The organism is Ruegeria sp. YTSA064 (assembly GCF_059610325.1).
The window spans coordinates 173,015-288,357 of the sequence record NZ_JBXWNK010000006.1 but is presented as its reverse complement, the minus strand read 5'-3'; the positions used below and the strand labels follow the sequence as shown (position 1 = coordinate 288,357).

The 115,343-nt window shown below is 54.2% G+C and carries 104 protein-coding genes and 2 riboswitches (2 of these 106 running past the window's edge); of the genes, 52 read left to right on the top strand and 52 right to left on the bottom strand.

What is annotated here, in order from left to right; translation table 11 throughout:
* On the bottom strand, window positions 1-1,199 hold the 5' portion of the coding sequence (gene lpdA / locus AC2FI7_RS11465; protein WP_496816165.1) for a dihydrolipoyl dehydrogenase. It extends 181 nt beyond the left edge of the window; the window shows 1,199 of its 1,380 coding nt (coding positions 1-1,199); its start codon is at window positions 1,197-1,199; its stop codon lies off the left edge, out of view.
* An 11-nt stretch (window positions 1,200-1,210) separates the two neighbouring features.
* On the bottom strand, window positions 1,211-2,464 hold the full coding sequence (glyA, locus tag AC2FI7_RS11460) for a serine hydroxymethyltransferase (protein WP_010441641.1): 1,254 nt from the start codon (window positions 2,462-2,464) through the stop codon (window positions 1,211-1,213).
* Window positions 2,465-2,610: 146 nt separating this feature from the next.
* On the opposite strand from glyA, the gene AC2FI7_RS11455 reads away from it, so the two are divergent.
* The 4 genes from AC2FI7_RS11455 (at window position 2,611) to AC2FI7_RS11440 (ending at window position 5,686) form a co-directional block, all read left to right on the top strand.
* Window positions 2,611-3,213, top strand: a complete 603-nt coding sequence (locus tag AC2FI7_RS11455) for a helix-turn-helix domain-containing protein (RefSeq protein ID WP_010441640.1) — start codon at window positions 2,611-2,613, stop codon at window positions 3,211-3,213.
* Window positions 3,214-3,303: 90 nt separating this feature from the next.
* Window positions 3,304-4,263 (top strand): dihydrodipicolinate synthase family protein, encoded by a 960-nt coding sequence (locus AC2FI7_RS11450; protein WP_496816164.1) that lies wholly within the window; start codon window positions 3,304-3,306, stop codon window positions 4,261-4,263.
* Entirely contained in the window at window positions 4,254-5,189 is a 936-nt protein-coding gene (locus tag AC2FI7_RS11445; protein WP_010441638.1) for a 4-hydroxyproline epimerase, read from the top strand. Before AC2FI7_RS11450 ends, AC2FI7_RS11445 begins: the two co-directional genes overlap by 10 nt.
* A gap of 17 nt (window positions 5,190-5,206) precedes the next feature.
* Complete coding sequence (locus tag AC2FI7_RS11440) at window positions 5,207-5,686, top strand: putative molybdenum carrier protein (RefSeq protein WP_010441637.1); 480 nt, start codon at window positions 5,207-5,209, stop codon at window positions 5,684-5,686.
* Here AC2FI7_RS11440 and AC2FI7_RS11435 read toward each other — a convergent pair.
* From AC2FI7_RS11435 to thiB, 3 genes are read right to left on the bottom strand one after another with little or no spacing between them, the layout of a single operon-like run.
* Window positions 5,674-6,366, bottom strand: a complete 693-nt coding sequence (locus tag AC2FI7_RS11435) for a thiamine ABC transporter ATP-binding protein (RefSeq protein ID WP_010441636.1) — start codon at window positions 6,364-6,366, stop codon at window positions 5,674-5,676. The two genes, AC2FI7_RS11440 and AC2FI7_RS11435, sit on opposite strands and share 13 nt — an antisense overlap.
* Window positions 6,353-7,900, bottom strand: a complete 1,548-nt coding sequence (locus AC2FI7_RS11430; protein ID WP_010441635.1) for a thiamine/thiamine pyrophosphate ABC transporter permease ThiP — start codon at window positions 7,898-7,900, stop codon at window positions 6,353-6,355. Before AC2FI7_RS11430 ends, AC2FI7_RS11435 begins: the two co-directional genes overlap by 14 nt.
* Window positions 7,876-8,856: a thiamine ABC transporter substrate binding subunit gene (gene thiB, locus AC2FI7_RS11425; RefSeq protein WP_010441634.1), complete on the bottom strand. Its 981-nt coding sequence runs from the start codon at window positions 8,854-8,856 to the stop codon at window positions 7,876-7,878. Before thiB ends, AC2FI7_RS11430 begins: the two co-directional genes overlap by 25 nt.
* A 32-nt stretch (window positions 8,857-8,888) precedes the next feature.
* A riboswitch (TPP riboswitch) is annotated at window positions 8,889-8,994 on the bottom strand.
* Window positions 8,995-9,170: 176 nt separating this feature from the next.
* On the opposite strand from thiB, the gene AC2FI7_RS11420 reads away from it, so the two are divergent.
* Complete coding sequence (locus AC2FI7_RS11420; protein ID WP_010441633.1) at window positions 9,171-9,401, top strand: type II toxin-antitoxin system CcdA family antitoxin; 231 nt, start codon at window positions 9,171-9,173, stop codon at window positions 9,399-9,401.
* The gene (locus AC2FI7_RS11415; RefSeq protein WP_010441632.1) at window positions 9,401-9,700 is read left to right on the top strand and encodes a CcdB family protein; all 300 of its coding nucleotides are present in this window, start codon (window positions 9,401-9,403) and stop codon (window positions 9,698-9,700) included. Before AC2FI7_RS11420 ends, AC2FI7_RS11415 begins: the two co-directional genes overlap by 1 nt.
* A 70-nt stretch (window positions 9,701-9,770) precedes the next feature.
* Here AC2FI7_RS11415 and AC2FI7_RS11410 read toward each other — a convergent pair whose 3' ends face one another.
* From AC2FI7_RS11410 to AC2FI7_RS11395, 4 genes are all read right to left on the bottom strand, one after another.
* Window positions 9,771-10,181, bottom strand: a complete 411-nt coding sequence (locus AC2FI7_RS11410) for a universal stress protein (RefSeq protein WP_010441631.1) — start codon at window positions 10,179-10,181, stop codon at window positions 9,771-9,773.
* A 13-nt stretch (window positions 10,182-10,194) separates the two neighbouring features.
* On the bottom strand, window positions 10,195-11,502 hold the full coding sequence (locus AC2FI7_RS11405; RefSeq protein ID WP_010441630.1) for a TRAP transporter large permease: 1,308 nt from the start codon (window positions 11,500-11,502) through the stop codon (window positions 10,195-10,197).
* A 161-nt stretch (window positions 11,503-11,663) separates the two neighbouring features.
* Window positions 11,664-12,713, bottom strand: a complete 1,050-nt coding sequence (locus AC2FI7_RS11400) for a TRAP transporter substrate-binding protein (RefSeq protein ID WP_010441629.1) — start codon at window positions 12,711-12,713, stop codon at window positions 11,664-11,666.
* A gap of 66 nt (window positions 12,714-12,779) precedes the next feature.
* Window positions 12,780-13,280 carry a TRAP transporter small permease subunit gene (locus AC2FI7_RS11395; RefSeq protein ID WP_170543928.1) on the bottom strand — a complete coding sequence of 167 codons (501 nt, stop codon included), beginning with the start codon at window positions 13,278-13,280 and terminating at the stop codon, window positions 12,780-12,782.
* Window positions 13,281-13,923: 643 nt separating this feature from the next.
* Between AC2FI7_RS11395 and AC2FI7_RS11390 the strand changes: the two genes are divergently transcribed.
* Window positions 13,924-15,387, top strand: a complete 1,464-nt coding sequence (locus AC2FI7_RS11390) for an aminotransferase-like domain-containing protein (RefSeq protein WP_238528789.1) — start codon at window positions 13,924-13,926, stop codon at window positions 15,385-15,387.
* A 314-nt stretch (window positions 15,388-15,701) separates the two neighbouring features.
* Here AC2FI7_RS11390 and AC2FI7_RS11385 read toward each other — a convergent pair whose 3' ends face one another.
* The 3 genes from AC2FI7_RS11385 to AC2FI7_RS11375 all read right to left on the bottom strand — a co-directional run bounded on the left by AC2FI7_RS11385 (window position 15,702) and on the right by AC2FI7_RS11375 (window position 18,635).
* The gene (locus AC2FI7_RS11385) at window positions 15,702-16,979 is read right to left on the bottom strand and encodes a hypothetical protein (protein WP_496816163.1); all 1,278 of its coding nucleotides are present in this window, start codon (window positions 16,977-16,979) and stop codon (window positions 15,702-15,704) included.
* A gap of 40 nt (window positions 16,980-17,019) precedes the next feature.
* Entirely contained in the window at window positions 17,020-17,262 is a 243-nt protein-coding gene (locus tag AC2FI7_RS11380) for a hypothetical protein (protein ID WP_010441625.1), read from the bottom strand.
* Window positions 17,263-17,405: 143 nt separating this feature from the next.
* A complete protein-coding gene (locus AC2FI7_RS11375; protein ID WP_010441624.1) occupies window positions 17,406-18,635 on the bottom strand; it encodes an AGE family epimerase/isomerase in 1,230 nt (409 codons plus the stop codon).
* Between the two features lie 430 nt (window positions 18,636-19,065).
* Here AC2FI7_RS11375 and AC2FI7_RS11370 point away from each other — a divergent pair, with 430 nt between their 5' ends.
* A complete protein-coding gene (locus AC2FI7_RS11370) occupies window positions 19,066-22,068 on the top strand; it encodes an ATP-binding protein (protein ID WP_029621953.1) in 3,003 nt (1,000 codons plus the stop codon).
* Here the strand turns inward: AC2FI7_RS11370 and AC2FI7_RS11365 are convergent.
* Together AC2FI7_RS11365 and AC2FI7_RS11360 are read right to left on the bottom strand one after the other, a co-directional pair.
* Window positions 22,065-23,717: a peroxidase family protein gene (locus AC2FI7_RS11365; RefSeq protein WP_010441622.1), complete on the bottom strand. Its 1,653-nt coding sequence runs from the start codon at window positions 23,715-23,717 to the stop codon at window positions 22,065-22,067. The two genes, AC2FI7_RS11370 and AC2FI7_RS11365, sit on opposite strands and share 4 nt — an antisense overlap.
* Window positions 23,718-23,735: 18 nt before the next feature.
* Window positions 23,736-24,803 (bottom strand): catalase family protein, encoded by a 1,068-nt coding sequence (locus tag AC2FI7_RS11360; protein ID WP_010441621.1) that lies wholly within the window; start codon window positions 24,801-24,803, stop codon window positions 23,736-23,738.
* Window positions 24,804-25,134: 331 nt separating this feature from the next.
* Window positions 25,135-25,342: riboswitch (cobalamin riboswitch) on the top strand.
* 237 nt (window positions 25,343-25,579) lie between these two features.
* Between AC2FI7_RS11360 and AC2FI7_RS11355 the strand changes: the two genes are divergently transcribed.
* The 4 genes from AC2FI7_RS11355 to AC2FI7_RS11340 are packed head-to-tail and all read left to right on the top strand — an operon-like array spanning window position 25,580 to window position 28,697.
* Window positions 25,580-25,936 (top strand): DUF1636 family protein, encoded by a 357-nt coding sequence (locus AC2FI7_RS11355; RefSeq protein ID WP_010441620.1) that lies wholly within the window; start codon window positions 25,580-25,582, stop codon window positions 25,934-25,936.
* Window positions 25,933-26,718, top strand: coding sequence for an ABC transporter ATP-binding protein (locus tag AC2FI7_RS11350; protein ID WP_010441619.1), 786 nt, complete (start codon window positions 25,933-25,935; stop codon window positions 26,716-26,718). The genes AC2FI7_RS11355 and AC2FI7_RS11350 overlap by 4 nt, the downstream gene beginning before the upstream one ends.
* Before the next feature lie 16 nt (window positions 26,719-26,734).
* Window positions 26,735-27,682 carry an ABC transporter substrate-binding protein gene (locus tag AC2FI7_RS11345; protein WP_010441618.1) on the top strand — a complete coding sequence of 316 codons (948 nt, stop codon included), beginning with the start codon at window positions 26,735-26,737 and terminating at the stop codon, window positions 27,680-27,682.
* A gap of 1 nt (window position 27,683) precedes the next feature.
* Complete coding sequence (locus AC2FI7_RS11340; protein ID WP_010441617.1) at window positions 27,684-28,697, top strand: FecCD family ABC transporter permease; 1,014 nt, start codon at window positions 27,684-27,686, stop codon at window positions 28,695-28,697.
* A 151-nt stretch (window positions 28,698-28,848) separates the two neighbouring features.
* On the opposite strand, the gene AC2FI7_RS11335 is transcribed toward AC2FI7_RS11340, so the two are convergent.
* A complete protein-coding gene (locus AC2FI7_RS11335) occupies window positions 28,849-29,772 on the bottom strand; it encodes a hypothetical protein (protein ID WP_496816162.1) in 924 nt (307 codons plus the stop codon).
* Window positions 29,769-30,218, bottom strand: coding sequence for an O-methyltransferase (locus AC2FI7_RS11330; protein ID WP_496833394.1), 450 nt, complete (start codon window positions 30,216-30,218; stop codon window positions 29,769-29,771). Before AC2FI7_RS11330 ends, AC2FI7_RS11335 begins: the two co-directional genes overlap by 4 nt.
* Between AC2FI7_RS11330 and AC2FI7_RS11325 the strand changes: the two genes are divergently transcribed.
* The 9 genes from AC2FI7_RS11325 to AC2FI7_RS11285 all read left to right on the top strand — a co-directional run bounded on the left by AC2FI7_RS11325 (window position 30,159) and on the right by AC2FI7_RS11285 (window position 39,773).
* On the top strand, window positions 30,159-30,314 hold the full coding sequence (locus AC2FI7_RS11325) for a hypothetical protein (protein ID WP_010441614.1): 156 nt from the start codon (window positions 30,159-30,161) through the stop codon (window positions 30,312-30,314). The genes AC2FI7_RS11330 and AC2FI7_RS11325 overlap by 60 nt on opposite strands.
* A gap of 124 nt (window positions 30,315-30,438) precedes the next feature.
* Entirely contained in the window at window positions 30,439-30,891 is a 453-nt protein-coding gene (locus AC2FI7_RS11320; protein WP_010441613.1) for an Lrp/AsnC family transcriptional regulator, read from the top strand.
* 227 nt (window positions 30,892-31,118) lie between these two features.
* A complete protein-coding gene (gene dctP, locus AC2FI7_RS11315) occupies window positions 31,119-32,129 on the top strand; it encodes a TRAP transporter substrate-binding protein DctP (RefSeq protein WP_010441612.1) in 1,011 nt (336 codons plus the stop codon).
* Window positions 32,130-32,136: 7 nt separating this feature from the next.
* A complete protein-coding gene (locus AC2FI7_RS11310; RefSeq protein WP_010441611.1) occupies window positions 32,137-32,679 on the top strand; it encodes a TRAP transporter small permease in 543 nt (180 codons plus the stop codon).
* A complete protein-coding gene (locus tag AC2FI7_RS11305; protein ID WP_496816161.1) occupies window positions 32,679-33,971 on the top strand; it encodes a TRAP transporter large permease in 1,293 nt (430 codons plus the stop codon). Before AC2FI7_RS11310 ends, AC2FI7_RS11305 begins: the two co-directional genes overlap by 1 nt.
* A gap of 29 nt (window positions 33,972-34,000) precedes the next feature.
* On the top strand, window positions 34,001-34,393 hold the full coding sequence (locus AC2FI7_RS11300; RefSeq protein ID WP_496833391.1) for an OsmC family protein: 393 nt from the start codon (window positions 34,001-34,003) through the stop codon (window positions 34,391-34,393).
* A gap of 49 nt (window positions 34,394-34,442) precedes the next feature.
* Entirely contained in the window at window positions 34,443-35,639 is a 1,197-nt protein-coding gene (locus tag AC2FI7_RS11295; RefSeq protein ID WP_010441608.1) for a cytochrome P450, read from the top strand.
* 191 nt (window positions 35,640-35,830) lie between these two features.
* Window positions 35,831-37,267: an aminotransferase class V-fold PLP-dependent enzyme gene (locus tag AC2FI7_RS11290; protein WP_010441607.1), complete on the top strand. Its 1,437-nt coding sequence runs from the start codon at window positions 35,831-35,833 to the stop codon at window positions 37,265-37,267.
* Window positions 37,268-37,715: 448 nt separating this feature from the next.
* A complete protein-coding gene (locus tag AC2FI7_RS11285; protein WP_010441606.1) occupies window positions 37,716-39,773 on the top strand; it encodes an adenylate/guanylate cyclase domain-containing protein in 2,058 nt (685 codons plus the stop codon).
* A gap of 266 nt (window positions 39,774-40,039) precedes the next feature.
* On the opposite strand, the gene pta is transcribed toward AC2FI7_RS11285, so the two are convergent.
* The 9 genes from pta to AC2FI7_RS11240 all read right to left on the bottom strand — a co-directional run bounded on the left by pta (window position 40,040) and on the right by AC2FI7_RS11240 (window position 48,437).
* Complete coding sequence (gene pta, locus AC2FI7_RS11280; RefSeq protein WP_010441605.1) at window positions 40,040-41,047, bottom strand: phosphate acetyltransferase; 1,008 nt, start codon at window positions 41,045-41,047, stop codon at window positions 40,040-40,042.
* A gap of 207 nt (window positions 41,048-41,254) precedes the next feature.
* Window positions 41,255-42,319, bottom strand: coding sequence for an aldolase/citrate lyase family protein (locus AC2FI7_RS11275; RefSeq protein ID WP_010441604.1), 1,065 nt, complete (start codon window positions 42,317-42,319; stop codon window positions 41,255-41,257).
* Between the two features lie 13 nt (window positions 42,320-42,332).
* Complete coding sequence (gene hpaH / locus AC2FI7_RS11270; protein ID WP_010441603.1) at window positions 42,333-43,133, bottom strand: 2-oxo-hept-4-ene-1,7-dioate hydratase; 801 nt, start codon at window positions 43,131-43,133, stop codon at window positions 42,333-42,335.
* Window positions 43,130-43,984 carry a fumarylacetoacetate hydrolase family protein gene (locus AC2FI7_RS11265; RefSeq protein WP_496816160.1) on the bottom strand — a complete coding sequence of 285 codons (855 nt, stop codon included), beginning with the start codon at window positions 43,982-43,984 and terminating at the stop codon, window positions 43,130-43,132. The genes hpaH and AC2FI7_RS11265 overlap by 4 nt, the downstream gene beginning before the upstream one ends.
* A gap of 91 nt (window positions 43,985-44,075) precedes the next feature.
* The gene (gene hpaD / locus AC2FI7_RS11260) at window positions 44,076-44,927 is read right to left on the bottom strand and encodes a 3,4-dihydroxyphenylacetate 2,3-dioxygenase (protein ID WP_496816159.1); all 852 of its coding nucleotides are present in this window, start codon (window positions 44,925-44,927) and stop codon (window positions 44,076-44,078) included.
* Window positions 44,928-44,969: 42 nt separating this feature from the next.
* Complete coding sequence (hpaE, locus tag AC2FI7_RS11255; protein WP_496816158.1) at window positions 44,970-46,481, bottom strand: 5-carboxymethyl-2-hydroxymuconate semialdehyde dehydrogenase; 1,512 nt, start codon at window positions 46,479-46,481, stop codon at window positions 44,970-44,972.
* Window positions 46,482-46,484: 3 nt separating this feature from the next.
* Window positions 46,485-46,883, bottom strand: a complete 399-nt coding sequence (locus AC2FI7_RS11250) for a 5-carboxymethyl-2-hydroxymuconate Delta-isomerase (protein WP_496816157.1) — start codon at window positions 46,881-46,883, stop codon at window positions 46,485-46,487.
* 124 nt (window positions 46,884-47,007) lie between these two features.
* Window positions 47,008-47,736, bottom strand: coding sequence for an aspartate/glutamate racemase family protein (locus AC2FI7_RS11245; RefSeq protein WP_496816156.1), 729 nt, complete (start codon window positions 47,734-47,736; stop codon window positions 47,008-47,010).
* A complete protein-coding gene (locus tag AC2FI7_RS11240) occupies window positions 47,733-48,437 on the bottom strand; it encodes a GntR family transcriptional regulator (protein ID WP_170780507.1) in 705 nt (234 codons plus the stop codon). Before AC2FI7_RS11240 ends, AC2FI7_RS11245 begins: the two co-directional genes overlap by 4 nt.
* 103 nt (window positions 48,438-48,540) lie before the next feature.
* Here AC2FI7_RS11240 and AC2FI7_RS11235 point away from each other — a divergent pair, with 103 nt between their 5' ends.
* Window positions 48,541-50,235 carry a thiamine pyrophosphate-binding protein gene (locus AC2FI7_RS11235; RefSeq protein WP_496816155.1) on the top strand — a complete coding sequence of 565 codons (1,695 nt, stop codon included), beginning with the start codon at window positions 48,541-48,543 and terminating at the stop codon, window positions 50,233-50,235.
* Here the strand turns inward: AC2FI7_RS11235 and AC2FI7_RS11230 are convergent.
* A complete protein-coding gene (locus tag AC2FI7_RS11230; RefSeq protein ID WP_010441594.1) occupies window positions 50,196-51,116 on the bottom strand; it encodes a LysR family transcriptional regulator in 921 nt (306 codons plus the stop codon). The genes AC2FI7_RS11235 and AC2FI7_RS11230 overlap by 40 nt on opposite strands.
* A gap of 97 nt (window positions 51,117-51,213) precedes the next feature.
* Between AC2FI7_RS11230 and AC2FI7_RS11225 the strand changes: the two genes are divergently transcribed.
* From AC2FI7_RS11225 to AC2FI7_RS11200, 6 genes are all read left to right on the top strand, one after another.
* Complete coding sequence (locus AC2FI7_RS11225) at window positions 51,214-52,347, top strand: enolase C-terminal domain-like protein (RefSeq protein WP_010441593.1); 1,134 nt, start codon at window positions 51,214-51,216, stop codon at window positions 52,345-52,347.
* Entirely contained in the window at window positions 52,344-53,594 is a 1,251-nt protein-coding gene (locus AC2FI7_RS11220; RefSeq protein WP_010441592.1) for an NAD(P)/FAD-dependent oxidoreductase, read from the top strand. Before AC2FI7_RS11225 ends, AC2FI7_RS11220 begins: the two co-directional genes overlap by 4 nt.
* A gap of 52 nt (window positions 53,595-53,646) precedes the next feature.
* Window positions 53,647-54,621, top strand: a complete 975-nt coding sequence (locus AC2FI7_RS11215) for a TRAP transporter substrate-binding protein (protein ID WP_010441591.1) — start codon at window positions 53,647-53,649, stop codon at window positions 54,619-54,621.
* A 70-nt stretch (window positions 54,622-54,691) separates the two neighbouring features.
* The gene (locus tag AC2FI7_RS11210; protein ID WP_010441590.1) at window positions 54,692-55,225 is read left to right on the top strand and encodes a TRAP transporter small permease; all 534 of its coding nucleotides are present in this window, start codon (window positions 54,692-54,694) and stop codon (window positions 55,223-55,225) included.
* 4 nt (window positions 55,226-55,229) lie between these two features.
* Entirely contained in the window at window positions 55,230-56,543 is a 1,314-nt protein-coding gene (locus AC2FI7_RS11205) for a TRAP transporter large permease (protein WP_010441588.1), read from the top strand.
* A gap of 6 nt (window positions 56,544-56,549) precedes the next feature.
* A complete protein-coding gene (locus AC2FI7_RS11200) occupies window positions 56,550-57,482 on the top strand; it encodes a hypothetical protein (RefSeq protein WP_010441587.1) in 933 nt (310 codons plus the stop codon).
* A gap of 612 nt (window positions 57,483-58,094) precedes the next feature.
* Here AC2FI7_RS11200 and AC2FI7_RS11195 read toward each other — a convergent pair.
* Together AC2FI7_RS11195 and AC2FI7_RS11190 are read right to left on the bottom strand one after the other, a co-directional pair.
* Complete coding sequence (locus AC2FI7_RS11195; RefSeq protein WP_010441586.1) at window positions 58,095-59,417, bottom strand: UDP-glucose dehydrogenase family protein; 1,323 nt, start codon at window positions 59,415-59,417, stop codon at window positions 58,095-58,097.
* A gap of 356 nt (window positions 59,418-59,773) precedes the next feature.
* On the bottom strand, window positions 59,774-60,655 hold the full coding sequence (locus AC2FI7_RS11190) for a LysR substrate-binding domain-containing protein (RefSeq protein ID WP_010441585.1): 882 nt from the start codon (window positions 60,653-60,655) through the stop codon (window positions 59,774-59,776).
* A gap of 189 nt (window positions 60,656-60,844) precedes the next feature.
* Here AC2FI7_RS11190 and AC2FI7_RS11185 point away from each other — a divergent pair, with 189 nt between their 5' ends.
* From AC2FI7_RS11185 to AC2FI7_RS11170, 4 genes are read left to right on the top strand one after another with little or no spacing between them, the layout of a single operon-like run.
* Entirely contained in the window at window positions 60,845-63,298 is a 2,454-nt protein-coding gene (locus AC2FI7_RS11185; protein WP_010441584.1) for a GcvT family protein, read from the top strand.
* Window positions 63,299-63,313: 15 nt separating this feature from the next.
* Complete coding sequence (locus AC2FI7_RS11180) at window positions 63,314-64,834, top strand: trimethylamine methyltransferase family protein (RefSeq protein ID WP_010441583.1); 1,521 nt, start codon at window positions 63,314-63,316, stop codon at window positions 64,832-64,834.
* Window positions 64,835-64,894: 60 nt separating this feature from the next.
* Window positions 64,895-65,908: an Ldh family oxidoreductase gene (locus AC2FI7_RS11175; RefSeq protein ID WP_496816154.1), complete on the top strand. Its 1,014-nt coding sequence runs from the start codon at window positions 64,895-64,897 to the stop codon at window positions 65,906-65,908.
* 11 nt (window positions 65,909-65,919) lie between these two features.
* On the top strand, window positions 65,920-67,158 hold the full coding sequence (locus AC2FI7_RS11170; RefSeq protein WP_010441581.1) for an NAD(P)/FAD-dependent oxidoreductase: 1,239 nt from the start codon (window positions 65,920-65,922) through the stop codon (window positions 67,156-67,158).
* On the opposite strand, the gene AC2FI7_RS11165 is transcribed toward AC2FI7_RS11170, so the two are convergent.
* The 3 genes from AC2FI7_RS11165 to AC2FI7_RS11155 are packed head-to-tail and all read right to left on the bottom strand — an operon-like array spanning window position 67,139 to window position 69,717.
* Complete coding sequence (locus AC2FI7_RS11165) at window positions 67,139-68,527, bottom strand: MATE family efflux transporter (RefSeq protein ID WP_010441579.1); 1,389 nt, start codon at window positions 68,525-68,527, stop codon at window positions 67,139-67,141. The two genes, AC2FI7_RS11170 and AC2FI7_RS11165, sit on opposite strands and share 20 nt — an antisense overlap.
* A 12-nt stretch (window positions 68,528-68,539) precedes the next feature.
* A complete protein-coding gene (locus AC2FI7_RS11160; RefSeq protein ID WP_010441577.1) occupies window positions 68,540-69,127 on the bottom strand; it encodes a helix-turn-helix domain-containing protein in 588 nt (195 codons plus the stop codon).
* 11 nt (window positions 69,128-69,138) lie between these two features.
* Window positions 69,139-69,717: a carboxymuconolactone decarboxylase family protein gene (locus tag AC2FI7_RS11155; protein WP_170774393.1), complete on the bottom strand. Its 579-nt coding sequence runs from the start codon at window positions 69,715-69,717 to the stop codon at window positions 69,139-69,141.
* A gap of 316 nt (window positions 69,718-70,033) precedes the next feature.
* Between AC2FI7_RS11155 and AC2FI7_RS11150 the strand changes: the two genes are divergently transcribed.
* Genes AC2FI7_RS11150 through AC2FI7_RS11135 form a run of 4 tightly spaced genes read left to right on the top strand, consistent with a single transcriptional unit; the run spans window position 70,034 to window position 73,430 of the window.
* Window positions 70,034-70,780, top strand: a complete 747-nt coding sequence (locus tag AC2FI7_RS11150; RefSeq protein ID WP_319544528.1) for an amino acid ABC transporter ATP-binding protein — start codon at window positions 70,034-70,036, stop codon at window positions 70,778-70,780.
* A 1-nt stretch (window position 70,781) separates the two neighbouring features.
* Window positions 70,782-71,624, top strand: a complete 843-nt coding sequence (locus AC2FI7_RS11145) for an amino acid ABC transporter permease (RefSeq protein WP_496816153.1) — start codon at window positions 70,782-70,784, stop codon at window positions 71,622-71,624.
* A gap of 36 nt (window positions 71,625-71,660) precedes the next feature.
* Window positions 71,661-72,494: a transporter substrate-binding domain-containing protein gene (locus AC2FI7_RS11140; protein WP_010441573.1), complete on the top strand. Its 834-nt coding sequence runs from the start codon at window positions 71,661-71,663 to the stop codon at window positions 72,492-72,494.
* Window positions 72,495-72,548: 54 nt separating this feature from the next.
* Window positions 72,549-73,430: an amino acid ABC transporter permease gene (locus AC2FI7_RS11135; RefSeq protein ID WP_496816152.1), complete on the top strand. Its 882-nt coding sequence runs from the start codon at window positions 72,549-72,551 to the stop codon at window positions 73,428-73,430.
* 7 nt (window positions 73,431-73,437) lie between these two features.
* Here AC2FI7_RS11135 and AC2FI7_RS11130 read toward each other — a convergent pair whose 3' ends face one another.
* From AC2FI7_RS11130 to AC2FI7_RS11120, 3 genes are all read right to left on the bottom strand, one after another.
* Window positions 73,438-73,755, bottom strand: coding sequence for a non-heme iron oxygenase ferredoxin subunit (locus AC2FI7_RS11130; protein ID WP_010441571.1), 318 nt, complete (start codon window positions 73,753-73,755; stop codon window positions 73,438-73,440).
* Between the two features lie 3 nt (window positions 73,756-73,758).
* The gene (locus AC2FI7_RS11125) at window positions 73,759-74,703 is read right to left on the bottom strand and encodes a fatty acid desaturase family protein (RefSeq protein ID WP_010441570.1); all 945 of its coding nucleotides are present in this window, start codon (window positions 74,701-74,703) and stop codon (window positions 73,759-73,761) included.
* A 153-nt stretch (window positions 74,704-74,856) separates the two neighbouring features.
* A complete protein-coding gene (locus AC2FI7_RS11120) occupies window positions 74,857-75,942 on the bottom strand; it encodes a hypothetical protein (protein WP_010441568.1) in 1,086 nt (361 codons plus the stop codon).
* 95 nt (window positions 75,943-76,037) lie between these two features.
* Here AC2FI7_RS11120 and AC2FI7_RS11115 point away from each other — a divergent pair, with 95 nt between their 5' ends.
* Both AC2FI7_RS11115 and AC2FI7_RS11110 read left to right on the top strand, forming a co-directional pair.
* Entirely contained in the window at window positions 76,038-76,967 is a 930-nt protein-coding gene (locus AC2FI7_RS11115; RefSeq protein WP_010441567.1) for a LysR substrate-binding domain-containing protein, read from the top strand.
* A 95-nt stretch (window positions 76,968-77,062) separates the two neighbouring features.
* Window positions 77,063-78,112 carry an aromatic ring-hydroxylating dioxygenase subunit alpha gene (locus tag AC2FI7_RS11110; RefSeq protein ID WP_010441566.1) on the top strand — a complete coding sequence of 350 codons (1,050 nt, stop codon included), beginning with the start codon at window positions 77,063-77,065 and terminating at the stop codon, window positions 78,110-78,112.
* A gap of 35 nt (window positions 78,113-78,147) precedes the next feature.
* Here the strand turns inward: AC2FI7_RS11110 and AC2FI7_RS11105 are convergent, their stop codons facing one another.
* The gene (locus tag AC2FI7_RS11105) at window positions 78,148-78,936 is read right to left on the bottom strand and encodes a phytanoyl-CoA dioxygenase family protein (RefSeq protein WP_120981236.1); all 789 of its coding nucleotides are present in this window, start codon (window positions 78,934-78,936) and stop codon (window positions 78,148-78,150) included.
* A gap of 286 nt (window positions 78,937-79,222) precedes the next feature.
* On the opposite strand from AC2FI7_RS11105, the gene AC2FI7_RS11100 reads away from it, so the two are divergent.
* The 6 genes from AC2FI7_RS11100 (at window position 79,223) to AC2FI7_RS11075 (ending at window position 85,538) form a co-directional block, all read left to right on the top strand.
* Window positions 79,223-80,473, top strand: a complete 1,251-nt coding sequence (locus tag AC2FI7_RS11100; RefSeq protein ID WP_496833388.1) for an FAD-dependent oxidoreductase — start codon at window positions 79,223-79,225, stop codon at window positions 80,471-80,473.
* Window positions 80,474-80,486: 13 nt separating this feature from the next.
* Window positions 80,487-80,744 carry a sarcosine oxidase subunit delta gene (locus tag AC2FI7_RS11095; protein ID WP_010441563.1) on the top strand — a complete coding sequence of 86 codons (258 nt, stop codon included), beginning with the start codon at window positions 80,487-80,489 and terminating at the stop codon, window positions 80,742-80,744.
* Complete coding sequence (locus tag AC2FI7_RS11090; RefSeq protein WP_496833386.1) at window positions 80,731-83,598, top strand: 2Fe-2S iron-sulfur cluster-binding protein; 2,868 nt, start codon at window positions 80,731-80,733, stop codon at window positions 83,596-83,598. Before AC2FI7_RS11095 ends, AC2FI7_RS11090 begins: the two co-directional genes overlap by 14 nt.
* A gap of 1 nt (window position 83,599) precedes the next feature.
* Window positions 83,600-84,097 carry an aminomethyltransferase family protein gene (locus AC2FI7_RS11085; protein WP_010441561.1) on the top strand — a complete coding sequence of 166 codons (498 nt, stop codon included), beginning with the start codon at window positions 83,600-83,602 and terminating at the stop codon, window positions 84,095-84,097.
* A 14-nt stretch (window positions 84,098-84,111) separates the two neighbouring features.
* Complete coding sequence (locus AC2FI7_RS11080) at window positions 84,112-84,525, top strand: RidA family protein (protein ID WP_010441560.1); 414 nt, start codon at window positions 84,112-84,114, stop codon at window positions 84,523-84,525.
* 80 nt (window positions 84,526-84,605) lie between these two features.
* On the top strand, window positions 84,606-85,538 hold the full coding sequence (locus tag AC2FI7_RS11075; protein WP_010441559.1) for an AEC family transporter: 933 nt from the start codon (window positions 84,606-84,608) through the stop codon (window positions 85,536-85,538).
* Between the two features lie 14 nt (window positions 85,539-85,552).
* Here the strand turns inward: AC2FI7_RS11075 and AC2FI7_RS11070 are convergent, their stop codons facing one another.
* The 7 genes from AC2FI7_RS11070 to AC2FI7_RS11040 all read right to left on the bottom strand — a co-directional run bounded on the left by AC2FI7_RS11070 (window position 85,553) and on the right by AC2FI7_RS11040 (window position 93,393).
* Complete coding sequence (locus AC2FI7_RS11070; protein ID WP_238528788.1) at window positions 85,553-86,764, bottom strand: amidase; 1,212 nt, start codon at window positions 86,762-86,764, stop codon at window positions 85,553-85,555.
* A 74-nt stretch (window positions 86,765-86,838) separates the two neighbouring features.
* The gene (locus AC2FI7_RS11065) at window positions 86,839-88,032 is read right to left on the bottom strand and encodes a YlbE family protein (protein WP_496816150.1); all 1,194 of its coding nucleotides are present in this window, start codon (window positions 88,030-88,032) and stop codon (window positions 86,839-86,841) included.
* Window positions 88,029-88,655 (bottom strand): hypothetical protein, encoded by a 627-nt coding sequence (locus AC2FI7_RS11060; RefSeq protein WP_010441555.1) that lies wholly within the window; start codon window positions 88,653-88,655, stop codon window positions 88,029-88,031. The genes AC2FI7_RS11065 and AC2FI7_RS11060 overlap by 4 nt, the downstream gene beginning before the upstream one ends.
* Window positions 88,655-89,287, bottom strand: coding sequence for a hypothetical protein (locus AC2FI7_RS11055; RefSeq protein WP_010441554.1), 633 nt, complete (start codon window positions 89,285-89,287; stop codon window positions 88,655-88,657). Before AC2FI7_RS11055 ends, AC2FI7_RS11060 begins: the two co-directional genes overlap by 1 nt.
* Window positions 89,284-90,666, bottom strand: a complete 1,383-nt coding sequence (locus AC2FI7_RS11050) for a Rieske 2Fe-2S domain-containing protein (protein WP_496833383.1) — start codon at window positions 90,664-90,666, stop codon at window positions 89,284-89,286. Before AC2FI7_RS11050 ends, AC2FI7_RS11055 begins: the two co-directional genes overlap by 4 nt.
* A 243-nt stretch (window positions 90,667-90,909) precedes the next feature.
* Complete coding sequence (locus tag AC2FI7_RS11045) at window positions 90,910-92,370, bottom strand: aldehyde dehydrogenase family protein (RefSeq protein ID WP_010441552.1); 1,461 nt, start codon at window positions 92,368-92,370, stop codon at window positions 90,910-90,912.
* Window positions 92,371-93,393, bottom strand: a complete 1,023-nt coding sequence (locus AC2FI7_RS11040; protein ID WP_010441551.1) for a succinylglutamate desuccinylase/aspartoacylase family protein — start codon at window positions 93,391-93,393, stop codon at window positions 92,371-92,373. It abuts the gene before it with no gap.
* Between the two features lie 125 nt (window positions 93,394-93,518).
* Between AC2FI7_RS11040 and AC2FI7_RS11035 the strand changes: the two genes are divergently transcribed.
* From AC2FI7_RS11035 to AC2FI7_RS11025, 3 genes are read left to right on the top strand one after another with little or no spacing between them, the layout of a single operon-like run.
* Window positions 93,519-94,613, top strand: a complete 1,095-nt coding sequence (locus AC2FI7_RS11035; protein ID WP_010441550.1) for a pyridoxal phosphate-dependent aminotransferase — start codon at window positions 93,519-93,521, stop codon at window positions 94,611-94,613.
* A complete protein-coding gene (locus tag AC2FI7_RS11030; protein ID WP_010441549.1) occupies window positions 94,613-95,161 on the top strand; it encodes a decarboxylase in 549 nt (182 codons plus the stop codon). The genes AC2FI7_RS11035 and AC2FI7_RS11030 overlap by 1 nt, the downstream gene beginning before the upstream one ends.
* Window positions 95,158-95,730 (top strand): thiamine pyrophosphate-dependent enzyme, encoded by a 573-nt coding sequence (locus AC2FI7_RS11025; RefSeq protein WP_010441547.1) that lies wholly within the window; start codon window positions 95,158-95,160, stop codon window positions 95,728-95,730. The genes AC2FI7_RS11030 and AC2FI7_RS11025 overlap by 4 nt, the downstream gene beginning before the upstream one ends.
* Here the strand turns inward: AC2FI7_RS11025 and AC2FI7_RS11020 are convergent.
* From AC2FI7_RS11020 to AC2FI7_RS11000, 5 genes are all read right to left on the bottom strand, one after another.
* Complete coding sequence (locus AC2FI7_RS11020; protein ID WP_496816148.1) at window positions 95,717-96,607, bottom strand: LysR substrate-binding domain-containing protein; 891 nt, start codon at window positions 96,605-96,607, stop codon at window positions 95,717-95,719. The two genes, AC2FI7_RS11025 and AC2FI7_RS11020, sit on opposite strands and share 14 nt — an antisense overlap.
* A 69-nt stretch (window positions 96,608-96,676) precedes the next feature.
* On the bottom strand, window positions 96,677-97,258 hold the full coding sequence (locus AC2FI7_RS11015; RefSeq protein ID WP_029621947.1) for a helix-turn-helix domain-containing protein: 582 nt from the start codon (window positions 97,256-97,258) through the stop codon (window positions 96,677-96,679).
* Window positions 97,259-97,431: 173 nt separating this feature from the next.
* Window positions 97,432-98,211 carry a carnitinyl-CoA dehydratase gene (locus tag AC2FI7_RS11010; RefSeq protein ID WP_010441544.1) on the bottom strand — a complete coding sequence of 260 codons (780 nt, stop codon included), beginning with the start codon at window positions 98,209-98,211 and terminating at the stop codon, window positions 97,432-97,434.
* Window positions 98,212-98,214: 3 nt separating this feature from the next.
* A complete protein-coding gene (locus AC2FI7_RS11005; protein WP_496816147.1) occupies window positions 98,215-100,230 on the bottom strand; it encodes an acetate--CoA ligase family protein in 2,016 nt (671 codons plus the stop codon).
* Window positions 100,231-100,237: 7 nt separating this feature from the next.
* Complete coding sequence (locus AC2FI7_RS11000) at window positions 100,238-101,398, bottom strand: acyl-CoA dehydrogenase family protein (RefSeq protein ID WP_010441542.1); 1,161 nt, start codon at window positions 101,396-101,398, stop codon at window positions 100,238-100,240.
* Window positions 101,399-101,494: 96 nt separating this feature from the next.
* On the opposite strand from AC2FI7_RS11000, the gene AC2FI7_RS10995 reads away from it, so the two are divergent.
* The gene (locus tag AC2FI7_RS10995) at window positions 101,495-102,412 is read left to right on the top strand and encodes a GlxA family transcriptional regulator (RefSeq protein WP_010441541.1); all 918 of its coding nucleotides are present in this window, start codon (window positions 101,495-101,497) and stop codon (window positions 102,410-102,412) included.
* A gap of 8 nt (window positions 102,413-102,420) precedes the next feature.
* On the opposite strand, the gene AC2FI7_RS10990 is transcribed toward AC2FI7_RS10995, so the two are convergent.
* Together AC2FI7_RS10990 and AC2FI7_RS10985 are read right to left on the bottom strand one after the other, a co-directional pair.
* The gene (locus tag AC2FI7_RS10990; RefSeq protein ID WP_496816167.1) at window positions 102,421-104,856 is read right to left on the bottom strand and encodes a GcvT family protein; all 2,436 of its coding nucleotides are present in this window, start codon (window positions 104,854-104,856) and stop codon (window positions 102,421-102,423) included.
* Between the two features lie 440 nt (window positions 104,857-105,296).
* A complete protein-coding gene (locus tag AC2FI7_RS10985; protein WP_029621944.1) occupies window positions 105,297-106,271 on the bottom strand; it encodes a LysR family transcriptional regulator in 975 nt (324 codons plus the stop codon).
* Between the two features lie 277 nt (window positions 106,272-106,548).
* Here AC2FI7_RS10985 and AC2FI7_RS10980 point away from each other — a divergent pair, with 277 nt between their 5' ends.
* Window positions 106,549-108,237 carry a Na/Pi cotransporter family protein gene (locus AC2FI7_RS10980; RefSeq protein ID WP_496816146.1) on the top strand — a complete coding sequence of 563 codons (1,689 nt, stop codon included), beginning with the start codon at window positions 106,549-106,551 and terminating at the stop codon, window positions 108,235-108,237.
* Between the two features lie 72 nt (window positions 108,238-108,309).
* Here the strand turns inward: AC2FI7_RS10980 and AC2FI7_RS10975 are convergent, their stop codons facing one another.
* Window positions 108,310-109,284 carry a LysR family transcriptional regulator gene (locus AC2FI7_RS10975; protein WP_037321357.1) on the bottom strand — a complete coding sequence of 325 codons (975 nt, stop codon included), beginning with the start codon at window positions 109,282-109,284 and terminating at the stop codon, window positions 108,310-108,312.
* A gap of 175 nt (window positions 109,285-109,459) precedes the next feature.
* On the opposite strand from AC2FI7_RS10975, the gene AC2FI7_RS10970 reads away from it, so the two are divergent.
* From AC2FI7_RS10970 to AC2FI7_RS10960, 3 genes are all read left to right on the top strand, one after another.
* Window positions 109,460-110,455 (top strand): taurine ABC transporter substrate-binding protein, encoded by a 996-nt coding sequence (locus AC2FI7_RS10970; protein WP_010441535.1) that lies wholly within the window; start codon window positions 109,460-109,462, stop codon window positions 110,453-110,455.
* Between the two features lie 98 nt (window positions 110,456-110,553).
* The gene (locus AC2FI7_RS10965; RefSeq protein WP_010441534.1) at window positions 110,554-111,360 is read left to right on the top strand and encodes a taurine ABC transporter ATP-binding protein; all 807 of its coding nucleotides are present in this window, start codon (window positions 110,554-110,556) and stop codon (window positions 111,358-111,360) included.
* On the top strand, window positions 111,357-112,622 hold the full coding sequence (locus AC2FI7_RS10960; RefSeq protein ID WP_010441533.1) for an ABC transporter permease: 1,266 nt from the start codon (window positions 111,357-111,359) through the stop codon (window positions 112,620-112,622). The genes AC2FI7_RS10965 and AC2FI7_RS10960 overlap by 4 nt, the downstream gene beginning before the upstream one ends.
* 616 nt (window positions 112,623-113,238) lie before the next feature.
* Here AC2FI7_RS10960 and AC2FI7_RS10955 read toward each other — a convergent pair.
* The gene (locus AC2FI7_RS10955) at window positions 113,239-114,165 is read right to left on the bottom strand and encodes a carbohydrate kinase family protein (RefSeq protein WP_010441532.1); all 927 of its coding nucleotides are present in this window, start codon (window positions 114,163-114,165) and stop codon (window positions 113,239-113,241) included.
* A 38-nt stretch (window positions 114,166-114,203) separates the two neighbouring features.
* Window positions 114,204-115,343: the 3' portion of a family 1 glycosylhydrolase gene (locus AC2FI7_RS10950; protein WP_496816145.1), read on the bottom strand. Its footprint extends 717 nt past the window's final position; the window shows 1,140 of its 1,857 coding nt (coding positions 718-1,857); its start codon lies off the right edge, out of view; its stop codon occupies window positions 114,204-114,206.

Here is a 115,343-nt window from a genome sequence, read left to right as displayed (position 1 = left end):
TTGCCGTTAGTGTCTGCCAGTACTTTCACCGCACCGTCTGTTTCTCCGGTCGAGCGCGCGCGCGAGTTCGCCATGAAGGCGAATTTGCCGACGGAATACTCGGCTCCGGCGTCTTTCAGCGCTTCTTCGGTCAATCCTACTGAGGCGACCTCGGGATCTGTGTACACAACGCCCGGCACGGTGTTGTAATCGACATGCCCGGCTTCGCCTGCCAGCATCTCAACGCAGGCAACACCGTCTTCTTCGGCTTTATGTGCCAACATTGGGCCGGGAACGCAGTCACCGATGGCGTAAATGCCTGGCACTGATGTTTGAAATGTATTGTCAACTTCTATGACGCCACGTTCGTTCACAGCCACACCCAGCTCTCCCAAGCCAAGCCCTCGGGTGACGGGGCGGCGACCGACAGCGATCAACACCTTGTCGGCCCCAATCGCTTCTTCCTTGTCCTTACCAACGCGATCCACGGTCAGGGTCAGACCTGCATCCGTTTTGTCGACCGATTTCAACGCCCGTCCCAATTGGAACTTCAATCCGCGTTTGGACAGGGCACGCTGCGCCAGTTTGGCAATCTCACCGTCAATTCCGGGCAACACCCGATCCAGATATTCGACCACCGTGACCTTAGCGCCCAGACGTGCCCAGACCTGCCCTAGCTCCAAACCGATAACGCCTGCACCGATCACCACCAGATGTTCGGGAACCGTCTCCAATGCGATCGCACCTGTTGAGCTGAGGATGTCCTGCTCGTCTATCTCGATTCCCGGCAATGGTGTGGGTTCCGAGCCCGTGGCAATCAGGATGTTCTTGGCTGTGTGGACATCTTCTCCAACTTTAACTTGCCCGGCGGTGGGAATGCTGGCCCACCCCTCGATCAGATCGACGCCGTTTTTCTTGAACAGGAACGCGATGCCTTTGGTCAGGTCGCCTACGATCTTGTCCTTGCGGCCCATCATCGCTGGTACATCGATGCTGGCCCCCTCGACCGCAATACCGTGGGAGGAGAGATGTGCAAGTTCGGCATATTTGGCCGAGGAGGTCAGCAACGCTTTGGAGGGTATGCACCCCACATTCAAACAAGTCCCGCCGAGCGCACCACGGCCCTCAACGCACGCTACTTTCATGCCCAATTGAGCTGCGCGGATCGCGGCGACATAGCCGCCTGGTCCGCCCCCGATGACAATAAGATCGTAAGTCATTTGGTCTTCTCTCAGTAGATCGGGTGGCTTGCGCAAAGGGCGCGGACTTTTTCGCGGGTTTCCTTTTCGACGGCTTCATCCCCGTCCGGCGATTGGGCCAATGCGTCCAATACATTGCCGATCAAGTGACCGATCTGCTTGAACTCTTCCGAACCAAAGCCGCGACTGCAGCCAGCTGCGGTGCCCAAACGAATGCCGCTGGTGATCGTTGGTTTCTGGGGGTCACCCGGAACGCTGTTTTTGTTGCAAGTGAAGCCTGCACGCTCCAGCGCAGCTTCAGCGTCTTTGCCGGTTACGCCGATTGGGCGCAGGTCGACCAGCATCAGGTGGTTTTCGGTTCCACCCGAAACGATATCGCAGCCGCGCGCTATCATTACATTCGCCAATGCTGACGCGCTAACCACGACACGCTTCATATACTCTTTGAATTCGGGTTTCAGTGCTTCTCCAAATGCAACGGCTTTTCCTGCAATCACATGCATCAGAGGGCCGCCCTGCAAGCCGGGGAAAACGGCTGAGTTCATCTTTTTTGCTAACGCTTCGTCGTTGGTCAGAATAACCCCGCCACGCGGTCCACGCAGGGTTTTGTGCGTGGTTGATGTTATAACGTGGGCGTGGCCAACTGGCGAAGGATGCAGACCCGTCGCGACAAGCCCTGCTATGTGGGCCATGTCGGCCAGCAACCAAGCACCAACTTCATCCGCGATGGCGCGGAAGCGTGCAAAGTCAATTTTTTGCGAATAGGCCGATGCGCCTGCAATGATCAGTTGGGGTTTTTCGGCTTTGGCAAGTGCCTCAACCTGATCATAATCAATCAGCCCGGCTTCGGTCAGTCCGTACTGGACCGGACGGAACCACTTGCCGGATTGGGCAGGTTTTGCGCCGTGAGTCAGGTGGCCACCAGCATCCAGCGACATACCCAGGATGGTATCGCCAGGGCTAAGTAGCGCCAGTTTGACGGCCCCGTTGGCCTGTGCACCCGAATGGGGTTGGACGTTTGCATATTCGCAACCGAACAATTGTTTCAACCGTTCGATCGCTTCGGCCTCGACTTCATCCACATATTCGCATCCACCATAATAGCGGCGGCCAGGATAGCCTTCGGCATATTTGTTGGTCAGCACAGAACCCTGTGCATCAATCACAGCCTGAGAGACAATATTTTCAGAAGCGATCAGTTCGATCTGTTCAGCCTGACGTTTGCCTTCGCGCGCAATCGATGACGCGATGACCGGATCGGCTTCAATGAGCGACTTTTTGAACATTATCTCCTCCATCGACCATGCTCCCCAAACAGGAAATTAAGTTTCCTATAGTGGATAATGTACCGATAAGGCAACAAATATTTAGCAACAGGAAAGTTGTAGGATGTTGTGGAAACCTTTAACCTTCAGAAAAGGGGGAGAATTATATGGTTGAGGACCACCCAAATGATACTTCTGGACCGGATGAATTGGGCGATGGAGCTGTACTAGGACGCTCGATCCGTGATGCGCGTCGTGAAAAAGGCTGGACTTTGGAAGAGGCTGGTCGGGCAGCGGGAATCGGTCGATCCACGCTTTCGAAAATTGAAAACAATCAAACGCGACCCAGTTTTGACATCGTGCGAAGGCTGACACAGGCACTGGGTATGAGCACGCCTCAACTGTTCCTGCAGTCAGGACAGACCGGTATATCAGGGCGACGCGATTTCACCGCCAAGGGTGAGGGCGAAATCAAGAACACACCTACCTATTTGCATGAGCTTCTGTGCACAGAGCTCACAAGCAAGCGGATGCTTCCCTATATCGCGACGATCAAAGCCAGAGATATTTCAGAGTATGATACTTGGATCAGGCACAGTGGCGAAGAGTTCATGTATGTAATCAGCGGCGAGTTGACGTTTGTTTCCGAACACTACCGACCATTGTCCATGAAAGCCGGGGATTCACTATATTACGACAGCAGTATGGGGCATGGATGCATCTCAACCAGCAAAGAAGATGCCCAAGTGTTGTGGGTATCGCTCGAGTGAAACCGATGTGACGGTTTGTTTTGATAACCTTGTTGTTGTTGAGGCGGAATTTGAATTTGAGCACTCTCAATCCAAAAAAAGAAGAAGCACATGACGCAGAATATCTTTGCCGGCACGATGCCTGCATTAATGACACCCTGCCTGCCTAATCGGGCGCCGGATTTCGATGCTCTGGTCAAAAAGGGCAAAGAGATGATCGACGCCGGCATGTCTGCCGTGGTGTATTGTGGATCGATGGGCGATTGGCCTTTGCTAACGGATGCGCAAAGGATGGAAGGCGTTGAAAGGCTGGTTGATGCTGGATTGCCTGTGGTTGTTGGCACAGGTGCCATTAACTCAAAATCAGCGGTCGCGCATGCAGCTCATGCGCAGAAAGTGGGCGCATCAGGTCTGATGGTTATTCCACGTGTTCTTTCGCGTGGCTCGTCGATCGCGGCACAAAAGAACCATTTCAAAGCCATCTTATCAGCAGCACCCGACGTTCCAGCGATTATCTATAACAGCCCAGTATACGGTTTTGCGACCCGCGCTGACTTGTTTTTCGCACTCCGGGCCGAACATCCAAATCTGGTCGGTTTCAAAGAATTCGGAGGCAAAGACGATCTGAGATATGCTGCCGAATTCATTACGTCTAAGGACGATCAGGTTACGTTAATGGTCGGTGTAGACACCGAGGTCTATCACGGTTTCGTAAATTGTGGAGCCACGGGGTCAATTACTGGGATCGGCACGGCGCTGCCGAAAGAGGCGCTGCTGCTGGCGGCACTGGCCAAGAAAGCCGCGACTGGTCACGCCGAAGCCCGCCTGCGCGCACGCGAATTGGATGAGGCGTTTGGCGTATTGGCAAGTTTTGACGAAGGTACGGACCTCGTTCTGTACTATAAACATCTTCTGGTCCTGAATGGTGAAGATGAATACCGTCTGCATTTCAACGAAACAGACGAGTTGTCTGACGCGCAGCGAAACTATTGCGAACAGCAGTATGAACTTTTCCGCAACTGGTTCAACAACTGGGTCCAACAGGGTGGGGTCATCGCTGAATGCATGTGATCGACAGCCATACCGGGGGAATGCCCACGCGTGTCATTCTGGATGGCGGTCCCGATCTGGGGTCGGGGTCGGTGGCAGAGCGGGCAGAACGATTGGCGATGCAGCACGAGCAGTTCTACAAATCCATTCTGCTAGAGCCGCGTGGCCAGCCCGGAATGGTTGGTGCACTTCTTGTGGAGCCCGTAAACCCGGCCTGTGCCGCGGGCGTTATCTATTTTGACGCTGATGCGGTGCTGGGGATGTGCGGGCATGGCACGATCGGTCTGGGTGTGACACTGGCTCATTTGGGTCGGATCGGAGTCGGTGTGCACCGGATCGAAACCCCTGCAGGAGAAGTGGTGATTGACCTGAAGGACCCAAACACCGTTGAGGTTACGAATATCGAAAGCCGCCGGGTGCGTCAGGCGGTTACTATTGATGTCGACGGCTACGGGTCAGTGACCGGAGACGTAGCTTATGGCGGCAATTGGTTTTTTATTGTCGACCCGAGCCCAATGTCTGTTGAACCTGCAAACATCCGTTCATTGACTGACTTTACCATTGCTATCCGCGAAGCCTGTATCTCCCATGGTGTTGGCGGTGAGAATGGCGAGCCTGTCGACCATGTTATTTTGCAAGGCAAGTCTCCGAATAAAGGGGTCCACAGCCGAAACTTTGTTCTATGCCCTGATAACGATTATGACCGCTCACCCTGCGGCACCGGCAGTTCGGCGCGTTTGGCTTGTCTGGCGGCCAGTGGGCAGCTGCGAGCCGGAGAAGAGATTGTGCAGGAGAGTGTGATCGGAAGTAGCTACCGGTTGTTCTATGAACCCGGGCAGGTTGGGGGTGTTGTTCCAAGTTTAACCGGGCAAGCATACGTGATGGCTGAAAGCACATTGATCTTTGCTGAGGGTGATCCGTTCCGAACCGGAATAATCAGACCGTAACTAAAGGGCAGAAATGAATGTCTGTTTCCAAAATCGTGGCGGGTGGGCAAACGGGCGTTGATTTGGCTGCCCTGGGTTTCGCACGAAAGCACCAAATCCTTTATGGTGGTTGGGTCCCAAAAGGCAGAACGAACGAGGCCGGTCTGATCCCTGTTGAGTACGCTGGATTGGTCGAGACCCATTCACCGGAAGTGATCGAGCGGACAAAGCTGAACGTTCAGTCCAGCGATGCAACGCTGATAGTTGTGAATGGTTCAGACAGTCCTGGCACGCAACAAACGGTTGTTTTTGCAAGGGAGGCCGGAAAGCCTTACCTGGTGCTAGATGTCAGGCAGGGAACGGAGTTTTGCCAACAAAAACTGCGAGATTGGCTGCGCAAAAATCCGGTTGAAGTCTTGAACATTGCCGGTCCGCGCGGGTCAGAGGCGCCCGGTCTGGATGTGCAGGTGCGAGATCTGCTTGAGGGTTGTATCGATGAATTTGCCTACCCCAGATAATCACGCAGCGCAGGAGGTGGATTTTCAAATAGCTGCTTGGTTGCAACAGGTGCGTGTGCAACTTGATCCGTAATAAATACCGTTTGCTCGGTTATCCGAAGCGCATCCTGAGGATCATGACTAACCATAAGCAGCGTTGTTCCGGTCTCAGCCACCAGATCCGCCACCAGATCTAACATCTCGGCCTTTAGCGCAGGACCAAGGGCGGCAAAGGGTTCATCCAGCAACAAGACATCTCGCTTTTGAACCAATATCCTGGCCAGCGCGACCCGGCTCTGTTGTCCTCCGGACAATTCGGCAGGTTTTCTGGTTCCCATTTCCGGTAGGCCAACGCGATGCAAGGCTGACTTCACCATTTCCTTTTCTTCATCTGATAAGCGCCCATTCGGGCGGATGCCCAAGCCAACATTTTGGGCGGCGGTCAGATGCGGGAACAAATTTCCGTCCTGAAACAGCATCGCAAGCGGTCTTTTCCCCGGAGGCAGGGTGGTCATACTTTGGTCATTCCAATGCATCTGTCCGGCCTTCAAATCCCGAAATCCGGCGATGGTTTCCAACAACGTAGATTTCCCCGCACCAGATGGGCCAATGACCGCGACCTTGGCTCCAGTTTCGATTTCGAAATCGGCATTCAGCAGAAAGCTGCCGTTCGAGATAATGCATTCATCAAGCTTCAGCATGCCAACGCCCTCCGCGATCCAGTATCCAAAACACACCCATCGAAAGAAGAAGCAGCACCAACGCTCCACCCGCAGCCGCTTGCATTTGGTAGGCCCCCATAAGGCGATAAATTTGCAATGGAAGGGTTGCGATTTGCGCATCAGCGAACAATGCGATTACGCCAAGGTCACCCATCGATAGGGCAGCAGCCAAACCCGCAGCAAAACCAATTTGAGGGCGAAGACGCATCACTATGATGCGGGTGAAAAATGTGCGTTTGTTCATATCCAAAGACAGGGCCAAACGTCTGTGCCGTTCTATCGTGTCGCGCGCAGCGGGCACGAGTATTCGAAGCGCGAAAGGTAAGGCCATCACGGCGTTAACCAGTGCAGTGACAGGAAGGGCCAGCATAGCTGGATTGGCGACAGGGCGGATCAGAATAAACAGACCGGTGCCGATAACCAGTGGTGATGCAGCGAGGCCGAGAATGCCGCATAATTCAACGATGCCATACCTTCCGGTCGCCGCAGAAACAGCCATAGGCACCGCGAGCAGCAACAACAGCATGGTGCTGATGGTGGCCACGAGGATTGAAATGGCGGCTGCGCGAAACACTAGGGTCGGCAGTTCGAACAGTCCCAACGCGCCTGAAATCACCACAGATGCCAACGGCAAAAGTAAGAATGTTGCAGCGGCGATAATCCAAAACGCGTCCAACAAGGGCGTTCCACCATCCCAACGGCGGATCGCACGGTTGAGGCCCGCCCCAAAGCCGTCCCCTCTCGAAAACTTCAGGGCCGCCAGAGCGGCAGCGGCAGTCAAGGCCAGTTGCAACGCGGATAGCAGTGCTGCACGGCCAAGGTCGAAATCATATGTAAACGCCTGATAAATCGCGAGTTCGATCGTGGTCGCGCGCGGGCCGCCGCCTAACGTTAGAGCAACGGCAAAACTGGTCAGGCAGATGGCAAAGATAACGGCCAGCACGCCGGGCAAAACGCGCCGCAGCATGGGCAATTCGATCAATCGAAACATTGCCATCCCATCACATCCAAGCTGTGCGGCTAGACGAAATCGTTCTGCTGGAATCTCCTGCCATCCTTGCAAAATCAGCCGCGTTGCAAGAGGGAGATTGAAAAACACATGGGCCAGAACGACTCCGTGCAGCCCGTAAATCTGGATTGGTGGAAGGCCAAAAACGCCCAATACATCCGAGATCCATCCAGAGCGGCCAAAAACCTGCAGCAATCCCAATATTGCGACGATGACCGGAAGGATGAATGGCACCCCCAAGAGCGCTATCAATACCCGTCGTCCACGAAACCGCCGCCGCGCCAATGCACGCGCCACTGGGATGGCCAGCATAGAACTGAACGCTGCAGAGAGCGTTGCTTGCAAAAGCGTAAAGCGCAATGCCGCCCAGTCAGAGGGATTGAATCCGCCGCTGGTTTCGGCTCGTAAGCCAACGGTGGCCAAAGTTCCCAATATCAGCGCGGCGACAAGGGCCGCCGCGCTGATACCTGGCCATGAGCTTACTGGCTGAGTGCGCCCAGCCATTCCGAAAGGGCCTCATCTCTTTTAGTTGCAGCTTCGCTGGGATCAATAATCAGAGATTTCTGAGGAACGACCAGAGTGTCAAATCCTTCGGGCAGCCCCGAGGACGGGGTGACGGCTGGATACATCCAGTTGGTCGTCGGGATGATTTGCTGGAACGCGTCGGAAACCATGAAATTCAAAAACTGGTCGGCCAATTCTGAATGATCCGAGCCAGCCAATTTTGCCGCAACTTCGATCTGCATATAATGGCCTTCGTCAAAGGCTGCAGCTGCTTTGCTGGCATCTTCCTCGGCAATCAGATGATAGGCAGGAGATGTTGTATAGCTCAACACCATGTCAGCCTCACCATCGAGAAACAACCCATAAGCTTCGGACCAGCCTTTGGTCACAGTCACGATGTTGTCGGAAAGGTCAGCCCAGATTGCCGGGGCTTCATCACCATAAGCCGCCTTGACCCACAATAGGAGGCCCAGACCCGGCGTAGATGAGCGTGGGTCTTGAATGATGATTTTAGCCTCGCTGTCCGCCAGTTCCCGAAAATTGGCGGGCGCTGACGCATCAGCGTTGTGAACAAAGGCAAAGTAACCCCAATCATAAGGAACGAAAGTATCGTCGGTCCATTGGATTGGCAGTGCGTAATCAGCGGTGACCGAATGAGGGGCAAACAAGCCGGTTTCCTTGGCGGCGGCGATCAGATTGGTATCTAGCCCCAGCACAACATCTGCATCGGTGTTCTCACCCTCAAGACGGATGCGTGACAACAGGGCGGCACCGTCTTCGACACCCACAAGATTAAGGTCACAGTCACAAACTGCCTCAAATGCTTCTTCGACTTTTGGGCCGGGCCCCCAGTCCGAGACGAAGCTGTCATACGTATAAACGGTCAACTGTGGTTTGTCGGCTGCAACAGCCGATGTCGCAGTCAGTATTCCCGCAGCAATTGCCAGATGTTTCATATCATCCTCCAATGCGGCGAGAGGGCAAGGATGGACAAAACCTGTACCTTTCCCTCCGCCGGTTCTAGCCGGTTCAGGTTCAACGGGTTTGCCAGTGGACATCTCAGCGCAGTATCGCGCGCACCCCGAGGTAGGGCTTTGATTAGGGTGACACGAGCGCAAATACAACCAAAATCCTGAGATTCAAGCCTGCAGCATGTCGATTTTTGCCAACTAATCGTTCAGTCTGATGTTGAGTTTGATGCGCGATTTTATACGCATATTTGACGCGCATAGTAGGTGGTGATAAATTTGCTTATGAAGAGGTTGGCTATATGAATGTCCAGACACGGAAACCGACCAATCTGTCGCTCGATCCCGCTTTGCTTGCCGAGGCCCGAAAACTGAAAGTGAACCTTTCGCGGGCCGCGGAGGAGGGGGTTCGTGCAGCCGTGGCGGCAGCCAAGGCAGAGCAATGGCAAGCGGAGAACGCTGAAGCTCTACAAAGCTCCAACTCTTATGTTGAAAAGCACGGATTGCCCCTGGAGCGGTTTCGTCAGTTCTGATGCCGAAATACGATGTGTTTCCCAACCCCTCTGGCGATGGCTTCTTGTTGGATGTCCAATCGGATCTTCTGAGCGATCTGAACACACGTGTGGTCGTACCCCTATTGCCGAAATCGTACGCGCCGAAACCTGCAACCCGTCTTAACCCAGAGTTCATGATTATGGATGAGCCGGTTGTCATGGTGACCCAGTTTATGGCCGCTGTTCCGACAGGGGTACTCAAGTCGCCTGTAGGGAATCTCGTTGACGAGTTTGAAAAAATTACCGTTGCTGTCGATATGCTGATGCAAGGCTTCTGAAAAGGAATGGCCGGCCAAATAGGCCAGCCATCAATTAGTTGCAGAAGCGGTAGGTTATTGGTCTTCGGTTCTATTTTCCACGAAGCACAACAACACTGCATTGGGCATGCCGGACAACACGTGCAGCCGTTGAGCCGATCAGATAGTCCGAAAGACCCGGTTGATGCGACGCCACGATGATGCAATCCGCTTTGTGTTTTTCAGCCCAATCGAGGATCGAGTTTGTGGGATGCCCGGTCACGACATGCGTACTGATGTTCGAAGCCTCCACGGCTGTGCCCAGTCTTTCTTCAAACTCTGAAACGCTTTTCTGAACCTGTTCCGCAGGAAAGTACGAGCCGATATACGAAGGAAGTTCTTCGAGAACCGATAGCACCGATACGGTTCCTCCGTCTGCCAGCAGACGGCTTGCAGCATCCAGAGACAAGGAGCAGTCGTTGATGTGATCGGGTGCGACTGGAACGAGGATATGGTTATACATCGGAACCTCCGGGTTATTTCAGGATGCTTGGCAGCCAAGTTGCGATCTGCGGGAAGATGAAGATTAGTGTCAGACCAACAAACTGCAGCACAACAAACGGGCCAACCGAGTTGTAGACGTCGCCCATGCTGACATCTTTGGGTAGCACCCCTTTGATCCAGAACAGCACGAAACCAAACGGAGGTGTCAGATAGGCGATCTGGATGTTCACGATGAACAGTGCGCCAAACCACAGCTTGTCGATTCCCAACTCATCAATGATTGGAATGAACAGCGGGGTACACAGCATGATGATAGCCCAATCGTCCATCACCATACCCAGAACGAGGATGATCAGCATCATCATCAGCAGGATGCCTGTGCTGCCGCCCGGCATGGAAAGTACCAGGTTGGTCAAAAGGTCCTGGCTGCCCAGAGTATTGAACACATTCAGATAGACAGTTGCACCGATCAGGATCCACAGACCCATGCCGCTGAGTTTCAAAGTGGAAACCAGCGATTCCTTCAAAACTTCCCAGGTCAGCTTTCCGTAGATCAGGTTGATGACAAACGCACCTGCTGCACCAAACGCCGCAGCTTCGGCAGGGGTCGCGATTCCGCCCCAGATGACACCCAGAACGATGATGATCAGCAGTGCAAATGGCCAGATGCTGAGAACTGCGGTCAGTTTTTCGGCGCGGGTGAATTTCTGATCTGCAGGCAGCGCGGGTCCCAGTTCAGGCTGAATTTTGCAGCGTACGCCGATATAGATCGTATAGAATGTCGCCAGCATCAGGCCCGGCAAGAGGCCTGCCATGAACAGATCACCGATCGAAACCTTGGCCAGCAAACCATAAAAAATGAAGGGAACGCTGGGAGGGATCAGCGCGCCCAACGCACCGCCAGCCGCGATACAGCCAATCGCGATACGGCGATCATATTTATAGCGCATCATTGACGGGTAAGCGATTTGACCCATTGTGGTCGTTGCCGGAGGTGTGATGCCGGTGATGGCAGCAAACACCGTACAAACCTGTACCGTGCCCATGGCGAGACCGCCATGAATATGGCCGATCAGTTTGTACACGGCATCATAGGCCGTCTCGGCTATCCCAGAAAATCGTATGAGTGAACCCATAAAAAGGAACAGGGGAACTGTGACCAGAACCGAGTTCCAGGGTGTTGAATAGAAGGCACTTGGTACCGATAGCAGCGCGCGGGGTTCAAAAACCAAGGCAAACAGCACCGCCGTTCCACCCAAACCGAACGCAACCGGCAGGCCCATAAAAAGGATCCCAAACAGTATTAAGAAATACAGCGCTGTAATTAGTTCGAGGCTCATGATCTTTAGTTTCCTTACCTAGTGGCCGTTCGCGCGGTCTATGTCAGGTTGCTTGCCTGCAATCTTTCGAACGCTGGCATGCGCCTATCTAATCTGCTGGCCCGACAGTCGGGCCAGCAGAAGCGTTTCTAGCAATGCGTGAGTTTTCACGCGGCGCGGGATTATTGCGCGTTTGCCTTGTCTTCCAGGAACTTCTTGAAGATTTCGACGCCTTTGGCGTTGCCATCCGAAGCAGCTGCAACCTGCGGCCACACTTCCGCAATGGACTTCTCGCGCATACGAGCAACTTCTTCGTCGCTCAGCTCGATCACTTCACCACCGGCATCACGCAAAATTTGCAGCGCTTCTTCGACGCCTTCCGCGTGCATGCGGCTGGTTTCGAAGTAGGTTTCTTCAAAGACGCCATCGATCTTTTCGCGCTGCCAGTCGGTCAGGGCATTCCAGCTTTGCAGGTTGATAAAGATCTCCTGATGCTGGGCAGGGTTCCAGCCGGGCATGATCGCATAATCGATCACTTCGTGGAACGACATGTCGTCGATGCCGCCAGTGTCCCAGTATGTGCCTTCGATCGTGCCCAGTTTGATGGCAGTATAGATTTCGCCACCATTCATCGATACCGGCGCACCGCCCATGGTCGAGTGGAAGATGGCCTGAGGACCACCGGCACGCATTTTGTGCCCTTCCAGATCTTCCATCTTTTCGACGCGGAACTTGGTGAACATCGCGTTCGGGCCCTGGTTGGTCCAACCAGCCCAATGCAGGTTACGGGCATGCGCCGCTTCCTGAACGATGTCGCCTACGCGATAATCAGGGTTACCCCACATCACTTCCCAGGCTTCTTCGGTGTTGTTGGCGCCCATAGCCATACCAAACGCCAGCATGCCTTCGGGCATATCGCCACCATAGACCGAGCCCCATCCGGCATAGCCGTCGGTCAAACCAGCTGCGGCGGCGCCAAAGGCCTCTGCACCACTGACCAGTGCTCCGGCGGGCTCAACGCGGATTTTAACAGTGCCTTCGGTCGCTTTTTCAACAGCTTCAACCCAAGGGATCAGGCCGTTGTCCCAGCCAGCATCGGTCTGGTCAAATGCGGGCTGGAAAGTCCATTCAGTGACTTCATCCGGCGGCCCGTCCTGAGCGACGGCTATGCTTGCGGTCACCGCAAAGGCGCCCGCCCACATCGTGGTGTGCATAAACCTGTTTGGTTTCATGTTAGTTCCTCCTCGTTAGTGGATCAGTTTGTTTTCGTGAAATTATGAGTAACCGGACAAACGGCCTTAGCCCCGCCCGAAGATCGTTTGCAGATCGCGGAGCAAGTGTTTCAAGACCACCAAAAGTACCATTACACCGCTAAGCGGAATGGCAAACTTGATTGGATAGATCGGGATCGGGATAGATGTCGGAGTTTTCTGGTTGAGCATCAATGACAATGACGCGGCCTCGTATCCTTTCCAGATCAAGGCGACCAGAAACAGAATAGCTATCGGCGCCGTCAGGACGTCCAAGATCGCTTTTGATCGCTTGCTTGCATTTGCGTAGAAAAGGTCAAGTTTGACAAAGCTGTCATGCTGCAGCGCGTAAACGCCTCCGGTACAGGCCAGCAATACCATTGCTGCCTGCAAAGTGGTTCCAATCCACTGTGAAGGTGCGTTGAGTACGTAGCGCATGAACACATCCGACACACCAAATGCCATGCAATACAGGATCAGGAACCAACCGATACGGCCCATGACCTCTGAGATTGCGCTTGTCAGTTTTTCCAATCCGCGCATCAGCATTCCGACCTCACTGTGTTTTTCATGGATATGGTTCTCCCTCAAAAATTCCGAGTGTAACTTCGATGTTCTCTGTCTCTGGCGGCAAAGTTCAAAGGTAACTAACTCAGACGTATACCATACAGTCGTTGGCTGAAGCTCATCTCAGAGTGTTGACGCGTATTCCACTCATGCAAAACCATGCGAACGGTCTCCCTCCCTTATCGCATCGAACGATCCGAACTACTCCTAGTTTCAGTGCGGAGCCTTCCGGATCGCTACAGCAAACGCGATGGAGTAACGCTGAGAAAGATACAGTTGCTTGTAATAATGGGTACAGATTGTATCGCGCGAGGCGTTCGATGATCGCCACAATTTGTATCTGACCGTATACTGACGGCGAGTGAACATACCCACCTACCGGACACTTATTGAAGTCACGTTTCGGTAGAAGCGCTTTTATTACATAAGGTTGGTGGAAGTTTCTTTTTGAGTTATCATCAATCGATTCGTAATCAGATCACCTGTTTCCGACTGCGATTCCGGAGCGACGATTGGGCATAACTAGCCTTTTGCCTTTCGCAAGGAACACTTGAAAACAAGGATACAGTTTGCAAGTCGCGCGGCGGAAACTGTGACTGGGACCCTGTAGGATATGACACAACGATTGAGTATTGATAAATCTCAGTCCAGCGGATTGCGCGACCAGATCGTCTCGCAGATATCGCGACTCATATTTGAAGGATTGATGCCTTCCGGGCTGAAACTTGCCTCGTGCCGCGTGCTGGCGCGGGATTTAGATGTTTCAATTAATACGGTTGTCGCTGCGTATCGAAAGCTTGAGGAAGAACAACTGATTGAGGCCCGGCCTCGGTCCGGTTATTTTGTGTGTTCTGACCGCGGGATACGAACGGACAGTGATGCGATTGGCCGGTCGAATACCAGGCCCGCTACATCAATTAGCCAGAAACTAAACAAACTGCGTCGTACTGAAGAGATTGAGACAATCCCGCGCCCAATAGACTGGTATAAATATGCCTATCCCTTTGTGTGTAATCAGATCGATGATGGTGTGTTTCCAGTTGCGGATTGGCGTGAGTGCACCCGGCTGGCAATGAACCGAAAAGACCTCAAGATCTGGTCTGCAGATGGACTTTATGATGACAGCCTAGAGCTTGTCGAACAGGTCAGGCAACGCATTTTGCCACGGCGGGGAATTTTCGAGCCCAGTGAATCGATACTGATTACATTGGGTTCACAGAATGGGCTTTTTATTACCAGCCTGCTCTTTGGTGGGCGTGAACGTACTGCGGTAATGGAAGATCCGGGTTATCCGGATGCTCGCAAGATTCTTCAGGCCAATTTCGGTAAGGTGAGCTTTCAACCCGTGGATGAGGAAGGTCTCATTGTTGACGAGCGCCTGCGCGGTGCGGATCTGGTGTTCATCACGCCGAACCGTCAACACCCAACCACAGTCACGTTGTCTGAACGCCGTCGGCGAGCACTGTTGCAAGCTGCTGAAGATTATGACTTTTACATCGTCGAAGATGACTACGAATGCGACGTGGACTATCGTCATTCACCGCTTCTGCCGCTGCGGAGCCTAGATGATACCGACCGCCTGATCTATTTGGGCAGCTTGTCCAAGGGGCTCTCGCCGGGTTTGCGACTGGGGTATTTGGCAGCCGCGCCTGAGTTTATCGATGCAGCGCGAGATTGCCGGGGCATGATGATGCGCCACCCACCCATGATACTGCAACATACTGCCGCCGCGTTCATCAGGTTAGGATATTACGACGGTTTGCTACGCCGGGTGCGGCAGAACTATGAACAACGCTGGCATTTGGCAGACTCGATGATTCGTGAGCGGTTACCCAGCTTTCTGAGAGCAGGTGAATTCGGTGGTACTGTTTTCGTTCTAGCCGATCCCGATGAAAAACTCGAGGCTAAGACAATTTGTGATGCAGCACTCAGACGGGGCGTTATCGTAGAGCCGATTGGACCGTGTTTCTCGAAGGCAGCGGAAGGGAAGCATCATTTCCGAGTTGGTGTCTCATCAATCCAACCGGGGTTGATCCCGCAAGGAATTGAACTGTTATCCAACATCGTGACTGAGTTGCAGGGTACGTGAAGGCTTGTTTGAATTGAAGCCCAAGCTGATCGCGAGAAGTCTGTGTGTAGGAGTTCGGTAAGTTTATTCGCCGAGAGCGGAGTTTTCACCCGTGAAGACCCGCACAAGCAGGCTCGAGATCCAGCTTAGGGCGTACCATGTCAGTAAGAAACCAACACATTCCAAGGCAAATGAGCCCCATTTATAAAATAAGTCGGCTATGACGAATGCACTCAACAACCACGGTCCTTCCTGGCGCAAAAAAGACTTTATTCCTTGTGATTTCATCGCTGTATGCATGGTATGATCCAATCTTTTGAAACTAATCTAGTTGGTTAAACTATTGCAGGAGGATGACGTCGAGGCGCGTCATAGCGCTGCTGTGAGAACCAAGTCATTGTTGGTTCGATGTCGCTTTGCGTGCTCCCACCTTGCAGCGTGTAGCCAGCGGCAAGCCAGGTAAACCCGTCATCTGCAATCTCGGCACAGTTCGTGTAGTCACCCCATTTGCCCAAGGACGGCGTATGCGTTCCTTGCCGCGCGAGGGACAATCGCCAAACTCCATCTATATCGTCATAGGTACCAATGACATGACTTGGATGCAGATTGCCCCCACCGGCGAAAATCGACAGCCCGACGTCGCCGAACCGATTTACGGCTGTCGAGGGATAGGAAAACGCGATCTGATCATTCCAGATGTCAGGCTCGTCGATCAGGGACATTGTGGCTTCGTCGATGCGCACGGTCCGGACAAATGGGTTTGGCCTGTTGGCTTGTTGGTTGGCTGTCCACATGAACCCCAGCGCGCCTCGCCCTAACCAACCGGCCATTATGCGTGGATCGGTCCTGGACATCCAGTCGCCGCCTCCAACTGTAGGCGCGGAATAGCTGCCCGCAAACCACGGGGTGACATCGATGTCGAATTCCTCAACGTCCGGTGAGTTCTCTGGCCACCTGAATACACGGATTTGCGAGTTCGAATTGTGGCTGGCGAAGTACATCGAACCGCGCGCGCCCTGAACACAACGTAGTGAGAAATTGTGCTGCGTTTCGAAGATGTCAAAAGATAATCCAGCGGCAGCTGCAAGTTCGTCCAGCGATATTCGCAATATGACGCACCTCCTAAAAAGGTTGCTGCTGGCCGAGAACACGTTGGTTCCCGCATACAGGTAGTTTTCTGAAAGAGAGACATGGTTGTAGTCAAACCATTCGCCGTTCCACGATGGGTCAATTCCCGCCGGTGTGAAATCCCAGAGGTTCCAGTTGTCATTTCCAAGTGTGCGGCCTTGCTTGACCGCAACACGTAATGTGTTGGTCCCGTTCTGTTCGATATATTGAAGCAGCCAGATCAATAAATCCCGGCTTGGGTCATAAATGGTGGTCTGATCGCAGCAGAAACCTCCATCTGCTGGCGGAAACAAGGTGAAAGGGCTCATATGCGACCAGCTTTGGCCACCATCCAAAGACCGGCTGGCGTACCAGTTTCCAGTGGCCAGTATCTGATTTCCGTTGTTTGAGACCGTGGGCTCGCCGACTGTCGACGTTTGCCCGTTTGTATCAAAATCTGTAAGATTTACTGTGTTGAATATCCTTGGCTGATGGGTCGAGGGCATGGCAGCCTCCGTAATATTAATGTCAAAATGTGAAAATGTGTCAGTAATCCAATTCGGTCGAGTCCGCCTCGCTTGCAGAACTGGTAGAGTTGTCTTCCTCTAATGGCGGGCCACCCTTGCGGCGAACCTTTGAAACCTTCTCGTCGCGTTCACTAAGAGTTTGGGGTGTCATCAGGCCCGATGCTTCTGCCCTTTCACCTAAAGCTGATTGGGCAGACGGTTGCGGTCGAACCTCGACATTTCCTTTGCGGGTACTGTGCTTTTTGCTAGCTTGATTTGCCATTCATCTCTCCTATCCGTTCGTTTGGAAACGTATCCGAATTGGCAGGTCGTCAGATGATGTTGAATATGGCTACACTACCAGATTTCCCCCGATTCTTCAATTGAAGGGCTTCTGCACGCTTTTGAATGACAGGGATTGGCAGGTCAATACGGCAGCATTCTCGATAGGCGACCTGAACGCGGAAACAGGCAGGCCTGTAGGGAATGATAGATGTCTGGTTTCCCGTTAAAGATGGATGTTACGACATTGCCGTTTTCGTCCACAGCCGGAAACCAGCCGCCGTTTTGATGATCCACAAATCGTTCATTCGCATAACCCCAGAGAGTTCTGTACCAGCGCTCATCTTCTGCTTTTCTATCAATTCTGATCAATGCAGCGACGGCACTGATCGCTTCGGATACAGGCCACCAAAACCGGTTCTCGTTTAAGACTTGTCCATCAAAGTCCAACGTATAAGCGATGCCTCCGCCGGGAAGCCAGGCATCACGCAGGGCCTGTTCAATCAACAGACGCGCAGAATGCGGTGCGTCGGTGTTCGGGCGACCCGACAGATCCCAATATTGCAGTTGCAATCGTCCCAATTCAAACGAATGTCCCGGAGTTGTACCGGCTGGCCTAAACATCGGGTCGCCCGCATATGTGCGATCAATCTGCCAGTCGCTCGTGTAGTGTTCTGGCAATCGCCAGTTTTCTTTGGGTGCGACTTTGCCGGCAAAGAAATCCAGAATGCGGCCTGCACGGGATAAATACACCTTGTCCCCCGTTGCTTCAAACGCGGTAAGCAGGGCTTCGACACCATGCATATTAGCATTCATCCCGCGATAGTCGGAGGACGGCGTCCAATCTCTGTTCCATTCGTCACAAAACAGTCCCGCTTCTTCGTCCCAGAAATGTGTATCCAGAATCTTTCGAGCGTATGTCATGAGCCTGTCCGCGCCCGGATGACCTGCCTGCTTTGCGCTCGCCGCCGCAAGAAGTACAAAGACATGCCCGTAAGCCAGTTTGCGATCATCAACGACGCGGTCACCTTCCAGCGCCCAGAAAAATCCACCAAATTCCGCGTCTCGGTGATAGCTCTCAAGATATGCCACACCGTGGTCAACTATCTTTTCGGCACCCTTAAATCCGAAGAGATGACCCATTGCATAAGAATGGATCATTCTGGTGGTCGTGTGCAGTTCCTGCACCTCGCCAGGCAGGGGGGTGCCGTCATGATCAAGCAGAAAGAAACCAGGCCCATTTCGGCAGCTTGCACTGAAAAATTCAAGCTGATGACGAGCCTGTTCCATCAACCAGTTCTGGTGCTCTGGCGTGTCCAGCCAAAAACCTGTTTCAGAATCCAGCCCGACCGGAAGTAGCTTATCAGTTGTCATTCTTATCGTCCCACCTGCGTTAAACGACGGTGCACGCCGCGTCTCACAATACCGCCTTTGAGGTTTTCAATGCTGCAATCGCATCAATTCTTCCAGAATGGTAGATGCCTAATTTTGAGGAAACACTACCACCCCCGATTTGTTTGACCAGACCACGGGAGTTTAGGGCAATTTTTGTGTAGTGATTGGTGAAATTGGACCAATGAAGTTTCGCACGGGAAGGCAGTCTGCACCTGAGTAACGCTGGACATAGCCAGATAGCCTTGCATCATATAGGCTGTGTTCGCAGCTTACATGTCGCCACACTGCGATGGCGAGTGCAGGTTTATATGAGGCTTTGCGAGGGGGGCATGTTCTCATTGTTCAGTGTTAGTTCAATTGTGAGCAAACAATCGCATAGTCATGCGATGTCTGAAAACGGTGTGAGCTGATGGTACTACACCCGGCTGGTCCTAATACTGATCTTGGCGCGATGGAGCATCGCCATCTCACAGTCATGATGGTGGATCTTGTCGGATCAACTGTTCTCGCCCAGACCCTTGATCCCGAGGATTTGCTATCGACCACGCTGCGCTATCAGAAATTGGTCGAACATGCCACCAATGCCTTTGGAGGCAGCGTGCTGCAGATCGTCGGTGACGGAGTTTTGGTGGTCTTTGGGTGGCCTTCTTCCTGTGAAAACAATGCCGAAAGGGCCATGCGCTCGGCTTTGCGCATACATTCTGATCTGGCCGAATTGTCTGGCCCGACCGAATTGCAGTGCCGCATCGGAATCGCTTCTGGCGTCGTGCTGGTCGGGGATATTGCACTCGGGAGCAACATCCAGCCGGATGCGATCTTTGGATCTACGCTAAATCTTGCTGCGCGGTTACAGGCCCTTGCTGAACCCGGTGGGACGCTGATATCCGCTGCGACCCGTGCACTGGGGGGCGAGCAGCTTGAGTTCGATGGCCTGGGTGCAAAGAGCCTTGCAGGATTTGATCGGCCCGTTCCAGTGTATCGCTTGGCAGGTGAGACCCGAATTCAGGTATTGGATAAAGACCGGATACCTTTGATCGGGCGGGACGCTGAGAGAGCGCAACTTCATGCGGCTTGGTCTGACGTGGAAACCGGCAAAGGAAGGGTAATTTATCTGCAGGGTGAAGCAGGAATTGGAAAATCCCACTTGATCCGGGATCTGCGTACGTCGGTCGGCCCCCAGGCCTGGGTGACGTATCATTGCAGTCCTTTTCATGTGAGCTCACCCTTTTTTCCATTCATCTCACAAATTGAACGCTGGTGCGGAATTCTCGACAGCGACGACATCGCGATCCGACGAAACCGAATGACGGAACATCTGGGCAATATTCTGGATGACGACCAGTTGGGCACCTTGTTTTTTGTTCTCGCCCCAGGACCCGGCGATCATGGACCCGCCAGCGAAGAGGCGCTGCGCGCCGAAATCGTTACGATATTCCGTCGTGTCTTTGAAGTGTTAAGCCGCGAAGGGCCGGTGCTTGTCGTGGTCGAGGATTTGCAATGGGCAGATCCGTCGACCCTTTCGGTTCTTCAAGCTGTGGCAGAGCATCTTAGCAAATTACCTGTTCTGCTATTGTTGGCCGGGCGAAATCCTGTCACGCGGGCTATGGAAGAACGCATCCCTTCGCTGCAGATAACTGCACTATCACCGCTGGATGATGACACCGCTGCGGTTTTGGCCGGTGCCGCATCAAATGCGCAGCTTAGTGATGATACCATGGCGCAGATCGTGACCCGTGGGAACGGCATTCCACTTTTCATCAAAGAATGCGCGACGGCTATGGCAGCTTCACCCGAACGTGGGCTGGGGGCCATTCCCGCGACACTTCACGACCTATTGGCGCAGCAAATAGACGAAGTGGGTGAATTGCGCCGTACAGCTGTCGAGGCGGCAGTCATAGGTAGTACATTTGGCGTACCAATGATGGCGCATATCAGCGGCATCTCAGAAGCCGAAGCTGATGAGGCAATACACCAGCTTGCCTCAACAGGTTTACTGCAGCACCTGCCGGGTACAGGGAAAAATGCGACCGGGGCCTGGCGGTTTAGGCACGAACTTGTCCGCGAAGCAGCCTATCAAAGCCTCGTACGGGACCGGCGGGCGCATTTACATCGACGCGCAGCCGAAGCACTGAACGCACAGCCTGAGGCGGCCCGCAAACCGGAACAGATTGCACGTCACTGGGAGTTGGCAGGCGCGCCCGGCAAAGCCGTGGCTGCCTGGATCGAAGCCGCTCGCATAAACCTGCGTCGCCATGCCAATCAAGAAGGTGCGCAGCACGTTAGAAACGGACTGCGATTGCTGCAGAAACTGCCTGCCGAACATCGTGAAGAGGCAGAACTTTCCTTGCAGTTTCTACTTGCAGCCGCAGAACGCGTCCGGATCGGATATGGCGCGGATTCTGCAATTTCAGCCTTCGACCGTAGCTTTGAACTTTCCAAGAAACTCGGGGACCGACGCACTTTGGTGCGCGCCGGCAGGGGTCTCTTTACCGCCGCGATGGTCAAAGGGGATTATCGCAAGGCCGAGCATTGGGGACAGGCGATGATTGATGCCCATGATGATCACCATACGTGCATGGTCGGCAATTACATACGTGGATCAGCGCTTGCACCGCGTGGACAGTTCATAGCTGCGGCGACTGCGCTGGAAAAAGCAGCTTTGCACGCCGAAGCACACGCTGCTGAGGCAGGAAACGATCCGGATGTCGCGGCGATGTTACAGATCGAGAGCATGGCTGCTTTGGTCGACAGTTTCCTGGGAAAAACTGAACGTGCTTTGGCTCGCGCCAAAAGTGCGGTTGATGCTGCAGGGGTATTGGGGCAGTCGCTGACAGTGGCAAATGCGATGCATTGGCAGACCGAGATCTACATGCAGACCGATCATCCGGATTATCCGCATATGGCAAAGACTTTTGCAAAGATCGTGCGAGACAGTGTTGGCCCATATTACAACGCGGTTGCAACCGCGCATCTCGCGGGTGCGTCGATACGTTCGGGCGAACCGGCAAAGGGCGTCGCCTTGCTGCAATCGGCCTGGGAAAAAATGCATGCAACTGGAGCCAAGGCGGCAGGTGTTCTTGTCCATACTGAACTTGCGCGTGGCTTTCTCGCGCTTGGTCAAATCCCACAAGGTCTGGAAGCAGTTGATGCTGGTTTAAGATTTGCGGATCAAACCGGAGAGCGGAATTACGAAGCCGAGCTAAACCGGATCAGAGCTGCGCTGCTGGCAAAGCAGGAAGACGCTTCTGATGAGGCCGAGGCCGCGTGCCGAACGGCGATACAGGTGGCCCGTGATCAGGGAGCTGCTCTGTATGAGAAACGAGCATTAGAAGATCTGGCCCGTCTGCGACCAGTTGACCCTGAGATTGCTGCACGTCTTGCCAAGCTGAATGATGCCGGGGTTTCGGCCTAGCGCCTTCGGCCCAATGCACAGTCATCCGGGGCAAGATTCAGACCAACAAATTCAGCGACCTGCGCAAATGAAGAGGTTTTTAGCAGCAGCCGATGTCCCGTTTGCGAAAAGGTCTTGGCCGAGTACAGGTTCTTTGAGACCATTGGGTTGTTCATGAGTTGCGTGATCGCGTCATACCCCACCATTGACGTCATCAAGTCACCCATAATGACGGTCCCCTTGTGCTGCTCGGCGAACAAGCCCGGAAACAACTCGATCCGGTCAACATTGCAATACATTCTGCTCAGGTCGGCGATTAGCTCGTCGGCGAAGGGCTGATCCCCCACAAGATCCGCGATGCTCGAGTGTACTCGACGTTTAAAATGATGACGATAGGCGTTCAGCGAGGGAAGTCGTGCTTTGCGTGTAAGGGCAATCGTTGCTTCGACCGGTGAGGGCACACCTTTTGCAGGCCTTTCGAACAGAAAATCAGGTGTATTGCGCAGCGATATCCTGGCTGCGGGTTGGCGCGAGAGAGAGCGGATCATTTCCTCAAGTCCCGTTTGTTCGACGAGGCGAGGGTTGAACCGGAAACCAGTCGGCTCGACCTGAGCGCCGTCGATGATGAAACGCTCGGGGATCATTGAATGCCAACGGTACAGCAAATTGAATTCAATCGCGATTTGGTTTGAGTGATGCCAACGCTGCCAGCGGTTGACGCCGACCGGCAGATGAAAAGGCATGTTTGCCACGTGGCTGATATAGTCCTCGATCACCAGTTTGATCAGCAGCGCGATCAGAGTGCATCGCGTGGTTTGGAACACGCGCTCTTTATCCCAGCCGTCAGTGCCGCGTTTCTCGCGCCAGAGAAGATCGGCAAATGTATTGTGCGCGCGCATCATCAATGTGTTGATGGCAGTATAGCCGATCGTGCCGTTGCCGTTGTCCAGGCCGGTTGCGTGAAAATCAAGCAGCCTTTGATCGACTTGTTGGCACGTCAGCTCGGGATGTGCGCGTTTCAGGGAGTTGCGCAGCTTGCACGGATCATGCAGGGGCCGCGCAGCATCATCACCCTCGGCGAGACTGCCATCAAATGGCGGGGCCAGCTTAACTCCACCGGATTGATCTTTCTGGAACAGCTTCGGCGGCCACATTTCGCCATTGTCGTCCATCCGAAACGCCAGTCGGTGGGTCATTACGCCTGTTTCGGGGTCTCTTTCGCGCAGCATATCAGTTTGAAAATCATTCAACCCGTAGATCTGGCAAAGATCGACTTCGTGGTTTGAATCAGTCTGATCAAACGGTCCGGTTGGCCCGAAGGTCCGCAGAAAGCTGTCGGTGAACCATTGCGCGACCGATATGAAAAGAACGGTCGTGCCTTGCGGGCACAACAAGGTAAGCGGGCTGCCATCTATCTGTGTTCTGCGGCGAAACAAGTCGGCCACTTCACTTTCCGATGGCAGGATCGGTGAGGGATCTTCGGGCGGTGTGTGACGACCAATCCAGCGGTTGGAATAGACGCCCGGCCAGCTGGTATAGTCCGCACACAATGTATAGGGTCGCGGCCGGTGCACCCGCGCTGCATTCGCAAGCCTCATGGCTGAGATATAGCTTGTCGTGCGTGGTGCGATCTTGAACCCAAGATTGATAAGATCATCAATATTCAGCATCTAAATGGCTCCAATTGATCATCGGTTTGGAAAACGGGCGCGCGCGAGGCTGAGGTAAGTCTTAAGCCGGATTTCGTTGATCGGACCCAGAGGTTTGTGCTCGGCGGTCACACGCCATGGCGAAAATGAAAGGGTATCACCATCGAGCGGATCAAATTCTGCATCTCTTTCGATGGTAATATCTGCGATGGGTGTAACCGTGCGATGAAACGGGTCAAGTGGTGCGTCTGGCTGTGGATCGCAGGCCCATCGGACGCGGTTGTCGAGCGGATCGAAGTCGCCATCATTACGCGGTGGTTCGATTATACAGAACTCAAATCGATTGCCGTCACCGGCGACGTCCTGACGGAGTTTCCGGCTGATGCCGTCATGCTCGTCCACCGGTTTAGTTGCTACCTTATGTCGAACGCTGCGGGCGAGGTATCGTACTGTCAGGTCAGTCCCCAGCCGATAGGGCGTCGTTGACCAGAAATGCGCCTCGAATGGCGACTGCATGTAGTTCGAGGCAAAATCGCTCGCAGTCTGAAGACGTCGCCTGCCTTTTTGTGTGGCAAATGCGTGAAACAGGGCCACCAACCCTCGAGTGATCAGCTTCAATGACCAGCTGCGACGCTTATTTGACGCGTGCTGTAGGGCTTGCAGCGTGGCGATCAGGCTGCTTAGCCGTTCATAATCGTCGGAAAGGTAACTGGGGAAAGTGTCCCGATCGACAAGAACAAAGTCGAACTCATCGCTGATTTGCGAGATGTTGAGTTGTGAAAGCGCCTCGACGTCGATCAGTTTGGTGCCCGGCACATCAAATAGTTTGACCGCCATTCCATGGGCATCGGTTTTACGATCATCCAGATGCGCACCGTTGGAAAAGCGAACTGCTGCAGAATAACTTGCTGCTTTTTCGAAAAGGCCATGGCGCAACCTTTCCGGCAGATCGTCCCGGATTGTGAAAGTGGCTTTGACACACCCATGGCTGCGCCCATGTTGCGCTCTTAACCTTCGACCTTTCCACTTCGCGATCGCTTCAAAATTCTGATCGATGATATCGTCAACCACGTCTTCAGGTGAAGTGTTTGGCAAATAATGTGTCAACGAACCCCCTTTCCCGAGCAAGCCCAGGCAATAATTAACCTCTACAAATATGTCTGACAGCCAACCCCTTCTAAATGCCCGCAGATTAACCCTTTTTGGTTTTTCTTTCAAATGAAGTGACTTATGGCAGCCTTATTGCCTCAATCCTTTCGACCTCAAACAGCCGTTTTCGCGTCAGAATGAAGTATACCGGTCAATAATTGGTAGGGTGGGATCAATCGATTTACGACTTCCAAACGGGCGCGGTTGGCGCCGTGTTCGCTAGCGTTGCGTTGGCTTACCTTGGAAGACTTATGCTGACAGAAAGTTATTGACGCATTTCTTGATCTCGGGCACTCAGGCAGCAGATGGTTCCCAACGATACGTCAGAGGGATGAAAAGGGAATACGGTGAGGAATGCCACGCGGCGCCAATTCCGTAACTGCCCCCGCAACTGTAAGCGGTGAGCTATGCCAAATAGCCACTGACCCCAAGGGTCGGGAAGGTTGGCCAAGCGCGGACCCGCAAGTCAGGAGACCTGCCATCAATTGTTCAACCAACCCGGGGCGGGGCGTCCTGGAAGGAGGTATTGATGGCACGTTATACACGTGTGTGCACGACTGGCAGCTTCCGTCTGCGCTTGGAAACAAGCGGAGTGAGAAATGCGAAAATCGCTGATCAATACATTGTCGACAACGTGAACCGCCGACGCGGGGTGCCCAACGCGGTGTTCAGAATACTCAAAACGTTACGATATAGCATAGCAATAACTTTAATTGCGCAATAAAGGTGGCGAGATGACGAACAATGTTGATCATATCCTTCTTGTCTGCGCGAGCTGCAGAAGTGGCGAAAGTGCAGACAAAGTACCCCAGGCTTTGAAGCATAAATTGCCGAGGGAATTTGTGATCCGCTCTGTGAATTGTATGGCGGGTTGTGAAAGGCCAACCACCATCGGCTTTCAGGCCCGTGGCAAAGCACAATATCTATTTGGTGACATTTCTACAGATAAAGATTTGGACGCGATCGTTGAATTTGCCCATCAGTATCTGCGCAGTGGCGATGGTTGGACAAAAGCCACTGATCGGCCACGGGCATTGTTCACAAAAACTCTCTCACGCCTGCCGCGTATTGAGCTTGAGGAAGCGCTATGACCAAGCAAAGCTTTCTGATAGCCGAAAATCTGGAATATTACGCGCTTAACGGAGATATCTTGTTGCAAGGCGTTTCGTTCGCCTTGGACGAGGGCGCTATTCTTGCGATCGCTGGTCCGAACGGGGCAGGTAAAACAACGCTTTTGAATCTACTCTGTGGTGCCGAGGCACTGGCATTGGGGGATGTGCGTATGAATGGACAAAGCCTCAAGCACCTATCCGCAAAAGAACGCGCCCGCATGATAGCCGTTGTCAGCCAGCAGGAATTTCCTGACGGGCGTCTGTCACTGCGTGATTATGTGGCATTGGGTCAGATCCCCATACGCGCAGATCGCTCGGCCGAAGATCATGCGCGCGAACTGAACCGGATATTAGACCTCACCCATTTAGGCATGTTGGCGGACAAGCGGATGGCTCAGCTTTCTGGGGGTGAGCGTCAGCGGGCTCATATTGCTCGCGCCTTGGCACAAAACCCCTCGTTGCTGTTTCTCGATGAACCCACAAATCATTTGGATCCGGACGCAAAGGGGCGGATGCTATCGCTGGTCGCTGATCTTGGGGTCACAGTGGTAATGATCGTGCACGATTTGGTCATGATCCCTGAATTTGCCACACATGTTGCTTTGATGAAATCCACGCACCTGACCGGATTTGGCACTGTTGCCGAAGTTCTGACGCCCGAACGGGTCCGTGAAACCTTTGGCGTGGATTATCTGTGCTTTCACCATGAGGGTCGCGTGATACCGGCTCTTGATATCCGAAGAACCACTGTTTCTACATAAACTCAGGAGAATATTGATGAAACACATCTGGTCCGTGGCTTTGGTCACTGCCATTGCAAGCAGCGCTGCAGCGCAGGAAGTCACCGTGGACAATTGCGGCGAACCCCTTGTGTTTGAGACGTTGCCGGAACGGTTGGTCGTGCATGACATGAACATGACGGATATGGCTTTTGCTTTGGGGCTACAGGACAAGATCGTCGGCCTCACCGGGATCACCGGCTGGTACAAGACCAGCCCGGAATTCGATACCTTGCGGGGTAACATTCCGGAGCTCGCGCCGAAATACCCCACTGTTGAGAACCTCGTCGCAGCGGACCCAGATTTGTTTTTCGCGGGCTGGTATTATGGAATGAAACCGGGTGGGGATGTGACGCCAGACACATTGGAACCCTTCGGGATCAAAACCATGATCCTGACCGAAAGCTGTGTGCATTTGGACAAGGATCGCCCCGAGTCCAGCATGGACCTGCTGTTTGACGATGTTCTGCGTCTTGGCAAGGTTATGCAGGTCGAGGACAAGGCCGAGGCGCTAGTGAGTGAATGGAAAGACGAATTGGCCGCGATCGAAGCGCAAACGACCGAGCTGCCGAAGCCTCGAGTTTTCTTGTTGGATGGTCCGGCGGATGCACCGTTCACTGCTGGGAAGTTTGCCATTCCCGATGCTATGATCGCTGCGGCGGGTGGTGAGAATGTCACCCATGACATGGATACAAGCTGGGGGCGTAGTTCCTGGGAAGCCGTAGCCACATCTAACCCCGAATTCCTGGTGCTGCTGGATTATCAGACCGGCAACGGCGCAGCAGATACCTTCAAATTCCTGCAAGAGCATCCGGTGATGTCGCAGACCGATGCCGTCAAGAATGAGCGTTGGATCGGCTTGCGGTACGAAGAATTGACACCTGGCCCCGCAAATATTGAGGCGATCTCGAAAATGGCTCAAGCGATGCATCCGGGCCTCAACTGATATGGGCCGATTTGGCCTAACACTTCTGCTGGGGGCGGCTATTTTGGCCGCCCTTGTGCTGGTTTCCACGATTTACGGAACTACCTCGATCCCGGTGTCTGAGACATTTACTGCTATTATGCGTGGCACGGGTATCGACGACGGCGAAATGTCTCCGATGCACCGGATCGTGTTTGATCTCAGGTTGCCCCGTGCATTGTTCGCCGCTGTGATAGGCGCCGGACTTGGTATCGTTGGCGTCGTCCTACAAACCACGACTCGCAACGATCTTGCCGACCCTTTTCTTTTTGGCTTGTCTTCGGGGGCCGCCGCAGGTGCGGTGTTTGTCATCACCGTAACCGGAGATGTGCTGGGTTTTTGGACACTGCCGCTCGCCGCCTTCTGCGGAGGGCTCGTCGCGTCGGGCGTTGTATTGGCGCTGGTTCACGGTTTGCGCACAAGTGCGCCAGAGAAACTAATCCTGGCAGGATTGGCGGTTTCATTCCTGTTTTCAGCCATCACCAACTACTTGATATTTGCGGGTGACAACCGCGCTGCCCACTCGGTGATCTTCTGGATGTTAGGTGGATTGGGCCTGGCCCGCTGGGAGACGTTTCCGCTTGTTTGTGTTGGGCTGATCCTGATCCTAACGTATTCTCTGTATCGCAGTCGTTGGTTGGACGCGCTGCTTACGGGGGATTTAACCGCAGCAACTCTTGGGGTCCCTGTTCAGGGATTGAGATTCAGCATGTTTTTCACGGCGGCTTTGGCAACTGCAGTTTTTGTCTCGGTGGCGGGTGTGATCGGATTTGTTGGCTTAATGGTGCCACACATAGCCCGCGGAATTGCGGGACCTTTGCACAGCCACCTTGTACCGACTGCCGCGATTGTTGGCGCTGCGTTATTGACCGGTTCGGATATTCTCAGCAGGCTTTTGCTGGCGCCACAGGAGTTGCCAGTAGGGATTGTCACGACTTCCATTGGTTCGGTTTTTGTATTTTTGCTTTTGTTCAGAACAGCAAGAAACCAGCGGTGAATTTAAGTGATGAACAGCCGCAGCTATCGCTTTCCGGATTTAATCGCATCTCCGCTTCTTGATGGTCGCAATGAGCCTAAAATTGCCAACTTCTCAATAGTTTACTCTATTTGAAAGGTGCAGTCGGGCTAAAAGTTTGGCAATCAAATGATCATTCTACTCTTGGCGAGATACGCCACAGAAAAGCGCCGCCGATAAAGAATGCCAGATCACCCAGTGATGTGACCACGCGAAACAACCCGATTGCAATCAGCGCTTCTGCCTCAGATATGTAGGCCTGTAAAAAAATGAGCAGAACAAACTCACGGATTCCGATCCCTCCAGGCGCGCCAGGAGTGACATAGCCTAACAGCCAAGACGTCACGGCAATGACTATGATGGCAGGGTCATAGTCACCGGAAACCAATCCAACCAATACCAACAAAGTAAAACCCATGGCTAAAAAGAAGATGGAAGCAAGCAACGATCCGTAGATAAGCCTTTGTCGCGACGGCGTGTTGGGCTGCGCTCGAAGCATTCTTGTAATCAGTATGATCATCAAAATGGCAATAACCATCGCTGTCGGTACAAGCCAATGAATGGGTATGACCTCAGATATTTCTAGTGAGTGGGGAGCTGCACCAAATGTAAATCCAATTAGAGCGAAAAGCCCCGCGACCAGAATAAGAGTGCAAATTTCAAGAATATTTGCGAGCGCCAACCCACCCTGACTTGCTCCATGGTCAGCCATAACGATATGTCGGCCCAAATATTGAAACACGTTTCCCGGTAGATATTTCGCGATCTGCGTTTTGGAGTAGGTTGAAAACGTCAGTGCACGTGAAAATGTTTGGTCTTGCGTTCCCTGGACCAGCCCATGCCAAAGCTCGGCCAATAGCAACAAAGCGGTTGAATAAAAAAATATTGCCGCAAATACGATTGCCCACGCCTGCCAGCCAGGAGACCAAGCCGCAATTTGGGACCAGTGCTGTGCAACCGCGACGGTAAAATAGTACAAAGTCACGGCAACAATGGCCCAGCCTATCACGCGTAGCGCGCGCCGCTGTCCACGCCCTAACTTATTTGGAAGTGTCATTTCTCTGCTACAGGGGTGGGTTGGATCAGTGTCGTTTGATCGGGGTAGGGCAGTGATGGAACGCGCCCCCGGTAGGTCTTGATCTGTGCCTCCACCGCTTCAATCGGGCTGCGATACTCCCGTCTGCCAGAGTTATCAAATACGATCATGCCACCAGGTGCAACGTGTGCTATCGCGTGCCTCAAACAAGCCACCCGTGCGCGTCCGTCTATGATGATGACGTCGAATGGACCTTCTGCGCCTTCGATTGCAGTGACATAATTTTCGAAGCTGTGCGAAGTATTGCCAGGTTTTTTTGATCCGTATTCTGGATTGTAGTTGGCATCGGGCTCAATCAGCCCCAATTCAACGTTGGAAAACGCGCTCAGCCGGTTGGATATTACAGGATGCCAATCGACATCATGTTCGACACTGGTGACATGATGAGCGCGCCGCGCGGCCCAGATTGTGCTGGTACCGCTACCGTATTCAAAAACGCGTGGGGTGTCTCACTGGGCGAGAAAAGCGTCGATCTTGTCGATGGACGTCAGTCTGGCGGTTGATGGGGCTCGATTCATTTCGTGGGGTCAGAGAAATCGTGGTAGAATCAATACTATTGCGTTGTGTGTAAGAGTTTCCTGTGTTTTTTGTTGTTTTATGGGTCAATTGAATGAATTGCGTGCGTAGATGGATGACAAAGACTTAAAAATCATTGAGGCATTGCAAAAGAACAGTTCTCTTTCGCAGCGAGAGCTTGCCGAAAAGGTCAACTTGTCTCAGAACGCCTGTTGGCGACGCTTGCAGCGGTTGAACGAGACCGGTGTAATCGTTGGTTCGACGGTGCGCGTTAACCGCGAGAAACTTGGCCTCGGCTTGGTAGTCTTCATGATGGTGAAAACGCGCCATCATTCGACGGAATGGCTTGATGCATTCCGCCGCGCCGTATTGAAAATTCCGGATGTCGTAGATTTTTTCCGGATCGGGGGCGATTACGACTACATGATAAAGGTCATCACTGAGGATATGAACTCGTATGATCTGGTATATCAGCGCTTGATTTCAGAAGTAGAGCTTGACTCAGTTACCTCCTATTTCTCGATGGAAGCAATCGCTGAGCAGCGGCCATTAAAAATCTCTTGAACTTTGATTTTCACGTGAACAGCCCGATTTGGTTGGTCCAAACTAATTGTAAGTGCATGATTGGATTGTTTTCGATTGGGAAGAATCGCACTAGGGGCGATCGTAAACTTTAGGCGAAGTTTTCCCCATTCTTGTGGTCACATACACAGGATAATCTGAAATCGGTTGATATTTTGGTGATAATATTCACCAGGTCGCAGATATCATTTCCATCAGGAGGACACGATATGAATAGACTTATCCAAGCTGCCGCATTCGGTATTTCGGGTATAGGAGCAGCCATTTCGCCAGCGATGGCCGATGAGTGGCGCCTTAACAACTTTCTTCCGGAAACACGCCCGGAAACGGCTGAGCTGGAGCAATTCGTCGAAGATGTGAACGGCGCACTCGCGGAAGGCTCTGAGATTACTCTCTACAGCGGCGGTTCGCTGGGTTTGCCCAACACGGATACCTTGCGTTTTTTGCCCAAAGGCGCAGTGGAAATGAGCTTGATGTGGGCCAACTATTTAGGGCGTGACGCTCCTGCGCTAAGCTCCGTAGTTGTTCAGGGCACCATCGGCTCGATCGAGGAGTTCGAAAAAGCAATCCCGACAGTCCGCGATATCTATGAAGAAGAGTTTGCTGACTGGGGTGTGTCCTCAGTGGGTTATGTCGCAATCCCGATGCTGTCGGTTTCAGTTTTCTGCCGGGATGAGCCCGTGCGCACCCTTGAGGATCTCAAATCAAAGAAGCTGCGTGTCTGGGCGCGTGATCAGGTCGAAACCTTCACCCGTCTGGGTGTAGCCGCGCAGATCATCCCGCAAGAAGAAATGTATGTGGCGCTCAAGACCGGGGTCGTTGACTGTGCCCTTTACCCGGCGCTCTATGCGCATACGGTCTCGTTGCAGGAAGTGGCCAAGTATGCGTCATTCCTTTATCCGATGGCATCCGGCCCATACGTAATCGGTGTGGCCACCGACAAGTGGGACGCGACGGATGAGGCGACCAAAGCGGCGATCACTGCAGCAGCAGATGATTTGTGGGACCGTACCAACCAGTATGAAGATGACTTCGAGCGTGAGCTTGCTGCCCGTGAAAAACTTGGTGAAGAGGGTGTGACCTGGGGTGAAGACTTCTCTGACGAAGACCGGGCCCTCTTTGTGTCCTCGGTAACCGAAACATGGAAAATGCTGGCGGAAGAAGCTGGTGGAAACGCACCGGCCTACCGCGAACGTGTTCTGACCGCTTTGGGCCGCTAATTCTAAGATGGCAACAAGATTAAAACACTTTATCGCGCAGGGGCTGGATCGTCTGGCCCTTGCGTGTGCGGCGGCATCAGCACTGGGAATGATTGCCATTGTTGGCATTATCGTAACCAGTGTCCTGATGCGTAAGTTTGCCAACTCGCCTCTTCACATCACAGAGGAAGTAGTTGGACTGTTATTGAGCGTCTCGTTGTTTTTGGGTTTGCCGATGGTCACCTTGCGGGCCAAACATGTGCGCGTTTCGCTGTTGGCCGACAGGATAAAAGGCAAGATGCATGTCGTTGTGCAGATAGTCGCGCTGCTGGTTGGTATAATCTTCTTTCTCTGGTTGATCGTCGAGACGATCCCTTGGTTCGAGTTTGCTTTCATGCGCTATCTCAAGACGGAAACCACCCGGATTCTGCTCTACCCCTGGATGGCGTTAATGCCGATCTCTCTGACGCTAACCCTATCCATTTTTGTGGCCCGTCTGGTCGGTGTTCTGGACCGAGTGGATGACTCAGAAGCAGATATGGAACAAAGCTTTACCGACGAGGCCCGCTAATGTCATTTTGGCTTACTCTGATTGGGGTGCTGGTTGCCACCGCCGGTACTGGCGTCGCTTTGGGTGCCGCATTGGGCCTGACTGGGCTTATTATCCTTTACTTTTTCTCAAACGGCGCGACCTCGCTTGCAATCGACGCAATCTGGAGCGTTTTCAACTCGTTCACACTCAGCGCGGTGCCAATGTTCATCTTGCTTGGTGAGGTGTTGCTGCGGAGCGGAATCAGCGAGAAAGCCTATTCCGCATTCTCGCCTCTATTTCGGCGAATTCCAGGTGGGTTGCTGCACACTAACATTGCGGTTTGCACATTGTTTGGAGCCGTCAGCGGTTCGAGCCTTTCGACAGCAGCCGCGGTCGGATCGGTTGCTTATCCTGAAATGTCCAAGCGCGGCTATGACAAAGACACCGTAGTTGGAAGTCTGGCTGGCGGAGGCACGCTGGGGCTGCTGATACCGCCGAGCCTGTCTTTCTTGATTTACGGCGCATTGACGGAAACCTCGATCGGCCGCCTGTTTGCCGCAGGCATTATCCCGGGTTTCCTAGTGGGTCTGATGTTCATGGCCTATCTCTTCGTAAAATGCTCTCGCAACCCGTCGATCGCTCCACGTGACCAGGAGCCGGTATCGTTGTGGCAAGCCTTAGCAGGCTTCAAACAGATTTGGCCACTTCTGGCACTGATTTTCGCGGTGATCGGCAGCATTGTGGGTGGTTTGGCAACGCCAACCGAAGCCGCAGGTGTGGGCGTTGTGCTGGCAGTCATTATCTCTTCGATTTGGGGGGATTTGACCTGGAAGAAATTGGTTGAGGCGGTGTATCAGTCCGTTCTGTTGTTCGCTGCAGTTGGTTTTCTGGTGCTGGGCGCAACCATTTTGGCAAAATCCACAAGTATCCTGGGTGTCCCTCAGCAAATTCTCGAGGTGGTCGCAGAAAGCGGTATGGGAACCTACAGTGTGCTGTTAATCGTCGTTCTGATTTATCTGATCCTGGGATGTTTCTTCGACGGATTGTCCCTGATGATCATGACGTTGCCGGTGGTATTCCCGCTTTTGACGGGCTTGGGATTTGATCCGATCTGGATCGGAGTAATCATCACCATCGTGATCGAGATTGGACAGGTCACACCCCCGGTGGGACTTAATCTATCTGTCCTGACGGCGCTGACCAATAATGAAGTCAGTTTGGGACGCGTCGCGGTGGCAACAGTGCCTTACTGGTTGATCCATCTGTTCGCCATTCTGGTACTGACGATGTTCCCTGCATTGGCGCTTTTCCTGCCAAATCTGCTATTCTGATAAAGGAGCTCAGCCCTGTGGTTCTGAAAGTGAGGCCCAAAAGTTTCGGACCGGTCTTTGTGTTCTTCGATGGAAGTGCACAACTCAGCTATGCCTATGGGGATACTGACGACATTATTTCTCATCCGCCGCATGAAACTCCGGTGGACACAATGATTGCGTCGCTTGGTTCATGTATCATACGTTCAGTCGAGTGGGCGGCTGCGCAACGTAAATCGCAGTTGAATCCTTTCACGGTCAAAATTGTAGGCACCAAGTCTCCTGAATTGCCCGGTCGGTTGGAGAAGGCCGAGATCACGATCATCGGCGATGTGGTGGATGATGGGGTGATGGCCACCCGCATCTTGAAGCAGGCTAAAGCTATTTGCACTGTCAGCAACTCATTGAACACCGAAGTCGAGATCAACATTCAGGCGGCCTGATCGCCTGAATGCCGCTGCCAGCCAATTTCTCGGTACAAGGAGCAGAGCCATGACCGAACCCTCTGCTGCGAGGCACGAAGTTCCCGTAGATTCCGACACGACCCTTGAAATGCTCGACAGAGATCCAGCCTCTGTCTATCGGCGTTTGCGGCGCGAAGCGCCTGTGGTCCGGATAGAGGCGATCGGCCGGATTGTTTTGACTAAGGCAGACGACACCTATCTGGCCAAAACGGATTCACAGCATTTTCATTCCTCCGATTCCAGGACGGCAATGGAACGAGCGTTTGGTGGCAACACGTTGATGCGTAAAGATGGTCCGGCGCATCTGGACGAGCGAAATGCAATGGTGGAAACCTTTCATGCTCGCCACATTTGCGATACCTGGAGGGCTAGGTTCCAAGCAGTCACTGAATTGGCTGTATCCGCTTTGCGCGATCAGACCAGAACGGACCTTCGCCAGACCTTGGCGGCTCCGCTATCGGCGCTCTACCTGCAACACGTTTTAGGCATCCAGCCTGACGATCAGGATCAACTTTTCAGTTGGGCGAATGCCTTGATCACGGGGGCCATGAACTCGGGTTTTGACCCGGCCGTATTTGCGCTCAGCGATCGTGCCAACGATGAAATGAACCGGTGTTTTGACAGGATGATCGATTTTCATCGCGAAAACCCCAATCCTTCCGTTTTGTCAGTGATGGTCAATGCGCCTAATCCACTTTCACTAAGTCAGATACGCACAAATCTAAAAATCTGTATCGGGGGCGCGGTGGTCGAAAGCCGTGATGCGATTTCAACCACGATCCACGGGCTTCTACGCAATCCGGATCAGCTAAATCACTGCATAGAATCCGATCGTTGGGACTTGGCATGTGAGGAAGGGCTGCGCTGGGTTGCCCCTATTCAGGCCAGCCCACGTATAGTTGCCAGTGAAATTGCCCTACGCGGAGTAACGTTGCCTAAAGGTGAAACAATCTTGGTTGTGCAGGGCTCGGCCAATCATGATGAAGACTACTGGCAGGACCCACATCTGTTCAATATTTATCGCCCGCTTAGTGCAAACCAGACCTTTGGGTTGGGTCCGCATCGGTGTATGGGGGGCGATCTGTATCGTCGACTGGTAAGCGATGCACTGCTGCCGTATTTGTTCCGGTGTTTTCCAAATATGCAGGCCGATCCCTCGCGGGCTGTAGAGTTCAGGGGTTTTGCTTTTCGTGGCCCGACTTCACTGCCGGTTTTTCTCCGTTGAGTTTGATAAATGCGGAGGCGGCATTGAACGAGCGCCTCGATAACGGTGTGGCAGAAACTTAGAGTTGGTGAATTAACCCAATAACAACCCTATTCTTCGTTCATAATTATCGAATAATATGCCAATGGTGATAACTTTGGGTCATATTTTTTTGTGATTACATATAAAATACTCATCAAAGGAGTATTCCCATGTCGCTTGCAGATTTTCGTAGTTCTCTAAAATCCGATAACCTTGTTCGCAACTTGCGCGAAGGCGTAATTGGCGACGGGGCAAGCATCCCGGGCCTGTTTGGCGAGGTATCACTCGTTTACGCAGATTATGTTGCCTCCGGACGGGCTCTTGCTCAGGTTGAGGACTATATCCGAGAATCCGTGCTGCCCTATTATGCCAACAGCCATACCGAAGCATCGTTCTGCGGTTCCTTTATGACCCGTCTGCGCGCCGAAGCCCGGGCTGAAATCTCGCGTCTTACTAATGCCGCAGGGTGCAGCACGATATTTACTGGTTCTGGTGCTACTTCGGGCCTTAACCGGCTTGTCGCGCTATTTGGTATCAACGACGCTGCCAAGGCTGTTGTTTTTATTGGTCCTTACGAGCACCATTCCAATCTGCTGCCTTGGCGTGAATCAAAAGCTGAAGTAGTGGAAATCCCCGAGGCCGCAGAAGGTGGCCCTGATCTGGCGTTGCTTGAAGCAGCATTGAAGGATCATGCTGACGCTGACGTCAAAATTGGCAGCTTTTCGGCAGCGTCCAATGTCACGGGTATTGTCACTCCGACCGATGAGGTCACGCGATTGCTCAAGTCCCATGGTGCATTGTCGGTCTGGGACTACGCAGGAGCTGGTCCCTATCTGCCGATTGATATGAACCCCGCCGATGATTGCCAAAAAGACGCAGTCGTTGTTTCACCACACAAGTTTCCGGGGGGGCCAGGAGGCAGCGGGGTATTGATAGTGCGCGATGACACTGTTTGTCTGGATATCCCATCGTGGCCAGGAGGAGGGACAGTAACCTTCGTGTCGCCGTGGGATCATCGGTACTCGTCCGATATCGCAGCCCGCGAAGAGGCAGGCACCCCCAATGTTATTGGTGATATTCGCGCCGCGCTGGCCTTTATCATCAAAGACGAAATTAGTCAGGCCTTCATCTCTGCACGCGAAGCAGAGATGAACGAAATGGCATTGAAGGCTTGGTCCAAAAACCCGCAACTGGCCCTGTTGGGCGTTGGTCACCCGCATCGATTGCCAATCTTTTCGTTTCGGGTGAGCCGTGCTGATGGATCGCGTTTCCACCACCAGCTTTTTACCCGAATGCTAAGCGACGTTTATGGTATTCAGGTACGAGGTGGATGTGCCTGCGCAGGTCCGTATGCGCATCGGCTCTTGGAAATAGGACAACCCGAATCCGAACAGCTATTCAGCGATCTGCGGGATGGAAAAGAGTTGCTTAAACCGGGTTGGGTACGTCTGAATTTCAGTTATCTGATGGATGACGCGAAAGTTCAGTACATCATCGATTGCGTGAACGAATTGACCGGTCGTCTCGACGAGTTGGAAGTGCGTTACATGTCCGATCCAGCAACCGCTCGCTTCGCCATCAATTCCGACGCGCTTGAAGTGGCGTAGTCGGCGATATCGAGAACTTACGGCGGTCGGACCTCCCTCGGTGGGTCTGGCCAAATTTCTTACTGTCTGATTGTGACAACAGCCGGGAGCGGGTCATTTTGCAACGATTGAAATATCGAAGTTCAGTTTCTATCACACACGGGGGCTTGAACATTGAACCTGGGATTAGTGCGACTGATTTTCATTTGTACCGTGACTGGGTAGAAGTCGTTGGCTCTTCGAATTCTAAGGCGCGGGTTCGTTCAATGTGAATTGATTACGCTGCTACCAGTTTGTGTGCGATCATTCACCGAGAAAGAGGCCATTTGGCACGGCGCGTCAAATGGTCAGGCTATTTAGTGGTCAATCTGGGTAGATTGGCCATGTCGGGCCGGGGCATGAGGAATCATATGGTCGAATCGCGCAGTGAAATTGCATTTTCCCGACGATGTATCGTGTTGGAGCAGACATGCGCATCAGTGTAGGGATCGCGGTGACTCTGCTGGTTGCGTTGTCGATTGGCGTGTCAACTTTTCTGGTGCATTCGCTTTGGTGGACGACTGCACGCGAGAACAGCCGAATGTTGGCGGCTGAGATCAATAGCCAGATCGCAAATACTGTTCGGATCGAAGTTGGCTTGACGCTAAGATCTGCCGAGGCAGCCTGGGCAGCCGTGCGAACCATCTTTGTTCAGGATGTCATCGCCACGCGACAGGCCGACAAACGCGAGTTTGTCTTTCTGTCGCAACTGCAGGCGCAACCAAACATTTCGTGGATCATGTTTGGTTGGCCGGACGGGAATTATTTCGCCGCTCACCGCTTGGGGGATGGTGGGCTTGAGATGATCGAGATCGACAGCGAAATCCGAGATGGAATGCTGCGGACCGACCGATACATTTTTATTCCGGGTGATATTCAGTTCGAAGAACGGGCTTTCTCGGCGACAACCTTTGATCCGCGTGATCACGCTTGGTATCGGAATTTCATAGGCCGGGGCACTGCCGACTGGATCGAAGCCCGCGATCTGCCCGGTGGTCATAAGACGGTCTATGCGTTTGCAGGCCCCGTCGACGTAAATCGCAAGCGTCAGGGTGTTCTGGCGGTTGTCATCGAAACTGACAGGCTGTCGCGTTTTCTGGGCACACTGCGACCTGGTGAATTTGGCGCTGCATTTATTCTTGACGCTGACGGGAAGGTGATCGCAGTTCCCGATCCCGAGGCGGATGAGATCACACCTGCCCGGATGGGTGAAGGTCAGCTTTACGAAGTTGCCAAGAAGTCCGGGCAGCAACTGCTGGGGAATTCGATTTCGCGCGCGTCCATGAACTCCACAACTAGGATTGTGAACGATGGCGTGCCCTATGCAGTGGCTCTGACACCGTTGGGGTTTTATGGGTGGCGCGTGGCGACGGTTATTCCCGAGTCTGCATTCTTGTCCGGAATCAATCAGACACTGGTGAACTTGCTCTATATTCTGGTCGGAGTTGTCGTCGTCGCAACGGCGCTGGCAATTTGGCTTGTCCGAACGGTTGTCGCAAATCCTTTGGCACGCATCGTCGAAGACCTGAGCCGCGTTGAAAGGTTTGATACCGAAAAGATCACGCGCAGACCCTCAAAGCTTCGCGAACTTTCGAATCTTTCAGCGGCAACCGCGAATATGGCGGCAGGCCTATCGGCCTTTCGCAAATATGTACCAACTGATCTTGTTCGGATGCTGGTTGCAGAGGGGATCAAAACGCAGCCGGGCGGAGACCTAAAGCGAATTTCAGTTCTGTTTTGTGATGTGGCTGGTTTTACAGGGCTTTCGGAAAAGCTGGGCCCCGAAATTGTTCAGTTGATGGCGCCGTTCTTCAGCGCTGCATCGTCTGCTATCGCCCGGCATGATGGGACGATTGATAAGTTCATGGGTGATGCTGTCATGGCCTTCTGGGGTGCCCCGCGTGCCGACGCCGATCACGCCGAACATGCCTGCAGGGCGGCTTTGGATCTTGTCGAATTCGTTGCCGCAACAGGTATCAAAGATGATGAGGGGCACCCTCTGAGCATACGTGTGGGATTAAATACAGGCGATGCGCTGGTCGGGAATATCGGTTCAGAAGAGCGGTTGAATTATACAGCGATAGGCGACGCTGTTAATATTGCCAGCCGTCTTGAAGGTGCCAACAAGATTTATAGAACTTCGATTCTGATCGGCCCGGAAACGCGCCGTGCTGCAGGTGATTCAATCGTGGTTCGCGAGCTCGACACATTGGCAGTTTATGGTCGAACAGGTGGTCTGGTGATTTATGAGTTAATCGAAATGGCCGACAGTTCTGCGGGATCGCATTCATGGATAAAAGCTTACGAAGAAGGACTTGAGCACTACCGAAACCTCCGCTTCGAAGCGGCGATCCGGGCTTTCGAAGCTGCAGAACGAGGCCGGGGCGGCGATCAGGCTTCAGCTATTATGATAGAGCGCTCAAACACCTATCTGGTGTCGCCACCACCGGAGGATTGGAACGGGGTTGCTATAGCGGACTCCAAGTGAATTGACCGGCTTGGGCGATCACCAAGAAATGGTGCTTACACCGCAGTCTCCAGCGCCGCCGAACTATACACCTCGGTGCTGACCTCAAGGTTTCAGATGTAACAGACATCCAGCGTGCAAAATGCGACACGAAGGAGATCGTCTCCCGATGTTTCATTTTCAGGTAGGTGAGGGAGAGACGCATTGGCGGAGACCATTCAGACAGGTCCTTCAAGTGTCTTGAATGGGTCGCTAGCCTGTCAAAACTGAAAGCCAGGTGCCTGATTTTAGGATTCAAGCGCCTGAAGGATGGTCACAGCGATAATCTGTGTCACATCCTCTGCACTACAGCCCCGCGAGAGGTCGTTGGCTGGTTTGGCTAGCCCCTGAAGAACCGGTCCAATTGCCAGATAACCGCCTAACCGCTGGGTCATCTTATAGCCAATATTCCCGGCATCCAGATTTGGGAAAATCTTGATGTTCGCCTGTCCGGCAACTGTCGATCCGGGTGATTTGCGTTCGCCGATCGATGGAACAAATGCGGCGTCAAATTGCAGCTCTCCATCAACGTTCAATTCCGGGTGCTTCGCGCGGAGTATTTCTGTTGCGTTGACTACTTTGTCGACCGACGGATGGCGTGCGCTGCCCTTGGTTGAAAAGCTCAGCATCGCGATTTTTGGTTCTTCCCGCAGCAAGGCGCGCGCGGAAACCGCCGATGCAGCAGCAATACTCGCCAATTCTTCCGAATTCGGGTCTATTACTAATCCGCAGTCAGAATACAGCATCGCACGTGCACCGGGTTGTGCGTTTTCGGGCGGGTACATCAGAAAAAAGGATGACACCATTCCAGCGCCAGGTTTCATGCCAATGACCTGAATTGCGGTTCTGACAACATCGCCAGTTGTATGTACCGCTCCTCCCACTGTGCCTGTTGCGTGTCCGAGTCTCACCAGCATCGCCGCATAGACCAATGGCGTTTCCGCCGCCTGCCGCGCCTTGGCTTCGTCAACACCCTTGTGTTTTCGCAGGTTATAATACTCGGCTGCAAAAGCCTCAGTCAGGGAAGATTGGGCCGGGTCGTGGATCGAGATACCGTCGCCAGCTGATGCGCCCTCGGCGTGCAATGCGGCTTCAACCTCTGTTTTTGGTCCGACCAGAATGATATCGGCGACACCCGCACTATGTGCCGCCAGCGCCCCTGCTACTATCCGCGGGTCTGCTCCTTCGCTCAGCGCCACAACAGGGCGGGTTGTCGGCGCATTCGCCTTCAGCAGCTCGATTGGCGTCAAGGTCATCGGTACCCGTCCTTCTCCACTAGAATTGGCAGCAACGCTCGGTTGAGGACATTGGAGTACACCAATTGGCTTGCCCGTAGCTGCACTGCGCCGGTTCGTCTCACAAACAATGGTTTTGTTCAATGCGTCAAACGGCGCGCCGCTGCCGATAAGCGACCAGAAGTGGGCCAGTTGTTGGCTCGTCGCTGTCAAATCTGCGTGAACGGATCAGGAAGAACTCTGATCCCAGATCGGCGTGCAGTCTTCGCGGAAGGCGAAGCGTAAGAGGTGTTGTTCAATAATCTGTTTCCAATGTTCCAGATCACCGCGCGCGCGCGTTGTAGCGACAATCGACAGATAGTCTTGGGTCGCCGACATCTCGACAGATTTGCCATCCGAAAAGTTGATCCGGCCGTGCGTCTCGTTGAATTCAACCTCGGCCTTGTGCGACCAGTGCTTGCAGAGTTGTTGCAGATATTTGCTGCTGTTGGCCGAGGTCATCCGTCCCGATGCTGTCTGGTCAGGAAGCAGGCTCAACGCTTTTTGCGCGCTCGTGCGAATAGCGCTGGCAAACCGGGTTACATCAATGTCGGTGGCTACAAAGGTTGCACCCAGATCAAGACATTGGCGCTGCATCTCGGGGTCCGTAGTCAGAATACCTGCCGCCTTGCCAGCGGCCACTGTGCGTTTTATGGCATCAAGCACGGCGGCTTTGACCTCTGGGTGTCCTGCCTGGCCGATATGGCCCATATCAGCAGCCAAATCTGCTGGTCCAATAAAGACCCCGTCAACCTCGGTCTCCAGAATTCCATCAAGTGCCGCCATACCGGCACGGTTTTCAACCTGAACGATCAGACATATCTGGTCATCTGCAGTGGTGAGATAGTCGTCGATTGCGGCGAACATCGACGCCCTAGCTAAAGATGAACCGACACCGCGTGACCCAATAGGCGGATACCGAACCGCCCGAACCAGTTCTTCTGCCTGATCCTTAGTTTCAACCATTGGTACAAGGAGACTTTGAATACCCGCATCCAGATATTGCTTGATCAACCATGTTTCGCCGATCGGCAAGCGGGCGAGTGGTATGCTGTCGGAGGCTTCTATCACGCGCACCTGTTCCAGTATCGAGCGCAGATCATTCGGGGCATGTTCGCCATCTACCAGCAGCCAATCAAATCCGGCGGTTGCCGAGATTTCGGCGGCGTATGGACTTGCCAAGCCAATCCAGCAGCCCATTTGGGGGCGTTTTTCTTTTAGCGCGATCTTAAAGCGGTTTGTTGGGGCAGGCATGGCGAACTCTCTTTTAAGCGAAGCGAATGTCAACGGACCCAAACGCGCCGAAATCAGCATGGATTTCGGTCCCGGAAGGGCATTCGACCGGTCGGATAAAACTACCGGACAGGATAATCTGGCCGGGCTCAATGCTTTGGCCATATGTAGCCATGCGGCGCGCCAGCCAAACAACGCTTTCGATTGGGTCGTTCAGCACACCCGCTCCCAGTCCGGTTTCTTCGATTTCACCGTTGCGGAATGTCAGAGCTCCGACCCATCGCAGATCAGCAGCATCGATCTTATGACGCGCGGCACCCAACACAATGCCAGCATTGGCCGCATTGTCACTGATGGTATCGAACACGGTTCGGGTCTTGCCGGTCTCGGGGTCTACACGCTGGATCCGTGTATCGAGAATTTCGATGGCAGGTGCGACATAGTCAGTGGCTGCAATCACATCTTCTCGGCTCACGTTGTCTCCACCCAACGGAGATTTGGTGACAAAGGCGATCTCAGCTTCGATGCGGGGCTGAATGAATCGGTCGGCAGGCACGGTTGCGCCATTGTCAAAGATCATGTCGTCAAACAGGATACCGCTGTCAGGTATATCGATGTTTAGCGCGTATTGCATCGCTTTCGAGGTCAGGCCTATCTTCCAACCAACCACGCTGCGACCCTCGGCCAACTTGGCGCGATAGATTGCGTTTTGTACCTCATAAGCATCATCCATCCCCATCTCGGGATGACGCAAAGACAGAAGGCCGATCTGATTGCCGCTGCGTTCGGCGTCAAGCAAGTCTGCAGCGGCTTTTGCGTGCTCGGCAGGTGTCATACAATTTCGTCCTCGATGCCATTGCGCAAAGTCCCAATGCCTTCGACTTCGATTTCGACCACGTCGCCTGGCCTGAGGTATTTAGGCGGATCAAACCGCGCACCCGCGCCTGTGGGCGTGCCGGTAACGATTATATCTCCAGGCTGCAGGGTCATGAAGGTCGAGATATATTCGATCTCGCGTCGGATCGGAAACATCATGCGGTTCAGCGTATCGTCTTGACGTACCTCTCCGTTGACGCGGGTGACGATACGGGCGTCATCCAGCTGAGAGGCGTTGGTAAATGGCACCAGCCACGGCCCGATGGACCCAGAACGATCCCAGTTCTTGCCTTGCGTGACGTTGAATTTCGCGTGCCGGACCCAATCGCGGATCGTGCCTTCGTTGCACAGTGTCAGAGCTGCGATATGGTCATAGGCCTGATCCTTGGGGATACGTCGCCCTGTTTTGCCAATGACAATCGCAACTTCACCTTCGTAGTCCAATGTATGGTTTTCGGGGGGGCGAACGAGGTTTTGTTCATGGCCCGTAAATCCACTGGCGAAACGTGGAAACAGTGACATGTATTTCGGTTGCGCGCTGCCATCTTTGTATTCGGCATTCCGATCCGGAAAATTTACTCCAACGCACAGGATGCGCCGCGCATTGGGCATGACCATTTCATAGGTGAACTCGGTGTGTGTCGCAGGTTTGCTACTAGCGACCGTCTCTAGCTGGTCCAATGCACCTGCAGCTATAACATCATACAGAGATGGCCAGTGGGGAAAATCCGGCGAAAGGGCGATCATGCCCTTATCGGTAACAGCCCCGTAGAATAGTTCTTCATTGGCTGTGTAAGTTGCGTAGCGCATTGATTTTTGTCCTCGTCAGCGGGGTCCGGTCTCATACTGAATTTCAACTATTAGCCGCCACACTCAGGTTCTGATTTAGCAATTCGAGGGTTCAAACGGGGAAGATGACATTGGTCTGTCCGGTGCCCGAGCTGGGGAAGTACTCAGTCACGACCTCGCACTTCTTGTCATAGGCATCCCATCCCAGTGCGCCATACAGCATCGCCGTGTCGTGCATCGAACCTTCACCACAGCAGAAATTGGCATAGTCGCCCAGCATCTTGAGGAATGTGGCGTGGTCGCCGTTCTTCCACATTTCAAGAACGTGCAAGTCCATCTGGCGGTTGAATTCCGAGCTGATGGTAAATGTGCCGTTATTGGCAGCGTAATCCTTGTTGGCCCAGATCTTGTGCGACAGGGAACCGGACGCGACCAGCAGCACCTTCTCATCGCTGGCCTCGACCGCCTCGCGAATGGCTTCACCGATGATCCGACTTTCGTCATGATCGTGAACCGTGGCCCAAGCAGCGACGGAGACGACCTTCATGTCATGCTCGCGGCTCATGAACCGCATCGGGACCAAAGTGCCATATTCCAGTTCAAGACTGTCCAGATGATGCGCAAGCGTATAGGTGCCCTTATCCGATGCGATTTTGGCAATCGCATCCCCCATTTCCGGGTTGCCCCGATACGAGTAAGGCAGGTTCTGAATGAACTGAGGGAATTCGTTTGAGGTGAACAGCCCCTCGAACTTCTCGTTCGCGTTGATGTGGAACCCGGCATTGATAACCCAATGGGTGTCACAAATAATCACAGTGGTCGCACCCAGCTCTTTCGCACGACGTGCGATTTCGCGGTGGCCGTCAATGGCTGGCTGACGTTTACCTTTTATCGGCCCTTCCTGCTCGGACATAAGCAGCGTGGGTACGTGGGTCATCTTTGCAGCAAGAACGATTTCGCCCATGATCTCCTCCTGAATTTTCAGTCTTTTGAGCGGGTTGGCCTACTATAGCTTACCCAATTGCATGATTTTGTGTTGCCCTGTGGCAAAACCGATATGCTTTTGTTCCATATAGAACTCAAAGCTCCAATCACCGCCATCGCGACCTATGCCGGATGCCTTTACCCCGCCAAACGGTGTGGGTAGGTGTCGAACATTCTCCGAGTTTACCCAAATCATCCCAGCCTCGAGCTTGTCGGTAAAGCTTAGGGCACGGGTTAGATCGTTGGTCCAGACATAGCCGGTCAGGCCATAGTCGGTGTCGTTCGCCATAGTCAGCGCCTCTTCCTCGGTCGAGAAGGGGATTGAGGTCAGAACGGGCCCAAATATTTCCTCGCGCGCAATCCGCATCTTGTTATTGGCGTTAGTGAACAGGGTGGGGCGGACAAAATAGCCTTCGTCGCCGACCTTTTCGCCACCTGCGGCGATCGTGGCACCGTCAGCCATAGCGATGTCAAAGTAGCTGGTGACTTTGTTGTAGTGTTCTTCGGTTACAATCGGGCCAATCTCGGTTGCTGGGTCCAGCGGATGCCCGACCTTGATGTTATTGACACGTTCAATCAAGCGGGCTTCGAATTCCTCTTTGATCGTATCTTGTACCAGCAAACGCGACGACGAAGTACAGCGCTCACCGTTGATCGAATAAATCATGAAGATTACCGCATCCAGCGCACGATCCAGATCGGCGTCATCAAACACGATCACTGGATTTTTTCCGCCTAGTTCAAGATGCATCCGCTTCAGTGTATCTGCCCCTTGCTTGGTGATAATGCTTCCGGTGCGGCTTTCCCCCACAAAAGCAATTGCTTTGATCGCAGGATGCTCAGTCAGACGTTTACCCACATCATGACCAAAACCGTTTACTGTGTTCAGAACACCTGGCGGAAGCCCGGCCTCTTCAGCGATTTCTACCAGCAGTCTTGCGGTTAGCGGGCTATCTTCGGCCGGTTTGTGAACCACGGTGCAGCCCGCAGCCAACGCAGGAGCGATCTTCCATGTGCTCAGCATGAACGGCGTGTTCCATGGCGTGATCACACCCACAGGGCCGATCGGTACGCGGGTGGTAACATTCATCAAGGTTGGTGATTTCAACTGCTGGCCATCGCGGGCCTGCACCACTTGATCAGCAAAATAGCGAAAGTTCTCGGCCCCGCGCAAAGCCGCCTTGGACATAAACCGCCATGTCTGTCCCGTGTCCCAGCATTCGCATAGGGCAATCTCTTCGGCGCGCGCCTCGATTGCGTCAGCAATGTTGATCAGAATTTTCTTTCGTTCCGTTGCGGGCATGTCCCGCCACGCTGGAAAAGCGTCCTTTGCGGCTTGGGCCGCCGCATCTACATCAGCCTCGGTGCTGCGGGCCACATCACAGATGGTGCTTTTGTCCACTGGTGTCGTGGATTGAAACACACCAGCAGAGCCATTGCGGTCTTTCCCTTTGATCCGGTTTCTGATTCCAGTTTCCTTGAAACGGGTCAGATAGCCAGCCAGTTTTTCGATATTGCTGTCCAGTGCGCTCATATATCAGGTCTCCTGACGGTCCGCGTCCATATGGTCGCGGATCGTGCCGGTTTTTGGGGAAAGCTCGGGGTCTATGTCGCGCATTTCCAGTGACAATGCGATTGAATGGCGGGCCATGGCCGGGGCCAGATAAGTATTGGCTGCCTCAAAGATGCGCCGGGTGGCGTCTTGTTTCACATCTTCACTGCGACCTGCGCGCAGGCGGATCGAGATATCGATAAACCCGTGGGCCGGGTTTCCATCGGCGATGGCATAGTGATCGACCCGCACCGCGCGAATGCGAATTCCGGGCGTTGGGAAGGTATCAATATCCGCCGCTGCCGCGCGGAGGCATTCGCACAGACCGCTCATGTCCACGATATTTTCGAGGTTTCCCGAGTAGTCGACGTGAAAATGCGGCATGGCCCCTCTCTGCGATTATTTGATAAACATGTTAAGTAATATGCTCGCTGAGGTCAAGCGCTTTCCTTAACATATTAACCGTAGGGAAGGTAATATGGGCTTCCTAAGTGTGTAGGGGGAGTTCCTATGTTCTGGGACTTTTTAGGTACTCAGGCGGCGTTAGTCCGGCATGAAACCAGTTTATGAAAGACACGATGGAAAAGACGGGCAGGCCCGTCGCTTTTTGAATATCCGGCGCGTAGGGGCACATATTGGTGCATTCCAATACAATGGCGCCAAGGTCAGGATTGTCGGACTGAAGGGCAAGCGCCGCTTTGACATTGTCGGTGCGGGCTTTGTCCACATCCAATGTCAGTTTGTTTTCAAGGATCGCCGAGGTAAATTCGATGCCTCCTTCGGTTGTGCCGATTGGTGTGCCCTCGGGAACACGAGCTTTTCTTAGGTGTTCTTTGCTCAGCGTCGATGCGGATATGGTTAGTACTCCGGCGTGTTTTCCCGCTGGCAAAACGCGATTGACCATCTCAACCTGCATCAATGAGGAGGTTGCTACAGGGACAGACACCGCTTCGGCCAGTTCTTCCTGAAACAGCGAGAGAAATCCGCAATTGGTGGTGATCCCGTCCACCCCATCTTTGACAAGGTCTCTTGCAGCGTCGATAAACGCATCCAGCAGCCCTTCTGCCCGTTGCCGGACCACAAGGTCAGGTGAAGCGTTGCGAACGATGCGATACAGCACCGGGAACGACCATGTCTGCGCATTCCCCATATCGCCGGGAATCCGCGGAAACTGGGCGTCCAGCATGAGAATCCCAACGGATGCACCATAGATAGATTTGCCGCCCTTCGCGATCATGACTGCGCCTCCTGAATGATGCGGGTTGAGATATCTTTGGACCCTTCCATGTAGATGCTGGATATCCCATGGCGCACCGCATCCTGCACCTGATCCATCCGCTTGTTGATATGGGTGCCCAAAACCCGTGCAGCTTCATCGGCATCTCGGTCGATCAGTGCCTGCATGACACGTTTGTGCTCGTCTTTTGATCGCTGAACCCGGTCAAGGCTCATGGAAATCCAGCGAATATAGCGAATGCGCTCGTTGATCCGTGTCAGCGTCTGCAGCAACTCTTTGTTTCCGGATAGTTTGGCTATTCCTAGATGGAATGCCTCGTCCCGGGTCACCGCTTCTTCTACCGTCAATCCGGTGATATCGATACCGGTTGCATACAGCTCATCATGGAGCGCCTGCAATTGTTCTGAAGTGGCTTTAGTACACGCCGCTCGAACTGCGGCGGTTTCGATGATTTGGCGCAACTCGAACAAGTCAAAAATGCTTTGGGCATCCAGAGGGCGGCAAAAGAAACCCTGTCCCGGGCGAAAGTCGAACAATCTCTCTGCGACCAACCGGTTCAAAGCCTCACGCAATGGGGTCCGGCTGACGCCCAATTCTTTCGATAGTGCGACTTCGTTCAATCGATCGCCGGGACGCAGGCGGAATGAGACCGCCATCGCCTTCACCTGATCGTAGATGTCATCAACGCGTGGACCCGCCATAAGCATTTCTCCTTGATCTACAGGTGCCACACGCCGTTCTTGAAATCAATATACAAAACTGTATACAGTACTGTGTGCAGGAAGAATCGAAAGGGTATCTACCATGACGGGAACGAATTATCTGACCGGAGCCGAAGCAATGGTACGTATGCTGGAAGCGCATGGTGTGAAGCACATGTTTGGCTTGTGTGGTGATACAACCCTGCCGTTCTATGACGCGCTGGCCCGCATGGATCATGGTATTCAGCACATTCTGACCCGGGACGAGCGTCATGCAGCCTATATGGCAGATGGTTACGCACGGGTGACTGGTAAGCCAGGTGTATGCGAAGGCCCTTCTGGGGGTGGGGCGACCTACATTCTACCCGGTGTGGTCGAGGCCAATGAAAGCTCGGTTCCTATATTGGCAATTACCTCTGATGTGGCAACGTCCAGTCGGGGGAAGTATCCGCTCACCGAGTTGGACCAGCCCGCGTTGTTCAAACCGCTGGCTAAGTGGAACACATCACTGGATGATGCCACGCGACTGCCAGCCATGGTGCGTGCTGCTTTTCGCGCAATGACAACTGGAACTCCCGGGGCCACACATCTTGCTCTGCCCTTTGACACTCAGAAAGCGCCGGTCGATGAGGCCGAGATATGGGCTGATGCCCGGCATCGCAGTTATCCAGCCGAGCGCGCAGGGCCTGATCCGGACGCGATCGAGGCGGCAGCAGAAATACTCGCAGGATCGAAATCCGCAGTGGCGGTCTGCGGTGGAGGACCTGTTTTGTCCGGAGCCACAGACGCCCTGCGCCGTGTAGCGGCGCTGTTGGATATGCCCGTTGCCACGACAGTATCCGGGCAGGGTTCCATCGCCGAAACAGAATCTCTTGCCTTGGGTGTCGTCGGGTCGAATGGCGGGGTTCCAGCCACCCGTGCAGTGGTGGACGCGGCCGATGTCGTTCTTTTCATCGGCTGTCGTGCCGGATCAGTTACGACTGAACGCTGGAGAAGCCCCGCGCGCTATGCCACTATCATTCATATCGACAGTGACCCGATGGTGATCGGGGCCAATTATCCGACCGAGGTTGCAATTTGTGCCGACGCCCGATTGGCGCTTGAGGCTTTGGCACAGGCGCTGGAAGAAAAGAGTGATCTGCCAAAGCTTGGTGGTGCTGCCAAAGCCAGCGCCGCATGGGCGGCCAAGATGGCAGCCTTCAACTCACTCGCTGCTAGCCACGAAACACCGATCCGTCCCGAAGCGGTTATGGCTTCGCTGATGGATATTTTGGATGACGATGCGATTGTGGTCGCTGATCCAGGCACGCCATGTCCTTATTTCAGTACACATTACCGCTGGCGGAAACCTGGGCGGCATTTCATCACCAATCGGGCCCATGGGGCGCTGGGGTATTCATTGGGTGCTGCGATGGGCGCACATATCGGGCGGCCTTCGGTCAAAACGCTCTCCGTGATGGGGGACGGCTCTTTTGGATTTACCTGTGGTGAGTTCGAAACCATGGTGCGGCACAACATGCCGATCACATCGATCGTGTTCTCGAATTCAGTCTTTGGCTGGATCAAAGCGGGACAGAACGCGGGGTTTGGCCAGCGCTACTACAACGTCGATTTCAACCGCACCGACCACGCCGCCGTCGCAAGCGCCTTCGGTGTGAAATCCTGGACAGTCAAAGACCCTGAGGATCTGCCGAAAGTTCTGAAACAGGCGATTGAGCATGATGGACCCACACTGGTCGACATCCATTCGCAACAGCTTCACGAGGCCGCTGCGCCGGTTTCGGAGTGGGTAGCGTAAGAGGCAATTGAAGGAGTCAATTGGGCCAGAAAATCCTGAGCAATCGTTGAAAGAGGACGCCCTTTGGCGGTGATGATTGCCAAATCCAACATCACGGCGGGTCGGAAGGGGCGGGTTTGATACCCGCTCTCGCCATCAAAGGTAACAGTAAAGGGGTCGATCATCGCAACCCCCATACCTTGCTTAACGAAGCTCAGCAGATTTTCGGACAGATGCGTGTGGATCTGAGTCCGCCAGGTGCGCCCCGCGGATTGGAAGATGTCCCTGGTCCGCCTGTGTGTTTGATGTTCAGGACCCATCACGATGAACGGTTCGTTTTCGAGTATCTCGGGTGTGAGCACATCATGGACAGCCAAAGGGCTTTCTTCTGGGAACGTTGCCAGCGTTTCAAACTGAAAGACTTGGTAGTTTAGCGTGTCATGCAGAATGGGCATCTCGACAACGCCGATTTCAAACAAGCCTGAGATTACCCACTCTTGAATTTTCGAGGAATATTGCGACTGAAAACTGACCGATAGGTTCGGGCGGCTTTTGGCGAAGCGAGCAATCTCACGCGGCATGAAGCCGAAGGATAAAAGATGCGGTGCGGCGATCTGCAATTGGCCGGGGTGCTTGTTCTGCAGATCCGTGACGGCCTGCGCCACGTGGTCTAGGCCTCGAACAACCGTATCAACCTCGCGATACAGCAATTCCGCTTCTGGCGTAGGCAGAAGACGCCCTTTGTTACGCTCAAATAGAGGTAGCCGCGCTTCTCGTTCGAGTTGGGCCAGAAGGTTACTGATACCCGGCTGTGAAATTCCAAGCACCGAAGCCGCGCCTGTCACGGTTCCGGTCTCCATTATTGCATGAAAGGCTTGTAGCTGACGAAAACGCAGGGACATGTTTTACAGTATCATTTTTTCTGATGATCTCTAGATAATATAGTATTTGAAATGATAGCTCGGTCAAGGCAGGCTCTCGCCATAGGCTGGGGGCGCAATGGGCAATCTGTCACAGAAAATCATAGGCTATGATCTTTGGCACCTTGAGTTGCCAGTTACCTCGCGCCGAGATCACGGTATTGGGTCCGTAGAAGGCGTCTGCGAAGTCGTTGTTCTGCGTCTCAAGTCCGAAGACGGTAACGAAGGGTTTGGTGAAGCTTCCCCTTGGTCCGTTTTCACAGGCACACCCGAAGCCACCTACGCAGCCCTGGATCGTTATCTGCGCCCACTCGTGGTCGGAGAGGTGGTCACTAATCGGTCAGCGATCATGGCGCGGGCGGCTTATGCGGTCGCACATTGCACCGAAGCGAAGGCCGCATTGGAGACTGCGTTGCTTGATCTTGCAGGCAGGATCAGCGGAATTCCGGTTTGGTCCCTTCTGGGTGGGCGGTGTCGTGAGACCATCCCGCTCAGTTGCTCTATCGCGAATCCAGATTTTGTGCAGGATATTGACCTCTTGGCTCGGTTGCAGGCGGATGGTGTTCGCCTTGTGAAGCTCAAAACCGGGTTCAAGGATCACGCCTTTGATATCATGCGACTAGAGTATCTCGCCCAGAACCATCCGGAGTTTTCGGTTCGCGTGGACTATAATCAGGGGCTCAGTATTGAGGACGCTCCCGCTCAGGTACGTGATGTTGCGCAATTCGCTCCTGATTTCATTGAGCAACCCGTTCGAGCCCACCATTTCGGTATGATGGGCAAGCTACGACAGATGATCGACGTACCGCTGCTGGCCGATGAGAGTGTCTTTGGCCCTGAAGATATGGAGCGCGCCGCGCGCGAGGGTATTTGTGATGGGGTATCTGTGAAAATCATGAAATCCGGTGGTCTGGCCCGGGGGCAGTCTGTGGCCCGTGTTGCTGCAGCACATGGTCTAACAGCCTATGGCGGCGATATGTTCGAGGCTGGACTGGCACATCTGGCAGGAACGCACATGATTGCGGCAACCCCCGAGATCACGTTGGGCTGTGAGTTCTACCAAGCTTCCTATTTCCTGAAAGAAGACATTCTGGAAAGCCCTTTCCAAGTCAGCGGCGGCGAGGTGGTCGTCCCTGACGCTCCTGGTCTCGGCAATAGGCCAGACATAGCCAAACTTGACCATTATGCAGTGGCAAAGGCGGTGGCGGCGTGAGCGAGAAGAAGACCATAGCGATCATCGGTGCCGGGATCGTCGGCGTGTCTGCTGCGGTATGGCTGCAGAGGGAAGGGCATAAGGTAATCCTGATCGACAAGGCGGGACCGGGGGAGGGGACCTCCCACGGCAATGGGGGCGTGCTGGCGTCCTGCTCGATTGTGCCAGTGACTGTTCCGGGGCTTCTCAGAAAAGCGCCCAAAATGCTGCTCAGCCCGTCGCAGCCATTGTTTTTGAAATGGGGGTACCTACCAAAGCTGGTCCCTTGGATGACCCGCTATCTGAGTCATGCGAATGCATCAGATGTGGAACGTATCGCTGCAGCTCTGACACCAATTGTTGGCGATAGCTTGAACGACCACAAAGCGCTGGCCGAGGGCACAGGCGCTGAAAAGTGGATTGTGCCCTCAGACTACCTGTTCCTCTACAAAGACCGGCCGCATTACAAGGAAGACGCATTTGGGTGGGACATTCGTCGTCGGAACGGTTTCATATGGGACGAGTTGGAAGGGCCAGCCTTCCACGCCTATGACCCGGTCTATAGTGAAGACATCGGTTTTGCTGCGAAGCTCTCGGACCACGGCCATATCACTGACCCGGGTCGCTATGTCAAAGATCTGGCGGCGTATGTGGAAGCAAATGGAGGGACGATCCTTCGGGCCGCGGTTGATGATGTGGTTCAGGAAAATGGAAAGGTAACCGGCGTTCGTACGGGTGGGGAAACCATCCCGTGCGACACTGCGATCGTAACCGCAGGTGTTTGGTCAGGACCTTTAGCCAAGCGTCTGGGCATTTCTGTTCCCCTTGAGAGCGAACGCGGCTATCATCTTGAATTGGTGGAGCCTTCTGCCATGCCGCGCAGTCCGGTCATGGTGGTTTCTGGCAAATTTGTTGCCACACCGATGGATGGCCGCATTCGTTTGGCTGGCATTGTGGAGTTTGGCGGGCTTGATGCGCCACCCTCGCGCGCGCCGTTTGAATTGATGCGCAAGAATGCCCGGATGGCTTTCCCGGGTTTGAAATGGAAGGAGGAAGTGGAATGGATGGGGCACCGCCCTGCACCAACTGACTCGATCCCAATTATTGGTGAGGCTCCGGGGATCAGCGGTGCGTATATGGGCTTTGGGCATCATCACATAGGCCTGACAGGCGGGCCGAAAACGGGGCGACTTCTGGCCCAGATGATTGCGGGCAGAACCCCGAACACAGACATGGGCGTCTACGCACCCTCGCGTTTCGCAACATAGAAATGACTGGCGAAAAACGCCGGCGTCTCAAAACTTAACAGGGAGAAACATGATGAAAAAACTGACAAGCCTTCTGGCGGCAACCGCTCTGACAGCTGCCGCAGCCGCACCGGCAATGGCCGAGAAATGGGATATGCCGATGGCCTATTCGGCATCGAATTTTCATTCAGCCACGGGCGCGGAATTTGCCAAATGCGTGACCACCGGCACGGGTGGAGAGATTGAGATTGTCACGCACCCTTCTGGCTCGCTGTTCAAAGGTGCCGACATCAAGCGTGCGATCCAGACCGGGCAAGCCCCAATTGGTGAGCGTCTGCTCTCTGGTCACCAGAACGAAAACGCTCTGTTCGGGTTTGACTCGATCCCGTTCCTGGCAACGTCATTTGATGACAGCGCCAAGCTTTGGGACGCTGCTAAACCTTCGATTGAAAAGCTGCTGGCCGAGCAGAACCTGACCCTGCTTTATGCCGTGCCATGGCCACCGCAAGGTCTGTACTTCAAGAACGAAGTGAACTCGGTTGCGGATATGGAAGGGATCAAGTTCCGGTCCTACAACAATGCCACTTCGCGGCTGGCCGAGTTGACCGGGATGCTGCCGGTTACCATCGAGGCGGCTGAGATCAGCCAGGCCTTTGCAACCGGGGTGGCGGATTCCATGGTGTCGTCTGGGTCGACTGGCTATGACCGCAAGGTCTGGGAAAGCCTGAACTACTTCTATGAAGTGGATGCCTGGTTGCCGCGCAACTACGTGATGGTCAACTCGGATGTCTGGGCCGGTGTTTCGGATGCGAACAAGAACGTCATCAAAGGTTGTGCAGAACTGGCCGAGTATGCAGGTAACTGGCGCGCCAAGGAATATACCGGCTTTACGCTTCAGGGTCTGCGCGATGGCGGTATGACCGTTGGTCCTGCGTCCGAGCAAATGACGAATGAGCTGAAAGAAATCGGCGTCACCATGACGAACGAGTGGCTTGAGGCCGCTGGTGACGAAGGCAAAGCCATCGTCGACGCGTTCAACTCTCAGTAACCATTCCAATGCGGGCGGCGGCCCTACCTGCCGCCTGCTCCCAATCCACAAAAAACACAGCGGGGACAGCATGACGGCAATGCGAGGGCTCAGGTCCGTACTGGATTTCATCTATCTGGCAGCAGGGGTTCTGGCGGCGCTCAGTCTGATTGCCATTCTGGTGCTCATTGTGGTGCAAATGCTGGCCCGTTGGACCGGCGAAGTCTTTCCCGGCGCACCGGATTATGCAGGATACGCGATGGCCGCTGCGTCTTTTCTGGCCTTCGCCAACGCGCTGAACCGGGGCAGCCATATTCGGGTGTCCATCCTCTTGAATGCGGTTCCCGATGGCTTTCGCAGAATTCTCGAAATCTGGTGCTTTGCCATCGGCTCTGCCATCATGTGGTACTTCTGCTGGTACGCCTATCGATTTGTGTACTGGAGTTGGAAGTTCAACGACATAAGCCAGGGGCAGGACAAAACCGCCCTTTGGATACCTCAATCAACCATGCTGATCGGAGCCGTCATTCTCGCCATCGCGCTCACCGATCACTTGTTCCACGTCCTGTTCAAAGGTGATCACGGCATCACCCGTGATCTGGCCGATCAGAGCCACGGAGAGTAAGAGCATGGAGAATATATCCGTCATTATCCTCTTCCTCTTTGTCCTCTTCACCTTGCTGGGCACCGGTGTCTGGGTCGGTCTGGCCCTTATGGGCGTCGCATGGGTCGGGATGGAACTATTCACAACACGCCCTGTGGGCGATGTGATGATCACGACTATCTGGTCAGCGTCGTCATCCTGGACGCTGACCGCCTTGCCGATGTTCATCTGGATGGGCGAAATCCTCTACCGCACGCGATTATCCGAAGACATGTTCAAAGGGCTCTCACCGTGGATGGCACCTTTGCCCGGAGGCTTGGTCCACACGAATATCGTAGGCTGTACAGTGTTTGCTGCGGTCTCGGGGTCTTCCGCGGCCACGCTGACTACGGTTGGCAAGATGTCGATCCCGGAACTGCGAAAGCGCAACTACCCCGAACGCATGGTCATCGGCACACTAACCGGAGCGGCAACGCTTGGGCTAATGATCCCACCGTCGCTGACGTTGATCGTCTATGGGGTGACGATCAATGAATCGATTACCAAGCTGTTCTTTGCGGGTATTCTGCCTGGCCTTGTGCTGGCTGCGATGTTCATGGGCTACGTAGCCATCTATTCCAAAGTTGGCAAAGACTGGAACCCCAACGACGAGGGCAAGTTGACGTTTTCCGAAAAGGTCAAGAACTCTCGTTTCCTATTACCGGTGATCTTGCTGATTATGGTGGTAATCGGGTCCATGTATCTGGGATATGCCACCGCGACCGAGGCGGCCGCATTTGGCGTGATCGGAGGTCTGTTGTTGGCCGCGGGGCAGGGGTCGCTGAATTGGAAGACCTTCACTGAAAGCCTGATGGGCGCGACCCGCACCAGCGCAATGATCGCCCTGATCCTTGCAGGCGCTGCGTTCCTGTCACTGTCGATGGGCTTTACCGGCCTGCCGCGGGGGCTGGCTGACCTGATCGCGGGGTGGGAGTTGACACGGTTCGAACTGTTGATGGTCCTGCTGGTTTTCTATGTCATTTTGGGTTGTTTTCTCGATGGGATTTCTTCGGTCGTGCTGACCATGGCCGTTGTCGAACCGATGATCCGTGACGCCGGAATTGATCTCATCTGGTTCGGGATTTTCATCGTCGTCGTCGTCGAGATGGCGCAGATCACACCGCCCATCGGGTTCAACCTGTTCGTGATGCAAGGGATGACCAACCACGAGATGAGCTATATCGCGCGTGCTGCAATCCCAATGTTCCTGATCATGGTGCTCATGGTTTTTGTTCTGATCTGGTTCCCTGAACTGGCCACCTGGTTGCCTGAAAACTTGCGCCAAAGTCCGGGCGGGTAGAACGCCTTGAACCCGCTTCACCTCGCGGCACGTCACGGACCATATGTCTTGGTGTCGGGGCTTATCGCAGGTCTTTTGTTGCCGGGGCTGGCCGAACCAATGCGGCCGTTCCTGCCACCCTTGGTCATGGTGTTGCTTTTTCTAACGCTGCTGCGGATGAAACCAGGTGCCATTTTGGGTTCGCTGGTTGATCTGAAGCATGTTGCCGTAACAATCGTTGCCTTTCAGCTGGCCACGCCGCTGTTGGTGGCTGGGGTAGGTATTGTTGGTGGCTGGACTGATACTCCGGTCTTTCTGTCGTTGCTAATCATGGCAGCGGCTCCATCTATTTCGGGCAGTCCCAATATGTGCCTGATGATGGGATATCCCGCGGAATACGCGATGCGGCTGGTCGTTGCGGGGACTGCTGTGCTGCCAATTACCGCCTTACCAATTTTTTGGCTGATGCCTGAATTGGGTGATATGCAAGCTGTGCTGATGACCACCCTTCGATTGTTTCTTACGATCGTGGTCGCTATCCTCTTTGCCGTTGTGTTGCGGAGGACGGTTCTTCGCGCGCCGTCAGACGCCACGCTTCTGAATATGGAAGGCGCGGCAACGATCACGCTTGCCGTATTTGTGGTCGGCCTGATGCCATCATTGAGTGCGGTGGCCATAGTTAACCCAGGTGTGGCGACATTTTGGATTGTGTTTGCTTGTGTTATTAATTTTGGCGCTCAGGTGGTCTCGTTCCGATTGACGCGCACTAGTCTCCCTCCGGCAAAGGCAACAGCGGTTTCCTTGATAGCTGGAAACCGGAACATTGCTATCTTCTTCGTCGCGCTACCCCCCGAACTGACTTTGCCTATCATGGTATTTATCGGCGCCTATCAGATCCCAATGTATCTTACGCCGCTGATCATGGGTCGGTTGTATCGGCAGGCAGATTCAGTGGCTTGACTTTCTAAGTTACGGATGCGGTTAGCAAACTCGTCAGAATGCTTATTCAACAATCAAAGAAACGAATGTCTAATTCCAACTAAGAAATGTTGACCATATAGCGACCAGATTTCAACGCATGCCTGATGCGCGCGATACTTGGAGTGTAGAAGCAAATCGGAAATTTAAGTTGGACAATTTGGGAGCCGATTATTGGGGTGTTATTGCTAGCTTGATCGTTGGACCAACCGAAGCACTCGTGATTTTTTTGACAGCCCATTTAGATAGATGGCTGCGCTGCTGACACCGACCTGGTGGATTGGCCCTGAATAGCCCAGCTTTCAACAAACTTGAATGGCCTCCAATTGAGCCAGGTGGATTTCATAATATCCTCTTTTGTGCCGATGCTCATCGCTCTGATTTCGTAGGCTGGCTCTCTGGGGAATGGCTCTGTGACCTCAGGCGGCCATTGCAACGGGCTTTCCGTTTGCGATTGTTCTGGCGCTGACTTGCGTGTCGATCTTCATCGGCTTGGCGAATAAACGACGCCGTCGCTAGGGTGTAATAAAAAATTGCCCGGCTAAATGCCGGGCAATTTTCATTGTTAGGTATAAAATTACATCTCGTGGCTGGTCACATCTGTGTGTGATCGCCAACTCCGACGCCGACATAGGTCTCAAACCCTGAGCCTAACACCAACGCGGAAGAGTAGATGTTGCGCAGATCAACCATTCGGGCCGATTTCATAGTTTCTGCCAGGTCATTCAGATTCAAGGCACGGAATTCGTTCCACTCTGTCAGCAAAACAACAACATCAGCTTCTGCGGCCGCGGCATAAGGATCATCCAACCATTCGACACCCGGCAGCAGCGCCTCGCCTTCGGCACGACCTTGCGGATCAACCACGCGCACACGGGCACCGCCACCAATTAGGGCCGGAACGATCGTCAGAGACGGTGCATCGCGCATGTCGTCAGTGTTGGGTTTGAAGGTCACACCCAGCACCGCAACCGTTTTGCCGTTGAAGTTGTCGTCGCAGGCTTCCCGGATCTTTTCGATCATCCGCTTCTTGACCTCGTCATTGACGCGGATGACGGTTTCGGTGATCTGCATTGGATGCGCGTGATCCTGCCCGATCCGTGCAAGTGCAGCGGTATCTTTCGGGAAACAAGAGCCACCATAGCCGGGCCCGGCGTGCAGGAATTTGTTGCCAATCCGTCCATCAAGACCGATGCCACGTGCGACCTCCTTAACATCGCCACCGGCACGTTCACACAGCCCCGCAATTTCGTTGATGAAGGTGATTTTTGTCGCCAGAAATGCGTTTGCGGCGTATTTGATCATCTCGGCACTTTCCAGATCGGTGGTTAGGATCGGGAAATCCCGCAGATAGAGTGGGCGATATATTTCCGCCATAACCTCTGCAGCGCGTTCGCTTTCGACGCCTACAACAACACGGTCAGGGCGCATAAAATCATCAATTGCTGCACCTTCGCGCAAGAATTCTGGGTTCGAAGCTACATCGAAACTCGCCTTGGGATTGGCAGCTGATACGACTGCATGAACCTTGCGATTGGTACCAACCGGGACAGTCGATTTGGTGACTACGACCGTATATTCAGTTATAGCTTGCGCGATCTCTTCGGCTGCAGCCATCACATAAGTCAGGTCAGCATGGCCATCGCCGCGTCGAGTTGGCGTTCCGACTGCGATGAACACAGCGTCTGCTCCATCGACCGCTGACGCTAAGTCAGTGGTGAATGTCAGACGGCCTGCAGACACATTCTTGGCCATAAGTACATCGAGGCCCGGTTCATAAATCGGCACCTCGCCGGCCTGAAGCATTTCGATCTTGCGCTCAGATTTGTCAACGCAAACAACGTCGTGCCCGAAATCTGAAAAGCAAACTCCGGACACCAGGCCGACATATCCGGTACCAATCATAGCAATACGCATTAATCAAATTCCTTCTTTTTCCCGCCAGCGGTGCGCTTCCGATTGGAACCACACACTTAACCATTGCTCAGCGTATGGGCGCAGTACCGATATTGGTGTCCGGAACATTCCACCGGGATGCAACTCTTCGCGACGGAATATGCCCTTTAGGGGGGGATGTTCAAGTGAGTTTGTTTACTCTGACGGTGGTGTTCAAACCATTGAATAAGAGCATTGGTTGTTTGTCCGGTGAAGAATGACCGATAAGTGACAATAGGGTTTTTGCTGCTGCCAACATAAGGTTAGGGTGACCGACAACGATACGTGATCGCTCAAAACAATCAGGGCATAAAGGCGTCGCTCGGATCGAGGTGTTCTTAAATCGCCTCACCCAGCCATTTGAATACGAGCTTTGCGCGGTCGGATGAGGTGTTGTGCAGTTTAACGTAAAAATCCAGTTGTGATGAAATGGTCTGCGGCAACAACTTAACGAGTTTGCCGGATGCGACTAGCTCCGAGGTCAAGCCCTCCCATCCTAAAACTGCCCCCATATCGTCTTGAGCGGCCTGAAGCGCAATCGTGTAATTGTTGACGCGATGGGCGGAGTTCAAAGGGCCATCATACCCCAGTTTTTGGGTCCACGCGCGCCAGTCAGTCCATCCGGTATCCGGGGCATCAAGATGAATGAGTGGAAGCCCAGCGATTTCGTCGACCCGTTCAATCGGGTTTTGTTCTGCAAACCGGGGGCTGCATAAGGCCATGATGTTGTCATGAAACAGCGTCTTGAAAATACCCGTTTCACGGCTGGAATCTCCGTAATGGATGCTCAGATCACACTTCGACGAGTCGACGCCGAGATCTGTCACAACCTGCGTAACGGAAACATGTCCGTGTTGTTTCCAGAATTGGGCAAGGCGTGGTGTGAGCCAGAGTGAGCTTACCGCTGTTGTCGAGCGGATCGTCACGCCTTTTTTGTCGTACTGGCGCCGCAATTGCCCAAGGGCCTCGCTGATCCCTTCTAGGCTGCGTTGCAGTGAGACAAGTAGGTATGCCCCACTTTCAGTCAGTTCAACACCGCGATGATGGCGCACAAACAACCCGCATTGCAGTTCATTCTCTAGCGCTTTGACCTGATGGCTGATCGCGGCCGGGGTGACGTTGAGTTCTTCAGCCGCGGTCTTGAAGCTGACATGCCGCGCGGCTGCTTCGAAGCTGATCAGCGAACTAAGAGGTGGTAGATCGTAGGGACGGTTGGGCAAGATGTTTTGACCTGTGATGGATCGATTGCCTGATAAATTAAAGGAGATCGTCTGGCTATAGACTTATTTCATCTAACTCAGAGTGAATCTTTTTGCAATTGTCGGCCAACGGTTCCCGATGAAAATGCTCCCCAACCGGTTTGCAATGCGATCCCTTGTTGGTCGTGCACAGTTTGAAGGAGTTGCGGAATGCAGTCACATGCAAAAGTCGTGGTTGTCGGAGGAGGTTGCGTAGGGGCGTCGATCCTTTACGGGCTGACAGAACATGGCTGCACAGATGCGGTCATGCTGGAACGTACAACACTAACCTCCGGCTCGACTTGGCATGCAGCGGGTCTGTTGGTGACCTTCGTGCGGTCGCACAATGTGTCGAAGATGACGATGGAAACCATCCGCATCTATACTGAGGTTGAAGAAAAGATGGGCAGCTCGGTCGGGTTGCGGAAGGTTGGTCAACTGCGGGTCGCCAACACTGAAAAGCGCTGGGACGAGTTCCAGTCTTATATCTCGATTGCCGAGGCGGCTGGCGTACCTTGCAAGCTACTGACCCCTGAAGAGATTACCGAAGTCCATCCGTTGCTAAACCAGAGCCCGGACATTCGGGGTGGTATCCTGCACACCGAAGACGGGTACGTGAATCCGGCCGATATCACCATGGCTCTGGCCAAGCTGGCACGCGATGCTGGTGCCAAGGTTTACCAGAACACCGAGGCTCAGGCCTATGAAAAGCTGGATAACGGCCATTGGAAAGTGACCACCAACCAGGGTGAGATCACATGTGAGCATCTGATCTTCGCGACTGGCAACTATGCCCGCGAAAACGCACGCCGCGTGGGGTTGGATCTGCCCTGTATTCCGATCGTTCACCAGTATTGGACCACCGAGACCGTACCGCTGCTGAAAGAGCGCCGGGCGGAGGGCCTGCCAGAATTCCCGATCCTGCGGGATGAAGATTACGGCGCTTATCTGCGCGAAGATGTGGGCGGCATCCAGTTCGGGCCCTATGAATTCACCAAAGACCTCAAGCTATTTGCCGAAGACCGCGTGCCACCGGAATTTGGCGCTGATCTACTGCCCGAGGATTTCGACGCCGTGGAAACTCAGTGGGAACGCGCGATTGAAAGGGTGCCCACACTGGGTGAGGTTGGGATCAAAGCCAACACCCGCGGTCCATTTCAGATGACACCGGACGAGCTGCCTTTGGCCGGTCCAGCGCCGGGACATGAAAACCTCTGGCTGGCCGAAGGCATGCCCGGTGGCATTCTGTGGGGCGGGACGGTTGGCAACCGTCTGGCCAAGTGGATCGTCGATGGCGATCCGGGCATGGATATGTCGGAACTCGATCCGCGCAGGTTCTCGGATTATGCCTCCAAGCGCTGGACCATGGATAAGGTGCGCGAGACATGGGGCACCCATATGGATGCGCATGTGCCGGGCGAGGACTTCCCCGATGCGCGTCCTATGAAGACCGTCGGGTCATATGATCTGCTGACCGCACAAGGAGCAGTCTGGACCAGCTTCAATGGCTACGAATTCCCGCGATGGTTCGCCAAATCACCCGAAGAAGCGATCCCCGAACACAGCTTCCGTCGCACCAATCATATGGAGCGGGTTCAGAAAGAGGTGCGAACTACACGTGAAGAAGCTGGTTTCATCGAAATGTCTCCGATGACCAAATTCACCGTTCGCGGACAGGGGGCCGCACAGTGGTTAGACAGCATCATGGCCAACAAACTGCCAAAAGTGGGCCGCATGACCCTGTCGCTGATGCTGAACGACAAGGGCGGCATGGATGCGGAATACACCATCGTGCGCTATGCCGACGACGATTTCTACCTGATCTCAACACCGAACTGGCGGGCCTATAACTGGGACCAACTACAGCGCGCGCTGCCGCGCGACGGGTCTGTCGTGATCGAGGACATCTCAGAGCAGCTGGGCGTGATCGCGCTAGCCGGGCCCAAGGCACGCGAAATCTTACAGCCGCTGACGGACAATGATCTGTCAAATGAAGCCTTCCCGTGGCTCTCGGCGCAGATGGGTGAGGTGGGCTATGCCAAAGGTGTGCACCTGCTGCGTGTCTCGTATACCGGAGAGCTTGGATGGGAACTGCATCACCCGGTTGGGTACAATCGCCACCTCGTTGATCTGCTGCTGAAGACCGGCGTGAAACCCTTCGGTCTTGAGGCGCTGGAATCGATGCGACTTGAGAAATCCTATCGCGCCATCAATCGCGAGATTTGCAAGGACCTGACACCCTATGAGGCCGATCTGGGCCGTTTCGTGGCGATGACAGAAAAGATCGGCGGGCAGGTGGCCGAACGTGACTTCATCGGCAAAGCCGCGCTGCAGAAGCAACAGGCCGATGGTGGATACAACACGCTGGTCACACTGAAGCTGCCGTTCTGCGATACCTCGGTGATGTTCGACGAAGGCGTCTATGCCGATGGTAAGTTGATCGGGCGGGTCACCTCGGGCGGGTTCTCGTTTTACTGCAACCACGACATTGCGATGGCACTGGTGCCACAGGACATGACGGCACCCGGCACCAAAATGCAGGTGCTTATCCACAATGAAATGCGCGAGGCCGAAGTGATCGATACCTGCGCCGTTGATCCCACCAGCACCCGCGCCCGCGCCTGATCCGGAGGAATTGAGATGGCAGAAGTCAAAGCACGCTCGGGCCGTGGCGGCGGACGTGCCGCGCGGGTCAAGGCTCGCACCAACCCGCCCCCCGTCTACCTGTCGACGCTCAACCGCAAGGTGGGACCAATTGATCTGCTTGGCCCCGAAGGCGTTGAGAAGATTCACAACGCCGCAATGACGATCCTTGAGGCAACAGGCATTGAATTCCGTGACCCCGTCGCCTTAGCCGACTGGAAGAAATACGGTGCGGATGTGCAGGGTGAACGGGTGCGTATCGGGCGCGAGATGCTGATGGACCTGATCTCGGCCGTTCCCCCAGAGTGGGGCTATGCCGCGCGCAACCCGGAACGCTCGCTTCGGGTGGGCAATCAGCATTCGGTCTTTGCCAACGCTTATGGTGCGCCGTTTGTCTACGGTCTGGATGGCGTGCGCCGCCCTTCGATGCTTGAGGATGCACATAATTTCTTCAAGCTCAGCCAAATGAGCCAGTCGATGATGGTGCCGGGTATTTTGCCGGTTGAGCCGCAGGATGTGCCCGTCCCGCAACGCCATCTAGAGTTGGTTCATGCCGCACTGACCTTGACGGACAAACCGATCAAAGGTTCGGTGCTGTCGGAACAGGCGGCACTGGATTCGGTTGAGATGACTCGCATCGTGTTTGGTGAGGAATTTGTCGACAACAATGTGGTAATGGCGGCCCTACTGAACTGCAACACACCGCTCGTCTGGGATGAGACCATGTTGCAAAGCTTGCGCGTCTATGCCGCTGCCAACCAGCCCTGCCTGCTGTCGCCCTTTGTCCTTGCCGGGGCAAGCACACCTGCCAGCCCGCAGGGAGGTGTCGCGCTGCTGATCGCCGAATCGCTGGCGGGAATGGCTTACAGCCAGATCATTCGGCGCGGAGCACCGATGGTATTGGGCGTCGCGATCATGGGCGTTTCGATGAAGACAGGCGCACCGATGATGGGGTCCCCGGAGCCCGGCTTGATGAACCTTTTGGTGGGTCAGATGGCGCGGTTCTACGGTGTGCCGTGGCGAACCTGCACGATGTGGACCGGATCGAAATCCCCGGATATGCAGGCGGCGTTCGACACCGCAAATACCATGTGGCCGGTGCTGCTGGGCGGTGCGAACTACATCGTCCACTCGGCGGGCTTTCTTGAGGGCGCGCTTGGGGTCAGCTATTCGAAATGGGTGCAGGACGCATTGCAGTTAGAGAACTTCCACCGTTTCTTCAGTGGCCTGCAAGAGGAGAATCTGGACGCTTTGCTGGGCGACATCGAAAACATCGGACCCGGCGGACATTTCCTAGGCACCGACCACACGCGTGAGAACCCCATGCACATGAACCACTTGCAAAACAATGACAGTTTTGAACAGTGGGAAGCTGAGGGCTCGAAAACCGCCGAAGTCGTTGGTACGGAAGAGGCGCAGCGTATGCTAAACACCTATGTGCGGCCGCCAATGCCGGATGATCAGCGCGGTGCGTTGGATGAGTTCGTCGCCAAAAAGCGGTTGGAATACAGCGCTTGATTAATCTGGAAAGCGGGCGCTAACGTGCCCGGTTCATAACCCAAGGACAGGATCACGCACATGACCGATGACTCGACGACAACGCTCTCACTCGACGAGGTAAGGGGCTTGGCCAGGTCTGTCTTTGTGGCTGCGGGAGTGGATGAGCACGGTAGCGCAGTATTGGCCGATCTTGTTCGAATGAGCGAACGAGACGGGCCACGAAGCCATGGCCTACGAATGTTACCTGTTTATGCGCAGAGCTTTGCTTCGGGCTACGCCAACCCCGCCGCCAACCCGAGTGTTGAACGTATCGCTCCGGGTGTTTTGCGGGGGGATGGCGACAATGGTTATTACCAGATCGTGGCCGCCAAAGCGCGGAACGAGCTTATTGAGATGGCGCGCGAGAACGGGATTGCGGCATTCAGTTGTGCCAATTGCCACCATCTGGGGGCGTTACGGTTCGATACCGGTTCGTTAGCTGAGGCTGGACTGGTCGCGCTAGGTGTCGTGAACTCGCTTTCCATGGTGGTGCCACAAGGGGGCGTTCGCCCGGTTTTTGGCACCAATCCGATGTCTTTTGCCTGCCCTCGACCTGGGGGTGAGCCGGTCGTCTGGGATCAGGCATCGTCCATGGTGGCACTTATGGATATTCGCATGGCAGCTGCGGAAGGGCATGATTTACCACGTCCTGCAGGGCTTGATCCAGAGGGACAGCCGACACGTGACCCCAACGCCATACTGGAAACCCGCAGTTTGTTGCCATTTGGTGAACACAAGGGAGCAGCGATTGCATTCCTGATCGAGGTCCTCGGTGCAGCACTGGCTGGCGGAACCTTGTCCGTCGACAACGCCAAGCGCGAAGCGCACGGGGCGTTAAATATCAAAGGCGGCAACACGCTGATCGCAATTGATCCGGCGCGGTTTGGCAACGAAGCGTTTGGAGAATATGTCCAGCGCATTTGCGGCGAGATTGAAGGTAATGGCGATGCACGCGTCCCCGGAGATGGAAGGTTGAAGAATCGCGCTGCTGCCGAAGCGGATGGAGTTAGTGTCACTGCTGAATTGATGGCACAACTGCGCGAACTTCAGTAGAGGCCGCACGAATGTCTCGGGTCGTTGTAATCGGTGGCGGTGTTGTCGGAATTTCCTGTGCTTTAACACTGCAGTCGCAGGGGCACTCTGTCACGGTCGTTGAACCCGGACCGGTGGGTGAGGGGGCAAGCTGGGCCTCCTGCGGCTGTATCGCGGTTGGCGAGATCGTGCCTTTGTCGCAGCCGGGGATGCTGATGAAAGTGCCGGGTTGGTTGCTGGATTCCGAGGCCCCGCTTTCTTTGCGGCCAGCCTCGGCATTGAAGCTGATTCCTTGGTTTGCGCGGTTCACAGCCAATGCGCGGCGTTCGAAGATGCGGGCGATTACCGCCGATCTGGCACAACTCACCTTTGCTGCCACTGATGATTTCAAAGCGCAGCTCGCAGATGTTGGTCACCCAGAGCTTTTGGTTGAGCGACCAGTGATCAAGCTGTTTGATGATGACAATGACCTTGCGACCATGCGCGCAGCCTTTGATCTCGCGCGTGAGTTCGGGTGCACCATCGACCAGGTATCAGGCCATGAAGCGCATGAGATGGACCCCGCTATTGCGCCCGATTTCAAATATGCAGCGCTGTTACGGGATTGGAGCTTTGTGACGGATCCAAAACTGTTGGTCGAAATTCTGATGCAGAGCTTCACCCAACGGGGCGGGGAGATTGTCTCGAATGCAGCGGTCGACTTTACTCGTGATGGTCAACATATCCAAAACGTGCATACCGGCGACGGGCGCACGCTTAGCGCGGATGAGTTTGTAGTTGCCGCAGGCACGCATTCGCGCGTTTTGGCTAAGAAGTTGAATATTCCACTGCGCATGGAGGGTGTTATCGGATACTCAACTGCTTTGCACGACAGTGGAATCGATCTGCGCCACACGGTGTTTTACGCAAAGGGCGGGTTTGGCATCACCCCTTATGAGGATGCGCTGGCCGTGGCAGGCACCGCAGAGTTTGCGGACTTGAATGCGCAGCCCGATTGGAACCGGGCCGATGTACTGGTCAAACGTGCGCACCGTGTATTGCCGGGGTTGCGGACTGAGAAATTTGAGCGCCGCATGGGTCGTCGCCCTTTTACGCCTGATACACGCCCGATCATTGGCCGCAGCAGGCGTCTGACCAATGTCACTTTTGCTACGGGCCACGGGCAACTGGGTCTGACATTGGGAGCGACGACGGCGCGACTTGTTGCAGATGTAATCGCTGGCAGGGTACCGAGCATCGATATACAGGCCTTCAGCCCGGATCGGTTCTAAAACTAAGCCAGAGCCCGCCCAATTCCTTATGGGCGACGTAAGATGCCACCAAAAGCCCGATCATCCATCCAGTGATCACGGCACAGGCGGTTCCATACCAGACACCGATTTCGTTGAAGCCGAGAACGCCGATAAAAATCCAGACAAAAAAAGCGACGCCAAATCCCTGACGATAGAGGCTGATCCATACTGTCCAGATTGGCCGTTTTAGCGCCTGCAGCAGCGAGTTGATTGAAAACAGCATCATATAGAATGGAAGGATCAGACTATCGACACGTAGATAGCTGAGCCCCACGCGAATAACTTCGGGATCATCGGTAAAGAGACCCAGCAGAGACCGGCCAAATATCCACAGGATAGGGGCCGCAATAGCGGTCATGACCAGCCCGACTTTCCAGCAATAAAACAGGGCTTCGCGCACCCTTTCATAGTCCCGTGCCCCGAAATTCTGAGATGCGATGGGAAGCAGCGCACCAGTGACCCCGAGCACAGGCAATAGCAGAATCTGCTCCAACCTAATAGCGACACCGAAGCCCGCAATCGCGTGCTCGCCGAAGATTTTCAACGCGAACTGCACGACAAAACCTGATAGGAGCATCACGATGAACGATGTGGCCGTTGGAAGGACTTGAACTGAGATTTCCTTGAACTTTTGCAGGCGCGGAATGAAATTTCTTGCCCGCATGCGCCTCATTCTTCGGCGTCTGAGCACCTGGCGGATCATGAACACCATCACACCGGTTTGGCTGATTACCGTAGAAATGGCGAGGCCATCGAACCCGATGCCGGGGATCAAGCCCGGGATACCAAAGATCAACAACGGATTGAGGCCAATATTGGCAAAAAACGCAACGATAAGAGCGCGTTGCATCGAAACCGCGTCCCCATGTGCTTGAAGAATTCCGTTGCATCCAAAGGCCAAAAGGAACCCGGGCAGGGCCAGTAATAGCCAGTAGAAATAGCGTAATCCCGCTTCGCGATATGGTCCCGGTTCCGAAACCAATTGAATAAGTGCCGGGCCGTACCAGAGCCCTGCCAATGCCAAAACTCCGGCTGCGATGAAACCGTAGATCATCCCTTGAGCTGCAAACCGCCGTGCCGCGCGATTATCACCGGCACCCAAGGCATTACCGACGAGCGCGCTCATTGCTGCGCCCAATCCAACCCCGACTGAGATTGCGATGAAGAATGCCTGAAAACCCAATGCCAGGCCTGCTTGCGCACTGGTCGAGAGGAGCCCGGCAAAGAACATATCTACGACGTTGTAGAGCGTGTTGAACAGCATCCCAATTGCCGCTGGGATGGCTAAGGTTCGAAAATGGGCTGAGATCGGCCCGCGTGTCAGATCAATATCGGTTGGGGCAGCCACCTCAGTAAGCCCCTAAGGGCGCTCGGCTTGAACGGTGAGGAAGACGAACTCGGGTGTCAGAACCTCTTCAAAGCCGTGGTTCAATTCCGCATCAACACTAATACTATCCCCGGCTGAAAGCGTGAATCTTGCTTCGCCATAGCGATAGACTGCCTGTCCTTCGAGGACCTGAACAAACACAACGCCGTGCCCGACATAGGTGGGCGGTTGTCCCTCATCCCGCAACAGCGTTACGCGACGGGCCTGGAAACGCAGGTCTTTCCGAGAGTGCAATGCGAGGTTGACATATTCATGCGAATGTCCACCGGCTAAGCGAGTGGACTTCAACCCTTCGCCATGGCGCACGAGGGTATAGTCAGTGTGATCAGTTCTTGCTTCGCGAAACAGTGAAACGATGGGGACTTCTAGTGCTTCCGCCAATGCCGCAAGAGTGTCAATCGAAGGTGATACCAGCCCATTTTCGATACGGCTGACCATCGCAGCCGAAATACCCGATTGTTCGGCAAGCCGGCGGGCGGATTGCTTCCGGCTTTGACGCAGCTCCCTCAGAGAGGCGCCAATGGCACGGTCAATCTGTCTTCCCGGCGTGTCAACTTGCATGAAACGTCCCGTCAATCTTCGCCGTAATAGCCTACGACGTCTCCTTTTGTTGTGACACCCAGACCATTCAGCAACCGATTGGCATAATTGAAATATCCCACGATTTGATTGATTTCGAGGATCTCACCGTCTTCCCAGCCAGCATCTTTCAAGGCGTCTACATCCGATTCTTCCATGGTGCCCGGCGACAGCGTCAGCTTCTCAGCATAGCTCAACGCGGCCAGATGTGCGCCCTCGAACGCATCCTGGGGGCGATGCGCCGTAAGCGCAGCCTCAATTGAGTCGGCGCGTGCGTCGTCACCGATCAGATGACGGGCGTTTGCCCAGTGGTTGGCATAGGAGTAAGGGCACGTGTTCAGCGTGGAAACGTAGGAGCTAATAACTTCCTGAAACCACATAGGCACTGAATTGGCGTCATCATGAAGGCAGGCGCGATACAAAATGACGTGCCCTTTCATGGTGTTGGGACGTAGCGAATGGACACGCATCACGTTGTCCACTGTCCCATGCGGCGTACGCGCTAAATCAAGGGTATTCTTCAAATGTTCGTCGGCATCTTCGTCAGATATCATCCGAATCCAGGCAGACATTCATTCGTCCTTCTATAGTTTATTTTCGTATTTCGAGGCGGCGACCGAGCGCCCGTTGAGTTTTTTATTGACGAATATTGCACATTACGCAACCATATTGATTAGCGCGCAACAGATTTGAGGATTCTGAAGCTTTGCCAGATTGCTCCGCTTTGCCAAATTCAAAGCTGCCGATGTCTTGTGCCAACAGGCATGACGACGGATCGCGGTTGATCAAATGCGCGCAAGGTCGAAATGCGCCTGGTTTGTTGACGGGCTATACTCGCAACCTCAAAGGTCAGCTAATGCGTCTGACCCGGATATCGACAGGTTCGGCATGACTCAGCCCTCCCCCATGATAGAAGTGACCAATCTTGATAAGTATTATGGCACCTTCCATGCACTCAAGAATATCGATCTGACTGTTCATCAGGGTGAAAAGGTTGTGATCTGTGGCCCGTCTGGGTCGGGAAAATCCACGCTGATCCGTTGTTTCAATGGGTTGGAATGGCATAACTCTGGACGTCTCGTGATTGATGGCATCGAAGTTTACAAAGACGCAAAAGAAATACGTGAGTTGCGGCAAGAAGTCGGAATGGTGTTTCAGCAGTTTAACCTGTTTCCGCATTTGACCGTGCTTGAAAACCTGATGATCGGGCCGATGAAGGTGCGAAAGATTACCAAAGCTCAGGCCGAGGAAACCGCACGCAATTATCTTGATCGAGTTCACATTCCCGAGCAGGCCGACAAGTATCCGGCGCAATTGTCGGGTGGGCAACAACAGCGCGTTGCCATCGCGCGGTCCTTGTGCATGGAAACCCGGATCATGCTGTTTGATGAGCCGACCTCTGCGCTTGATCCAGAGATGATAAATGAAGTGCTGGATGTGATGGTGGAACTTGCCGATACCGGTATGACCATGGTTGTTGTCACCCATGAGATGGGGTTTGCCCGTAAGGTCGCTGACACGATGGTCTTTATGGAGGCCGGGCAGATCGTGGAAATTTCACCCCCAGAACAATTCTTTACCAACCCGTCCAGCGAACGCTGTCGCCTGTTCCTGAACCAGATATTGGAGCACTGACGTGACCGATCTGGGCATATCACGGGGAAAAGGGCAGTCGTTGCCGAAACCGCCATTCTACAAGCGGTTCTTTGGCTCGGTGTTTGTCTCGGTCGCGATTTATGCAATCATCGTGGGGCTGATCGCCTATGGCTCGTATGTTGGTGCTCAGGGAATGGGGTATAACTGGCAATGGTACCGGGTGCCCCAGTTCCTCTACCGCAACACAGAAATCGGCTTTGAGTGGGGTGAGATACCCATAGGGTTGGTCGCCACGATCAAATTGTCTGTCATTTCTTTCCTGTTGGCCACTGCTATTGGACTGCTGGTCGCGTTGCTGCGTCTATCCGGCCTGGTAATTGGTACGGCTGTAGCAGTTGGCTTCCTTGAACTTATCCGAAACATTCCTCTACTGGTCCTGCTATATCTGTTCTACTACGTGCTGGGTCCGATTTTTGGATTTGACCGGTATACCGCCAGTATTCTGACCTTGGCGGTGTTTCATTCGGCGCTGATATCCGAAATTCTGCGGGCTGGGATTAATGCCATCCCAACTGGTCAGTGGGAGGCGGCTAAATCCATCGGAATGACCCCCTATCAGACCTATCGTTACATCATCCTTCCGCAATCTGTTCGGTTTATGTTGCCGCCGATGACGGGCGAGGTTGTTCACCTAATCAAATCCTCGGCCATTGTCAGCGTCATTGCCGTCGCCGAACTGACCACTTTCGGACGCAACATCATATCCGACACTTACATGAGTTTTGAAATCTGGTTCACCATCGCACTGGTCTATCTGGCGGTGACCCTGATCCTGTCGATCGGCGTAAGTTATCTGGAGAAGAAATATGCCGTCGACCAATAACCACAAGAATTTAAACGGACAACAAGGAGAACCAAGATGAAGCTATCTCGCAGAATGCTCGGGGTTGCCCTGGGCGCGGTCGTGGCAACTGGCATGGCGACCTCAAGCTGGGCGCAAAGCGCAACTCAGGAACTGTCCAGCGAAAGTGTAATTGAAACGATCAAACAGGATGGGGTGATCCGGATTGGCCTATCGCTGTTTGTACCTTGGTCGATGCGTGACAAGAACGGCGATTTGATCGGGTTCGAACTGGATGTTGGCCGAAAATTGGCCGAAGACATGGGCGTTGAGGTCGAATTTGTTCCAACTGCCTGGGATGGCATTATCCCGGCCCTTGTGTCTGGTAATTTCGACGTGATCATCTCGGGCATGTCGGTGACTGCTCAGCGGAACCTGACGATCAACTTCACTGACCCTTATGCCTATTCTGGCTTGGCCATTCTGGCCAACAAAGAGTTGACTGCAGGCATGGCGCGTGAGGACTTGAACTCATCTGACGTTACCTTTGCTGCGCGTCGTGGCGCAACGCCGGCAACCGTGATTGCCAAGGCATTCCCTGAGGCTAATCTGCTGTTGTTTGATGAAGATGGCGCATCGACTCAGGAAGTGCTGAATGGCAACGCCCACGCCACAATGGCATCGCAGCCAACCCCCAACCGCGAGGCGGGGCGCAATCCGGAAACACTGGTTGTGCTTGAAGGCGAGCTGTTCGACCCGCGTGGTGAGGCGTTTGGGATGCGCAAAGGAGATCCCGACGCGATGAATTTCTTCAACAACTGGATTGCACAGAATTGGCGGTCCGGCTGGCTGGAAGAGCGCCACAATTACTGGTTTGCCACTGAAGAGTGGGCCGACCAGGTCGCCCAATAACCACTCTGACTGGGGGCGGACCCACCGCCCCCGGTCCTTATGCGGAGCGCTTTGGTGCAGGATTTCCTTAGAAAACTCAGATGGCCCGACTATGTGATTGTGGCGGTTTTGATAACCTTCTTTGGGTATATCTGGCTGTCGATCGAAGGTACGCTGAATTACAAATGGCGTTGGGAACTGATCCCAAGCTATATTGTTGGCTGGCATTCCGGGCGCGAAGAGTATTTTGCAAATCTGCTGCTGCAGGGTTTAGCAGCGACGGTTCGCATCAGCATCTATTCGGGTATTCTGGCGCTCATTCTTGGTACAATTCTGGGAATTGCACGCTGTTCGGCCAATCTGACCATACGCATGCTGGCGCGCACATACCTCGAGTTTCTGCGCAATGTGCCGCCTGTCGTCGTTGTTTTCATCTTCTTCTTTTTCCTATCTCAACAACTGATCGATGCGTTGAATCTTGAACGTTGGGCGCGCGGTATTGCACGGCAGGAAAACAACCAGATCTGGACCTTTTTCTTCGGCGAAATGCGGCGCTTTCCATCGCTTGTTTCAGGCGTGATCGTTCTAGCCCTGTTTGAAAGTGCGTTTGTCGGCGAAATCGTACGTGCCGGAATTCAGTCGATCCCGAAGGGGCAGCGCGAAGCGGCACGCTCGATCGGGATGAGCCGCATGCAGGAGCTGCGCTACGTCGTGCTGCCGCAGGCGATGAAAAAGGTTGTGCCACCGCTGGCCAACCAGTTCATTTCATTGATCAAGGACAGCTCGATCCTGTCGTTGATCTCGGTGCAGGAACTAACCTACAAAACCGTCGAACTGGTCGCCTCGTCCCGGATGATCTTCGAGGCGTGGATCACAACCGCGGCGTTCTATTTTGTTGTATGCTTTGGTCTCAGCCGCATCTTTGCGCGGCTCGAGAAGCGATCTGAAAAGCGCTAGGCTCAGGTCACATACGGACCTGAACCATACCGTCCTGCACTCGTGTTTCAAATACGCGCATCGCGCGGGTTGCTGGTGCTGAAACGGGCTTGCCGTCCCGGACATCGAATGCGCCCTGATGTAATGGGCATTCGATCACGTGGCCGTCAAAATAACCGTCGCATAAATCGGCCCCACCATGGTTACACAATGCCAGCGAGGCGTAGACTCCGCTGGGTGTATCGTACACCGCAATCATACGTGGTCCGATTTCCACGCGCGTGACCCAATTCTCTTCCAGTTTTGATACTTCGATCACATCGCGCCAGGGTTTTTCTGCTTTCATCACTCAAGCCCTCGTCTTGCGTCGCATGATCTGACGCAGAATGTCGCGATGCGCGGCCAGATAGCCGCCTTTTTCGACAAAGATGTGATCTTTCAACTTCTCGTGCAGACGGGGCAGGGCGTGGAAAGGGACCGAGGCGACATAGTGATGCTCGGCGTGATAGTTCATGTTCCAGCACAAAAAGGACATAGGTTTTGACACCAGATTGGTGCGGGTGTTTTCTGACATCTGCGCCACGGTGGGCCGCCCAACATGTTCAGTCATGCGCACAAAGCGCATCACTGGCTCACCCAGAAACAGTGGTATGATCCAGTACCAGATCAAGCCCCACCAACCGGTGACCGCCATGGCCAGCAATATCGTTGCGTAGATGGCCAACATCCGGCGCGCGTCCCAATAGACCGATTGATGTTCTTCTTTGGGAATAAATCGCAGTTCAACGTCGCTGAGTTTGCCAAAGGCATGCCGGAACAGTTCAGTGAATTTGCCGCGCCAGTAGGGTAGGGCAGATAAATACAGAAAATACTGACCAAGTGTTTTCGGTAGCGGGATCAATTCGGGATCTTCTCCGGTCAGTTGGGTATAGGTGTGATGGTCACAATGCTCGTACCGAAAGAACCGGTGTGGCAGGATGATAATCAGGCCGCAAATCTGCCCGACCAGATCGTTCAGCCAGCGGGTACGAAACACCGTGTAGTGGACACACTCATGTTGTAGTGAGAAATGGTGAACCAGGACGACGCCCTGCAGAAACATCGCGGGCCAGATCAGCCAACTGTTCCAAGCCAAGGTGATCAGAGTTGTAGTGCAGGTCAGTACCAAAATCCAAAGTGCAAGATGACGCAATCCAGGCGCGTTCGAGCGTTGCATGAATCCTTTGAGTTCTTCGCGCGTCAGTTTTCCTTCGGCCAGTGCCTGAGTCAGCGGCGTGACGATAGCTTTTGACATGTGATTTCCATGAGTTTGCCGGAGCGGGGGCCTTGCACTCTACGCGTATTCCGGCACCGGAGACGGGAGTGCTCCGCACCAAAGGACCAACTCGATCAGGTCCTATTAACAAGATTATTTCGACAGGTGATGATTCGATCAAGCCGCGATTGATCAGCTCGCGACCCTTAATCCGATATCAGGGTCGGGATATTTGAACAGGCTTGCGGCACAAGGGTATTGATCCAGAATGGTCTGCCCGTTGGGCAACCGATCCGCATGAAAAACGCCGTTGTTCCAGTGGGTCACGCCGTCAATCTCGATTGTCGGGTCGATGACATTCCAGCTGATTTCACCGGGCGCGTAGGCCCCGCAAGTGTGGAAGTGCAGGATGCGCGGGTTGCCAAAGGCAGACCCGCCCCAGCGTTCGTAGTTGTCGCGCATGTCCCAAGGATAACCACAGCCTGGGTGAATGCCTGCATGCCAGGAATGAACGAAGCTACGGTCGATACCTAAATCTCCTGCGACCCGGTCATAATGTGCTTCGGCCTTGGACGCATTGGCAGGATCGCCTTCGAAGCGAAGCAACCGCCCGTTTTCCATTATCGCAAAGACCGGGCGGTCAAATTCAATCGTATAGTCGTCATAGTATTTCGAACCTGTTCCCGTCAGAAAACTGATAGCTACGCGACCCGAGAAACTGTAAGCCGGAACAGGGGTAAAGACGGACATTGGAAAGCGCAGGATCGAGGTGTCACCTGTTGGTTTCAGGTTCATAATCGGTCTGCCACGAACATCAGTGCCCAGCGGGCAGGTCAGGCGCACCTCAGTCGATGAGTCCAGCACTGCGTTGATATCGGCCTTAAGCTCCATGAACGCATCGTGGTGGCCATTAGAAAAGCCCGAGCCCAGCATCTCTTTGGACAATGCAAAGCTGACAATAATCTTTTTGCCCTGCGGCATATCCGAAAACCGCAACTGATCCCCAAGCCGGGCAAGGAACAGAATAATGTCTGCTTCTTCGAACCGGGCCATAAGATCAGGTGTCAGATGCGGATTGTCGGGGTTAAAGCCGACATCGACGGTATCGACGGTCATTCCCAGCTTATGGGCTACTCGGCTCACGACATCTACGCATTCGGCATCGAAGTACCCAAACTCGGGCGGTTCATATGCAATCAACAACTTGTCGCCCGTAGATGCGCGTGCGCAGTTGATCAGCAGATTTAGAGCGCCCCGCTCCGGCGTCATATCAGACATCGACACATCCTGATTGCTTAGTATCTCAAATTTACGATCCGATGCGGGAGCTAATCCATTTGAAAGTATTAATGGCTCACATTAGGGTCACTAATATGATCTTGAACCTGCCCTATTCTGCATTGCGCGCCTTTGAGGCGGTCGTGCGCCATTCTGGATTTTCTCCTGCTGCCGACGAGTTAGGGGTCAGTCAGAGCGCGGTTAGTCAGCATGTCAGGACACTGGAAGAGTGGTTGGGCAGGGATTTACTCGTGCGAGGCGCGCGGCAATCGCGTCCAACCCGGGAAGGCGAACAACTAGCGCTGGCTATTGCAGATGGATTGGGACGCATATCAGAAGTGTGCGCCCAATTGCGGGACCGCACCCGCTCGGATCGAACAATAGTCATCTCATGCCTGCCTGGATTTGCTTTTAATTGGTTGTTTCCAAGGCTACTGCACTTCGATCTGGCGCATCCTGACCTTTCAATATCAATTGCGACTGACACCGGTTACCACCCGTTCTCCGGAGCGGATTCAGATATCGGTATCCGATACGGGCTTGGAGAATATCCGGGGTTGGAAGTTGATTTGTTGATGCGGGAAAGGCTGTTTCCGGTTTGCGCCCCTTCACTTGCCTCATCGCTGACAAGCATACAGGATTTGGCGCAACACACGTTGCTTGTTGATGAAAACCTCCATCACGGCACATCCAGCCCTACTTGGGAATTCTGGGCACGGCAGAGTGGCTTGACCATGCCTTCATCGCCGCGGACACGCCGATTGGGGCAGTCAAACATGGTCATTCAGGCCGCTATCGAAGGGCTGGGCGTAGCGTTAGGCCGCGAGCCATTGGTCATTGATGCACTATGTGATGGCAGGCTGGTTCGTCCGTTTTCGGAAATGACCTTGTCGCCTTTATCATATTGGCTTGTGCGACGCCCAGAGACAAAGGATAGCCAGAAGGTCAACGAGTTTCTGAACTGGATAAAAGCCGAAGCAGCAGCTCAGCCAGACTTGCCACCGCTTGCGCCAAATTCGAATTAGCCCACCTTATATCTTTTATTACCAATCCGGCATGGCGTATTGCCAATCGAATGCCATAATGCCCCTAGCCACCGGATCGACAAGGAGAGCAGCCCATGTATCTCAGGAATTGTTGGTATGTCGCCGCCTGGAGCAAGGATATCGGCCGTGAGCTGAAAGCGGAAACCTATCTGGGTGAAAATGTTGTGCTTTATCGACAGCAAGATGGCACTCCGGTCGCGTTGGAAGATGCTTGCCCACACCGTAAGCTGCCATTGTCGAAAGGGAATCTGATAGGAGACACCGTAGAATGCGGCTATCACGGGTTGACCTTCGATTGCTCGGGGAAATGCACGGATAGCCCGACACAGCGCGGGATGACGCCCCGCCGCGCGGTCGTGAAATCCTATCCGGTTGTTGATCGCTATCGCCTGCTTTGGATTTGGATGGGCGATCCCGAGTTGGCCAACCCTGATCTGATTTTCCCTATCGAGAACTTTGACAACCCAACCTGGGGCATGACCGATGGCGGCGTGATGGACATCGATTGCCACTACCTTTGGGTCTGTGACAACCTGCTTGATCCCAGCCATGTGGCCTGGGTTCACGTCTCTTCATTTGCAGGGGCCGGAACGGATGAAGAGCCCCTGAATGTTGAAAAAACCGATCGAGGCGTGATCGTTTCTCGCTGGATCGAGAATAAGCCGCCGTCGCCTTACTACTCCAAGCTGGTCGCATTTGAAGGCGAATGTGATCGCCTGCAGCATTATGAGATGTGCCTCCCAGCGATCGGATTGAACAAATCCATCTATACGCCGGTCGGCACCGGCGGCTATGACATAGACCCGGTCGAGCAGACCTTTATCAATATTTCGTACAACTTCATGACACCGATAAACGAAGATGAAACCAGATATTTCTGGTTCCAGCATCGTAATTCTGACCCTGACAATGCAGAGGTTTCGAAATTCATGAACGATGGTGCCCGGATGGCATTTATTGAGGATAAAGAAGTATTGGAAGAGGTGCACAAGGGCATGAAGAATGCAAAGACACCTCATATCGATCTAGGCCTGGATGCCGGAGCAAAGATTTATCGGCGCGTTTTGGATCGGGCGATTGAAGCTGAAACAACGGTAACAGAAAGCGCGCTAAAGCAAGCCTGATTTCTGGTTCGGGGCCGGATCGCCGGCCCCGTATCTTAGGCAGTTTCATAGATGATTGGAAACCGGCCCCCTGCAAAGGGTGCGCCGGGTTTCAAACTATCGTCATGTAGCCATTCTGTAACCGAATCCCGAGGTTCATAGGTCGCACCTTCGACAGCAAATCGAATTGCGTATCCGCGCCTGCGGCGTGTCGAAGTCCGATTGCCCATAGCCGAATGTACGGTCATTCCGTCAAAGGCGAGTGCGTCGCCTGGTTTCATGTTTTCAAAGTGGAAGATGTCATATTGGGCACGGTCGGCCTCAAAATCCGGCATGTCTATGTAATCCGGGTTATCTTCTTCCAGATAGTGCAGGAAACCACCTTGCTGATCGGTTTTGAAAGGCCGGTATTTTGCGCCCCATGCATGTGATCCACGCACAAATTCCAGTGCTCCATTGTCGGGGTCAACCGGGTCAAGTGCGATCCACATCGTCATGATCGGTCCTGCGACGGGCCAATAGGGCTGATCCGTGTGCCATCCGGTTTGGGTCCGCGTTCCCGGCTCTTTTACGAAAATCTGGTCATAGATTAACGATGTCCACGGACTGCCTGATACCTCAGCCACGCGTTGTCCGATATCCGATGTCAGGCAATAGTCCTGAAAAGTGCCGGGGTTTTCGCGCATATTTTTATACGCAAAGTATCGGTCTCCTTTTGTGACTTCGGTATCAACTGCATCCTGCAATTTGCTTAGCCAGTCGTCTGACAGGATACTTTTTAACAATACGACGCCGTCTCGCGCGTAGGATTCCTGCAGGTCCTTAAGTTCAATTGGCTTGGTCATCTGATCCATCCATTTAGTTTCCACTCCGTTTCCGGGCGGGTTCGTAAATTGGCGCGAAGCGCCGCGATCCACGTGGTGTCAGTAAGATGGAGAACTGCGGCAATTGATGATGAAACAAGGCCACCGCGACCGGGCAGACCATTTGCCAGCGAGGTTCCGGTGAAACTGTTTAATGCGGAAGTTCATGACTCACCGTACAACAATTTGGTTAAACGGCCAATAGTTTTGCGTGATGGTAAAATAATTTATTGACCGTACATTGCTTGTGGTCAATATTGGGATCACCATGCAAAAATATTCTGTGTTCTCGCTCGCCCGGAATGCACTTTCAGGGCACCGAAACTGGTCGCGGGCTTGGCGTTCCCCCCCGCTCAAAGACCAGTATGAGGTTGTTGTGATCGGTGCTGGGGGGCACGGTCTTGCGACCGCCTATTATCTCGCCAAAGAATTCGACATTTCAGACGTCGCTGTGGTTGAAAAAGGTTGGCTAGGTGGTGGCAATATCGCTCGTAATACGGTGACCATCCGATCCAATTACATGCGGGACGAGTCGATCCCCTTCTACGTCAAATCCGTCGCCATGTATGAGGGTCTGACGCACGAACTGAACTTCAACATGATGCATTCGAAGCGCACCATGGTGGATGTTGTGCAAACTTGGCCCAAGTTGCGCGAGCTCAGGCGACGGCAACTGGCGATGGATATTTACGGTTCGACTTACGAACAGATATCGGAGAACGAACTGCGTAGCAGAATACCAGCGCTGACCGGGGGCGGCCCGGATGCGCGTTTGCCTGTAATTTGCGGCATGGTGCATACGGATGCTGGCGTGAACAGGCATGATGCAGTGGCGTGGGGATATGCGCGCGCGGCTGATGCGCTTGGGGTCGAGATACACCAGCAAACCGCAATTCAATCTCTGATCCGCGGGGCTGATGGCCATATCAGCGGTGTCGAAACCAATCGCGGTACGATTCGTGCCAAAAAAGTTGTTGTCGCCGTCTCAGGTCATACCACAACGTTGACTGAAACCGTCGGGCTGAAGCTACCTTTGCGCACGATGAACCTGACGGCATTTGTGTCTGAGCCGGTGAAACCACTAGTGGACGTCATAGTGAACTGCCCTGACAGCGGGTTCTATTTCAGCCAATCCGACAAGGGTGAGATGGTGATCGGCGGTGCACCGGATATGGGTCAGAGTTTCCGACGCGATATTAAGCAGAACGTGTTTGAAGACACGGTAACCGCGATGCTTTCCCTGTTCCCGTCGTTCAAGAAACTCAAACTTATGCGGCAATGGGGCGGGCATCTGGATATTGCTCACGATGCCTCACCCATTATGGATCAGACAGACTTGCCGGGTTTGTTTGTAACAGCCGGTTGGTGGGGCGGTTACAAGGCTATCCCCGCCGGTGGGTTGACGCTTGCCCATCTGGTGGCCAAGAGCGAGCCTCATCCACTGATGTCTTCGTTTACGCTCAACCGGTTTCGCCATCTGGATTTTGTGATGGAAGCCGGGACAACCACGGCGCGTTAGGAGGGTAAGGTTCATGATGCTAATTCCCTGCCCATTCTGCGGCAAACGTAATGAAAGCGAATTTATCTTTGGAGGCGCGGTCGGTGCAGACCGCCCCGACCCGAACAGCGTTAACGACGCGGAATGGGTCGAGTATTTGACCGTGGCGCCAAACCCCTTAGGCCCAGTTCAGGAACGGTGGTGGCATGCGCGAGGCTGTAGCGAGTGGGTCACGATTTGGCGTGATACCCGGACCCATGACATTGTGGAGGCCCCAGATGACTCAGAATAACCGCTGTGCATCTGGTGGGCGGATTGATCGAAGCCGAACTCTGCGATTTACCTTCAATGGCAAATCCTATGAGGGGTTTGAAGGCGATACTCTTGCCTCGGCCTTATTGGCCAACGATGTTCGTGTCACGGCGCGCAGTTTCAAGTATCACCGCCCTCGTGGCATTGTTGGTCATGGTCCCGAAGAACCCGCGACACTGGTGGAGCTGGATGGTGAGGATGCCTCGGGGAACCGCCCGGCAACCACCGTCCCTTTGCGCGACGGGCTAAGCGCACGTTCGGTGAATTGCTGGCCATCGCCCGAGTTTGATATTGGCGGTGTAAATCAACTGCTCAGCCGTTTCATACCGGCCGGATTTTATTACAAGACGTTCAAATGGCCCAATTGGCATCTTTTTGAGCCTTCAATTCGCAAAGCTGCCGGGTTGGCTGCTGCACCGGCTCAGCCGCCATCCTCGGGGCATTTCGAAGCGCGCCACGCCCATGCTGATGTCTTGGTCGCTGGCGCAGGCCCCGCCGGACTGAAGGCAGCGCTTAAGGCAGGACGGGCGGGTAAGCGCGTATTCCTTGCCGACGAAGACTCTGAGGCAGGTGGCAGCCTGTTGAACTGCGATCTTTCCATCGACGGGCAACCTGCAATGGGTTGGGTGGAGGCTGCCGTTCTGGAGCTGCGGGGGATGGCCAATGTAACCCATTTGCAGAATGCGACCGTCTGGGCATATCGCGAACACAATTTGCTGATTGTGAATGAGCGTAATCCTGACCAGGGAAGCATCATTGAGCGTTCTTGGCGCGTGAGGGCAGGGGAAGTGGTTATCGCCACAGGCGCAACCGAACGTGCCATGGTCTTCAGCAATAACGACCGGCCCGGGGTTATGTTAGCATCCTCGGTACAGGCCTATTTCAACCGATGGGGGGTTATTCCCGGAAAAAGAGTGGTCCTGTTTACCAACAACAACAGTGCATATGCGGTCGCCTCTGATCTGATCGCGGCAGGGGTGCGGGTTGAGGCTATCCTCGACAGTCGCTCTTGCGTACCTCAGGCCGCACTGGAATTGGTGCCCGAAATCACTGTGCAATCTTCAACCGTTGTTGGAGATGTGCGCGGTCATAAAGGGGTCAAAGCAGTAAAAGCCGTTTCCTCATCGGGTTCTGTAAACTGGATTGAATGCGATTTGCTTGCGCATTCAGGGGGATGGAACCCGACTGTACATTTGTGGTCTCAATCTCGCAGCACTCTAAGGTTTGACGAAGATTTGGCTGCCTTTCTTCCTTATCAACCAGTGCAGAACTGCACAGCGGTTGGCGCTGCGGCTGGGCAACTGACACTTGATCAGATTATCGATGGGGGCGAGGAGCTTGCATATGAGATTGAGCCACTTTGGCGGGTAGACCTGCCTGGCCAGCGCGGAAAGGCGTTTCTGGATATTCAGAATGACGTGTCTGTCAGTGACGTGCATCTGGCTCTGCGTGAGGGCTATGACAATGTCGAACACGTCAAACGCTATACCACCGGCGGCATGGGTATTGATCAGGGTAAGACCGGGAATATCAACATCATCGGCACTGTTGCGATGCAAAAAGGTGTGCCGTTGCAAGAGGTCGGAACAACCACTTTCCGCTCGCCCTACACACCTGTGTCCTTCGGTGCGATCGGCGGGCTACGCGAGGATTCGGTTCTGTTCCCCTATCGGCACACGCCAGTTACCCAGTGGAACAAAGACAATGGCGCGGTCATGTATGAGGCCGGTGCGCGTTGGCGGCGCCCGGGTTATTTCCCTCAACAGGGTGAAGGCCTGCAAGACGCCGTGAACCGTGAATGCCGTGCCGTTCGGGAAGGCGTTGGCGTCTATGATGGCTCACCGTTAGGGACATTCGAGTTGAAAGGCCGCGATGTCCCGCAATTCCTGGATTTTATCTATTCTAACATGGTATCTTCGCTGACGCCCGGCAATGGTCGTTACGGGCTGATGCTATCGGATGATGGGCTGATCCTGGATGATGGCGTGGTGTTCCGGCTTGATGAACACAGATGGCTTGTTTCCACCTCTACCGGTCATGCGGATTCAATAAATCAGCATATGGAAAAGCTGCTTCAGACAGAATTCCCGGATTGGCAGGTGATGATCACAACAGTGACAAGCCAATGGAACAACGCCACGATTTGCGGCCCGCGCGCGCGCGATGTGATGCAGGCTCTTGGCACAGATGTCGACCTCTCGCCCGAGGTGTTTCCATTGATGTCTTTCAGGGATGGGACCGTCGCAGGTTTTCCCGCGCGCATCGTTCGCGTCAGTTTCACGGGTGAACTTTCCTTTGAGGTCAATGTCGCTCCACGCCACATGGCGGAGTTATGGGCCAAGGTGATCGAGGCAGGTGCCCCCTTTGGGATCCAACCGGTGGGCTCGGAATCGAGCCATGTGCTGCGTGTCGAAAAGGGTTTTCTGTCGCTGGGACACGAAGTCGACGGCACAGTGGATGCCTATGACCTTGGGATGGGTTGGGCAATGTCCAAGAAAAAGACAGACTATCTTGGCAAACGCTCGATACAGCTGCGTCGCGAAGGAAAAGCAACTCGGCGGGAGTTGGTGGGCATTCTACCCGAAGATCACAACAGGCAAGTGCCAGAAGGCGCGCCGCTAACCCCCGGAGGTCGTAAAGAGGCCACCGAAGGCCTCGTGACTGCCTGCGTCTGGAGTGTTGTGAACGATCGCTGGGTCGGATTGGCATTGCTGAAGAATGGTCATAGCCGACACGGGGAAATTGCTCATGTCCGCCTGAAAGATGAAGTGATCCCGGTCAAAATCACCAAGCCGGTGTTCCACGATCCCGACGGCAAGCTTTTGAGGTCCTGAGATGACTTATGACGTGGCAATAGTGCGCCAACCCCTAAACGCGCTGTTTGATCTCAAAGGGAGTCCAGCTGCCATTCAAAACTGGGCAGCTGATGTTCTACCTACACTGCCGGAGCGGCCGAACTCGCGGACAGGTCAAGCTTCAGTCGAATTGTATCATGTCGGGCGAAACCACTGGATCGCGCGCGCTCCGCTGGAGCAGGAAGCCGAACTGGAGAAACACCTCAGCCCAACCAATTGCCCGGCGGAAATCAGCATCGTGCGGGTTTCGGATACGCTGACATTCTTTCGAGTGGTCGGTCCGCAAGCTGACGAAGTGATGTCCATTGCGTGTCCGTTGGATATACATGAAACTGAGTTCGGCGAAGAAACCGTGACCTATACTGAATTGTTTGGCCTCAAAGCACTAATTATGCGGTGTGAAGATGGTTTTGAATTTGCCGTAGAGCAGAGCTTTGGTGATATGGCCGAGGATTATCTTTCCCGTGCCGTCGCCTAGAGGGAAAAAAGCGAATGGCACGAACACATATTCACAAATATCAAACCCGCTATCACGCTCAGGCGACCTATTCCAAGGCGATCCGGGCGCGAGGCGATTTTGTCTTCATGCAGGGCCAAGTTGGAACTTTGCTGGATGGGACACTCATCGGCGAAGATGATCCTGGTGCCCAGGCGGATCAGGCCTGCCGCAATATTCAACGCTGGATGGAAGAGGCCGGAGGTAGCCTTGCCGATGTTTGCAAGCTGACGGTCTATGTCACTGATATTTCCTACCGGCCAGCGGTTTACGAGGCAATCAACCGCTGGTTTGAAGGCGTGCATCACTGTTCGACCGGGGTTGTCGTGCAAGGTTTGGCCGACCCTTCACTGTTGGTTGAAATTGATGCAATGGCTGTGATCGACGAAGACACGGACGAAAGCGCTTGAATGGGTGGCGGTCGAGTTGTCTAGAATATCACTGTATGACAGTATGTCGAAGTGCAGCCCAGATTTAATATTAATTTGAGATGCTTACTATTCTGACTTCAATATTACCGATCTTTTTGATTATCGCGTTGGGTCTGGCACTTCGTAAAGGTGGAATTCCCAGCACCGATTTCTGGAACCTGAATGACAAGCTGGTTTATTGGGTTTTGATGCCCTGCCTGTTATTCACGAAGATCTCGTTATCGCCGTTAGATAAATCTGCGCTTGGCCTTTATTCGATGACCATATTGGGTGGGTTTTTGGCGGCGCTGGTATTTGCAGTCATCAGTGCCCGTCTGATGGGATATGCGGCACCGCAGGCGACGTCGATCTTGCAGGGAAGTGCGCGACATAACTCATTCATAGGCCTTGCGCTTGCAGCCAATCTTTACGGTCCAGTGGGGTTTGACATCGCCATTCTGGCGACAGCCATATTGGTGCCTATCACCAACATCGTCATGGTGGTCATGATGGTGGGGGCATTGAAACAGGATACTGCGACCCGATTGCCGATCGCTATCCTGCGTGAGCTTGGGCGAAATCCCTATGTCATCTCGATCCTATTGGCGATTGGGGCAAACCAGATGATCGGTGACCGCATTCCTGTTGTCCACGAGGTGGCTGACATTCTTGGGGCGGGCGCATTGCCCATTACTCTGCTGGCTGTTGGCGCAAACCTGCGTGTCCGGGCGATGGCGGCGAGTGCGCTGCCTCTAATGCTGGCTATTGTCGGCAAGATGATGGTGTTTCCGGTTGCTGCGCTATGTATCGGAATACTTGTCGGGTTACCTCAGGATGTTTTGCAGATTGCAGTGGTCTATTCCGTGGTGCCTACGGGGGCTTCATCGTACACTTTGTCCAAGCAACTAGGCGGGGACGCGCCTTTGATGGCCGCAATCGTCACGCTTCAGACCTTGATAGCAGCCGTTAGTATACCAATTTCGTTGGCGATATTGTTGCCGTTAATCGGTTAGACGAACCGAAAAATTCAACCCAATGGGTTTAGGATGTTACTGACCCATTGCGCAATATCCAGTAGCCGGGCGTCATAGCCCTTTGGCGCGACAAGCTGTATCCCTAGTGGCAGTCCATTTTGGTTGACCCCAAATGGGATGGCGATCGAAGGAACCTGCAAAAGGTTCCACATGCGCGAGAACAAGGGATCTCCGGTCGCTTCAAGGCCCACTGGGGCCGAACCTGGCGCAGACGGCACGAGAAGGGCATCGGTATCCCCAAAAATTTGTTCCAATACTAATTCGGCACGATCACGGAGGATCAGAGCATGCTGGTAATCCGCCTCGCTGATCTTTAAGCCGGCTTCGATCAGCGCATGAAATTGAGGACTGATCGCCGGCAATCCTTTTTCAAATTCATCAAGGCGTAGTCGTGCGGCCTCGTAGGCCATAATGGTATGATGTGCCGCTGTTAGGTCAGCAAGGATTGCAGGATGGGCAATTTCGCCAGAATCCGATCCTGCGGCTGCAATGGCGGACATAGCACGGGTGCAGGTGTCACGCATCTCAATCGAGCCATCCATCCAGTGTGGTCCGCGCATCAGGCTGATCCGCGGCAAACTGTCCTCAAAACGCGCTCGTTGAGGCGACTCGATGCCGCGTAGAACCGCATCGGTAAGTGCAAGATCATATGGATGACGGGCGAGTACCCCAAGCGTATCAAGGCTTGGTGACAACCCCATCACACCGAAAAGCGGGTAGCCATGGATCGTAGGGCGAAATCCATAAACTCCGCAATATGCAGCCGGTCGGATCAATGATGCCGCCGTCTGTGATCCAAAGGCCAGCGGGGCCATGAAATCAGCGACCGCTGCAGCGGAACCCGATGATGAGCCACCCGGAGTATGTTCTGGATTGTGCGGGTTCGCTGTTTTGCCGGGCCGGAAATAGGCGAACTCGGTCGTAACTGTTTTGCCGATAGGAATGGCGCCCACATCGAGAAGCATCTGAACGCAGGCCGCGTTCATTACCGGTTGTCGATTAGAATACAGGTCACTGCCCCAACCGGTCGGCATGTCATCGGTATCGATGATATCCTTGATTACGAATGGGACACCATGGAGCGGCCCGTCAGATTGCCGATTATCGGCAGCCAGTGCCCGATCCATGGCGCGATCTGCATCAAGGTACTGAAATGCCCCGAGCACAGGTTCGCGAAGTGCGATCCGTTCGAGATGTGCCTGCATGACCTCCGATGGCTTGACTTCTCTTATCCGGATCAGTCGGGCCAGGTCGTGCGCGCTGCGGCGGCATAAATCACTCATGCCTTGAGTGCTTTCACAGCAGCTGAAAATGGATCGACCGGCATGTCATAGATGCCACCACCCAACCGACCAGCCTGACCCAACCTATCAAGTATGCCAAGCCCAACTGCTGGACCAGAACCTTGCGCCACCGCTCCGCGCGCAGTTGAGCCAAGCCGAATATCCAGAGAACGAAAATAGGGATGAGAACCTGCTGACAGACCTGTCACCCGTGCGCTGGAATTGTCAGGTAGATAAGCGCCGAGAACCTTTTTCTGCTCGGGGCTAAGTTCGATGGCCATGGCGCCAAGACCAAAGGCTTCGACCACGGCGCTATCTCCGATGGCGCCAAGGGCGCGATCTTCGGGTAAGTCGGTATCGAAGCGACCCTTGGGCGGAGCTGCGGGAACAGTAAACCACCGTCCCGGCAGGCCCGAGATCTGAATGCCAACCTTTCGCCCATTTCCACCTGCTGCCGTCACAAAGCTGGAGCCTTCGACACCTTCGGCAAGCTTCATCATCAGCTTTGTCGCCGCCATCCAGAGATTCAGGAACAGCGAAGGGGAGCTCGCCATGAACTCCAGAACATTTTCGTCATTGATGCCACCGGGTGTGCGGTCCTTAAGTTCATCAACCAACGCTTCGGTTGCGACGGGTGTGCGCCCGTGGCAATCATCGCCACCTACCAACCCCGTAACCGCCAATGGAACCAGCGCAATCCCTTCGGCCAGACCGTTTTGCAGCACATCCAGAAAACGCGTGTTCAGCCAGCGGATATGTTCGAGGACAGCGTCCGAGCGCAGACCCAATCGCAGCGACGGGCGTGCACCACCATTGATCGGTGAAAAAACCCTCGTTTGACCGCGCCATGTGTCGTAGACCGAATGCAACGGCATGGAGGCGGACACCACGGCTGCCAGCGGTGTGACGACGTCGTGATCCTGTGCCGGTCGTAACGCGATCTCACCTGCCATGATCATCGCTTCGGCCTGGTCAAAGTCGCGGGACAGACCTTCCCAAACTGCAGCAACACAAGCTGAATTGAGGATCGGAGCGGTGATATCTGTAGAGCGCGAAAAGGCTGGACCTGCGTGCAACAGTACATTTTCTGGCAGGTCAAGCGCGTCAGCTGCGGTGTTGAATCGATTCCAGACCGGCTGCGTGACCATCGCCCGATCAAAGGCCAACTGGTCTGACGGGTGCAGGGTCATGATCCCTCCGGAGGAATGATCCAAGTTTCCGAGAAATAGAGAAATGCGGTTGTGGTCTCGTACCCTGCCTGCACGCGCGTACCCAACTTGCCCGGCAACACGTGGCCATTGACGATGATCTGGGCCGCATGGGCAGGAACCAGTAGCGAGAACATGTTTTGCTCACCCGAGGCGACCTCATGTGGGGACAGTTCCAATGCACGAGGTGCTTCGAAGCCTTCCCAAACCAGTTCAACCGTCAAGGGGCCGCCTGCAATTGTTTCGGTATACCGATGGCTCATCGGGTCGCCCGAACTGCGCACGGCATGTGCCCCAATTTCAGGCAGGGTTGCGAACGAAGGCGCATTGGCAAAGGCAGCCAGTTTATTGATAAAGTTCTTTTTCAGGAACGCGGTTAGTTCGGGATTGTCGCTGAGGATGACATTTGGGGCATTCGGCGGACCCTCAACCTGATCAGGCGATCCCAGAAGCAACAGCACCTGCCCCTGACCGACCGGAGACCAAGCCACCCGAAAGAATAGCGCCATGGCGCTAAAATTGCCATTCTCGTCTTTAAGCAGGATGCCCGGGTTTTCGCCTGTCCAGTCAACAACGCCGGGGGTAATGGGCTCGTTCAGGGGCATCAGGTGTCCTCCGCAGGGGTAACCCAGGTTTCCGAGAAGGCCAGAAAGGCCGTGCTCATCGTGCGTCCAAAGAATTGGCGATCTGCCACCTGACCGCGCAGCGCGGTGCCGTTGATCCTGACCAGAGCCTGTTTGGCCTCAAGAAATACGGAATACATCTCGTGTTCTTTGGTCGCCGAGTTCTCGCGCGTGACTTCCACCGGCAGCGGTGGCCCCATATCCTGCCAGATCATGTCCAATGTCACACCCGAACCACGCAAGGTCTCGGAATAGCGTGTCTTGAGGTCGCCGGGCCGCTTTTCAACGCTGTCACAATCCAGCCAGGTCATGGCCTGCAAGCCCGGTTTGCCAACAAATGTTGGCATCTTGGATACCCAGCCTTCAACGATCCAACGCATCATACGCTGGTTGTCGGTCATGATCAGGTTTGGGACTTTCGGCCAGCCGCTGGCCTCGTCCGGAGCGCCCAATACAATTGCTGCATGACCACGCCCATATGGCGACAGAACCACGCGAAAGAACAACGCCAGCGTATCGTAATGGGCCTGATCGGGCTGCTGTTTCAGATAGATGCCCGGGTTCTCGCCCGACCAATCAACCCGCCCCGGGTTGTGAGGGATTCGCATGCTCATGACCAGCTTGCCTCGTATTCTTTCAAAGCATTTTCGATGAAAACGCGGCGCTCAAACCCCTGCAGATGATCGCCGGACCTCAGAATATCAGCAACCTTGAACGAGACTTCTTTCTGCAGGGCGCCATCATCGCGACCTTCCTGAAACGGGATTTTCAACACGGTATCCCCGGCATAAGTCGGGATTATACCCTTGAAATTGTCAGTTGGCTGTGCAGGTGGAGTTCCATTTGCCAGGGCCCGGATCGCGTTGCGCAACATCCGGCGCGCCTTGGCCACACCACGATCTGTGAATGACAGGTTCTCTCGGGCATGAATGTTGATTGGGCCCTGGCTGACCCAAGCATCATAATCACCCGGATCGCGTTGCCGCATTTCATAGGTGCGATCAGGACCCTGGCCGTAGAAATCGGTTTTGCCAAAGCCCACTTCGTCCCGATTGGTCATGCCGCGCGGGTCGTCGTTGAACCGCTCTTCCCGAAAGTGACGCCAGGCGATGACCATGGTGTTGGTGTCATCAATCGGAGTGATCCATCGTGACAGCCCACCGCGTCCAAAGTACCTTGATCGATCCGGAATTGGGAAATGCCCGCCATTCTGAGTGAACGATGGCAACATGTGGTCATGTACTCGCACCCAGATGAAATCACCATCCCGACGCACATTGGTATAGAAATCGCCGGTCTGACTATCGTGAAACTCAATCATCGGCATATGCGCGAATGCTTCGTGGAACTGCACCCGCGCAGCCTTGGTGTGCAGATAGACCACATGAAACGGGTCCCACGCGTTCTCCATCACCTGTAGCCAGTTGCAGGGTGACTTGATGAGATACGGTACCAGTTCATCACCTTCATCATCGAAGGTATCCATAACCGGGAAAGGCGGGGTCTTATCTGCCGGACCCATATAAGCAAATGCCAACCCTTTGTATTCGATGATCGGGTACGCCCCAAGACAGGCCTTTTTCTTTACCTGAGACGCAGGGGGTTCGCATGGTGTTTCCAGAACTGTCCCATCCAAGCCATACTTCCAGCCATGGTAAGAGCAGCGAATGCCGCCTTCTTCCACGATGCCGAATTCCAGGCTCATGTTTCGGTGGCAGCAATGCAGATGGGTGCATCCCAGCCTGCCATTTTTCTTTTCGCGAAACAGGATCAAATCCTCGCCCAGAATTCGGAGGCGATAAGGAAGATCACTAATTTGATCAGTCATGGCGACGGGCATCCAAAACCGGCGCAGATACTCGCCGCAGGGTGTTCCCGGACCAACCTCGGTCAATTCCGGGTCGTAGTTTTCTGACCAGACACCTTGCTGATCGTGACCGCGAAAATTCCCTTTTGGAACCGTGAATGGGCTGTTGTCAGATGGGGTGTTCATTTTTGGCCTTCCAGTCGTCGTGGCTTACGCACTCAGCGATTGGCTTCCGCATGTCTCGAGCTTCCACTCGGGAATGACCTGCCGATGTCTCATGCCGGATATGGCTGGACGCTGCAGTGCGCGGATGCTCTGCAAATCTAGCGCTCTCTAATACATTATATTTTTTTATTGATAGTGCCATCCATATGTCAATTAGTTATTTCTTCGCAATTCTGCGTCCTGCCAATTTTTCGGCCAACACAATTAAAGGAACGGGTTGGATACAGGCGTGGTTCCGGTCCAGATTGACTTGACCTGCAGGAAATCGGTGATTGCGCCCGGTCCCAGTTCCCGCCCATATCCCGACAGTTTGACGCCACCAATCGGGCTACCTGGGTCCACGCTGCGGTAGTGGTTGATGTAAACGGTGCCCGCACATATCGCTTCGGCAACTCGGGCGGCTTTCGCTGCATCCGTGGTCCAAACCCCGGCGGACAGTCCATAGTCGCTGTCATTAGCGAGTGCGATGGCTTCGTCCTCGGATTCAAAGGTGGCGATTGAAAGTACAGGGCCGAAAACCTCTTCTCGCCAGATCTGCATGTCCGGAGAGACCTGATCAAAGATCGTTGGCCCGACATAGTAGCCGCCAATCCCTTTCACTGTTTGGGTGCCATCCAGCAGGCAATTGGCGCCGTCTGCCTTTGCTTGCTCGATCATCGCAGTTACCTTTCTCAGATGCGGCTCATTGGCGAGCGGTGCAATCTGAGTGTTCGGGTCAAATGGGTCCCCTGGTTTCAGTGAACGGGATCGTTCCAGCAGTCGCGAGATCATTGCGTCTTTGATCCGGGCTTCGACAATTAGCCTAGAACCTGCGACACAAGTCTGGCCATTTGACAGGAAAATGCCTGACATCACCCCGTTGATCGCCGAATCCAGATCACAATCGGCGAACACAACCTGAGGCGACTTGCCGCCCAGTTCGAGCGTTGTGGGCACGACTTGACCCGCGGCAGCCTGAGCGACCTTGCGGCCACCGATATCTGAGCCGGTGAAACTTACTTTGCGTGTCAACGGATGCCGAACAAGTGCCTCGCCAACTTCGTGGCCCCATCCCGTCACCACGTTCAACACACCCGGTGGAAGACCCGCCTCGCAAACAAGTCGAGTGAATTCCAGGGTTGAGGCTGACGCCATTTCCGACGGTTTAACCACAACCGTGTTTCCTGCGGCCAGAGCCGGAGCCAGCTTCCATGCCAGGATCATCAGGGGTGAGTTCCATGGTGTAATTGCGACCACCACACCGTAGGGCGACCAGTGTCCTTCGCTTGTGACCCCAGGCGTGGAATTGCTCTGTGGAACAGGGGCTAGTTTGCGCGCTTCGGCAGCAAAATGGCGATACCAGCAATGCAATCCAGAAAGCTGACCACGTACCTCGGCAATTCGCTTGCCATTATCCAGAATCTCCGGTTCAACAAGTTCTTCCCAACGCTCCTCAAGCATATCAGCCATAGCCTCAAGCATGTCGGCGCGCCCTGGAGGATCAAGCTGGGCCCACGGCCCTGCGCGAAAGGCGAGGTCCGCATCTCGTATCGCTACATCTGCCTCGGATGTGTCGCACTTGGCGATATGGCTCCAGACCAGTCCGGTCGCAGGGTTGATACTGGGTATGGTGTCCCCTTGCCAATCTATGAACTTGCCTGAAATGAATGGAGTGTAGGATCGCATTCAGTCTCCTTTCGATGCGTTCTGAGCTACCAGCGCCAGCAGGTCGCCCCGACACACCATCCCGCGATTGCCATGCGCGAGCACAAATCCGCTGTTGGGAAAATTTAGTTTCAGAGCGGGTCGGCCAGGATTATCGGGAAAACGCAGATGCCCCGCCAAATCACCCGCCTGAACCTCTTGCCCAGCACAGACATATCGGTCGAATAAGCCATTTTCGGGGGCATAGAGTGAGTCATGCGGGGATGCGATCTCAACCTGCCGCGGGGGTGTTCCAATACCAGAGCTGCCTTCTAGAAGCCCGAGTTCGGTTAGGCAGCGCATCAAACCTGTTTCTGCGGCATCTACAATTTCGGGTGTGATATTGCCGCCACCGCCTAGCTCGGTTGCGATCATAGGAACACCTGCGCGCTCGGCTGCTGCGTTGACTGAACGATTGTCATTATGTGCGCCCAATACCCAGATCTGCGGCAATCCGAATGCGTTGGCCAGATCAAGGTTCGCTTTGGTCAGCTTGGGGTCAGCACAGCGCGACGCCAGTGCGCAAGGTGCAAAGACCGATGCCTTGCCGCCGGAATGCAGATCAATCACTGCATCAACACGTGGCATTAATACTGTTTCCACATAGTGCGCCAACATCGCCGTCGGCCCGCCGTCGGGGTCACCGGGAAAGGCGCGGTTAAGATTCTGCCCGTCCAGCGGAGATACGCGAGAGGAGCTGGCGACTGCCGGAGCGTTCAGGGCTGGTATCATGATGATCTGCCCGGCAATCTGTGAGGGGTCTAAACGCTCGGCTAGCCGCAATATTGCAGCGGGGCCTTCGAATTCATCACCATGAGTTCCACCTAGCAGCAGAACCGTCGGGCCGTCAGATCCGCGAAGACTGACGATCGCAATGGGGTGATATCCCAGTGGCACGGTGTTGTCTGACCACTTCAGCATTAAATCCCCGGTCTGTTTGCCCGGAGAATCCAGATTGATGGTTGCATGCACTCTGCTGGGTTGCGTTTGTTTCGCCTCTGCCATGGCAGGTCCTTTGTTCAATATGCTCCCCATATACCATAATATTTTTGCAAGTGAATTGGCATACAAATAAAAATGTGTGATATATTGAGTTGAGCAGCGTGATTGATCCGTTTCGAGGAAGCAATATGACCATAGTTCTGGCAAAATCTGGAATCGAAAACATCAAGCCACATATGGTGGGTGCGCCGATAGAAGCCGGGCAACCTGCGACCGTGCTGTTGAATTCTAACGAAAGTGTTTTTGGACCCAGTCCCAATGCGCGTGCGGCGGCGCGCGCCGCCATGAGCGATATTGAGCGCTACCTAGAGAACCCTGACCGTGTTCTTGCGCCTGCTATCGCGCGGCATTTCGATCTGGACAAAACATGGATAACAACGGGACAAGGTTCGGATGATTTGCTGGCCCGATTGGCCAGAGCCTATTTGGGGCCGGGCACCGAGCTGATCCGAAGCGCAAACGGATATCTAAAAGTTCCAAACTACGTTTATGCAAATGATGCCGATGTAATTTCAGTCGCTGATGACGGCCTCAAGCCCTCGGTTGATCGAATGATTGATGCCCTGACAAATCGAACGCGAATTGTATATCTTGCGAACCCGGAAAACCCCGCTGGAACCTACTTGAATGGATCTGAAGTGAGGCGGCTACACGCTGCGTTGCCCAAGGACGTGTTGCTGGTAATTGATGCGGCATACGAAGAATATGTCGACGCCGAAGACTATGAACCAGCGCACAAGCTGGTGGAAGAGGCCAGCAACGTCGTTATGTGCCGAACATTTTCTAAGATCTACGGCTTGGCCGGAGCGCGGGTAGGATGGGTGTTTGGCCCTCCGGATATCCTGGATAGTATTCGTCGTATCGCCTTGACCTTTCCCGTTGCTTCACCTTCGGCGGTTGCTGCGATTGCAGCGCTTGAAGATCGGGCGCACACACGCTTCGTGTTTGATGCCAATCAGCGTGGGCGCCGGTGGCTTTCGTCGGAAATGCAATCGCTGGGTTTGACGATAGTGCCAAGTCAGACCAATTTTCTTTTGGTCCATTTTCCAGATCCGGTGAAATCTGCCGAAGGGGCCGACCTCTTCTTGCGCCGGAATGGTATCGCAGTACGGCGTTTGGCATCGGCTGCCTACAAGGATTATATTCGCATAACCATTGGGCGGCCCCATGAACTGCAAGCTGTGCGAGATGGTATTGCTGAATTTTTGAATGGGGCGGGCTAATGGGCGGATCACTTCAATCTGCCGCAAGTGCTCGGGATATTGCCTTTCCGTCGGGCGCTGGCATCATCGCCTGCATAAAGCAATCGCATATTCGGGAAATTGTTGCCCTGCCGGATATCGTCACAAGTGACGGTTTACTTTGGCCGATTTCGAAAGATCCCGATTTTCGCCTGACCCGCATCTGTAAAGAAGATGAGGGAGTTAGCATCTGTGGGGCGATGTCCTACAATGGCACTCGGGCGTTATTGATGATGCAGCAAACCGGTTTGATGGATTCTCTGAACGCCATTCGGGCAATTGGCATGGACTATGAGTTGCCTATCGTGATGATGGTCGGCTTGCAGGGAAAAGAGCCCGATGTGCAACCCGACCAATCAGCTTCATACGGGGTGCGGATTATCCAACCGGTGCTGGATGCGATGGAAATTTCTCACTCGCTGATCGAAGAGCCTGAAGATATTGATCATATTCCGCAAGCCGTCGATGCGGCGTACAACGCGTCGTGCCCTCATGTATTCCTGATTGGACGGAGCCCGGAGACAACATGATCATTGACCGTGATGATGCGCTTGCTGCGTTGATACCCTATGTGAATGAACAGGATATCGTTGTGGCCGTATATCAAAGCTGCTTTGATTGGCTGCAACTCAATCCTCGTGACCTGAACTATGTAGCGGTCGGAGCAATGGGTCAGGCCAGTTCACACGGTTTAGGTTTGGCGTTGGCAAATCCGGACAGGCGCGTGATTGTTTTGGATGGGGATGGCAGCCTGTTGATGAATCTGGGTTCTCTGGTCACGATAGCAAACTCAGGCGTAACCAATTTGTATCACTTCGTGGCGGCCAACCGGGTGTATGAGGTGAATGGTGCGCATCCGCTGCCCGGCGCTGATCGGGTAGATTTCGTTGGGTTTGCGCGTTCAGCCGGATATGCCGGGTCGCAGGGTTTTCGCGAGCTGAAACTGTTTGCAGACGCGTTACCATATATTCTGAATACGCCGGGCCCTCAGTTTGTTTCGATGGAGATTCAGCCGGGCAAATCCTACCCACGCGACTATGACTATATTCACAGTGCAAAGGCGCGACAAAGCTTTCGAGATGCGCTCAATCGGTGCTAAGCGTGTCCTTCGCTATTTCGAGAAAGATATTTGCAACAGCGGATAGTGGTCTGTTGTTGGACCAGAAAAGCACTGTTTGAAAATTTAGCGGTGCAGCAAACGGCAGCACAGCGCATCCTGGAACGGTTTCGGAACGGCCTTTGGACATTCCGACAATCGACACTCCAAGCCCTCGCGCGACAAGACGACAGACGCCATCCGTAGTTCGAGTTTCATATTTTAGGCTACGCGAAATCGATTTGGCATCGAAAAAGCGGTCGACCTCGAACCGGAAGCGGGATGAACCCATGTAGGATATAAAACTCTCATCCGCCAAATCTCGCGCGTGAATGACGGATTTGTCTTCTAGCCGGTGGCCCTTGGGCAAGACGCAGTATACATCGTCATCCGACAGCATCAGGCTGTTAAAAGATGGGTTAGACGGGACGCTGGACGTAATCCCAAAATCAAAACTCTGCGATACCAGCCATTCCACTGAATCGTCATTGGCCTCAAATTCCAACCGCGCCATAGCCTCGGGGCAGGCCAATGCGAATGAGCTGATCAGATCAGGGGCCAGTTGCGTCGCGAAGGCTGGGGTAGTTACCAGGCTTAGTCGCGCGTGTCCAAAACTGCCGATCGCTGTTGCCGCCTGCTTGATATGTTCCATACCGCTGACGGCTTGGCGCACCTCCTGTACAAGCAGCCGCGCTTCGTCTGTAGGAATCAGGACCCTTCCTGAGCGTTGAAACAGAGCAAATCCGACTTCAGCCTCAAGATCGGCGATTAACCGACTAACTGCAGGTTGCGAAATGCCCAGCATTGTCGCGGCTTCTGTTACAGATCCGGTAGATACCACGGATCGAAATGCATCGACCTGTCGAAAGGTAATTTTCATTCTCTAGGTCTTTTCACTCCCGGGTCACTTAGGCAAGGGTTCAGGCACGGTGACGCCAGCAGATGGTCATTACTGTGGCCGGGTTGAAACGGTAATGAACTCGATCTCGTCCGATAGGATTTCGTGTACTCCGTGTGGTAGTTTGGCGTCAAAGCTAAGCGTGTCGCCCGTCGCCATCAGAAATTCTTCGGCACCGCACAGATACCGGGCACGCCCTTCGATCATATAAATGAATACGTGTCCCTCGTGTTGGTATTTGGGCAAGGTGTTTTGGTCTTGCTTAGAAATACGGATGCGTGCGGATTGAAAGGACCCGCCCGGCCCGCTGTGCTTACCCAGTGTCAGGTAGTCATGTGCGTGGTCATGCGTAATCCGCCGCGACGGCAACCCTGTGCCTGCGGGAACATGGTGAACGTCTGCCGTGTGCTCGGAATGGCTGAACAACGCCATCAGAGATACTGACAAGGCATCGGCCAAAGCCTGCAATGTGCCAAGAGAAGGCGAAACGTGGCCGTTCTCGATTCTGCTGATCATCGCCGTCGACAGGTTTGCCTGAGTTGCCAGTTCTGTGACGGTCAGGTTTCGCTCTTGCCGCAGTCTTTGCAGAGTGCGACCGATCTCCAGTTCAGTCTCTGATTTTTTGTCCTGCATCAGGTCACGTTGATCCCAAATATATGCATAAAGCAATTTGTGACCTGATTTTCAGGCGTGTAAAGTATGATCTACTCAAAAATTGAGCTGACTTTGATGAACTAGCTGGACCTGTGTGATCAGGGGCTGTTCTTCCCAGATTCATTTACGTAGTTAGAAAACGAATGGGTTTGTTATTTCCCTTTCCAGACCGGGTCGCGCTTCTCAGCGAAGGCCCTTGCGCCTTCAAGCTGATCTTCACTGGAGTAAAGTACATCTACCGTACGCAACTGCCGTTTGGTGATGCGGTTCATCGCATCCTGAAACTTGCTGTCTTCGGCTTCGCGCACAACTTCTTTGATCGCTGCATAGACAAGTGGTGGACCCGAGGCGAGCAGGCGCGCAAGCTCCCAAGCGCGATCCATGAGCTGATCGGAAGGCAAGATCTCATTGACCAATCCCCAGCGGTGTCCTTCTTCGGCATCGAACCAGCGACCGGTAAGTAGCAATTCCATTGCGATGTGATAGGGGATGCGTTTAGGCAGTTTGACGCTGGCGGCATCCGCGACGGTGCCAGACCTGATTTCAGGCAAGGCAAAGGTAGCGTGATCTGCGGCCAGAATCATGTCGGCTGAAATCGCAAGTTCCAACCCACCCCCGCAGGCAATTCCATTGACGGCGGCGATGACTGGCTTGTTGAGGTCGCGCAGTTCCTGAAGCCCCCCGAAACCACCCACACCATAATCCCCATCCACCGCGTCGCCGTCGGCGGCGGCTTTCAGGTCCCAGCCGGGGCAAAAAAACTTTTCGCCAGCACCGGTCAGAATGGCGACGCGCAATTCGGGGTCATCGCGAAACTCAGCAAAGACCTGCCCCATGACGCGGCTGGTGGCCAGATCGATAGCGTTGGCCTTAGGGCGGTCCAGAGTAACCTCAAGGATTGCGCCCTCGCGGCGGGTCTTGATCGGGTCCATATCTCAGGCCTTTCTGACTAGGGCATCCACTGCAACCGCGCGGGTCGGCGTGCAAAGAAGCGGGTTGATTTCGACCTCGCCGAGCGTATCGGCATTGTGCACGACATAGCTCTGAACGGCCAAAACAGCAGCAATGATCTCATCCATATCAGCCGCTGGTTGGCCGCGATAGCCGGCCAGAAGCGGGGCGATCTTTAGCGCGTCGAGCGCGCCACGAATATCATCGGGCGTCGTCGGTATCAGCAGCGAAGCGGTATCACGCAAGATTTCGGTCATGACACCACCCGCGCCGAGGGTCAGAACAAACCCATGGGCGGGGTCGCGCACGACGCCGACCAGCAGTTCGGCCACGGTTCCCGAGATCATCTCTTCTATCAGGATCTCGTCGGTTCCGATTTCTGCGGCAACTTTCGGCACGTCAGAGGCCTGAACTCCCAGTCTCACGGCGGCGTGTTCGGACTTATGGGCAAGTCCGACGCCCTTGACGGCGAAAGGTGCGGTCATCTCGTGCGTCGCGCATTGGGCTTCTTCTGCACTCCGAACCGAACGGTTCTGGGGCACACGCAGGCCATGTCCTGTAAGTGCCTGCTTGGCGTCCGCTTCGGTCAAAGTTCGTTTGGCTTCCAGATCGCCTGGCAAGCAGATTGGTTCGTGCGAAGGCGCACAGATCTGCCCCGCAGCCCGAGTAGCTGCGAGAGTTTCACTTAAACCCATGAACGGAACCACTCCACCCGCCATCAAGGTTTGCGCGACATCCTCTGGCAGCAACTCGGGCAAGGTCGCCGCCACAGCAAATCGTGCTCCGGTTTCTTCCCGCACCTTGAGTGCCGCGTTCGTTGCGCAAGCCCAATCCGTCAAGTCGGTGGTTGGATAGTCGACGATCGAGATGGTCAGATCGATATCGTCCCCGGTCATCCCGGCCCAGGCGCTCGCCATTGCTGCTTCGTCGCGCCAGACATACGTGTGATAGTCGAGCGGATTGTTCAGCGCGACCATCGGACCAAGCGCATCGCGCAATCGGGTTTCTTTGTCTTCGCTCAGTTTGGGAAAGCCGAGGCCTGTGCCAACTGCCATATCCGCAATCAGGCTTGCCTCGCCTCCGGAACAGCTGATCGATGCAATGTTGGCTCCTGTTAACGGTCCGTAGCAGTGCAGCAATTTCAGCGTTTCTAGAAACTCTGGGAGAGATTTTAGTCGCGGTATGCCAAGACGGTTCAGCAAAGCCTGCGCACCCACGTCGCTGCCTGCCAGTGAAGCGGTATGTGACACAGTCGCTGCCTGCGCCTGTTCAGACGCACCAACCTTCAGCGCGATCAGGGGAACGCTTTTCTCAAAAGCTTTGGCGGCAAAGGCTTCCCATTCGCGGACATCCTTGAAGCCTTCGACATGCAGACCTACTGCAGTGACCCGCGGGTCATCGATCAGCGCTGCAGCGATCTCTGCCTGGCTGGTTTGTGCCATGTTTCCACAGGTCACCATATAGGCAATGGGCAAGGCACGGCGCTGCATGGTCAGGTTGATCGAGATGTTTGAGCTTTGGGTCAGAATGGCGACGCCGCGCTCAACTGGAAATGCTCCATGTTGGTCAGGCCATAACAGCGCCCCGTCCAACGCGTTGATAAAGCCATAACAGTTTGGCCCCAGAATGGGCATGGAACCTGCCGCTTTGATCAACTCTGATTGCAAGTCTCCACCCGTATCATCCTCGGCCACAGCTTCCGAGAATCCGGATGCAAAGCAAACTGCACCACCGCTGCCCATTTCGGACAAGATCTGTACCGCCTCAATCGTGGCGTGTCGATTGATGCCAACAAAGGCGGCATCCGGGGCGGAGGGCAGGTCCTCAAGCCGCGCGTAGGCTTTGTGCCCCGCGAGTTCAGCCGCCTTGGGGTGGATGGGCCAAATGTCCCCGGCATACCCCATTAGTTGGGATTGCTGGATAACCTGCTGGCACCACGCACCACCTCCGATGACCGCTATGGATTTCGGACGCAGAAGGCGAGAGATATCCTTGCTCATCTACGCCTCAGGCACCCAGAGGCCGCAGCAGATCACGGCTGATGATGTGGCGTTGAATTTCGCTTGTGCCGTCCCAGATTCGTTCGACACGCGCATCCCTCCAGAACCGTTCGATTGGGAAATCGTCCATCAGCCCCATCCCGCCATAGATCTGCAGCGTGGTATCCGTTACCCGCGCCAGCATCTCCGAGGCGTACATTTTGGCCGACGCAATCTCGCGGTTTGAAGGCAAGTCCTGATCCAGTCGCCATGCGGCCGAGAGTGTCAGCCAATCGGCGGCGTCGATCTCGGTGATCATGTCGGCGATCTGGAAGCTAACACCCTGAAACTTGCCGATTGGTTGGCCAAACTGCTTGCGTTCAGCGGCGTAATTCAGCGCGTAATCAAAACAGCGCCGCGCCCTCCCGACTGAAAAAGCAGCGACCGTCAGGCGCGTCGCGTAAAGCCATTCGTTCATCACGGCGAAACCGCCATCAACCTCACCTAAAACCTGTGCGTCTGGCAGGCGGCAATTGTCAAAGTACAGGATATAATTCTTGTAGCCTTTGTGGCTTACCGAATTGTACCCCTCGCGCACCTCAAAACCCGGCGTACCCCGATCCACAAGGAATGTGGTGATACGCTTTTTTGGGCCTTTCGGGGTTTCATCCACACCTGTTGCGATGAACACGATGAAGAAATCAGCGTGTTCTGCGCCTGATATGAAGTGTTTCGAACCGTTTACGACCCAGTCGCCGCCATCGCGAACCGCCTGGCATTTCATGCCTCGGACATCCGAACCTGCATCGGGTTCGGTCATCGCCAGCGCGTCCATTTTTTCACCGCGTACAGCGGGCAACAGATAGCGTTCACGCTGCTCGTCATTACACGCCATCAGAATGTTCTGCGGGCGACCGAAGAAATGGGTCAATGCCATGGACCCGCGACCCAGTTCGCGCTCAACCAGAGTGAAGTCGAGATGCGACAGACCTGCACCGCCCACTTCTTCAGGGAAGTTGCAGGCATAAAATCCCAGATCGATGCACTTCTGCTTGATCTGTTCGCCCAATTCGGGCTGGACTTGGCCGGTCCGTTCGACCTCGGCCTCATGCGGATAGATCTCATTCTCGACAAAACTGCGCACGGTCGAGACGATCATGTCCTGTTCTTCGGATAAGCCAAATTGCATAACGCGGTTCCCCTGATGCCTGATTGGGAATGAAACGGCATTGTCTGGGCCTATGACATGCACTAATCGTAGTTTATCATGCAGAGTTAGAAAAAATTGACTCAGACCTACAACTTTTTGCTGTTCGATGGTTTCTCGAACCTGTGCCTTGCCAACATGGTTGAGCCGCTGCGCGCCGCGAACACTTTGGCGGGGCAGAATCTCTATGCCTGGCAATTCTATTCGCCTGACGGTGCACCTGTGGAAAGTTCCAGTGGGTTGCAGGTGGCACCTCACGGTGCCATCGGGGCTGCAGTGGGCGATGCTCTGATCGTCATGCCGTCATATGGATATCTGGAGCATTCCGTTTCCGAAACGTTGCGCGCTTTGCACCGTGCGTCAAGTCGACATTCTCGGCTGGCTGGCTTGGATACCGGAAGTTGGCTGCTTGCAGATGCAGGTCTGTTGAACGGGTATCGCGCAACCATTCACTGGGATGAATTATCGAGGTTCGAAGAGGCATTTCCAGACGTTGATGCCCTGCAAGAGCGCTTTGTGATCGACCGCAACCGGATCACCTGTTCCGGCGCTATGGCGGCTTATGATCTGGCCACGGCGCTGATCCTTGCGGACCATGGACCGTTGCTGTCGATGGAGGTCGCGCATCTTCTGATGAACCGCGGTGAACCAAGCACTGCTTCGCCACAGATGAAATCCGAAGACAGGCTTGTGAATAGGGTGCTGGGCGTCATGCAGGGCACATTGGATGCGCCGGTATTGATAAAGGATATCGCCAGGCAACTCGGGTGTTCTCAGAAGAAGATTGAAACCCGGGTTTTGGCCGAGCTGGGCGTAACACCGCAGGCGCTCTATCGTCGCCTGCGTCTGAATCTGGCGCGCAAACTTGCGGTCGAGACCCAACAATCCGTGGCCGAAATCGCCAGCCGCTGCGGGTATGAAAACCCCAGTGCCATGACGCGTGCGTTCCGGGCTCAATTCGGGCAGACACCGACTGCCTATCGGAACGGCGGGTAGCTTCCGGATCAGCTACGCACGCGTGAGAGGTCTGGGTCATAGGGGGAAGGTGCAATCACTTCGGCACCGATCAATTCTCCGCACAGGTCAAGCTGCATTCGGCTGCCGGGTTCAGAAAATTCTGGATTCAAAAAGCCGTAAGCAAGGTTTAACCCTGTTCGGTGGCCCCAGTCACCTGACGTGATGGTACCAACAACCACGCCGTCCAACATCAGCGAGGCTCCACCATGGGCAGGTGCTTTGGTTGTATCGATTTTCAGGCTTACCAGTTTCTTCTGCGGACCGCTCTCAAGGCGTTTCTGCAACGCGTTTCGGCCAATGAAATCGCCTTTGGTCAGTTTCACAAACCGATCCAAACCGGTCTCAAACGGATCGAACTCTGTGAGCAGATCGGCTTTCCAGTGCAAGAACCCTTTCTCCATCCGCATGGACTCGATGGCGCGGGCTCCAAAGAGTTTCATGCCATGTGTCTCGCCTGCTTTTCGAAGCGACAGATAGGCCGCATAAAGCGAGGCGTTTGGGACATGTATCTCGTAGGCCAGTTCCCCTGAGAAGCTGATATTCAACACAGTTGCCGGCGCGATCCCGACAAAGCACTCGCGAACAGACAGCCAGGGGAAGGCGTCTCGTGACCAATCTCCTCGTGCACAAGCGGACAATACGTCGCGCGATTTGGGTCCGGCTAGCACCAGAATGGTCTGATCATTGGTGAGCGAGCGAATTTGCACGTCTTCGCCATCATGCAGATGCGCCTGCAGCCAATCCATATCGTGATATTCGCCGGCGGCGGCGGACCCGTACCAGACCCGCGCCGGGCCGCGATCGCTGGCGGGCAGGTTGGCGATTGTGGCCTCGGCTTTGATCATCCCGTTGTGATTCAGCAGATAGCCAAGGCCGACCCGCCTGTCGCGTTTCGTCACCGCGCCGCACATCATCCGATCCAGAAACTCATGCCGATCGGTTCCGGTGATTTCCAGACGGTTGAAGCCGTTAACTTCGGTCAGTCCGACATTTTCCTGAAGGTTTTTGGTTTCCCTTGCGACGACGTCAAAGGTCTCATCAAAACTGAAACTCAGCGTTGGGTGAAAGTCAGACCCCGGCTTGATGTAGTCGACCCGCTCCCAGCCGTTGACCACTGTAAATTCGGCCCCTTCTGCTGCGAAGATTGGGGTCAGCGGTGTGGTTTTGGCAGGGCGGCCAGCAGGCCGGTGTTCGTGAGGAAAATGAAAGCGGAATTCATTTTGGTAGTCCTCGATTGCTTTCAGCGCGGTCAGCTCCACATTGGTGTGGCCGGTAAACCGGCGCGGATCAAGGCACCACGTGTCATAGCAGGCTTCGCCATGAACGATCTGTTGGGCCAGCAGCCGGCCATGGCCACCCCCTTCGCCCAGGCCTGCGCGCAGGCCGATGATGCAGAAAGCGTTGCGCTTGCCGGGGATCGGCCCGACCAAAGGTGCACCGTCAATCGTGTAGGTGATCGGACCATTCACGACGGTGTGGATACCAACCTCCATCAGTGCGGGCATGCGTGCGAAAGCGCCCTCCAGCACATCCGTCACGCGGTCCAGATCGTCAGGGCACAGCGCGTTAACAAAATTCGGATCAATCCCATTCATGCCCCAGGTTTTGCAATCCTGCTCATAGAAGCCGACCAGCAAACCGTTCTTTTCCTGACGGCAATAATAGTCACTGATCGGACAGCGTAGCAGGGGCATGCGATGACCTGCGTCGCGGATCGCTGCGATCTCTTCTGTCAGGAAATACTGATGCTCCATCGAGGCAACGGGGTGGTGTACACCCATCATCGCGCCCACTTCGTTGACCCGATAGCCGCAAGCGTTAACCACTATATCGCAATCAATATCGCCGTGTTCGGTGTGCACCGTCCACGTATCGTCCTTGTGCTGCGTCAGCCCGGTGACCGGAGTATTGCGATAAATCTCGGCCCCGGCTTTGCGCGCACGGCGTGCCAGAGCTTGGCACAGCTGTGCCGGATCGATGTCGCCATCAAGCGGATCCCACAGCCCACCCAATAGGTTATCAGTCGAGATCAGCGGGTGGCGGCGGGCGCATTCTTCGGCATCTATGACCTCAAAATGCACATCCATGCCGCGCGCCATGGAAGCAAAGTGGCGATACCCCTGCATCTGCTCCGGCGTGTTGGCTAGCCTGATACCGCCATCGCCATGATGGTAGTTGATCGGGTAGTCTGGATCCTCGGCCAGTTCCTTGTACAGATTGATCGAGTGCGTTTTCAGTCCAACCATAGTCTGATTCATGCCAAAATTTGTCACCTGCGCAGCCGAATGCCAGGTTGTGCCGCTGGTTAGTTCGTTGCGTTCTACCAGTACTACGTCAGTCCAACCCTCTTGGGTCAAATGATACAGTGTCGAACACCCAGCGATACCGCCGCCAATGACAACAACCTTGGTACGCGATTTCATGGCATCACCCTCCGGCTCGTTTTTTTTGGGATTAGCGCGATCTGCGGTGTGGATCACAAGCGCTGCGACCTTTTTGATCACAAAATCGGAAATAATAAAGCAAAATATCGCAATAAACTGCATGTGATCAACATAAGTGACCAGCATTATGTTGAATCTCTCAACCTCATGCACCCCGAGGATCACATGGGCTTTTTCACTAACGATATGGTGCAGAGCATGAAGCGCATTTCCACCGCCAAGGGGCGAGATCGCCTCTTTCGTTCGCTCGCAGACCGGGGCGATCCATGGCATGGGCAGAGAACGGAACATTAAAGGCCCGAATGCGGGCACCCAGGGGCGTAAGAGATTTGCAGGCCATTCTCACCGCTTGCCTATCCGCCGATCAGGATGGGCATATCCGTGAACAAACTAATATCTCTGAAGAGCTTGGGTCGGTTTTATTCAATCAATTTGAAACTGTCTGCCAGCCAAGGGATCTCCGCGCACAGCGGGGCGATGATACGGTTGCTGATCAGTGATCGTGTTTTGTCCTCCACCAATTCAACAACGGATCTGGAGCAATCTGGCGTCGTGACCAGCGCCAGAGTGCGCGCAAAGCTTTTACCTGGAAACGGGTGCATACGCAGGTCGGCTTGAAACCGTTTCGCCCGCGAATACAGCAGTGGGGTTGTAATGGTCCAACCAGCACCGGCTGACACCATCGACATCAGCGTCTGGTTATTGCTGCATTCAAATCTGTGAGAGGCTGATATCCCTATCCGCCGTAGTTGAGCTTCTATCTGACGCGCGATGTAAAGGTTGCTGGAAAATCTCAGGAACGGAAGTTTAGTGCGGCCTTTGACAATATCGCTCAAAGGCGCCTCGTTGGCCTTGGGCAATATGATGACAAATGGATCACTTAGAAGCGAACGATCTTGCAGGTCACGTAATCTTTCGCTGGGTGTGGTGGATATTCCCAGGTCCAACTGTCGATCGCGCAACATCTCGATAATCGAATGGCTGGAATCTGTGTGATACATGAAATTGCAGGCAGGCATGCTCGATGACAGGTAAACGGCCAGTTCCGGTATAATGTCGCTGTCAAAATCTTCGATGGTCCCCAATCGAAGATGGCTGGCTTCGGATACGCTTCCTGCCGACGCCTCAGCCTTTGCTATCCGGATCAACTGTAATGCATCGTCAATGTTTCGTAGAAAAGCCTTTCCTTTTGGGGTCAGAACCATAGGTCTGCGCGAGTGATTGAACAGTTCAACCCCCAGATGGTCTTCGAGATTACGCAGATGGTGCGACACTGTGCTGACAGTAAGACCTGTTTCTTTCGCCGCTGCTTGCAGCGATCCTTTTTGAGCACAAATCTGTAACAGTTCCAACCATTTGAGACTAAGATTTCTCGGAGCAGACTGACGCGGCATTTTAAATCCCATAGATACAGGCATACCTGTGAATAATTAAGCGGCTCATGCGAACATTGATATCAAATTATCGAAATCTGGTACCCGTTTCTCAAATACCAAACGCTGATTTGAAAATCTGCAATGCGACTTGCAATTGATCTGCCCTGCCAAATACATTTGCACTTCGAAGCCAGCCGCTAGATGTCGTATCGCCACCATTGTTTGCCTCGTTTGTGCTTGAATTTCATAGAATTTGGACGTTAAACAAGCCGATGCAGCAGAAAGACCGCACCGCATGGCAATACTAGTATTTCTTACTCAACTGGCCGGAGCCACAATGCTCTTGCTGTTTGCGGTTCGAATGGTCCGAACAGGGATCGAGCGGAGTTACGGCGCCTCGTTCCAGCGTGTGCTGACACGAAACAACAGCATGATGGGTTCCAGCCTGACGGGGATGCTGTTGGCAGTTGTTCTGCAGAGCTCTGCTGCGGTGGCGCTGCTGGCCTCAGGGTTCGCGGCGGGCGGATATCTGGCTTTCCCGGCCGGTCTGGCGATTGTCTTGGGGGGTGACCTTGGTTCCGCCCTTGTGATTCAGATACTGTCATTCCGTCTTGACTGGCTCGTACCGCTACTATTGGCCATCGGTGGTTGGTTATTTGTCAAAACCGAACGAAAGCGGCCACGTCAGATCGGTCGAATTCTGATGGGTGTTGCCTTTATTTTGATTTCATTGCGGTTTTTGCGTGAAGCCATGGACCCGATCCGGGACAGCGCGTTCTTGCCCGCAATCGCTGACTATCTCGTACGCGATTATGTGACTGCATTCATTGTCGGAGGTGCGCTGGCCTTTGTCATGCACAGTTCAGTTGCGGCCATTTTGATGTGCGTCACGCTGGTCCAGATAGGTGCATTGCCGTTCTCTGCCGGATTGTCATTGGTGCTAGGCGCAAATTTGGGCAGCGCGCTCATTCCAGTTTGGTTAACGCGTGGGATGGACATACGTGCCCGGCGCATTCCTTACGCAAATCTCGCGCTTCGCGGGGTCTGGGCCGTGCTATGCCTGTTTGCCGCGAACCTGGCTTTGCGCGCTGGGATGATCGGCAGCGATTATCAGGGGCAGATGCTGGTCAATGCGCATTTGGCGTTCAATGCTTCGCTCCTGATCTTGTCTTTACCCTTCTGTGGAATGTTGCAGGCTCCGTTCATGCGGCTGCTACCGGGTGAAAAACCAGTCGTAGAGGCCAACCCGCTCGCTCGGCCCGCAAGCGCCCTTGATCCACAAGTGGCGGGGTCTCCAACCCTGGCGATCTCGGCCCTCAAACGCGAGTTGGTTCGAATGGCTGATCTTGTGCAGCTGATGTTCAGCCCCTTGCTGGGGCTCTATCGAACTGGTGAACCCGAGCAGATCAAGGCAATTCAGGCTATAGATCAGGATGTTAACCAATGTTTGACAGATATCCGGGCATTTGTCGCAGCATTGCCTGCGGACAAGATGGATTCGAAAAACTCTGATGCAGCCCGCGATATGCTGGAATATGCAGTCCGGTTGGAAACAGCAGGCGACGTTGTGGCAAAGCGCCTGACGGTGCTGGCCGGTGAATTGCGGGAAACAGGGAAGCAGTTTTCGCCAGAGGGATGGTCGGAAGTGCAACAGATGCACGAGAAAATACTGGCCAATCTAAAACTGGCGACGAATGTTATTATTTCGGAAGATCTGGAAAGCGCACGGCTTCTAAACTTGGAAAAGACTGAGATCAAGCGTGCCGAACGTGACAGCAGAAAACGTCATTTCCGCCGTTTGCAGAATGGCATGGCTGAAAGCTTCGAAACCAGCGATGTGCATCTCGAGACTTTGCGGGCGCTTCGAGAATTCAATAGTCATATCGCCGCTATTTCGACGCCGATCCTCTACTCCAGCGGTCAGTTGCTTGAGACACGGTTGATCGAAGAATTGCCCCCCCGTGAGCAAGAGGCTGAAACCTAGCGGGCGAATGAGGGCTGCAACTTTTGCCGTGTTGAAACATCCGTCTGCTAAGCTCGTATGACGAGGCGTTTACTATTCAGCCGGAGCGGGGATTGTTCGGAAATCATCTTCCAGCCACGGGAACCGCGATTTCATAGGTTCGGTGACATGTTGACGGATCAGCTTTTGCAATACGTTGTGGATCAACCGGGTCGTCGATGACGGATATACATCCGTTGTAAATAACGACACGGTGCGGGCAAAACTTTTGCCGGGGAAAGGCATCGCCCGCGTGTTTTTGTGGAAGCGACGTGCACGATAGTAGCTGGCGGCGGTTGTGATGGTCCAACCACTGCCTCCTGCGACCAGCCCGATAATGGATTGATTGCACTCAAGTTCGAAGCGGTTGGGCAAATTTATCTTGCTGCGCGTAAGCTGCATCTCAATAAGCTTGCCGATGGCGAGATCCCGAGAGTATCGCAGAAACGGCAGGTTGCTATCCGGGTTTGCAAGGTCTTCAACCGGACCGTCGAAGGCCGGTGGAATTATTACGATGAAGGGATCACGAAGAAGAGGAAACTCTTTCAGCCCCTCGACATGGTAGGAAGGTCGAGTTGCGACACCAGCATCCAAACCCTGCGACTGAAGCTTGTCGATGATCTCGTGGCTTTGGCGCGTAAAGTGGCGAAAGCTGCATCGCGGCAGCCGAGCCGAAAGAAGAGTAAACAAATCGGGCGCAACACGGCTGTCGAAATCATCTATCAAACCCAAACGCAAATCTGTTGCATGCTGCCAACTGCCCGAGCGCAGCTCAGCCTCACCACGTTTCAGAGCCATCAGGCCTTCGTGGACATGACGGGAGAACACTGTGCCAGCAGGCGTTAAACCCATCGGTCGGCGGCTGTGATCCACCAGTTCCACGTCCAGAGCCCGTTCAAGGCTGCGCAGATGATTTGAAACCGTGCTGATTGACAAACCGGTTTCAACAGACACCTTTTGGATCGACCCCAATTTCGAGACCAGTTGAAAGATTTCAAGCCATCTGAGGCTAAGTGATTTTTTGGTCACTGCAGGCCCTTCCAAAGAACTATTTATCAAAAGCGAAACAAAGTTACGGTTTTTTCGCAACATGTTTTTTGATTTACGAAATTGAGCCTTACCGACTATGGTTTCTCTTACTGATCCGTAGTCGACCATCGGAAATGGTCGAACTGACGGAACCAGCAGGGAGAAAATAATCGAAATGATCAAAAAATATCTGCTTACAACGGCCTATGCCGGGATTGCCGCTGTAACCGCCTCACAAGCCGCAGCGCTTGATGAAATAACGGTTGCGTACTTTTTGGAATGGCCGATGCCGTTCCAGTATGCGAAGGCAAACGGGACCTATGAAGACGAGATGGGTGTCAAGATCAATTGGGTGTCCTTCGACACGGGCACTGCAATGTCTGCGGCCATGGCTTCAGGCGACGTTCAGATCGCGGTCAGCCAGGGTGTACCGCCTTTTGTCGTAGCCACGTCTGCCGGTCAGGATCTGCAGGCCGTGGATGTCGCGGTAAGCTATTCGGACAATGACAATTGTGTCGTCGCTGAAGCGCTTGAAATCGACAAGACAAATGCAGGTGAGCTGAATGGCAAGAAGGTTGGCGTTCCGATCGGGACCGCCGCGCATTATGGCTTCTTGTCACAGATGGACCATTTTGGCGTCGATCTAAGCTCGCTGGAAATTGTCGATATGGCTCCTGCCGATGGGGCAGCCGCCTTTGCGCAAGGCAACCTGGACATGGTGTGCGGCTGGGGTGGTGCGCTGCGGCGCATGACCGAGCACGGCAATATCTTGCTGACTGGTGCTGAGAAGGAAGAGCTTGGCATTCTTGTTTTCGATGTGACCAGTGCTCCGTCTTCCTTCATCGAAGAAGAACCGGAACTGCTCTCGAAGTTTCTCAAAGTGACCGCAGACGCCAATGCGCAATGGGCCGCTGGGGACAACAAGGATGATATGTTGGCAGTCATCGCCAAGGATGCAGGTATGGATCCAAGCGATGCTGCAGCAACGATCGCTACATTCAGTTTCCCGACAGCCGAAGAGCAATTGTCGGACAAATGGCTAGGTGGTGGTGCCCAAGACTTTATGAAGGGCGTCGCGAACGTCTTTGTATCAGCGGGTAGCATCGATTCCGCGCTGGATTCCTACGAAGGTGCTGTGAATGCAGATCCGCTGAGCTCAGCCTCAAACTGAGATCGGGACGAACATTCGACAACTAAAATAATGCAGATCGCTGGGGACTGGTCCGGTTGCGGGCCGGTCCCCAGATGCAACAGCAGGAAGGAAACAGAATGCCTGAATTGGACATCGTAGACCTGTCCATGCGTTTTGACTTGCCTAACGGTACTTCAGTGCAGGCGCTCCAGGACGTATCGCTTAGTCTGAAAGAAGGTGAACTGGTCTCGGTTCTTGGCCCATCAGGATGCGGCAAGACAACTTTGCTGAACATTGTTGCGGGCTTTCTTGCGCCGACCTCAGGGCGCATTGAGCTGAATGGGCATTTGGTCAAAGGTCCGGATGCGGAACGCGGAATGGTGTTTCAAAAAGGCGCCCTATTCGAGTGGATGAACGTGCGCGAGAATGTGGATTTTGGGCCACGTATGAAGGGCATGCCCAAAGCTGAACGAGACAAGATCTCGGATCATTTGCTTGAGGTGGTCGGCTTACAGGATTTCAAGGAAAAGGCTGTTTACGAATTGTCTGGGGGTATGCAGCAGCGCGTCGCGCTGGCGCGATGCTTGGCAAACGAGCCCGATGTGATCCTGATGGATGAACCGCTTGGTGCTTTGGACGCGTTGACCCGTGAAAAAATGCAGGGCCTGGTTCTGAAGCTATGGAAAGAAACTGGTAAGACAATCATTCTGATCACCCACTCGGTGGAAGAAGCCCTGTTGCTGGGTGAGCGATTGATCGTCATGGCCCCGCGCCCTGGACGAATTCACAAGGAATATAATCTGCCATTTGCCGAGCGTGGTGTGAACGCTGATCTTCGTGACGTGAAAAAGTCCGAGGGCTTTGCGGAAACGCGCGACGAAATCCTTTCGATGATTTGGGAAATGGAAGAGGAAATCATGGGCCGGACGGAGCAAGCATCATGATGGTACTTCTTTTTTATATCGGCCTGTTCGGCGGCGCATTTTTGATCGTACATCTGCTACGCAGGGGTTTGCAAAGCCGTCAGGACTTTACGAGCCTCAAAACTGTGACGTTTGGCGATGAAAGTGCTGTACGCGCAGACCGGGCAGCGTCGATTATCTCGATCCTTGTGATCTTTGTGATTTGGGCCGCGTTTACCGGTTCAAAACTGCTGCCCATCCATGTCCCTGGCCCCTTTGTCGGGGATTTGCAGTTTGCGTACACAGTCGAAGACGCAAACGGCAACACAGATGATGCCACGATCTATGTAAAAGTTCCCCCTTTTGGAGAGGAGGCGGAGAGCTTTGAGGTTGAGCCTGGTGACGGCTTTGCCAAGGATGTCGCCTTTGTCGCGCCCAGCGGTCGTTCCTCGACCATCTTGTTCGACAAAAATGATGAAGTGAAGCGCAAAGATGGCGCGAAGATCATCGCCATCAATGGCACAGCGATTGGTGAGGATGGTTCTGTTAGCGTGGGCGACGGCACAGTATCACTGACCGGAAAAGGCGCGATCAGCTTCACTCCGGCGCAGGGTATGCAGATGAACCCGATCTGGTTGCCGGCACCCGAGACCGTTGTCGCGCGCTTCTTCGAAATCGCCAGCGAAGGCTATCAGAACTTCTCGCTTTGGCAGCATCTTGGTTGGTCGTTGTTGCGGGTTATCGCGGGCTTTGTCGCCGGGGCGCTCATCGGCATTCCGCTCGGATACGCCATGGGATTGTCTGGCTGGTTTCGGGGCTGGTTTGACCCAATCGTCGAGTTCATGCGCCCTGTGCCGCCATTGGCGCTGATCCCGTTGGTCATCATCTGGTTTGGTATCTGGGAGACCGGCAAGATCGTCCTGCTGTTCCTAGCGGCGCTTTGGATCATGACTATTGCTGCACGTGCAGGTGTGTCTGGTGTGAACATCTCAAAAATCCACGCGGCATACTCGCTGGGGGCGTCGAAGTGGCAGATCATGCGCCATGTGATTGTGCCCAACTCGTTGCCCGAGATTTTCACCGGCGCACGCGTCGCCATGGGTGTATGCTGGGGTACTGTTGTGGCGGCCGAACTTGTCGCGGCACAGAAAGGGGCTGGTATGATGATCATCGCGGCCTCTAAATTCCAGCTGACGGATATTGTCATCATGGGCATCGTGCTGATCGGCATCATCGGCTATGGCATCGATATCCTGATGCGCAAGGCTGAAAACTGGCTGGTTCCGTGGAAAGGCCGGAGCTGACCTTCATCACCGAAGTCAGCTTTTGCTGAATTCACAACTAAGCTGCCTCCGAATAAATTTGGGGGCAGCTCTTTATTTGAAGCTGGTCTCTTGCCTCGTGTTGGCTGGCAGTAAAGCACTGATTTGTTTCCATATCTAAAGAAAATCCGATGATAGACAGCGTGAGGATCTAGCTGCGAGCTCTCAGGGGAGCAAAATGTGGCAATCACTTCATGGCGTATTGCGGTATCGGTGTCGGGATATTGGCGGACGCCGATGCAGGGTTTCTGGATGGTCTGTTTTCAAGGTTGAAGAGAGTCTTGACCAATTGGTTAACGGGTGAGGTCGCATCAATCATACTTGGCTGGATCATGTTGGTGCTCTGTCGCTTCAGCCGATCGGGTCCTCAGCGTCGCCAGAGTGCCTGCAGGCCACAATCTCTCTCATCTCGTGTACCTCAAACCTAGAGCCAATACATCCGTAGAGGAATTAAGTTGATCCGCAGATAGCTATCTGCTTGGGCAAGACCTGACCGTGTTGCAGCCAAACTGCCAAATTCACTACGTTTGAAGGGGAATGATATTCACTGAAGGGTGACCTCAAGATGTTTTCCATCACTTCCGGCGTCTGTCCAAAATCAGAGGTCCTGCTCCCAGGGCGGGTTTGCCCCGGCGCGCGATACGGTCACCGCGGCAATTTTTGCCCCAAACTCCAGCGCGTCGCGTAAACTGTTTGACGGCAAGGCGCGCAGGGATGGCTTATCTAATTGACCCGCGTGACTTAGTGCGGCCAGCACGCCCGCATTGAATGTATCTCCGGCACCGACGGTATCGACGACTTTAACCTTCTGAACTGGTACCGAGACCTCAGTTCCATCCGCTAGATAGCCGGATGCACCGTCGCCCCCTTTGGTCACGATCACGACAGCAGGACCTGCTTGTAGCAGCAGTGGGACTTTCTCGGCATGGCTTTCGGGACCGGGGATAATCCAATCAAGATCCTCGTCTGATACCTTAATTATGTCAGTCTTGGCGATCATGTGGTTCAGCCGGGTCCGGTATCGGGTCTGGTCCTTGATGAATCCCGGACGAATGTTCGGGTCCAGCATTACCGCACGCTCTGCGCCATGGCGTTCAAGCAAGGCAGCGTAGGCATCGGCGCAGGGTTCGCAGGCCAAGCTGATCCCACCAAAATACAATGCCGAGATGCCCGGTAGTTTATCGGGCATATCTTCTGGCCTCAGCATTCGCCCAGCAGAATTCTCATCAACAAAACTGTAGGTGGCATGCCCGTCTTTCAACTGCACAAAAGCCAGAGTCGTTGGACGATCCGAGCGAACAGCATGTGTGGTTGTGACGTGGCTGATCTGTAGGGCGGCTATTAGTTGTTCCCCGAACATATCCGTTGACAAACCTGTCAATAGCCCCGTCGGGACACTCAAGCGCCCCAACGCGACCGCAGTATTGAAGATGGCTCCGCCGGAGTGAGGAACAAAACCTTTTGCACCCGAAACCGTTGGTTCTGCGATCATGTCGATCAGAGCTTCTCCGCAGCACAGGATCATCCTGCAGTCCTTCGTTGTTCAGAAAAGGCGTGGTTAGTTTACCGTGCAAGCGCATTCTTACAGAAATTGTTAGCGCCAACAATGCCAAATTCATCTTGTTCCGAAACATACAAGTTCATCGCTTTACGCAAATCATCGAAACGTCCGCCAGCGTTGAATGCACGTAGAAAATCCTGACCGAACAACCAACGGTTCTTTTCAGCCACCCCTCCAACTAGAAACACCCCACCTGTAGGCGTCAGGGCGACGGCAAGGTCTCCCATAAGTGCACCCAGATGTTCGGTAAACATACGAGCGGCTTTTACCGCGCAGGCATCAGAGCCGTCTTGCGCATCCTGAAGAATGTCTTTTGCTGAACGCATGGCGACATTGAGCTGACCTTCAGTCATCCCAATCGCCTGATAAAGCACCGGCAGCCCGGTGCCGCTTAGAAACATCTCGGCTTCGATGGCCAGCGTATCACTGAAGAAACACTCTGGTACGATCTGACGTGCGGCGCTAAAAACCTCGACCTCATCCAGATGGCGCGGCGATAGACCCATATGGCCCCCCTCGCCAGACACAGTGTGAAAATGACCCTCGGAGTAGAGCAGGGCGCCTACGCCCAATCCTGTCCCCGGCCCGACGACCAAGCGCGTCCCTAGAGGCGGTGATGCCTCACCCTGCAGAACTTCGACATCATTCTGGGTAATTTCGGCAACTGACCAAGCGGCTGCTGTGAAATCGTTTATGACATAGGTGTGGTGCGCGCCTGTGGCTTTGGCCAAAGCGTCCTCGGAGAGATCGAGATTGGCGTTGGTCAGACGAATTGTGCCATTCTTAACGGGTCCTGCACCTGCGGCGACAACCGCGCGCGGCTGGGTGCCAATTTCGTCACATAATTCATGAAGCGCCTCCTGCAGATCGCTGACGGTCCCGGTGGGGTGCTTGCGCAGATCAGTCAGTTCCCCCTCAGTCACGACGCCAAGTCTTGTATTGGTGCCACCGATATCGGCAACAAGGTTCCAATGCGCGTGCAGCCCTCCTTTTGGGCGAACCCATGGCGCAGGTTGGCTGCCAACATTCAGGAGTAGCTGAAGCGCATCGGCTGTGCTGCTACTCTCGTATTCAAAGAAAGCCCCTTGAATCAAGCTGCCCTGTTTTAGAGCGATGTGTATCGCATCCAATCCATGGGTCAG

Bases quoted from the DNA above. Each gene is read 5' to 3' on its own strand.
- glyA (WP_010441641.1), bottom strand. From the start codon at position 2,464: ATGTTCAAAAAGTCGCTCATTGAAGCCGATCCGGTCATCGCGTCATCG.
- AC2FI7_RS11455 (WP_010441640.1), top strand. From the start codon at position 2,611: ATGGTTGAGGACCACCCAAATGATACTTCTGGACCGGATGAATTGGGC.
- AC2FI7_RS11450 (WP_496816164.1), top strand. From the start codon at position 3,304: ATGACGCAGAATATCTTTGCCGGCACGATGCCTGCATTAATGACACCC.
- AC2FI7_RS11445 (WP_010441638.1), top strand. From the start codon at position 4,254: ATGCATGTGATCGACAGCCATACCGGGGGAATGCCCACGCGTGTCATT.
- AC2FI7_RS11440 (WP_010441637.1), top strand. From the start codon at position 5,207: ATGTCTGTTTCCAAAATCGTGGCGGGTGGGCAAACGGGCGTTGATTTG.
- AC2FI7_RS11435 (WP_010441636.1), bottom strand. From the start codon at position 6,366: ATGCTGAAGCTTGATGAATGCATTATCTCGAACGGCAGCTTTCTGCTG.
- AC2FI7_RS11430 (WP_010441635.1), bottom strand. From the start codon at position 7,900: ATGGCTGGGCGCACTCAGCCAGTAAGCTCATGGCCAGGTATCAGCGCG.
- thiB (WP_010441634.1), bottom strand. From the start codon at position 8,856: ATGAAACATCTGGCAATTGCTGCGGGAATACTGACTGCGACATCGGCT.
- AC2FI7_RS11420 (WP_010441633.1), top strand. From the start codon at position 9,171: ATGAATGTCCAGACACGGAAACCGACCAATCTGTCGCTCGATCCCGCT.
- AC2FI7_RS11415 (WP_010441632.1), top strand. From the start codon at position 9,401: ATGCCGAAATACGATGTGTTTCCCAACCCCTCTGGCGATGGCTTCTTG.
- AC2FI7_RS11410 (WP_010441631.1), bottom strand. From the start codon at position 10,181: ATGTATAACCATATCCTCGTTCCAGTCGCACCCGATCACATCAACGAC.
- AC2FI7_RS11405 (WP_010441630.1), bottom strand. From the start codon at position 11,502: ATGAGCCTCGAACTAATTACAGCGCTGTATTTCTTAATACTGTTTGGG.
- AC2FI7_RS11400 (WP_010441629.1), bottom strand. From the start codon at position 12,713: ATGAAACCAAACAGGTTTATGCACACCACGATGTGGGCGGGCGCCTTT.
- AC2FI7_RS11395 (WP_170543928.1), bottom strand. From the start codon at position 13,280: ATGCTGATGCGCGGATTGGAAAAACTGACAAGCGCAATCTCAGAGGTC.
- AC2FI7_RS11385 (WP_496816163.1), bottom strand. From the start codon at position 16,979: ATGCCCTCGACCCATCAGCCAAGGATATTCAACACAGTAAATCTTACA.
- AC2FI7_RS11380 (WP_010441625.1), bottom strand. From the start codon at position 17,262: ATGGCAAATCAAGCTAGCAAAAAGCACAGTACCCGCAAAGGAAATGTC.
- AC2FI7_RS11375 (WP_010441624.1), bottom strand. From the start codon at position 18,635: ATGACAACTGATAAGCTACTTCCGGTCGGGCTGGATTCTGAAACAGGT.
- AC2FI7_RS11370 (WP_029621953.1), top strand. From the start codon at position 19,066: ATGGTACTACACCCGGCTGGTCCTAATACTGATCTTGGCGCGATGGAG.
- AC2FI7_RS11365 (WP_010441622.1), bottom strand. From the start codon at position 23,717: ATGCTGAATATTGATGATCTTATCAATCTTGGGTTCAAGATCGCACCA.
- AC2FI7_RS11355 (WP_010441620.1), top strand. From the start codon at position 25,580: ATGACGAACAATGTTGATCATATCCTTCTTGTCTGCGCGAGCTGCAGA.
- AC2FI7_RS11350 (WP_010441619.1), top strand. From the start codon at position 25,933: ATGACCAAGCAAAGCTTTCTGATAGCCGAAAATCTGGAATATTACGCG.
- AC2FI7_RS11345 (WP_010441618.1), top strand. From the start codon at position 26,735: ATGAAACACATCTGGTCCGTGGCTTTGGTCACTGCCATTGCAAGCAGC.
- AC2FI7_RS11340 (WP_010441617.1), top strand. From the start codon at position 27,684: ATGGGCCGATTTGGCCTAACACTTCTGCTGGGGGCGGCTATTTTGGCC.
- AC2FI7_RS11335 (WP_496816162.1), bottom strand. From the start codon at position 29,772: ATGACACTTCCAAATAAGTTAGGGCGTGGACAGCGGCGCGCGCTACGC.
- AC2FI7_RS11325 (WP_010441614.1), top strand. From the start codon at position 30,159: ATGCCAATCGACATCATGTTCGACACTGGTGACATGATGAGCGCGCCG.
- AC2FI7_RS11320 (WP_010441613.1), top strand. From the start codon at position 30,439: ATGGATGACAAAGACTTAAAAATCATTGAGGCATTGCAAAAGAACAGT.
- dctP (WP_010441612.1), top strand. From the start codon at position 31,119: ATGAATAGACTTATCCAAGCTGCCGCATTCGGTATTTCGGGTATAGGA.
- AC2FI7_RS11310 (WP_010441611.1), top strand. From the start codon at position 32,137: ATGGCAACAAGATTAAAACACTTTATCGCGCAGGGGCTGGATCGTCTG.
- AC2FI7_RS11305 (WP_496816161.1), top strand. From the start codon at position 32,679: ATGTCATTTTGGCTTACTCTGATTGGGGTGCTGGTTGCCACCGCCGGT.
- AC2FI7_RS11295 (WP_010441608.1), top strand. From the start codon at position 34,443: ATGACCGAACCCTCTGCTGCGAGGCACGAAGTTCCCGTAGATTCCGAC.
- AC2FI7_RS11290 (WP_010441607.1), top strand. From the start codon at position 35,831: ATGTCGCTTGCAGATTTTCGTAGTTCTCTAAAATCCGATAACCTTGTT.
- AC2FI7_RS11285 (WP_010441606.1), top strand. From the start codon at position 37,716: ATGCGCATCAGTGTAGGGATCGCGGTGACTCTGCTGGTTGCGTTGTCG.
- pta (WP_010441605.1), bottom strand. From the start codon at position 41,047: ATGACCTTGACGCCAATCGAGCTGCTGAAGGCGAATGCGCCGACAACC.
- AC2FI7_RS11275 (WP_010441604.1), bottom strand. From the start codon at position 42,319: ATGCCTGCCCCAACAAACCGCTTTAAGATCGCGCTAAAAGAAAAACGC.
- hpaH (WP_010441603.1), bottom strand. From the start codon at position 43,133: ATGACACCTGCCGAGCACGCAAAAGCCGCTGCAGACTTGCTTGACGCC.
- AC2FI7_RS11265 (WP_496816160.1), bottom strand. From the start codon at position 43,984: ATGCGCTACGCAACTTACACAGCCAATGAAGAACTATTCTACGGGGCT.
- hpaD (WP_496816159.1), bottom strand. From the start codon at position 44,927: ATGGGCGAAATCGTTCTTGCTGCAAAGATGACCCACGTACCCACGCTG.
- hpaE (WP_496816158.1), bottom strand. From the start codon at position 46,481: ATGAGCGCACTGGACAGCAATATCGAAAAACTGGCTGGCTATCTGACC.
- AC2FI7_RS11250 (WP_496816157.1), bottom strand. From the start codon at position 46,883: ATGCCGCATTTTCACGTCGACTACTCGGGAAACCTCGAAAATATCGTG.
- AC2FI7_RS11245 (WP_496816156.1), bottom strand. From the start codon at position 47,736: ATGATCGCGAAGGGCGGCAAATCTATCTATGGTGCATCCGTTGGGATT.
- AC2FI7_RS11240 (WP_170780507.1), bottom strand. From the start codon at position 48,437: ATGGCGGGTCCACGCGTTGATGACATCTACGATCAGGTGAAGGCGATG.
- AC2FI7_RS11235 (WP_496816155.1), top strand. From the start codon at position 48,541: ATGACGGGAACGAATTATCTGACCGGAGCCGAAGCAATGGTACGTATG.
- AC2FI7_RS11230 (WP_010441594.1), bottom strand. From the start codon at position 51,116: ATGTCCCTGCGTTTTCGTCAGCTACAAGCCTTTCATGCAATAATGGAG.
- AC2FI7_RS11225 (WP_010441593.1), top strand. From the start codon at position 51,214: ATGGGCAATCTGTCACAGAAAATCATAGGCTATGATCTTTGGCACCTT.
- AC2FI7_RS11215 (WP_010441591.1), top strand. From the start codon at position 53,647: ATGAAAAAACTGACAAGCCTTCTGGCGGCAACCGCTCTGACAGCTGCC.
- AC2FI7_RS11210 (WP_010441590.1), top strand. From the start codon at position 54,692: ATGACGGCAATGCGAGGGCTCAGGTCCGTACTGGATTTCATCTATCTG.
- AC2FI7_RS11205 (WP_010441588.1), top strand. From the start codon at position 55,230: ATGGAGAATATATCCGTCATTATCCTCTTCCTCTTTGTCCTCTTCACC.
- AC2FI7_RS11195 (WP_010441586.1), bottom strand. From the start codon at position 59,417: ATGCGTATTGCTATGATTGGTACCGGATATGTCGGCCTGGTGTCCGGA.
- AC2FI7_RS11185 (WP_010441584.1), top strand. From the start codon at position 60,845: ATGCAGTCACATGCAAAAGTCGTGGTTGTCGGAGGAGGTTGCGTAGGG.
- AC2FI7_RS11180 (WP_010441583.1), top strand. From the start codon at position 63,314: ATGGCAGAAGTCAAAGCACGCTCGGGCCGTGGCGGCGGACGTGCCGCG.
- AC2FI7_RS11175 (WP_496816154.1), top strand. From the start codon at position 64,895: ATGACCGATGACTCGACGACAACGCTCTCACTCGACGAGGTAAGGGGC.
- AC2FI7_RS11170 (WP_010441581.1), top strand. From the start codon at position 65,920: ATGTCTCGGGTCGTTGTAATCGGTGGCGGTGTTGTCGGAATTTCCTGT.
- AC2FI7_RS11160 (WP_010441577.1), bottom strand. From the start codon at position 69,127: ATGCAAGTTGACACGCCGGGAAGACAGATTGACCGTGCCATTGGCGCC.
- AC2FI7_RS11155 (WP_170774393.1), bottom strand. From the start codon at position 69,717: ATGTCTGCCTGGATTCGGATGATATCTGACGAAGATGCCGACGAACAT.
- AC2FI7_RS11150 (WP_319544528.1), top strand. From the start codon at position 70,034: ATGACTCAGCCCTCCCCCATGATAGAAGTGACCAATCTTGATAAGTAT.
- AC2FI7_RS11140 (WP_010441573.1), top strand. From the start codon at position 71,661: ATGAAGCTATCTCGCAGAATGCTCGGGGTTGCCCTGGGCGCGGTCGTG.
- AC2FI7_RS11130 (WP_010441571.1), bottom strand. From the start codon at position 73,755: ATGAAAGCAGAAAAACCCTGGCGCGATGTGATCGAAGTATCAAAACTG.
- AC2FI7_RS11125 (WP_010441570.1), bottom strand. From the start codon at position 74,703: ATGTCAAAAGCTATCGTCACGCCGCTGACTCAGGCACTGGCCGAAGGA.
- AC2FI7_RS11120 (WP_010441568.1), bottom strand. From the start codon at position 75,942: ATGTCTGATATGACGCCGGAGCGGGGCGCTCTAAATCTGCTGATCAAC.
- AC2FI7_RS11115 (WP_010441567.1), top strand. From the start codon at position 76,038: ATGATCTTGAACCTGCCCTATTCTGCATTGCGCGCCTTTGAGGCGGTC.
- AC2FI7_RS11110 (WP_010441566.1), top strand. From the start codon at position 77,063: ATGTATCTCAGGAATTGTTGGTATGTCGCCGCCTGGAGCAAGGATATC.
- AC2FI7_RS11105 (WP_120981236.1), bottom strand. From the start codon at position 78,936: ATGACCAAGCCAATTGAACTTAAGGACCTGCAGGAATCCTACGCGCGA.
- AC2FI7_RS11100 (WP_496833388.1), top strand. From the start codon at position 79,223: ATGCAAAAATATTCTGTGTTCTCGCTCGCCCGGAATGCACTTTCAGGG.
- AC2FI7_RS11095 (WP_010441563.1), top strand. From the start codon at position 80,487: ATGATGCTAATTCCCTGCCCATTCTGCGGCAAACGTAATGAAAGCGAA.
- AC2FI7_RS11090 (WP_496833386.1), top strand. From the start codon at position 80,731: ATGACTCAGAATAACCGCTGTGCATCTGGTGGGCGGATTGATCGAAGC.
- AC2FI7_RS11085 (WP_010441561.1), top strand. From the start codon at position 83,600: ATGACTTATGACGTGGCAATAGTGCGCCAACCCCTAAACGCGCTGTTT.
- AC2FI7_RS11080 (WP_010441560.1), top strand. From the start codon at position 84,112: ATGGCACGAACACATATTCACAAATATCAAACCCGCTATCACGCTCAG.
- AC2FI7_RS11075 (WP_010441559.1), top strand. From the start codon at position 84,606: ATGCTTACTATTCTGACTTCAATATTACCGATCTTTTTGATTATCGCG.
- AC2FI7_RS11070 (WP_238528788.1), bottom strand. From the start codon at position 86,764: ATGCAGGCACATCTCGAACGGATCGCACTTCGCGAACCTGTGCTCGGG.
- AC2FI7_RS11065 (WP_496816150.1), bottom strand. From the start codon at position 88,032: ATGACCCTGCACCCGTCAGACCAGTTGGCCTTTGATCGGGCGATGGTC.
- AC2FI7_RS11060 (WP_010441555.1), bottom strand. From the start codon at position 88,655: ATGCCCCTGAACGAGCCCATTACCCCCGGCGTTGTTGACTGGACAGGC.
- AC2FI7_RS11055 (WP_010441554.1), bottom strand. From the start codon at position 89,287: ATGAGCATGCGAATCCCTCACAACCCGGGGCGGGTTGATTGGTCGGGC.
- AC2FI7_RS11050 (WP_496833383.1), bottom strand. From the start codon at position 90,666: ATGAACACCCCATCTGACAACAGCCCATTCACGGTTCCAAAAGGGAAT.
- AC2FI7_RS11045 (WP_010441552.1), bottom strand. From the start codon at position 92,370: ATGCGATCCTACACTCCATTCATTTCAGGCAAGTTCATAGATTGGCAA.
- AC2FI7_RS11040 (WP_010441551.1), bottom strand. From the start codon at position 93,393: ATGGCAGAGGCGAAACAAACGCAACCCAGCAGAGTGCATGCAACCATC.
- AC2FI7_RS11035 (WP_010441550.1), top strand. From the start codon at position 93,519: ATGACCATAGTTCTGGCAAAATCTGGAATCGAAAACATCAAGCCACAT.
- AC2FI7_RS11030 (WP_010441549.1), top strand. From the start codon at position 94,613: ATGGGCGGATCACTTCAATCTGCCGCAAGTGCTCGGGATATTGCCTTT.
- AC2FI7_RS11025 (WP_010441547.1), top strand. From the start codon at position 95,158: ATGATCATTGACCGTGATGATGCGCTTGCTGCGTTGATACCCTATGTG.
- AC2FI7_RS11020 (WP_496816148.1), bottom strand. From the start codon at position 96,607: ATGAAAATTACCTTTCGACAGGTCGATGCATTTCGATCCGTGGTATCT.
- AC2FI7_RS11015 (WP_029621947.1), bottom strand. From the start codon at position 97,258: ATGCAGGACAAAAAATCAGAGACTGAACTGGAGATCGGTCGCACTCTG.
- AC2FI7_RS11010 (WP_010441544.1), bottom strand. From the start codon at position 98,211: ATGGACCCGATCAAGACCCGCCGCGAGGGCGCAATCCTTGAGGTTACT.
- AC2FI7_RS11005 (WP_496816147.1), bottom strand. From the start codon at position 100,230: ATGAGCAAGGATATCTCTCGCCTTCTGCGTCCGAAATCCATAGCGGTC.
- AC2FI7_RS11000 (WP_010441542.1), bottom strand. From the start codon at position 101,398: ATGCAATTTGGCTTATCCGAAGAACAGGACATGATCGTCTCGACCGTG.
- AC2FI7_RS10990 (WP_496816167.1), bottom strand. From the start codon at position 104,856: ATGAAATCGCGTACCAAGGTTGTTGTCATTGGCGGCGGTATCGCTGGG.
- AC2FI7_RS10985 (WP_029621944.1), bottom strand. From the start codon at position 106,271: ATGCCGCGTCAGTCTGCTCCGAGAAATCTTAGTCTCAAATGGTTGGAA.
- AC2FI7_RS10980 (WP_496816146.1), top strand. From the start codon at position 106,549: ATGGCAATACTAGTATTTCTTACTCAACTGGCCGGAGCCACAATGCTC.
- AC2FI7_RS10970 (WP_010441535.1), top strand. From the start codon at position 109,460: ATGATCAAAAAATATCTGCTTACAACGGCCTATGCCGGGATTGCCGCT.
- AC2FI7_RS10965 (WP_010441534.1), top strand. From the start codon at position 110,554: ATGCCTGAATTGGACATCGTAGACCTGTCCATGCGTTTTGACTTGCCT.
- AC2FI7_RS10960 (WP_010441533.1), top strand. From the start codon at position 111,357: ATGATGGTACTTCTTTTTTATATCGGCCTGTTCGGCGGCGCATTTTTG.
- AC2FI7_RS10955 (WP_010441532.1), bottom strand. From the start codon at position 114,165: ATGATCCTGTGCTGCGGAGAAGCTCTGATCGACATGATCGCAGAACCA.